General features: G+C 61.3%; 105 protein-coding genes, 2 tRNA genes and 1 pseudogene (1 of these 108 running past the window's edge). 64 read left to right on the forward strand and 44 right to left on the reverse strand.

Features of this window, described 5'->3' with window-relative positions; translation table 11 throughout:
• Window positions 1–69 precede the first annotated feature (69 nt).
• The 5 genes from AC066S_RS29285 to AC066S_RS29305 all read right to left on the reverse strand — a co-directional run bounded on the left by AC066S_RS29285 (window position 70) and on the right by AC066S_RS29305 (window position 3,994).
• Entirely contained in the window at window positions 70–693 is a 624-nt protein-coding gene (locus AC066S_RS29285; protein ID WP_164718640.1) for a transglutaminase-like cysteine peptidase, read from the reverse strand.
• 330 nt (window positions 694–1,023) lie between these two features.
• Window positions 1,024–1,635 (reverse strand): PilZ domain-containing protein, encoded by a 612-nt coding sequence (locus tag AC066S_RS29290; protein ID WP_061882830.1) that lies wholly within the window; start codon window positions 1,633–1,635, stop codon window positions 1,024–1,026.
• A 133-nt stretch (window positions 1,636–1,768) separates the two neighbouring features.
• A complete protein-coding gene (locus AC066S_RS29295; protein ID WP_164718690.1) occupies window positions 1,769–2,959 on the reverse strand; it encodes an MFS transporter in 1,191 nt (396 codons plus the stop codon).
• A 220-nt stretch (window positions 2,960–3,179) separates the two neighbouring features.
• Window positions 3,180–3,647 carry a nuclear transport factor 2 family protein gene (locus tag AC066S_RS29300; protein WP_478271271.1) on the reverse strand — a complete coding sequence of 156 codons (468 nt, stop codon included), beginning with the start codon at window positions 3,645–3,647 and terminating at the stop codon, window positions 3,180–3,182.
• A gap of 62 nt (window positions 3,648–3,709) precedes the next feature.
• The gene (locus AC066S_RS29305; RefSeq protein ID WP_478271320.1) at window positions 3,710–3,994 is read right to left on the reverse strand and encodes a hypothetical protein; all 285 of its coding nucleotides are present in this window, start codon (window positions 3,992–3,994) and stop codon (window positions 3,710–3,712) included.
• Here AC066S_RS29305 and AC066S_RS29310 point away from each other — a divergent pair.
• From AC066S_RS29310 to AC066S_RS29325, 4 genes are all read left to right on the forward strand, one after another.
• Window positions 3,878–4,177, forward strand: a complete 300-nt coding sequence (locus AC066S_RS29310) for a hypothetical protein (RefSeq protein WP_478271318.1) — start codon at window positions 3,878–3,880, stop codon at window positions 4,175–4,177. The genes AC066S_RS29305 and AC066S_RS29310 overlap by 117 nt on opposite strands.
• Complete coding sequence (locus AC066S_RS29315; RefSeq protein ID WP_478271272.1) at window positions 4,134–4,475, forward strand: hypothetical protein; 342 nt, start codon at window positions 4,134–4,136, stop codon at window positions 4,473–4,475. The genes AC066S_RS29310 and AC066S_RS29315 overlap by 44 nt, the downstream gene beginning before the upstream one ends.
• Window positions 4,476–4,600: 125 nt before the next feature.
• Window positions 4,601–5,752, forward strand: a complete 1,152-nt coding sequence (locus tag AC066S_RS29320) for a zinc-binding dehydrogenase (RefSeq protein WP_478271273.1) — start codon at window positions 4,601–4,603, stop codon at window positions 5,750–5,752.
• A 109-nt stretch (window positions 5,753–5,861) separates the two neighbouring features.
• A complete protein-coding gene (locus tag AC066S_RS29325) occupies window positions 5,862–6,284 on the forward strand; it encodes a VOC family protein (protein WP_478271274.1) in 423 nt (140 codons plus the stop codon).
• A 63-nt stretch (window positions 6,285–6,347) separates the two neighbouring features.
• Here the strand turns inward: AC066S_RS29325 and AC066S_RS29330 are convergent, their stop codons facing one another.
• Window positions 6,348–7,088 carry a metallophosphoesterase family protein gene (locus AC066S_RS29330; protein WP_135169266.1) on the reverse strand — a complete coding sequence of 247 codons (741 nt, stop codon included), beginning with the start codon at window positions 7,086–7,088 and terminating at the stop codon, window positions 6,348–6,350.
• 278 nt (window positions 7,089–7,366) lie between these two features.
• On the opposite strand from AC066S_RS29330, the gene AC066S_RS29335 reads away from it, so the two are divergent.
• Window positions 7,367–9,310, forward strand: coding sequence for a DEAD/DEAH box helicase (locus AC066S_RS29335; protein ID WP_478271275.1), 1,944 nt, complete (start codon window positions 7,367–7,369; stop codon window positions 9,308–9,310).
• 78 nt (window positions 9,311–9,388) lie between these two features.
• On the opposite strand, the gene AC066S_RS29340 is transcribed toward AC066S_RS29335, so the two are convergent.
• A complete protein-coding gene (locus tag AC066S_RS29340) occupies window positions 9,389–9,682 on the reverse strand; it encodes a hypothetical protein (protein WP_126257886.1) in 294 nt (97 codons plus the stop codon).
• Between the two features lie 129 nt (window positions 9,683–9,811).
• Entirely contained in the window at window positions 9,812–10,318 is a 507-nt protein-coding gene (locus tag AC066S_RS29345; RefSeq protein ID WP_478271276.1) for a GNAT family N-acetyltransferase, read from the reverse strand.
• Between the two features lie 146 nt (window positions 10,319–10,464).
• On the opposite strand from AC066S_RS29345, the gene AC066S_RS29350 reads away from it, so the two are divergent.
• Entirely contained in the window at window positions 10,465–10,851 is a 387-nt protein-coding gene (locus AC066S_RS29350; protein WP_205680488.1) for a COG4315 family predicted lipoprotein, read from the forward strand.
• A gap of 52 nt (window positions 10,852–10,903) precedes the next feature.
• Here AC066S_RS29350 and AC066S_RS29355 read toward each other — a convergent pair whose 3' ends face one another.
• Together AC066S_RS29355 and AC066S_RS29360 are read right to left on the reverse strand one after the other, a co-directional pair.
• The gene (locus tag AC066S_RS29355) at window positions 10,904–12,037 is read right to left on the reverse strand and encodes a DJ-1/PfpI family protein (RefSeq protein ID WP_478271277.1); all 1,134 of its coding nucleotides are present in this window, start codon (window positions 12,035–12,037) and stop codon (window positions 10,904–10,906) included.
• Between the two features lie 129 nt (window positions 12,038–12,166).
• Window positions 12,167–12,721 (reverse strand): PAS domain-containing protein, encoded by a 555-nt coding sequence (locus AC066S_RS29360; protein ID WP_135169269.1) that lies wholly within the window; start codon window positions 12,719–12,721, stop codon window positions 12,167–12,169.
• A 452-nt stretch (window positions 12,722–13,173) separates the two neighbouring features.
• Here AC066S_RS29360 and AC066S_RS29365 point away from each other — a divergent pair, with 452 nt between their 5' ends.
• Both AC066S_RS29365 and AC066S_RS29370 read left to right on the forward strand, forming a co-directional pair.
• Window positions 13,174–13,980 carry a rhomboid family intramembrane serine protease gene (locus tag AC066S_RS29365; protein ID WP_478271278.1) on the forward strand — a complete coding sequence of 269 codons (807 nt, stop codon included), beginning with the start codon at window positions 13,174–13,176 and terminating at the stop codon, window positions 13,978–13,980.
• Between the two features lie 230 nt (window positions 13,981–14,210).
• Window positions 14,211–14,639 carry a CBS domain-containing protein gene (locus AC066S_RS29370; protein ID WP_126257951.1) on the forward strand — a complete coding sequence of 143 codons (429 nt, stop codon included), beginning with the start codon at window positions 14,211–14,213 and terminating at the stop codon, window positions 14,637–14,639.
• On the opposite strand, the gene AC066S_RS29375 is transcribed toward AC066S_RS29370, so the two are convergent.
• A complete protein-coding gene (locus tag AC066S_RS29375) occupies window positions 14,640–15,674 on the reverse strand; it encodes a patatin-like phospholipase family protein (RefSeq protein ID WP_135169270.1) in 1,035 nt (344 codons plus the stop codon).
• A gap of 245 nt (window positions 15,675–15,919) precedes the next feature.
• Here AC066S_RS29375 and AC066S_RS29380 point away from each other — a divergent pair, with 245 nt between their 5' ends.
• The 3 genes from AC066S_RS29380 to AC066S_RS29390 all read left to right on the forward strand — a co-directional run bounded on the left by AC066S_RS29380 (window position 15,920) and on the right by AC066S_RS29390 (window position 21,268).
• Complete coding sequence (locus AC066S_RS29380) at window positions 15,920–16,993, forward strand: hypothetical protein (protein WP_126257953.1); 1,074 nt, start codon at window positions 15,920–15,922, stop codon at window positions 16,991–16,993.
• A 391-nt stretch (window positions 16,994–17,384) separates the two neighbouring features.
• Entirely contained in the window at window positions 17,385–17,579 is a 195-nt protein-coding gene (locus AC066S_RS29385) for a hypothetical protein (RefSeq protein ID WP_028137218.1), read from the forward strand.
• A gap of 1,226 nt (window positions 17,580–18,805) precedes the next feature.
• Window positions 18,806–21,268, forward strand: a complete 2,463-nt coding sequence (locus tag AC066S_RS29390; protein ID WP_478271279.1) for a putative bifunctional diguanylate cyclase/phosphodiesterase — start codon at window positions 18,806–18,808, stop codon at window positions 21,266–21,268.
• On the opposite strand, the gene AC066S_RS29395 is transcribed toward AC066S_RS29390, so the two are convergent.
• From AC066S_RS29395 to thrS, 3 genes are all read right to left on the reverse strand, one after another.
• Window positions 21,254–22,522, reverse strand: coding sequence for a serine hydrolase domain-containing protein (locus AC066S_RS29395; protein ID WP_126257955.1), 1,269 nt, complete (start codon window positions 22,520–22,522; stop codon window positions 21,254–21,256). The genes AC066S_RS29390 and AC066S_RS29395 overlap by 15 nt on opposite strands.
• Window positions 22,523–22,585: 63 nt before the next feature.
• Window positions 22,586–23,149, reverse strand: coding sequence for a nitroreductase family protein (locus AC066S_RS29400; protein WP_164718654.1), 564 nt, complete (start codon window positions 23,147–23,149; stop codon window positions 22,586–22,588).
• A 93-nt stretch (window positions 23,150–23,242) separates the two neighbouring features.
• Window positions 23,243–25,285, reverse strand: a complete 2,043-nt coding sequence (gene thrS, locus AC066S_RS29405; RefSeq protein WP_164718655.1) for a threonine--tRNA ligase — start codon at window positions 25,283–25,285, stop codon at window positions 23,243–23,245.
• Between the two features lie 186 nt (window positions 25,286–25,471).
• On the opposite strand from thrS, the gene AC066S_RS29410 reads away from it, so the two are divergent.
• Both AC066S_RS29410 and AC066S_RS29415 read left to right on the forward strand, forming a co-directional pair.
• Window positions 25,472–26,644 (forward strand): MFS transporter, encoded by a 1,173-nt coding sequence (locus tag AC066S_RS29410; RefSeq protein ID WP_478271280.1) that lies wholly within the window; start codon window positions 25,472–25,474, stop codon window positions 26,642–26,644.
• A gap of 90 nt (window positions 26,645–26,734) precedes the next feature.
• On the forward strand, window positions 26,735–27,100 hold the full coding sequence (locus AC066S_RS29415) for a hypothetical protein (RefSeq protein WP_126257959.1): 366 nt from the start codon (window positions 26,735–26,737) through the stop codon (window positions 27,098–27,100).
• A gap of 149 nt (window positions 27,101–27,249) precedes the next feature.
• On the opposite strand, the gene AC066S_RS29420 is transcribed toward AC066S_RS29415, so the two are convergent.
• Window positions 27,250–28,518, reverse strand: coding sequence for an alpha/beta hydrolase (locus AC066S_RS29420; protein WP_478271281.1), 1,269 nt, complete (start codon window positions 28,516–28,518; stop codon window positions 27,250–27,252).
• A 355-nt stretch (window positions 28,519–28,873) separates the two neighbouring features.
• On the opposite strand from AC066S_RS29420, the gene AC066S_RS29425 reads away from it, so the two are divergent.
• Window positions 28,874–30,241, forward strand: a complete 1,368-nt coding sequence (locus tag AC066S_RS29425; protein ID WP_478271282.1) for an APC family permease — start codon at window positions 28,874–28,876, stop codon at window positions 30,239–30,241.
• A 2-nt stretch (window positions 30,242–30,243) separates the two neighbouring features.
• Complete coding sequence (locus tag AC066S_RS29430; protein ID WP_478271283.1) at window positions 30,244–31,458, forward strand: hypothetical protein; 1,215 nt, start codon at window positions 30,244–30,246, stop codon at window positions 31,456–31,458.
• Here the strand turns inward: AC066S_RS29430 and AC066S_RS29435 are convergent, their stop codons facing one another.
• Both AC066S_RS29435 and yidD read right to left on the reverse strand, forming a co-directional pair.
• Window positions 31,459–31,680 carry a hypothetical protein gene (locus AC066S_RS29435; RefSeq protein ID WP_126257963.1) on the reverse strand — a complete coding sequence of 74 codons (222 nt, stop codon included), beginning with the start codon at window positions 31,678–31,680 and terminating at the stop codon, window positions 31,459–31,461.
• Between the two features lie 83 nt (window positions 31,681–31,763).
• Window positions 31,764–32,102, reverse strand: a complete 339-nt coding sequence (gene yidD, locus AC066S_RS29440) for a membrane protein insertion efficiency factor YidD (protein WP_135169278.1) — start codon at window positions 32,100–32,102, stop codon at window positions 31,764–31,766.
• A gap of 246 nt (window positions 32,103–32,348) precedes the next feature.
• Here yidD and AC066S_RS29445 point away from each other — a divergent pair, with 246 nt between their 5' ends.
• Window positions 32,349–33,239: a COG3904 family protein gene (locus AC066S_RS29445; RefSeq protein WP_167767481.1), complete on the forward strand. Its 891-nt coding sequence runs from the start codon at window positions 32,349–32,351 to the stop codon at window positions 33,237–33,239.
• Window positions 33,240–33,374: 135 nt separating this feature from the next.
• Here AC066S_RS29445 and AC066S_RS29450 read toward each other — a convergent pair whose 3' ends face one another.
• The gene (locus AC066S_RS29450) at window positions 33,375–33,830 is read right to left on the reverse strand and encodes an iron-sulfur cluster assembly scaffold protein (protein ID WP_126257965.1); all 456 of its coding nucleotides are present in this window, start codon (window positions 33,828–33,830) and stop codon (window positions 33,375–33,377) included.
• Window positions 33,831–34,083: 253 nt separating this feature from the next.
• Between AC066S_RS29450 and folE the strand changes: the two genes are divergently transcribed.
• The 4 genes from folE (at window position 34,084) to AC066S_RS29470 (ending at window position 37,984) form a co-directional block, all read left to right on the forward strand.
• Window positions 34,084–34,773, forward strand: a complete 690-nt coding sequence (folE, locus tag AC066S_RS29455) for a GTP cyclohydrolase I FolE (protein ID WP_028137199.1) — start codon at window positions 34,084–34,086, stop codon at window positions 34,771–34,773.
• Between the two features lie 80 nt (window positions 34,774–34,853).
• Window positions 34,854–35,276, forward strand: coding sequence for a phosphoribosyl-AMP cyclohydrolase (gene hisI / locus AC066S_RS29460; RefSeq protein WP_478271284.1), 423 nt, complete (start codon window positions 34,854–34,856; stop codon window positions 35,274–35,276).
• Between the two features lie 182 nt (window positions 35,277–35,458).
• Entirely contained in the window at window positions 35,459–36,520 is a 1,062-nt protein-coding gene (locus AC066S_RS29465) for a lytic transglycosylase domain-containing protein (RefSeq protein ID WP_164718657.1), read from the forward strand.
• Window positions 36,521–36,808: 288 nt separating this feature from the next.
• The gene (locus tag AC066S_RS29470; RefSeq protein WP_478271285.1) at window positions 36,809–37,984 is read left to right on the forward strand and encodes a DUF2336 domain-containing protein; all 1,176 of its coding nucleotides are present in this window, start codon (window positions 36,809–36,811) and stop codon (window positions 37,982–37,984) included.
• 188 nt (window positions 37,985–38,172) lie between these two features.
• Here the strand turns inward: AC066S_RS29470 and AC066S_RS29475 are convergent, their stop codons facing one another.
• The 3 genes from AC066S_RS29475 to AC066S_RS29485 form a co-directional block, all read right to left on the reverse strand.
• Window positions 38,173–38,751 (reverse strand): Hpt domain-containing protein, encoded by a 579-nt coding sequence (locus AC066S_RS29475; protein WP_478271286.1) that lies wholly within the window; start codon window positions 38,749–38,751, stop codon window positions 38,173–38,175.
• A 28-nt stretch (window positions 38,752–38,779) separates the two neighbouring features.
• Window positions 38,780–39,325 (reverse strand): response regulator, encoded by a 546-nt coding sequence (locus tag AC066S_RS29480; RefSeq protein WP_011088265.1) that lies wholly within the window; start codon window positions 39,323–39,325, stop codon window positions 38,780–38,782.
• A 100-nt stretch (window positions 39,326–39,425) separates the two neighbouring features.
• Window positions 39,426–40,205, reverse strand: a complete 780-nt coding sequence (locus AC066S_RS29485; protein ID WP_478271287.1) for an NAD kinase — start codon at window positions 40,203–40,205, stop codon at window positions 39,426–39,428.
• Between the two features lie 240 nt (window positions 40,206–40,445).
• Here AC066S_RS29485 and AC066S_RS29490 point away from each other — a divergent pair, with 240 nt between their 5' ends.
• Complete coding sequence (locus tag AC066S_RS29490; protein WP_126257971.1) at window positions 40,446–42,011, forward strand: S10 family peptidase; 1,566 nt, start codon at window positions 40,446–40,448, stop codon at window positions 42,009–42,011.
• Here the strand turns inward: AC066S_RS29490 and AC066S_RS29495 are convergent.
• A complete protein-coding gene (locus tag AC066S_RS29495) occupies window positions 42,001–43,386 on the reverse strand; it encodes a serine hydrolase domain-containing protein (protein ID WP_478271288.1) in 1,386 nt (461 codons plus the stop codon). The genes AC066S_RS29490 and AC066S_RS29495 overlap by 11 nt on opposite strands.
• Before the next feature lie 109 nt (window positions 43,387–43,495).
• Complete coding sequence (locus AC066S_RS29500; protein WP_478271289.1) at window positions 43,496–44,038, reverse strand: tetratricopeptide repeat protein; 543 nt, start codon at window positions 44,036–44,038, stop codon at window positions 43,496–43,498.
• A gap of 250 nt (window positions 44,039–44,288) precedes the next feature.
• Here AC066S_RS29500 and AC066S_RS29505 point away from each other — a divergent pair, with 250 nt between their 5' ends.
• The 4 genes from AC066S_RS29505 to AC066S_RS29520 all read left to right on the forward strand — a co-directional run bounded on the left by AC066S_RS29505 (window position 44,289) and on the right by AC066S_RS29520 (window position 46,826).
• On the forward strand, window positions 44,289–44,696 hold the full coding sequence (locus AC066S_RS29505) for a His-rich protein BRANT (RefSeq protein ID WP_478271290.1): 408 nt from the start codon (window positions 44,289–44,291) through the stop codon (window positions 44,694–44,696).
• A 203-nt stretch (window positions 44,697–44,899) separates the two neighbouring features.
• The gene (locus tag AC066S_RS29510) at window positions 44,900–45,334 is read left to right on the forward strand and encodes a hypothetical protein (protein WP_478271291.1); all 435 of its coding nucleotides are present in this window, start codon (window positions 44,900–44,902) and stop codon (window positions 45,332–45,334) included.
• Between the two features lie 286 nt (window positions 45,335–45,620).
• Window positions 45,621–46,328 (forward strand): outer membrane protein, encoded by a 708-nt coding sequence (locus AC066S_RS29515; protein WP_164718658.1) that lies wholly within the window; start codon window positions 45,621–45,623, stop codon window positions 46,326–46,328.
• Window positions 46,329–46,583: 255 nt separating this feature from the next.
• A complete protein-coding gene (locus AC066S_RS29520) occupies window positions 46,584–46,826 on the forward strand; it encodes a DUF6719 family protein (protein ID WP_126257977.1) in 243 nt (80 codons plus the stop codon).
• A 27-nt stretch (window positions 46,827–46,853) separates the two neighbouring features.
• Here AC066S_RS29520 and AC066S_RS29525 read toward each other — a convergent pair whose 3' ends face one another.
• Both AC066S_RS29525 and AC066S_RS29530 read right to left on the reverse strand, forming a co-directional pair.
• Window positions 46,854–47,108, reverse strand: coding sequence for a hypothetical protein (locus AC066S_RS29525; RefSeq protein ID WP_126257978.1), 255 nt, complete (start codon window positions 47,106–47,108; stop codon window positions 46,854–46,856).
• A gap of 318 nt (window positions 47,109–47,426) precedes the next feature.
• A complete protein-coding gene (locus AC066S_RS29530; protein ID WP_478271292.1) occupies window positions 47,427–47,801 on the reverse strand; it encodes a hypothetical protein in 375 nt (124 codons plus the stop codon).
• Window positions 47,802–47,900: 99 nt separating this feature from the next.
• Between AC066S_RS29530 and AC066S_RS29535 the strand changes: the two genes are divergently transcribed.
• Window positions 47,901–48,065, forward strand: a complete 165-nt coding sequence (locus tag AC066S_RS29535; RefSeq protein ID WP_478271293.1) for a hypothetical protein — start codon at window positions 47,901–47,903, stop codon at window positions 48,063–48,065.
• 3 nt (window positions 48,066–48,068) lie between these two features.
• Here AC066S_RS29535 and AC066S_RS29540 read toward each other — a convergent pair whose 3' ends face one another.
• Complete coding sequence (locus AC066S_RS29540) at window positions 48,069–48,269, reverse strand: hypothetical protein (RefSeq protein WP_478271294.1); 201 nt, start codon at window positions 48,267–48,269, stop codon at window positions 48,069–48,071.
• 215 nt (window positions 48,270–48,484) lie between these two features.
• Between AC066S_RS29540 and AC066S_RS29545 the strand changes: the two genes are divergently transcribed.
• Entirely contained in the window at window positions 48,485–49,198 is a 714-nt protein-coding gene (locus AC066S_RS29545) for a class I SAM-dependent methyltransferase (RefSeq protein WP_135169288.1), read from the forward strand.
• A 26-nt stretch (window positions 49,199–49,224) separates the two neighbouring features.
• A pseudogene (locus AC066S_RS29550) lies at window positions 49,225–49,531 on the forward strand (GFA family protein); the annotation flags it as partial.
• A 13-nt stretch (window positions 49,532–49,544) separates the two neighbouring features.
• On the opposite strand, the gene AC066S_RS29555 reads toward AC066S_RS29550, so the two are convergent.
• Both AC066S_RS29555 and AC066S_RS29560 read right to left on the reverse strand, forming a co-directional pair.
• A tRNA-Thr gene (locus AC066S_RS29555) sits at window positions 49,545–49,619 on the reverse strand.
• A 166-nt stretch (window positions 49,620–49,785) separates the two neighbouring features.
• Complete coding sequence (locus AC066S_RS29560; RefSeq protein WP_478271295.1) at window positions 49,786–50,259, reverse strand: hypothetical protein; 474 nt, start codon at window positions 50,257–50,259, stop codon at window positions 49,786–49,788.
• 279 nt (window positions 50,260–50,538) lie between these two features.
• Between AC066S_RS29560 and AC066S_RS29565 the strand changes: the two genes are divergently transcribed.
• Both AC066S_RS29565 and AC066S_RS29570 read left to right on the forward strand, forming a co-directional pair.
• Window positions 50,539–51,021 carry a hypothetical protein gene (locus tag AC066S_RS29565; RefSeq protein ID WP_126257985.1) on the forward strand — a complete coding sequence of 161 codons (483 nt, stop codon included), beginning with the start codon at window positions 50,539–50,541 and terminating at the stop codon, window positions 51,019–51,021.
• A 44-nt stretch (window positions 51,022–51,065) separates the two neighbouring features.
• A complete protein-coding gene (locus AC066S_RS29570) occupies window positions 51,066–51,569 on the forward strand; it encodes a hypothetical protein (RefSeq protein ID WP_126257986.1) in 504 nt (167 codons plus the stop codon).
• 226 nt (window positions 51,570–51,795) lie between these two features.
• On the opposite strand, the gene rlmB is transcribed toward AC066S_RS29570, so the two are convergent.
• Window positions 51,796–52,626, reverse strand: coding sequence for a 23S rRNA (guanosine(2251)-2'-O)-methyltransferase RlmB (gene rlmB, locus AC066S_RS29575; protein ID WP_478271296.1), 831 nt, complete (start codon window positions 52,624–52,626; stop codon window positions 51,796–51,798).
• Between the two features lie 207 nt (window positions 52,627–52,833).
• Between rlmB and AC066S_RS29580 the strand changes: the two genes are divergently transcribed.
• The 3 genes from AC066S_RS29580 (at window position 52,834) to mdoH (ending at window position 56,907) form a co-directional block, all read left to right on the forward strand.
• Window positions 52,834–52,919 (forward strand) — tRNA-Tyr (locus AC066S_RS29580).
• Window positions 52,920–53,281: 362 nt separating this feature from the next.
• Entirely contained in the window at window positions 53,282–54,793 is a 1,512-nt protein-coding gene (locus AC066S_RS29585; protein ID WP_126257988.1) for a glucan biosynthesis protein G, read from the forward strand.
• On the forward strand, window positions 54,781–56,907 hold the full coding sequence (gene mdoH, locus AC066S_RS29590) for a glucans biosynthesis glucosyltransferase MdoH (RefSeq protein WP_126257989.1): 2,127 nt from the start codon (window positions 54,781–54,783) through the stop codon (window positions 56,905–56,907). The genes AC066S_RS29585 and mdoH overlap by 13 nt, the downstream gene beginning before the upstream one ends.
• An 841-nt stretch (window positions 56,908–57,748) precedes the next feature.
• Here mdoH and AC066S_RS29595 read toward each other — a convergent pair.
• The 3 genes from AC066S_RS29595 to AC066S_RS29605 form a co-directional block, all read right to left on the reverse strand.
• Window positions 57,749–58,291 (reverse strand): hypothetical protein, encoded by a 543-nt coding sequence (locus AC066S_RS29595; protein ID WP_164718662.1) that lies wholly within the window; start codon window positions 58,289–58,291, stop codon window positions 57,749–57,751.
• Window positions 58,292–58,631: 340 nt separating this feature from the next.
• Window positions 58,632–58,937: a hypothetical protein gene (locus AC066S_RS29600; protein WP_135169293.1), complete on the reverse strand. Its 306-nt coding sequence runs from the start codon at window positions 58,935–58,937 to the stop codon at window positions 58,632–58,634.
• A 636-nt stretch (window positions 58,938–59,573) separates the two neighbouring features.
• On the reverse strand, window positions 59,574–59,789 hold the full coding sequence (locus AC066S_RS29605; protein WP_126257992.1) for a hypothetical protein: 216 nt from the start codon (window positions 59,787–59,789) through the stop codon (window positions 59,574–59,576).
• 1,151 nt (window positions 59,790–60,940) lie between these two features.
• On the opposite strand from AC066S_RS29605, the gene AC066S_RS29610 reads away from it, so the two are divergent.
• Window positions 60,941–62,059, forward strand: a complete 1,119-nt coding sequence (locus AC066S_RS29610) for a serine/threonine protein kinase (protein ID WP_478271297.1) — start codon at window positions 60,941–60,943, stop codon at window positions 62,057–62,059.
• Window positions 62,046–63,119: a nucleotidyltransferase family protein gene (locus AC066S_RS29615; protein ID WP_126257994.1), complete on the forward strand. Its 1,074-nt coding sequence runs from the start codon at window positions 62,046–62,048 to the stop codon at window positions 63,117–63,119. The genes AC066S_RS29610 and AC066S_RS29615 overlap by 14 nt, the downstream gene beginning before the upstream one ends.
• A gap of 129 nt (window positions 63,120–63,248) precedes the next feature.
• Here the strand turns inward: AC066S_RS29615 and AC066S_RS29620 are convergent, their stop codons facing one another.
• Window positions 63,249–63,632 carry an H-NS histone family protein gene (locus AC066S_RS29620; protein ID WP_126257995.1) on the reverse strand — a complete coding sequence of 128 codons (384 nt, stop codon included), beginning with the start codon at window positions 63,630–63,632 and terminating at the stop codon, window positions 63,249–63,251.
• A 720-nt stretch (window positions 63,633–64,352) separates the two neighbouring features.
• Here AC066S_RS29620 and AC066S_RS29625 point away from each other — a divergent pair.
• Entirely contained in the window at window positions 64,353–64,721 is a 369-nt protein-coding gene (locus AC066S_RS29625; RefSeq protein WP_126257996.1) for an H-NS histone family protein, read from the forward strand.
• A 51-nt stretch (window positions 64,722–64,772) separates the two neighbouring features.
• Here the strand turns inward: AC066S_RS29625 and AC066S_RS29630 are convergent, their stop codons facing one another.
• From AC066S_RS29630 to AC066S_RS29640, 3 genes are all read right to left on the reverse strand, one after another.
• Window positions 64,773–66,239 carry an exopolysaccharide biosynthesis polyprenyl glycosylphosphotransferase gene (locus AC066S_RS29630; RefSeq protein ID WP_126257997.1) on the reverse strand — a complete coding sequence of 489 codons (1,467 nt, stop codon included), beginning with the start codon at window positions 66,237–66,239 and terminating at the stop codon, window positions 64,773–64,775.
• Window positions 66,240–66,407: 168 nt separating this feature from the next.
• Window positions 66,408–68,402, reverse strand: coding sequence for a hypothetical protein (locus tag AC066S_RS29635; RefSeq protein WP_478271298.1), 1,995 nt, complete (start codon window positions 68,400–68,402; stop codon window positions 66,408–66,410).
• Between the two features lie 89 nt (window positions 68,403–68,491).
• Window positions 68,492–70,816 carry an AAA family ATPase gene (locus AC066S_RS29640; protein WP_126257999.1) on the reverse strand — a complete coding sequence of 775 codons (2,325 nt, stop codon included), beginning with the start codon at window positions 70,814–70,816 and terminating at the stop codon, window positions 68,492–68,494.
• A 260-nt stretch (window positions 70,817–71,076) separates the two neighbouring features.
• On the opposite strand from AC066S_RS29640, the gene AC066S_RS29645 reads away from it, so the two are divergent.
• The 6 genes from AC066S_RS29645 to AC066S_RS29670 all read left to right on the forward strand — a co-directional run bounded on the left by AC066S_RS29645 (window position 71,077) and on the right by AC066S_RS29670 (window position 75,971).
• The gene (locus AC066S_RS29645) at window positions 71,077–71,343 is read left to right on the forward strand and encodes a hypothetical protein (RefSeq protein WP_135169297.1); all 267 of its coding nucleotides are present in this window, start codon (window positions 71,077–71,079) and stop codon (window positions 71,341–71,343) included.
• The gene (gene rfbC / locus AC066S_RS29650) at window positions 71,340–71,897 is read left to right on the forward strand and encodes a dTDP-4-dehydrorhamnose 3,5-epimerase (RefSeq protein WP_126258001.1); all 558 of its coding nucleotides are present in this window, start codon (window positions 71,340–71,342) and stop codon (window positions 71,895–71,897) included. Before AC066S_RS29645 ends, rfbC (AC066S_RS29650) begins: the two co-directional genes overlap by 4 nt.
• 14 nt (window positions 71,898–71,911) lie before the next feature.
• Window positions 71,912–72,970 (forward strand): dTDP-glucose 4,6-dehydratase, encoded by a 1,059-nt coding sequence (rfbB, locus tag AC066S_RS29655; protein ID WP_478271299.1) that lies wholly within the window; start codon window positions 71,912–71,914, stop codon window positions 72,968–72,970.
• A gap of 8 nt (window positions 72,971–72,978) precedes the next feature.
• Window positions 72,979–73,965: a dTDP-4-dehydrorhamnose reductase gene (rfbD, locus tag AC066S_RS29660; RefSeq protein ID WP_478271300.1), complete on the forward strand. Its 987-nt coding sequence runs from the start codon at window positions 72,979–72,981 to the stop codon at window positions 73,963–73,965.
• Window positions 73,874–74,749, forward strand: coding sequence for a glucose-1-phosphate thymidylyltransferase RfbA (rfbA, locus tag AC066S_RS29665; RefSeq protein WP_205680491.1), 876 nt, complete (start codon window positions 73,874–73,876; stop codon window positions 74,747–74,749). Before rfbD ends, rfbA begins: the two co-directional genes overlap by 92 nt.
• A 115-nt stretch (window positions 74,750–74,864) precedes the next feature.
• Window positions 74,865–75,971, forward strand: a complete 1,107-nt coding sequence (locus AC066S_RS29670) for a hypothetical protein (protein ID WP_478271301.1) — start codon at window positions 74,865–74,867, stop codon at window positions 75,969–75,971.
• Window positions 75,972–75,987: 16 nt separating this feature from the next.
• Here AC066S_RS29670 and AC066S_RS29675 read toward each other — a convergent pair whose 3' ends face one another.
• The gene (locus AC066S_RS29675; RefSeq protein ID WP_126258004.1) at window positions 75,988–76,893 is read right to left on the reverse strand and encodes a glycosyltransferase family 2 protein; all 906 of its coding nucleotides are present in this window, start codon (window positions 76,891–76,893) and stop codon (window positions 75,988–75,990) included.
• Window positions 76,894–77,079: 186 nt separating this feature from the next.
• Between AC066S_RS29675 and AC066S_RS29680 the strand changes: the two genes are divergently transcribed.
• The 7 genes from AC066S_RS29680 (at window position 77,080) to AC066S_RS29710 (ending at window position 85,301) form a co-directional block, all read left to right on the forward strand.
• Complete coding sequence (locus tag AC066S_RS29680) at window positions 77,080–77,874, forward strand: WecB/TagA/CpsF family glycosyltransferase (RefSeq protein ID WP_126258005.1); 795 nt, start codon at window positions 77,080–77,082, stop codon at window positions 77,872–77,874.
• Window positions 77,875–77,877: 3 nt separating this feature from the next.
• A complete protein-coding gene (wecB, locus tag AC066S_RS29685; RefSeq protein WP_478271302.1) occupies window positions 77,878–79,002 on the forward strand; it encodes a non-hydrolyzing UDP-N-acetylglucosamine 2-epimerase in 1,125 nt (374 codons plus the stop codon).
• Window positions 78,995–80,257 (forward strand): UDP-N-acetyl-D-mannosamine dehydrogenase, encoded by a 1,263-nt coding sequence (gene wecC, locus AC066S_RS29690; protein ID WP_135169302.1) that lies wholly within the window; start codon window positions 78,995–78,997, stop codon window positions 80,255–80,257. Before wecB ends, wecC begins: the two co-directional genes overlap by 8 nt.
• Window positions 80,258–80,291: 34 nt before the next feature.
• Complete coding sequence (locus tag AC066S_RS29695) at window positions 80,292–81,455, forward strand: DegT/DnrJ/EryC1/StrS family aminotransferase (protein WP_478271303.1); 1,164 nt, start codon at window positions 80,292–80,294, stop codon at window positions 81,453–81,455.
• 16 nt (window positions 81,456–81,471) lie between these two features.
• On the forward strand, window positions 81,472–82,473 hold the full coding sequence (locus tag AC066S_RS29700; protein WP_126258009.1) for an NAD-dependent epimerase/dehydratase family protein: 1,002 nt from the start codon (window positions 81,472–81,474) through the stop codon (window positions 82,471–82,473).
• Window positions 82,474–82,658: 185 nt separating this feature from the next.
• Window positions 82,659–83,711 (forward strand): NAD-dependent epimerase/dehydratase family protein, encoded by a 1,053-nt coding sequence (locus AC066S_RS29705; protein WP_126258010.1) that lies wholly within the window; start codon window positions 82,659–82,661, stop codon window positions 83,709–83,711.
• A 426-nt stretch (window positions 83,712–84,137) separates the two neighbouring features.
• The gene (locus AC066S_RS29710; protein WP_135169306.1) at window positions 84,138–85,301 is read left to right on the forward strand and encodes an acyltransferase family protein; all 1,164 of its coding nucleotides are present in this window, start codon (window positions 84,138–84,140) and stop codon (window positions 85,299–85,301) included.
• Window positions 85,302–85,424: 123 nt separating this feature from the next.
• Here the strand turns inward: AC066S_RS29710 and AC066S_RS29715 are convergent, their stop codons facing one another.
• Window positions 85,425–86,768 (reverse strand): NAD(P)H-dependent oxidoreductase, encoded by a 1,344-nt coding sequence (locus AC066S_RS29715; RefSeq protein WP_126258012.1) that lies wholly within the window; start codon window positions 86,766–86,768, stop codon window positions 85,425–85,427.
• A 58-nt stretch (window positions 86,769–86,826) separates the two neighbouring features.
• A complete protein-coding gene (gene rfbC / locus AC066S_RS29720; RefSeq protein ID WP_478271304.1) occupies window positions 86,827–87,441 on the reverse strand; it encodes a dTDP-4-dehydrorhamnose 3,5-epimerase in 615 nt (204 codons plus the stop codon).
• A 196-nt stretch (window positions 87,442–87,637) separates the two neighbouring features.
• On the opposite strand from rfbC (AC066S_RS29720), the gene AC066S_RS29725 reads away from it, so the two are divergent.
• The 5 genes from AC066S_RS29725 to AC066S_RS29745 all read left to right on the forward strand — a co-directional run bounded on the left by AC066S_RS29725 (window position 87,638) and on the right by AC066S_RS29745 (window position 92,976).
• The gene (locus AC066S_RS29725; RefSeq protein ID WP_126258014.1) at window positions 87,638–88,435 is read left to right on the forward strand and encodes a sugar phosphate nucleotidyltransferase; all 798 of its coding nucleotides are present in this window, start codon (window positions 87,638–87,640) and stop codon (window positions 88,433–88,435) included.
• Window positions 88,432–89,085 carry a PIG-L deacetylase family protein gene (locus AC066S_RS29730; RefSeq protein ID WP_126258015.1) on the forward strand — a complete coding sequence of 218 codons (654 nt, stop codon included), beginning with the start codon at window positions 88,432–88,434 and terminating at the stop codon, window positions 89,083–89,085. The genes AC066S_RS29725 and AC066S_RS29730 overlap by 4 nt, the downstream gene beginning before the upstream one ends.
• A gap of 64 nt (window positions 89,086–89,149) precedes the next feature.
• A complete protein-coding gene (locus AC066S_RS29735; RefSeq protein ID WP_126258016.1) occupies window positions 89,150–90,637 on the forward strand; it encodes a lipopolysaccharide biosynthesis protein in 1,488 nt (495 codons plus the stop codon).
• 31 nt (window positions 90,638–90,668) lie between these two features.
• Window positions 90,669–91,823: a hypothetical protein gene (locus tag AC066S_RS29740; RefSeq protein ID WP_478271305.1), complete on the forward strand. Its 1,155-nt coding sequence runs from the start codon at window positions 90,669–90,671 to the stop codon at window positions 91,821–91,823.
• The gene (locus AC066S_RS29745; protein WP_135169308.1) at window positions 91,771–92,976 is read left to right on the forward strand and encodes a glycosyltransferase family 2 protein; all 1,206 of its coding nucleotides are present in this window, start codon (window positions 91,771–91,773) and stop codon (window positions 92,974–92,976) included. Before AC066S_RS29740 ends, AC066S_RS29745 begins: the two co-directional genes overlap by 53 nt.
• A 32-nt stretch (window positions 92,977–93,008) precedes the next feature.
• Here the strand turns inward: AC066S_RS29745 and AC066S_RS29750 are convergent, their stop codons facing one another.
• Both AC066S_RS29750 and AC066S_RS29755 read right to left on the reverse strand, forming a co-directional pair.
• Window positions 93,009–94,088, reverse strand: a complete 1,080-nt coding sequence (locus AC066S_RS29750; RefSeq protein WP_478271306.1) for a hypothetical protein — start codon at window positions 94,086–94,088, stop codon at window positions 93,009–93,011.
• A 32-nt stretch (window positions 94,089–94,120) separates the two neighbouring features.
• Complete coding sequence (locus AC066S_RS29755; protein WP_478271307.1) at window positions 94,121–95,491, reverse strand: O-antigen ligase family protein; 1,371 nt, start codon at window positions 95,489–95,491, stop codon at window positions 94,121–94,123.
• Window positions 95,492–95,624: 133 nt separating this feature from the next.
• Here AC066S_RS29755 and AC066S_RS29760 point away from each other — a divergent pair, with 133 nt between their 5' ends.
• From AC066S_RS29760 to AC066S_RS29805, 10 genes are all read left to right on the forward strand, one after another.
• Entirely contained in the window at window positions 95,625–96,419 is a 795-nt protein-coding gene (locus tag AC066S_RS29760) for a hypothetical protein (RefSeq protein WP_478271308.1), read from the forward strand.
• 59 nt (window positions 96,420–96,478) lie between these two features.
• The gene (locus AC066S_RS29765) at window positions 96,479–97,471 is read left to right on the forward strand and encodes a glycosyltransferase family protein (RefSeq protein WP_478271309.1); all 993 of its coding nucleotides are present in this window, start codon (window positions 96,479–96,481) and stop codon (window positions 97,469–97,471) included.
• A gap of 111 nt (window positions 97,472–97,582) precedes the next feature.
• The gene (locus tag AC066S_RS29770; protein WP_478271310.1) at window positions 97,583–98,551 is read left to right on the forward strand and encodes a class I SAM-dependent methyltransferase; all 969 of its coding nucleotides are present in this window, start codon (window positions 97,583–97,585) and stop codon (window positions 98,549–98,551) included.
• A 105-nt stretch (window positions 98,552–98,656) separates the two neighbouring features.
• Window positions 98,657–99,409 (forward strand): class I SAM-dependent methyltransferase, encoded by a 753-nt coding sequence (locus AC066S_RS29775; RefSeq protein WP_235885079.1) that lies wholly within the window; start codon window positions 98,657–98,659, stop codon window positions 99,407–99,409.
• A 199-nt stretch (window positions 99,410–99,608) separates the two neighbouring features.
• Window positions 99,609–100,451 (forward strand): FkbM family methyltransferase, encoded by an 843-nt coding sequence (locus AC066S_RS29780; protein WP_164718663.1) that lies wholly within the window; start codon window positions 99,609–99,611, stop codon window positions 100,449–100,451.
• A complete protein-coding gene (locus AC066S_RS29785; protein ID WP_478271311.1) occupies window positions 100,388–101,596 on the forward strand; it encodes a glycosyltransferase family 4 protein in 1,209 nt (402 codons plus the stop codon). The genes AC066S_RS29780 and AC066S_RS29785 overlap by 64 nt, the downstream gene beginning before the upstream one ends.
• Window positions 101,586–102,623 (forward strand): glycosyltransferase, encoded by a 1,038-nt coding sequence (locus tag AC066S_RS29790; protein WP_135169315.1) that lies wholly within the window; start codon window positions 101,586–101,588, stop codon window positions 102,621–102,623. The genes AC066S_RS29785 and AC066S_RS29790 overlap by 11 nt, the downstream gene beginning before the upstream one ends.
• 2,045 nt (window positions 102,624–104,668) lie before the next feature.
• Window positions 104,669–107,479: an Ig-like domain-containing protein gene (locus AC066S_RS29795; protein ID WP_478271312.1), complete on the forward strand. Its 2,811-nt coding sequence runs from the start codon at window positions 104,669–104,671 to the stop codon at window positions 107,477–107,479.
• Between the two features lie 893 nt (window positions 107,480–108,372).
• Complete coding sequence (locus AC066S_RS29800; RefSeq protein WP_245481404.1) at window positions 108,373–110,307, forward strand: type I secretion system permease/ATPase; 1,935 nt, start codon at window positions 108,373–108,375, stop codon at window positions 110,305–110,307.
• Window positions 110,304–111,617 (forward strand): HlyD family type I secretion periplasmic adaptor subunit, encoded by a 1,314-nt coding sequence (locus AC066S_RS29805; protein ID WP_135169318.1) that lies wholly within the window; start codon window positions 110,304–110,306, stop codon window positions 111,615–111,617. The genes AC066S_RS29800 and AC066S_RS29805 overlap by 4 nt, the downstream gene beginning before the upstream one ends.
• A 483-nt stretch (window positions 111,618–112,100) precedes the next feature.
• Here AC066S_RS29805 and AC066S_RS29810 read toward each other — a convergent pair whose 3' ends face one another.
• The 3 genes from AC066S_RS29810 to AC066S_RS29820 form a co-directional block, all read right to left on the reverse strand.
• Entirely contained in the window at window positions 112,101–112,364 is a 264-nt protein-coding gene (locus tag AC066S_RS29810; protein WP_126258028.1) for a hypothetical protein, read from the reverse strand.
• Between the two features lie 30 nt (window positions 112,365–112,394).
• On the reverse strand, window positions 112,395–112,628 hold the full coding sequence (locus AC066S_RS29815; protein WP_126258029.1) for a hypothetical protein: 234 nt from the start codon (window positions 112,626–112,628) through the stop codon (window positions 112,395–112,397).
• A gap of 643 nt (window positions 112,629–113,271) precedes the next feature.
• Window positions 113,272–113,720 carry the 3' portion of a hypothetical protein gene (locus tag AC066S_RS29820; RefSeq protein WP_126258030.1) on the reverse strand. Its footprint extends 121 nt past the window's final position, so only the last 449 of its 570 coding nucleotides appear in the window; the start codon falls outside the window, past its right edge; it ends in the stop codon at window positions 113,272–113,274.

The following is a 113,720-nucleotide window of genomic DNA, read 5'->3' on the forward strand; positions in this document are numbered from 1 at the left end:
GTCTGGGACGGGGAGGGGTGGGGATGTGACCGGGTCGCGTAACCTGTTGTCTCGTTCCTGATCTCTTGCCTAATCTCTGGCGCTGGCGGTGGAGACCGCCGGCTTGGTATCGCCGAGCGAGACCCAGACGTTGGGATCGCTCTGCGACTGGCGCTTGACGAAGCGGTAGCCTGTCTCGGTCCAGGCAACGACGTTCTCGTTCTGATTGTCGAGAACGAACTCGCCCTTGTCGGTCTTCACCGTCAGCACCGCGTGTCCTTCGCCCTTCTTGTCGCGCACGACGGTGATGAGCAGGGCCTGGCGCGGCCATCCGGCATCGATCAGCATCTTGCGCTTCAACAGCACGTAGTCTTCACAGTCGCCGTAACCGTCTGATGGCAGCGACCATTTCTCGATCACGCCCCAGTGCTCCTGGTCGGTCAAAGGCTTGACGGTCTCGTTGACCCAGCGATTGACCTTGACGAGGTCGCGCCATGCGCCCTGCGACATCACGATGTCGCGCGGCTGCGCCGGTGCGCCCTGGCACTGCGCGGCGTTGTCCGCACAGAATTCGACCCAGCCGATCGGTGCACGCGTGGCGTCACCGAGGCTCGCGTAGAGCAGACGGCTTTCGCCGGCCTGCGCTGTCGCGCCGATCCCGAAGAGCATGGCGGCCAGCGCCAGCCCTTTCCCCTGTCCCCTGAAATCAAACATTGCGGCCCCCGTTTCTTGTTGGGACCACAATTCGCACGGAGCTTTTGCGTTGCCGCTAAGTCGACCAAGTCAAGTCGAGACGAATGCAAGTAAAACCTGCGCCGAATTCGATCTATACTTGAATCGAATTCTCGTAAAATTTGAAACAACTGCAATTGATTCAAATTTGATCGATTAACGCGGAAACGCTGACGGAACGGCCATTTCCACGTCAAAACGGGCGCGCGTTAACCCGCCCTGGCACCGTGAGGTCGCATGAAAAAGGCGGCGTCCGCATCGCGGAGGCCGCCTTCAGGGCTGGAAATACAGGGGTTTTGCCGCCCGCGCGCTTTACCGCGCGGTAACGCTCTCTTCGAGTGTCTCGATCGGCTGCTCGTGCAGGAACTCCAGCGCGAAGCCGTCTTCGATGTTTCGGACCACGCGGCCCTGGACCCGGCCGAGCAGGACGGTCGATTTCAGCGGCGGCCGGTTCTCCGCGGCGATGGCAGCGCCTGACAGCGAGAGGTCGATGATGCGGCAGGTCATCTTGGTGCCGTCCTCGAGCGTCAGCACCGCGATCGGGTTGCGCGGCACGATACGGTCGTGACGGCGGTCCTCCGGCAGGTTGAGGATGTCGCGGTTGGCGAGCCAGGTCAGCTGCGCGGCGAGCTTGTCGCGCTTCCGGGGCGTCGCCCCGATCGTCATGGCGAAGCCGTTGTCGATGATGCGGGTGATCTTGCCCTCGACGCGGCCGATATGATCGAGATAGGCGACCACGCGGTCGCCGACATTGCCGATGCCGGGGGCGAGCAACGCGAGGCCGCCCGGCGACATGTTGATCACCTGGCAGGGGAATTCGCGGCGGTCCGGCAGCATGTAGCGGCCGAGCAGGTGCACCTTCACCCGCTGGAAGCGCCGACGCTCCTCGGCGGCCGGAAGAAATTTTTTGTTCGCCAACGCCATTTTCAACACCCGACCCCCCGCCCGGGCGGAGTCCGGGACGACCCTAAGGTGCATAGGGTTAATGTCGCGTTAGGATTGGATGAGGCGGTCACGGACAGACACAATGCGTCCGAAAGACCACACCCAAAGCCGCTCAAGCCGGCTTCGTCGCCCGCCGCTGCAGCACGACCAGCATTGCCAGCAGCAGCGCGGCCGACAGGCCGAGCGACCAGTGAATGCCGATCGCCGCGCCAAACAGCCCGACCGTGATGCCGCTGAAGGCGCGCATGCCGAGGCCGGCCATATTATAAAGACCGACGACGCGGCCGCGAATGTCGTGCGGCGCATTCAGCTGCACCAGCGCCTGCGCCATGGTGTTGAACGACAGCTCGAAGAAGCCGGCGCAGAACAAGAGCGCGATCGCGACGGGATAGACCGGCACCAGTGCGAAGCCGATCAGCGCCAGGCTCCAGAGCATCGCGAGCATGATCGCCGTGCGCGGCGTGCCCTTGAGGCGGCCCCAGGATTCCAGCGCGATAGCGGCGAGCACCGCGCCGGCGGCGTCGGCCGCGAGCAGCACGCTGTAGGAGACGCCGGGATCGCCATGGCCGAGATCGCCGGCAAAGCCCGGCATCTGGGCGTGGTAGGCATTGCCGATCATGAAGGAGGTGAGGCCGGCCAGCCACGTCATCGCCGTCAGCACCGGCTGGGTGCCGATGGCGCGGACGGTCAGCACGATGTCGGCAAGGCCGCGCACGGCGAAGCGCCGCACCGCCACGCTCTTGTCGCGCACCGGTGCCCGGAACAGCCAGAGCAGCATCGGCAGGTAGAACAGCGTGTTGAAGATGATGCCGTGCGAGGTGCCGAGCGTCAGCATGATCACGCCGCCCACCGCAGGCCCGACCAGGATGCCGAGATAGCGCGCCATCGCGTTCAGCCGCACCGCGCTCGGAAGGTCCGCAGGCGCAACGAGGTCGTAGAGCAGCAGCTGGTTCGGCGTCTGCCAGAGCACGCCGGCGCAGCCGTGGATCACCAGCAGCAGCATCGCATGCCACATCTGGATCGTGTCGGTGAGGAAGAAGAAGCCCCATCCGCTCGACGCGACGATGAACAGCAGCATGCCGCACTGAATGATGCGGCGCGGATCGAACCGGTCGGCGAGCCCGCCGACCGCGACCGAGAACAAGAGGAACGGCAGCCAGTGCGACAGCACCGCAAAGCCGGCCAGCGCCGGCGAGTGGAATTTCTGGAACACCACCCAATAGCTGATCACGTGCTCGATATTGTCGGCCATCATCGCCAGCACGTAAGAGCCGAACTGGAGACGGTACGGCACCGATTTCATGGCCGCGAACGAGCCGGACGCGGCCACGGGATTTTGCGGAAGGGGATTCAAGCGAGCACCTGGGCGGGACAAGGGTCGTCCCTACACGCTCGCCTCCGAGCGCTCAAGACACTTGGATGTGCTCGAACACCAGCCATGCCATGACCGCTCTATGGGCCATGCTCTGGGGTCGCCATAGGTCGCGAAGGGCACACCGGCGATGTCCTGAACCTGCGCGCTCTCATTTCTTGCGGCGGGTCCAGCTTTCCTGGGGCTCGTCGGCCCATGAGGTTCCGAGACCAAGCATCGAGATCCAGGTCTCGGCCAGCTTGCCGCCCTCGATACGGTAGCTTTGCATGCCGGCGCGGCTGCGCTTCTCGCCGGTCGTGGGATCGGGCCAAACGAACGCAAATCGGAACCATGCGCGGTCGATCGAGAAAGTATGATCATACACGACGACGCGGATTCCGGGCCGGTCTTGGTGTATCGTCTGCAATTCAGCAGCATATTCGTCCCGCGATGCGATCCGGTCGCCTCTCTCGTCGTGACGGATGTAGTCAGATCCGACGCAGTCGGGGATGAGGTCAAATCGTCCTTCATGCCAAACCCGCTCCCAGCGGTCGAAAAGCGCGCGTATGTTGTCAGTCATGGGCTCCCCGAAATGGTATTGGTGCGGGCACTGCGCTTCTGCAAGATTCTTGCCGGACATGGACTGTGCGCCGTTGAGTGAAAGACACTTGGCACGCAAGTCGCCTCATGCGCCTCACGAGCTCATCGACTACAATCGCACGCATGGAACAGAGCAGCCTCTACGACCGCCCCGATCTGTACGACTTGATGGCGCCGCGCGACCCGATCCTCGAACGTTTCTATGTCGAGACGGCGTGCGAGCGCGGCGGCCGCGTTCTCGACCTTGCATGCGGCAGCGGCCGCCTGACCATTCCGCTGGCGCAAGCCGGGCTTGAGGTCGTCGGCGCCGATCTGTCTTCCGTCATGCTTGAGCGCGCGGGGACTTACGCCCGATCGCACGCGGTTGAACCGCATCCAGTTGGACATGCGCGACTTCGATCTCGACGGGACGACCTTCGACACCATCATCGTCGCGATGAATTCGGTCCTGCACCTGCACAGCCTCGACGACTTCGCAGGCTTCTTCAAATCTGTCGGCAGACACCTATCGCCGAACGGCCGGCTCGTGTTCGATGCGTTCCTGCCCAATATCGCCATGCTCAACTCTGATCACGACAAGCGCGAGTTGGTCGGCAAGGTCATCCACGATGACCTTGGTGCGATTACCGTCGAGGAGACCGCAAGATACGACCCGCTCGCCCAGGTCAGGCATGTGGATTGGTATTGGTCGAACGAGACCGAGAAGGACTTTTGGCGGGTGAAATTGCAGATGCGCAGCATCTTCCCGCAGGAGATGCCATTGCGGATAGCTTCCGGCGGCCTGCGCCTCGTCGAGCGCTTCGGTGATTTCGATCGCAGTCCGTTGGCCGCGGCAAGCATGCGGCAGATATGCGTGTGCGGACTTTAGGCCAGAGCTAGCATTGGCCCCCGGCGGGCTACGAGACTGCGCGCTTGGCACGAGCACGCATCTCAAATACGCTTTCCAACAGCCCGCACCAATCAATCATAACAGACGGGCAGCGAGGACACACCATGGACCAAATCCGCGTCTGCACTCACGCAGGTCCGGGCTCGGAGCCCGTCATCCGCACCGTGCCGTGGCCGAAGGTCGGCAAGAAGGCCGCGCTGATCAAGGTCGGCGCTTGCGGCGTCTGCGGCACCGATTTGCATATTCTGAAGGGACATTGGCCGAAGCCGCTGCCCTGGCCGTTCACGCTCGGCCACGAGCTCGGCGGCGTCATCGTCGAATGCGGGGAGGAGTTCACCGAGGACTTCATGAGCAAGCCGCTGACCGTCGGCTCGAAAGTGATGATCCCGCCGCTGATGCCCTGCGGCCATTGCTATTACTGCATCCACTATCCGCAAACCGCCAACAAGTGCCTGACGCCGGTCTATTACGGCCGCTATCTCGGCTTCGACAAGGCGCCGCACATGTGGGGCGGCTGGGCCGAATATGTCTATGTCGATCTCGACATGCTGCCGGGCACCAAGATCTACAAGCTGCCCGACGACATGTCGCTGCGGCTCGGGGCGCTGTCCGAGCCGCTGACCTCCTGCATCCGTGCCTTCAACCGCGCCAGCCGGGCCGGCGGTTTTTCCTGGGGCGATACGGTGGTGATCCAGGGCTCCGGCCCGATCGGTATCTTGGCGGTCGCGGCCGCCAAGGAGATGGGGGCAGGGCGCGTGATCTGCGTCGGCGCGCCGGAGGAGCCGCGGCTCAAGCTCGCGCGCGAGTTCGGTGCGGAGGCGACCGTCAACATCGAGGAGCTGAAGTCGCCGCAGCAGCGCATCGCGCGCGTCCGCGAGATCGTCGGCGGCTTTGGGGCCGATCTCGTGATGGACTGCTCGGGCCATCCGACCGCAGGCCCCGAGGGCATCGAGATGCTGCGCGACGGCGGCACCTATGTCGAGATGGGCCAGTTCACCGACGCCGGCTCGATCGACACCTCCTGGCACCGCATCTGCACCAAGGACCTGAACGTGCTGGGCTCCTGGGGCTTTACCGGCAACGACCTGCCACTCGGCGTGGACATGCTCTACCGGACGCGCGACAAATACCCGTGGCTGAAGATGCAGACGATCTATCCGTTCACGGAAGAGGGCGTCGCGCAGGCGGTGAGGGACGCGATGGCGATGAAGACGGTGAAGTCGACCATCGTACCGTGGCCGGAGCTGGTGGAATGAGGACGTGTAGCCCGGATGAGCGAAGCGCTATCCAGGGCCTTGCTGATGACTCCCCGCATCTCGCTTCGCTCATGCGGGCTACGCGTCAGAGTTTGGATTGCACGATGAAATGACAAACGAAGAGACTGACGACCCAAACCGACAATCCCCTTTCCATGCCATCCGCGCGATCGATTACACCGTCATCTTCGTGCGCGACATGGCGGCGATGCGGCGCTTCTATGAGGACGTTCTTGCCTTCCCGCTGCTGCGCGAGCTGTCGCCGAACTGGATCGAGTACGGCATCGGCAGCAACACGCTGGCGCTGGCACGGCCGGGCCGCACTTCTGCCGATGCGCCGATCCCGGCGGGCAGCGCCTCGCTGCAACTGGCGTTCAGGGTGTCCGCAGCCGAGGTCGATGCATGCGCCGACGAGCTGGTGCGGCAGGGCGTTGCGCTGCTATCGCCGCCGACGAACCAGTCCTTCGGCCACCGCACGCTGTTCTTCCGCGATCCCGATGGCAATCTGCTGGAGGTCTATGCGGAGATCTGAGCGGGACCGATGCCCAACAAGTTCCATCTGAGGTGCCCCGACTAGTCACGCCAAGGCAACCGGCTATTTGACGCTCCCGGTTAGCATGGCCTGCGCCCAATCGGGGCGGTTGTTGGCGAGCGCACGCGCCGATGCGGCGTCCCAATCATATTCGAGGGCCAGGAGCTCGACCTGCCAGCGTTTGTCTCTCTTCGTGAGTATCGCGTAGCGGGCGTGAGGCGAGCGGTGTTCGAGCTTTGCGGCGATGGGAAGGTCCGCGAAGACCGGGCAGCCAACGCTTCCCGGATTGAGGACCAGACGCTCCCCGGGACCCTGAACGACCGCCTGGCGGTGGCTATGACCGCACAGCACCACGCGTGCCGCCGGTTCGCTCGCGAGGCGTGCCTCCAGGACGTCCCGGCGCGCCGGCACAAAGCGGCCGTCGTCGAGCGATTCCTCCAGCAGGCACGTCGTGTCGTTCTCGGGCGTGCCATGGCAGGCCAGGATTCCGTCGTCCAGCCGCAGCTGGGAGGGCAGGCTGTGCAGCGCCTGGCGCTGCTCCGCGGTCAATGCGTTGCGGGCAAACAGGCCTGCCGGCGAGAGCTTGTCGTCCGGAAACTCCTCGATCCAGCGGTCATGGTTTCCGCGCACGGTCGGCAATGACAGCGATTGCAGGGCTTCGAACGTCTCTTTCGGCCACAACGGGCTGGTGACGCAATCGCCGAGGTTCACGATACGATCGGCGCCACGCGCCTTGATGTCGGCCAGCACCGCCTCCAGCGCCGCAAGGTTGCCGTGGATATCGGAAATGACCGCCAATCGCATCGTTGTGCTCTCCACCGCTTTGGGTCCGATCTCGGCCCAGTCGCCGCCAGATCCGGTTGCGCCGATGTTAATCAAGGTCGCCGCAAAAATCCGCTGCAACCTTCAGGCGCGGCTCTCTCCGCCAAGCCATGCATGATAGGCATGGTGATTCCCGCGCGCTTGGCGTAAAGAGCGCCCAGATCAAATCCAGCGTGCGGCCGGGCCGTTTGCCGCGCACGCGAGCTCAGGCCCGCCGGTTCACCGTTTGCGCGCCTGAATTAACCAAGGTTCTCCATCCCGTGTCTTTTCCGGCCCTGACCCCGCCGCTCGCCCGCGCTTTGGCCGAGCGGAACTATGATTCTCCGACCCCCGTCCAGCTCGCCGTGCTAGCGGACGAAGCCGCCGATCGCGACCTCCTGGTTTCGGCCCAGACCGGCTCCGGCAAGACCCTCGCTTATGGCCTCGCCATGGCCAGGGACCTGCTCGGCGATGCCGAGCAGTTCGGATCCGCGGCCGCACCGCTCGCCCTGATCGTGGCGCCGACCCGCGAGCTCGCGATGCAGGTTCAGCGCGAGCTCGCCTGGCTCTATGGGCATACGGGCGGGCGCGTGGTCTCCTGCGTCGGCGGCATGGATCCGCGCCGCGAGCAGCGCGAGCTTGCGGCCGGCGCCCATATCGTCGTCGGCACGCCGGGCCGGCTCTGCGACCATTTGCGCCGCGGGCGTCTCGATATCTCCGAATTGAAGGCGGTCGTCCTCGACGAGGCCGATGAGATGCTCAATCTCGGCTTTCGCGAGGACATGGAATTCATCCTCGAGACCACGCCGGATACGCGCCGCACCCTGATGTTCTCGGCGACGTTCCCGCGTGGCATCGTCGCGCTGGCCAAGCAATACCAGCACCAGGCGTTCCGGATCGAGGTCGCCGGCGACGAAGGCGGCCATGCCGATATCGAGTACCGCGCGATCCGGATCGCGCCCGCCGACGTCGAGCATGCCGTCGTCAACGTGCTGCGTTTCTTTGAGGCGCCGAGCGCGCTGGTGTTTTGCAGCACGCGCGATGCGGTCAGGCATTTGCAGGCGGCGCTGCTGGAGCGCGGCTTTTCCGTCGTCGCCCTCTCGGGCGAATTGACCCAGAACGAGCGAACCCTGGCGCTGCAGTCGCTGCGCGACGGACGCGCCCGCGTTTGCGTTGCGACCGACGTCGCCGCCCGCGGCATCGATCTGCCGAGCCTCGACCTCGTCATTCACGCCGACCTGCCCAACGATGCCGAGGTGATGCAGCATCGCTCGGGCCGCACCGGGCGCGCCGGACGAAAGGGGACGAGCGTCCTGCTGGTGCCGCCCGCCCGTCGGCGGCGCGCGGAGCTGCTGCTCAATCTGGCAGGGGTGGACGCGGTCTGGGGCACGGCGCCGCAGGCGGACGAAATCCGCAAGCTCGATCACGAGCGCATGAAGGACGTGTTGTTCACCGAGGAGACGACGGTTGACGATCTGGCGCTGGCGCAGGCGCTGTTGGCCGAGCGGTCGGCCGAGGATATCGCTGCCGCACTGGCGCGGCTCTATCGCGCGCGGCTGCCGTCGCCCGAGGACATCATCGACCCCGGCGAGCGGAGCGGCCGGCCGCGCGAGGAGCGCGTGCGCGACAGATTTCAAGGCGAAGGCGGGGACGATCGTGCCGCCAGGCCGCGAGCGAAGTCCGGAAAAGCGTCGTCGAAGCACGGCATGGCCGACGGCAGCGTCTGGTTCCGCGCCGCGATCGGGCGGCGCAAGAATGCGGAAGCGCGCTGGCTGCTGCCGATGATCTGCCGCCGCGGCGGCATCGACAAGCACGACATCGGCGCCATCAAGATCATGGACACCACGACCGAGTTCGAGATCTCGGCGCGGGCCGCGGAGTCCTTCGCCGCCAAGATCAAGCGTCCGGACAAGGAAGACAGCATCCGTATCGAGCCGATGGCGGACGCGCCTCAACGACAGGCACCGTCGGAGGAACGGTCACACGCGCCGGGTCGCGAGAGAGCCGATGGCGATCATCGCGAACGCCGCGACGAGCGACCGCGTGAGGCACGTGAATTCAAGCCGCGCGGCAAACCGTCCGGCGAGCGCGGACCGCGATTCGGCGATGCGCCGTCTTTTGGGAAGAAGCATCGCGACAAGCAGGCCCGGGCAGAGCCGTCGGTCACGCCGTGGCCCGCGAAGGGCGCGTCGGGAAAGAAGGCCAAGAAGAAACGGCGAGGTTGATCGGTCACCGATCAACCCAGACTGCAATGATGCCGCCGGATTGCACCGGCGACATCATCTGAAAAGGCAGGCGCGGGCTCAGCGGCCTCCGCCGCCACCACCACCACCTCCTCCGCCACCACCGCCGGCGTCGCGCATCGACGAGCTGTAGCGGGGATCGATCTGCTTCATGTAGATGGGTGAGGTGTCGCGATGGATGACGGTGGTGGGTTTTCTGCCCACGTTCGGCGTCTCGATCAGGAAGCCGCAGCCTTCAAAGAAGGCGGTGTCGCAGCCATAGGTCCGGTACTGCTTCGCGGTGGCGCTGGTCGCGGTGAGCGCGGCAATCCCAACGCATGCAAGCAAAGCGACTTTCGTCAATGTGAGCTTCATGGATATTCTCCAGCCTCGGTTCGGCGAGACCGAAGGGCTCGCACACACACCTTCGACGGCGGCTGACCTGACTCGGTTCGAGCAGGCAGTTTCACGCCCGCGTGAGCCCGGGACGGTCGGGGAGGGATGTTACGTCGCAGCGAGGTCGCGCAACATATAGGTCGCGCCTTCTCCGTAGGAGGCCAGCTTCGCGTGCAGCGCCGCATCCGCCGCCACGGCACGGAAGCCGAGACGTTCCCACAACGGCCGCGTGGCGTAGACCGAGACCAGTGCGAGCGTCGCGATGCCTGCTGCGTGCGCGAGCTCCGCGATCCCGGTCACATAGGCGCGCGTAACGCCGCCGCGCTGATCCGGCAGCACGGCAATATCGTGCACGTAGAGACAGTCTGCATCTTCGGGGAGTCGTTCCAGGAAACGATCGAGCGGCGGGATCTGATGCTGCTTCCAGGGATGCGCGAGCCCGTAGCCGGCGATCTCATCGCCGGCGACAAGCACGCGGCATCCGTCGGGTGAGAGCCGCATCTTCTCCGCGAACACCTCGGGGCGTTCCGGAAGATCAGGATGGATGCGCGCGGCGATCGCGACGATCGCGCGGAAATCTGATACGCGCGCTGGGCGCCAATGCGGCTTGTTCATCTCATCCGTCGTTCCGTCTCACGTCATCCAGTTTATTCCACCGCGCTGTCGGTCGCAGCGAAAAATTTCTTTGCGGCCGCCCGAGGAATACGAGGCCGCGTCCGGCGTCCTACCCCATGCAAGCCAATTGCATGACAGGAGACATCATGACGTCCTCGATCCGCCTCGCGCTCGCGCTCGCACTATCGCTCGCGATCGTTCCCGCCGCCTTCGCCGCACCGCCGACCAAGACCGGAAAGACCGACAAGGGCAACGTGCTGACCGATGCCAAGGGCATGACGCTCTACACCTTCGACAAGGATGCGGACGGCAAGTCGGCCTGCAACGGTCCGTGCGCGACCAACTGGCCGGTGTTGAAGGCCGAGGCCAGCGATGCCGCCGGCGACGGCTACACCATCATCACCCGCGACGACGGCTCGAAGCAGTGGGCCTACAAGGGCAAGCCGCTCTACACTTTCGCCAAGGACCAGAAGCCCGGCGACATCACCGGCGACGGCTTCCTGAACGGCGCCTGGCACCTGGCGATGCCGTAACGGCGCTCTGTGCATCGGCTGTCGCAGGCGACGGTCGATGCGTGCCGTGCGGCTATCTCGGATATTCCAGCTGCATCGCGACGAAGTCGGCGGTGCGTGACCCGTAGCGAGCGTCGATGGCGCGCAAGGTCTGGTCCAGCGCTCGCGCCGTCGGCAGCTCGACGGCGGCCGGCGCCGTCTGCCGTGCCGGCCAGTCGGCCACAACGGCGTCGGGCAGGATGCGGACACCGCCGCGACTCGTCCGCGCCTCTGCCGTCGCCGCGAATGTGAGGGCACGCGAGCGATAGGTGCGCGACCACGCATCGGCGACAAGCGCGAGCGACACCTCGTCGATATCAGGCGTCAGGGCGATGCCGAGTTGCTCGCGGTTCCAGAATGCGAGCGTGTTGGCGATCGCCGTCAGCGCGAACGGGCGGGTGAACCGGAACGCCTCGCTACGGTGGCGCGCATCCCACCCCGCAAGACCGACCTCGCGGGCGACCGCCTCCGCCTTGGCGCGGCCGGCGATGGCCTCGACCAGGGTCAGGGCCATCGGCATCGATGCGGTGATGCCGGTCGTCGTCGCAACGCCGCGGTCCACCACCAGCCTGCGATCCGCGACGTAGCGGATCGCGGCATGCTTTTGCAGATCGCGCACGGAATACCAGTGCGTGGTGGCCTTCCGGCCGTCGAGCAGCCCGGTGTTGGCGACGACCTTGGCGCCGACGCAGACGCCGATGATGGTCGCGCCTTTGCCGGCCTGGCTTCTGATCCACTGCAAGGCCAGCGCATCGTCTTCGCGGCTCATCGCGGGCACGATGACGTAATCGGCGCCGTCGGGATGCGCGGCATCGAACTCGGCGATGGTCGCATGCGGCTGCACTTTCAGCGCGGGATAGAGCGCGACGGGTCCGGGCTGCGTCGCCAATGTGAGCACGTCGGCGACGTCGGCGCGCGCGAGAATGCCGTATGGCATCAGATAGTCGGTCGTCTCGGTCATGTCGTTGATGCCGACGATGGCGATCAGCGGGCGTTTGCGCTTCGGCGGTTTCAACGCCGCAAGCGTGGCCTCGGTCTCGTCCCTGGATATCGCGGGCGCGGTTCCCGGAGCCGGCGAGCCGGGCAGCAGGACCAGCCAGGTCACGCCGATCGCCGCCAGCAGCGCCACGAAGCCGAGCGCGCTCCATGCCAGAATTCGCCAGCTCATGCGATGTCACCCGACGATCGTTACCTCACGCGAGGCGGAAATTATCCGTTCGCAGCACGATCAGGAATGACGCAGATCCCGCAAAAACGGTCGCGGTGTACCAGCGCAATCAATTGTCACCGAGTGGGGCTATCTCAGCCCCTCATACACCATCAGCCCGCGTGCGATCTGCAGCTTCCGGATCGCGCGCGGCAACAGTTTCTCCGGCTGGTGCAGATAGCGCCAGGAGGTGAGGGTGAAGGCTGAAAGCGCGCCGCATTCGTCGTCGAACGGCGCGAGCACGCCGGTTACGCTCACTGGCGTATGCGGGCGGGCGTTGAAGGGCAGCAGCAACAGCTCGAGATGGGCCTTGCTGCCGTCCGCGCGCACGGCCGTGACGCCGGCGATCGCACCCAACGCCTCGTCGGCGACGATGGTCGTGATCTCCTCGATCTCGCCGCGGCTCGCATCGTCGAACAGCGCCGCAAAGCTCGCGTCCTTGAGGTCACGCCCCGCCAGCGCGCAGACGCGCGTGCCGGCGACGCGGAACGGGAAGCCGAGGTTCGGCTCGCACGAGAGCACGAAGATGTCGCCGAGCAGGCCGCGGACCGCGGCCGGATCGATGTCGGCCCGGTCAGGGGCCCGTGCGGCGCCGCGCTTGTCGTCCCAATACGCGAAGAACGCGCGGCTCGACGGATGTTTCATGTCTGAACGCTTACCCCGGGGTGCAACCTCGAAGGGACAGACCTGTCCCGCTTCAGTGCACCCGCGATCCCTTGTGTTGTTGTGCAGGAGGGGATTTGCAGCGTCCATGCCGCAGGCGCGTTTTCGCCTGCCTTACGCCCGCCTTTGCGTCGTTAACGTTAAGTTAACTATGCGCTTTGCGTCGGCAGCGGCCCTGTTATGGTGATCCCAGTCGCAAGCCCCGCCGCTTTTCTCCAGGTTCTCGGCGAGGTCTGTACACAGGGCGTCAAACAGTTTGGCCACGGGCCGGGGAGGGGTGGGGATACACCTTCATTCCGGGCATCGGAAGGCCGACACGGACAGGCAGGGCTTTCCCAGGGCCCTGCCTTTTCCGTTTGTGCACTTGCGCAGGGACGGTAAAGGCGACTATCTCCAAGCCTACCGCTCCGATCGCGCCTGAAAGCGAAGCTGCCTTGGATTCCCCGCAAGATTCGTCACCGGACGTGCCTGCCGTCGTCGAGGAGGCTCCGCGGGAGCCGATCCTGACGCTGCCCGCGGCGCTGACCGCCTATATCCTGCTTTTGGCGGTGATCCATCTGCGGGTGCTGCTGCCGCCGGAGCTCGAGAACTGGACCATCGACGTCTTCGGCTTCATCCCGAAACGCTACGATTCATCCCTGCTCAATCTGCAGATCCCCGGCGGCACCGGGGCCAAGGTCTGGACCTTCGTCACCTATTCGCTGCTGCACGCCAATCTGACCCATCTCGGCTTCAACGTGCTGTGGCTGCTGCCGTTCGGCAGCGCGCTGGCGCGGCGCTTTGGCGCCGTCAGGTTCTTCCTGTTTCTGGCGGTGACGGCGGCGGCCGGCGCGCTCGCCCATCTCCTCACCCATGAGCACGCGGTGGCGCCGATGATCGGCGCCTCGGCCTCGGTGTCGGGCGCGATGGCAGCCGCGATCCGCTTCGCGTTCGTCCGTGGCAGCTTCCTGTCGTTCAACCGTTCGGACGCCGATACCGCAGCAAGGGTCCCGGCGCTGCCGCTGTCGCGCGCGTTGCGCGACGGGCGCGTGATCGGCTTCCTCGCGGTGTGGTTCGGCGTCAACATCATCTTCGGCGTCGGCGCGATCGGCATCGATGCCGAAACCACGAGCGTCGCCTGGCAGGCGCATATCGGCGGTTTTTTCGCCGGCCTGCTGCTGTTCACCCTGTTCGATCCCGTGCCGCGCGTGCGAAACGATGCTGCGGATGCGTCATCACAGGACGTTTCAGACCGTATTTGAAGCGGCGCTTGCGGCGCGGCCCGAATTCATCCATCATTCCCGCGAAGAATGCTTCGAAGCGACAGGCCCCTCGAGCATGATCCGGAAAAGATCATGCTCAAAATAGAACCTGGTCGCGACTCGCAAAGCGCGCGAGCGTGAAACCCGCGCCAAGCAAAACTGTTAGTTGAAGACTCGAAGAACAGGTCCGGACCGCCGAGAGGCGGGCGGCTCGGATTCAGGAGGCGACAATGACGGTACGTTCCATTCTCAACACCAAGGGGCACCAGATCGTAAGCGTCGAGCCTGACGCCAAGCTGGCTGCCGCGGTCAGGCTGCTCGGTGAGAAGAAGATCGGTGCGGTGCTGGTGATGGACCAGAGCCGGCTCGAAGGCATCCTGTCGGAGCGCGACATCGTCCGCGTGCTCGGCGAGCGTGGCGCCGGCGTATTGGAAGAGCCGGTGGCTCAGGTCATGACCCGCAAGGTCGTCACCTGCAAGGAGACCGACACGGTCTCCGAGCTCATGGAGATTATGACATCGGGCAAGTTCCGCCATCTGCCGGTCATCGACAACGGGAAGGTGGTCGGTCTGATCTCGATCGGCGACATCGTCAAGCGCCGGGTCCAGGAATACGAGTCCGAGCAGGAAGCCCTGCGCGACTACATCAAGACCGCCTGATCAGGCCTGATCGACCGCTTTCGGCGCGGTGCCTGCGGGCGCCGGCGCGAGCACATGGATCGCCTCCTGGATCGACTCCAGCGCGCGCTCGGCGGCGCGCGTGCCATGTGCGATCAGGTCTTCGGAGCGGTGGAAGTCGAACCAGCCGAACTGGCCGACCCGCGGCGTGATCAGAAGGTCCGGCGGATCGCCGGCGAGGCGGGCGCGGGTGATGCGATCCTGCATGATGTTGAAGGCATCGACCATCACCGAGGAGATGCCGGGCCGGCCGTTGCCGCCGAAAAACTCGCGCTTCACCGTCTTCTCCGGCGAGAACAGCCGCGGGAAGCGCCGCTTGGCCGTCCGTTCCTCCGGCTCCGGCGAGACCGGGGTGGGCTGTGCGCCGTGCGAATAGATCGTCGTGGAATGGGTGAAGATGTCGCTGGAAAGGTTTGCCGCGATGACGATTTCGGCGCCGAGCGCGCGGGCCGCCGAGACCGGCACCGGGTTGACCAGCGCGCCGTCGACCAGCCAGCGGTCGCCGATCAGGACGGGCGCGAAGATGCCGGGCAGGGCGTAGGAGGCGCGCATCGCATCGACCACGCGGCCGCGCGTCAGCCAGATCTCGTGGCCGGTGCGGACTTCGGTCGCGACGCTCGCGAACTTGATCGGGAGGTCCTCGATCAGGACCTGTCCGATCGCCTCCTCGAGCCGGGTCGCCAGCTTCTCGCCGCCGAGCAGGCCGGAGCCGTTGAGGCGGATGTCGAGATAGCCGAGGATGTTGCGCATCCCTTGCAGGCTGCGCCCCCATTCCTCGAATGTATCGAGCCGGCCGGCCGCGTGGAGGCCGCCGACCACGGCGCCGATGGAGGTGCCGACCACGACATCGGGCACAATCCCGTTGGCAAGCAGGGTCCTCAGGATTCCGAGATGGGCAAAGCCGCGCGCCGCGCCGCCGCCCAGGGCAAGGCCAATGACCGGCTTGCGGATACTGCCGAGACCGACCTTCTCGCCATTCGAGCCGTTCGCGCCCCGACCTTTCAATCTGTCCAGCACCGAAACTCTCCTACGCCGGGGCCAGCCCCTAGCTCAGACTAGGCACTGCACTCGCGCTCCGCCAGAACCAGGGCGAAGCATGGTTTATGCCGCTTTGGAGAGGGCACGGGGCAGGAGTATGGCGAGGAGCGTTGCTCCGGGATAATCACGCAGGCGTCAACCGGGTTCCACTGAACCGTCCGGACCGTATTTCCTGGGGTTTCAGAGGCTTGAATTTGCCGCGTTTTCGGTGAAAAGCAGGAGGCATGACACGCGGGGGTGACGGCATCATCGGATGGCGGCGCAGCTTTGGGCTGCTGCCGGCGCTGATGCTCGTCGCGGCCCTCGTTACCTCAGGCCAAAACACTGCGCAGGCGCAGCTTTTCTCTGATCGTCCGCCGCCGGTCCCGCCGGCTTCGGTGCCCGACCCCGGCGGCGCCGTCAGTCTTGCGCCACCCTCCGGGCCAGGCGCCGGGCCCCTGAGCCTGCCGCCGACCCTGATGCAGCCGGTCACGCCGAGCATGCCGCCGCCCGCGGTCACCACCGTGCCGCCGGCCGCGCCGCTCAATGCGGCCGCGCCCGGACAAGGCGTGCTGTCGCTGAGCGCGAAATACGGCAAGGACACGCCGGCGATCACCAGCGGGCTGGTCTGGCGTGTGTTTGCCGACCGTCCCGACGAGAACGGCACCTTCAAGCTGATCCGCGAGGACCGCAACGCCTCGCCCAACATCGTGCTGCCGCCGGGCAATTACGTCGTGCACGTCGCCTTCGGCCTGGTCAGCGCGGTGCGGACCGTCAGCCTGAAGGCCGAGACCGACCGCGAATCCTTCGTGCTGCCGGCCGGCGGCCTGCGCATCGAGGGCCGGGTCGGCACCAGCCGCATTCCGCAGAATCAGATCTCGTTCGCGATCTACAAGGGCAGCCAGTTCGAATCCGGCGAGCGCGCCTCGCTGGTGCCGAACGTCGCCGCCGGCGACGTCGTGCTGATCCCGGAAGGCACCTATTACATCATCTCCAATTACGGCGACGCCAACTCGGTGGTGCGCTCGGACATTCGCGTCCAGGCCGGCAAGCTCACCGACGTCACCATCACCCACCGCGCCGCCGTGATCACGCTCAAGCTGGTCAGCGACAGGGGCGGCGAGGCGCTCGCCAACACCGCCTGGTCGGTGCTGACCCCGGGCGGCGACGTCATCAAGGAATCGATCGGCGCCTTTCCGCGCGTGGTGCTCTCCGAGGGCGAATACCGCGCCATCGCCAAGAACGAAGGCAAGGTCTACGAGCGCGGCTTCAACGTCGTGAACGGCGTCGACGGCGAGGTCGAGGTCGTCGCGCGGTAGGGCTTGGGCGGTGATGCCGCCCGGCGGGACACCGGACCAATGCCCCTCGCACAGCGCTTCTCATGCCGTGCACAATCGATCCATCTCCTATTACCACTCGCCCGGCGCGCGGATGCACGGAGGCTCGTCGGCAGCAAGTCCAGTAGTGGGCTTTGAATACCCGTCAGCGCCCCGGGCTGCGTCGGGAGTTATTAACACCGGCACCATTGGCTTATTCCTGACGCCTCGCGCGTTCACCACGGCCGGTGGAAGATACCGATTTCCGATCATCAATCTTGTTCTCTTTCCATCCCGCTGCGTTATATGTCGGGCCTCCGTCGAACGGAGAAGGCCGGAGCAGGTTAGTGCGCCTGCGAGACCGGCAGGGGAGCAGGGGACCAAGCTCGTCGGCATGTTCGAAGTGATCCTCACCAGGCGCAAGCGGTTCGGCTGGCGATGGCGCGTGTGCGACCAGTCCGGCAAGATCTTTGCCGACGGTTTCGAGCGCACCCGGCCGTCGGCGAAATATCATGGCGAGCGCGCGTTGTTCTTCCTGCTGTCGCAGGCCTATTTGCGCAACCGCTCGGCGGCGTCCAGCGAGGACTAGCGGGGTCGTAGTCGTAGCCCGGGTGAGCGAAGCGATACCCGGGACAGCTCGCGCCGAGAATCCCGGATGCCGCTGCGCTCATCCGCGCTACAACCCTACAAGGCCTTGCGGTGCCCGACGGGCAAAACACCCGAGGCCTAGGTCAACGCCCATCGCCGAAAATATTCCGCTTTACCGAAATTCGGAAATGGCGTATGTGCCGCCGCAACCCGGCCCAGGAAAGAGGGGCGTATCGCGATCGTCACGAACGCGGGCCGGGCGGCGGTGGACGCCGATGGCATCGGCGCGAAGGGTTTTGCAGGGCGGAGAGCCGTGAGCGAAACGTCTCGCGCACACGACCGGTGCAATCGGCGTACGGCAAAATCGTGTGGTCCTGACGCCCGGGGTCTGGCGTCAAGTCTTGCGGTGATGCAGCGGCCCGACCGGGCACGCGCATCGATCAGCCGCAAGGCGACGGGGGCAATAGTGCAACGCTCCCCGGGGAGAGCACGACATAAGCCGTCAAACCACTGCGCAGGGAAGGCCGGATGTTTGGCTCCACCTGTATGCCGCTGTGCAGTTTTTCTTAAGCACACGCTTTCGCACAGTGGACCGTGGGTGCCCGGCCGGCACCCGGTCTTCCCTGCGCCCTCTTTCAATTGATGAGGGTGAGGCGACAAGCAAAGCTCGGGCGAAGTGCGCCGCGAGGATGCGATGCTGTGTCAGCATGAAGGCGAGTACGTTGCAAACCCTGTGCATCACCGTCACCCTGAGGTGCGCGCGCTGCGGCGCGATAGCGTCGCAGAGCAAGCCTCGAAGGGCGACGGCCCCGCTGCACCAGCTCGGCCGCAGCATCCTTCGAGGCTCCGCAAGCGATGCGTTCGCATCGCACGCCTCGCACCTCAGGATGACGGATCGATTATTGTCGCGGTGGAGAGATTTTGGCGACGTTGGCGCACGCTCTCGTGCCCCGGACGCAGCGCGAGCTGCAGAGCCGGGGCCCACCTCGCAGCGAGCGCCGCGGCCTGCTGGATCCCGGCTCTGCGCAGCAACGCCAAGGGCGTTGCAGCGCGTCCGGGACACGCGAGCATCGCCTTCGTGCCATCGTCATAGTCGCTAACACGCACTAACCAACACCTGACTTAAAACTGTCATAATCGCCGAACGGAACCCCTGCCTGCGCACTTTTTACAGGTCGTTAAGTGCGCCTGCATTGGATGCGCCGGGAAAGTGCGTTGGGGACTGCCATGAATGCTGCGAAGAAAGTGTCGGGAAAACCGGCCGCCGAAATGTTCGACGACATCCCGGTGCTTCAGCGCAAATGGCGTGCGGCGTTGAAGCCGGGCGACCGGCTGCCGCGCTACGAGGACGTCATGCTCGGCAGCCTTGGGCGGCTCGCCGATCACATCGCGCTCTTGAAGAACGACGGTGTGCTCGAACTGTCGCGCAGCGGACGTTACGTGCAGAAATGGCTCGGCGAGGAGCGCTGGGACATTCCCGTCGCCGAATTGTCGCCGGATTGCGCCACTGCGCTGTCGGAAGCAGCGACGAGCGCGCTTGCCAACGGACGGCCGCACCATGCCAGCGCGCATTGCGTGCGCGACGGTATGGTGCGGACCTACGACGTGCTGGCGCTGCCGACGGCCTCGCGTTGGGGCGCCACGCTGGTCGGTGCCTATGTCAACGAGCGCGGCGCGCAGTACAATCTGCTGGACGCGATCTTCGCCTCTACCGACGACGCAGTGATCTCGCTGGTCACCTTGCGCGATGCCGGCGGCAAGCCGTTCGATCTCCAGATCGTGCATCACAACAACAGCGCGAGCGCGCTGCTGAAAGTCGCGACCGGCAGCCTGTTGTGGCGGCGGATCGGCGAGGGGGCAACGCTGCTGGCCCTGCCCGAGATCATGGACTTTCTGCTCAAGGCTGTCGCGGGCGGCCGCGGCGAGCAGCTCGAGATCGAGAGCGAGGGCCGGCACCTCCGTCTCAGCGCCACGGCCTTCGCCGACGTGGTCTCGCTGACGATCTCCGATGTCACGGCGCTGAAGCGGCGCGACGCCTCCTTCCGCCTGCTGTTCGACAACAACCCGATGCCGATGTGGGTGTTCGATGCGCAGACCAGGCAATTTCTGGGCGTCAACGACGCCGCGGTCCAGCATTACGGCTACAGCCGCGCCACCTTCCTGCGCATGAAGCTGCACGAGATCTGGCCGGAGGACGAGTGGGACAGCCACGCCGAGGCGCTCGAACGCCTCGGTGAAGCCTACCATTCCTCGCGCAACTGGCGGCACCTGCGCGCCGACGGCAGCGAGATCGAGGTGCTCACCTTCGGCCGCCGCGTCGCCTTCGACGACCGCGACGGTTATCTGGTCGCGGTGGTCGACATCACCGAACGGCGCAAGGCCGAGGCGCGCATCGCGCACATGGCCCACCATGATGGGCTCACCGACCTGCCGAACCGCGAATATTTCCGGGAACGCCTGAAGCAGGCCCTGGATCAGGCCGGCGACAAGCGCGTCGGCGTGCTCTACATCGATCTCGACCTGTTCAAGAACATCAACGATTCCTTCGGCCATCCCGTGGGCGATCGCCTGCTCAAGGACGTCGCCGGACGCCTGACCAAGGCGGTCCGCGGCGCCAATCTGGCGGCCCGGCTCGGCGGTGACGAATTCGCGGTGATCCTCGGCGCCGATGTCTCGCCGAACGAGGCCAGCGCCTGCGCGACCTTGCTGATCGAGATGCTGAGGGCGCCTTATGATCTCGACGGTCAGGAGATGGTGATCGGCGCCAGCATCGGCATCGCGATGTCGCCCGGCGACGGCACCACGCCGGAGGAGCTGATGCGAAATGCCGACATGGCGCTGTACCGGGCGAAGTCCGACGGCGGCGGCGTGCACCATTTCTTCGAGCGTGAGATGGACCTGCAGGCGCAGAAGCGCCGCGACATGGAGCTCGATCTGCGTCGTGCGTTCGCCAATGGCGAGTTCGAGCTGCACTACCAGCCGCTGGTGACGATCGCATCCGACCGCATCTCCGGCTTCGAGTCGCTCTTGCGCTGGCGTCATCCGGACAAGGGCATGATCTCTCCGGCGGAGTTCATTCCTGTCGCCGAGGACATCGGCCTCATCACCCAGTTGGGGGAGTGGGTGCTGCGCGAAGCCTGCGCCGAGGCTGTCAAATGGCCTGGCGATATCAAGGTCGCGGTCAATCTGTCGCCGGCGCAATTCCGCAGCCGCAACCTGGTGCAGGTCGTGATCTCGGCGCTGGCGCAGTCCGGCCTGTCGCCGCGACGGCTGGAGCTTGAAATCACCGAGTCGATCTTCCTGGCCGAGACCGATGCCAATCTCGCCATCCTGCATCAGTTGCGCGAGCTCGGCGTCGGCATCTCCATGGACGATTTCGGCACCGGCTATTCCAGCCTGAGCTATTTGCGCAGCTTCCCGTTCGACAAGATCAAGATCGACCGTTCGTTCGTGAAGGATTTGGCGCAGCGACCCGATTGTGGCGCAATTGTGCGCGCGATCTCGGGCCTTGGCCGCAGCCTCAACATCACCACGACTGCGGAGGGCGTCGAGACCGAGGACCAGCTTGACTGGCTGCGCGCGGAAGGCTGCAACGAGGTGCAGGGCTTTCTGTTCAGCGCGGCGCGGCCTGCGGCCGAGATCGCAAAGCTGCTTGCCGATTTCGGTCAGCGCGCCTCACGGGCGGCGTAGCCGCTCGGGATAGCAGTCGTAGACCAGCGCCTTGAACGCGGGCGTGATGCGGCCGCGCTCGGTCTGAGTCTGCTGCATCATGAGGTAGACCATGTCGAGCTTGGGATCGACACCGAAATAGGTGCCGCTTCCCGAGTCCCATTTCAGCTCGCCGAGCGAGCCCGGCGGCGGCGGTTTTGCGTTGCCGGGATCGGTCCGTACCGCAAGGCCATAGCCATAGCCGAAGCCGTCGCCCGGAAAATAGAAGTAATCGCGTCCGACGCCGGAGCCGGGTCCGATGTGATCCGTCGTCATCGCCTCGAAGGCGGCAGGGCTCAGGTAGCGCTTGCCATCGAACTCGCCGCCGTTGAGCAGCATCTGCGCGAAGCGCTGATAGTCGGTGATGGTCGAGAGCAGGCCGCCGCCGCCGGACTGCCATTCGGGATGGTCGAGACGCTCGCGCTCGCCGGCGAGCAGGATGAAGTCGTTCGGCAGCGGCCGGGCCATCCGCCTCAGCTCGTCCTCCGTCGCGAGCACGAATTTGGTGCTGTTCATGCCAAGCGGATCGAAGAGGCGTGCTTTCAGGAACTCGTACAGCGTCTGGCCCGAGACGATCTCGATGACGCTGCCGAGCACGTCGGTGGAATGGCCGTAGCGCCACAGCGTTCCAGGCTGACGCGCCAGCGGCAGTTCGGCGATGCGATCGGCGAACTGCCTGTTGTTGAAGTGACCCTTGAAAATGTTGGCCATCTTGTAGGCGTGCTCGACCCACTGGCTGCCGATGTAATCGTAACTGATGCCCGAAGTATGCCGCAGCAGATCCTCGATGTTGACGGGGCGGTCCGGTGGGTCGAGGTCCAGCTCGACCATGCCGCCGGGCAGGGTCACCTCGCGGCCCACCTTGGTCCCGGCGAACAGCGGGACGTATTTCGACACGGGGTCGGTCAGCGCAAGCTTGCCCTCGTCGATCAGCATCATCGCACCGAGGCATGTGATCGGCTTGGTCATGGAGTGGATGGCGAAGATCGTGTCCGGCGTCATGGCAAGGCCGGTCCTGGTGTCGCGCACGCCGAAGGTCTTGAGATAGACCGGCTTGCCGTGCTGCTGCACCAGGATCACGGCGCCCGGCAGCCGGCCGCTCGTCACCTCGTCGTCGAAGAATGCCGTGATGCGGTCGAGCCCGTCCGGCGACGGGGCGGGGATGTCGGCGGCGCGGCCCTGCGCCACCGTGCCGGCGAGCATCGCGGCCCCGACCAGAAATTCACGGCGTCTCATCCGACCTTCCTCCCTCGGCGGGATCAAAGCCGCAAGACGCCGGAGGGGTCAACACGCCATCGATTAAAAACGTGTCACGATTTCCGAAAGGAACGGTCGCGGGCGGTCTTCGCTCGGCTTGGTCGGCGTGCCGATATGGATGAAGCCGGCGAGCTTCTCATCCGGCTTGAGGCCGAGGCCATCGAGCACGTCGCGATCGAACGAGAACCAGCTGGTCAGCCAGCAGGCGCCGTAGCCGAGCGCGGTCGCGGCCGTGACGATGTTCATGGCGCTGGCGCCCGCCGACAATTCCTGCTCGAACGCCGGCACCTTCGGATGCGGCCTCGTGAAGCTGACGATGCCGATCACCAGCGGCGCATCCATCAGGCGCTTGCGCTCGGTCTCGACGTCGGCCGCCGATGCGCCGGGATTCTTCCGCGCAAAGACCTTTGCGATCACCTCGCCGGCGCGCTGGCGGGCCTCGCCCTCGAAGACGATGAAGCGCCAGGGGACCAGCTTGCCGTGGTCGGGCACGCGCGCTCCGATGGTGAGGATCGTCTCGAGCTCGGCCGGAGAGGGGCCGGGCCCGGTCATCTCGCGCGGCTTGACCGAGCGGCGGGTCTTCAGGAGTTCGATGGCGTCGGGCACTGCGATATCCTCTTCAACGGGTCTGCGGGCGTGCCATGCCGAGATAAGCATGCACGCCCGCAACCGGAAGCGAGTTTAGATCGATTTCAGGGATCAGAAGGCGCCACGCGCCCGCCGGACATCCGGCGGGGTTGCCTCGTCGACCAGCGCGGCGATCGCCTCGGCGGTCGTCATCACCTTCTGGCCGTCGCTGCCGAGCCGGCGGACCGAGACCGAATGCGTCTCGGCCTCTTTCTTGCCGACCACGAGCAGCGCCGGGATCTTGGCCAGCGAGTGCTCGCGGACCTTGTAGTTGATCTTTTCGTTGCGCAGGTCGATCTCGACCCGCAGCCCGGCACGCCGTGCCTGCTCCAGCACCTGCTTGGCGTACTCGTCGCCTTCCGAGGTGATGGTGGTGACCACCGCCTGCACCGGAGCCAGCCAGAGCGGGAAATTGCCGGCATAGTGCTCGATCAGGATGCCGATATAGCGCTCCATCGAGCCGCAGATCGCGCGGTGCACCATCACCGGCGGCTTCTTGCCGCCGTCATGGTCGATGTAGAACGCGCCGAACCGCTCCGGCAGGTTGAAGTCGACCTGCGTGGTGCCGCACTGCCAATCGCGGCCGATGGCGTCGCGCAGCACATATTCGAACTTCGGTCCGTAGAAGGCGCCTTCGCCCGGGTTGATCTCGGTCTTGATGTGGTTGCTCTGCGACTGGATCTCGCGCAGCACCGTCGCCATCACGCGTTCGGCGTGATCCCACATCTCGTCCGTGCCGACGCGTTTCTCCGGCCGGGTCGACAGCTTCACGGTGAGATCGCCGGTGAAGCCGAAATCGGCATAGGTCGACAGGATCAGATCGTTAATCTTCAGGCACTCCTCGGCGAGCTGGTCCTCGGTGCAGAAGATGTGCGCATCGTCCTGGGTGAAGCCGCGCACGCGCATCAACCCGTGCATGGCGCCCGACGGCTCATAGCGATGCACCACGCCGAACTCGGCGAGGCGCAAGGGCAGGTCGCGGTAGCTCTTCAGGCCGTGCTTGAAGATCTGCACGTGACCGGGGCAGTTCATCGGCTTCAGCGCAAACCAGCGCTTGTCCTCGGCCTCGTCGCCGGCCGATTGCGCCGCGAACATGTTCTCGCGATACCAGCCCCAATGGCCCGAGGTCTCCCACAAGACCTTGTCGAGGATCTGCGGCGCGTTGACCTCGCTGTAATCGCCGGTCAGGCGGCGGCGCATATAGGCGATCAGCTGTTGGAAGATGGTCCAGCCCTTGGGGTGCCAGAACACGACGCCCGGACCTTCCTCCTGGAAATGGAAGAGGTCGAGCTCGCGCCCGAGCTTGCGATGGTCGCGCTTTTCGGCCTCCTCGATCTGCTTGAGGTAAGCGTCGAGGTCCTCCTGCTTGGCGAAGGCGGTGCCGTAGATGCGGGTCAGCATCGGGTTGTTGCTGTCGCCGCGCCAATAGGCGCCGGCCACCTTCATCAATTTGAAGGCGTTGCCGACCTTGCCGGTCGAGGTCATGTGCGGGCCGCGGCACAGGTCGAACCAGTCGCCCTGATAGTAGATCTTGATCGGCTCGGTGCCGGGAATGGCGTCGACCAGCTCGACCTTGAACGCCTCGCCCTTGTCGCGAAACACCTGCTTGGTCTTTTCGCGGTCCCAAACCTCTTTCGTGAAGGGTTTGTCGCGCGCGATGATCTCGCGCATCTTCTTCTCGATCGCGGCAAAGTCTTCCGGCGTGAACGGCTCGTTGCGGAAGAAGTCGTAGTAGAAGCCGTTCTCGATCACGGGACCGATGGTGACCTGCGTGCCCGGCCACAGCGTCTGCACGGCTTCGGCCAGCACGTGGGCGCAATCGTGGCGGATCAACTCGAGCGCGCGCGGATCGTCACGATTGACGAGCTCGATCTTGGCGTCGTCCTCGATGGGATCGTTGAGGTCGGTGAGCACGCCGTCGAGCGCCATCGCAACCGTGCGCTTGGCCAGCGACGGCGAGATGCCCTTGGCGATGTCGAGGCCGGTGATGCTCTTGTCGTATTCGCGCCGGGCGCCGTCGGGGAAGGTGAGGGTGACTTTGGCGGCGGGGGTCACGGGCTTGAGATTGGACAGGCTGTACTGGAAGCCGGACTCGGATTTGGGCTGATCGGTCATTGCTTTTCTCCTGAGGCTCACTCCTGCGAACGAGCGCAGGTAAGCGGGAACGAGCGATATAACAGGCGATTCGGCCTGCGCAATCCGGCAATTCCAAGAAAGTGGCGCGCAAAAGCCGGGACCTTGCACCAACTATTTCGAGCTGCGGCCTTTAACGGTTGGCGGGCGCGCTCTACATGCATTTGCATGGAAAAATCCCCTGCCTCCGGCCGTTTCGCGCCAACCGCCCTGATGCTTGGCAACCTCGTCACCGGCTGCTCGGTGCTGGCCCCGGCGGGCATGCTGCCGGAGTTGGCGAGGGGCCTCGACGTCAGCATTCATGCCGCCGGGCTGCTGATCACCTTCGGCGCGGTGACGCTGTGCATCGGCTCGCCGCTGACGGCCTGGCTCACCAGTCGCATCGAACGGCGGACGCTCCTCACCGCCACGCTCGCCGTGCTCGCCTTGGGCAATATCGCCTCGGCCTTTGCGCCTGACTACACCAGCCTCCTCGTCATCCGCCTCGTCATGCTCGCGGTCGGTGCGCTCTACACGCCGCAGGCCGCCGGCACGGCGGCGCTGATCGTGCCGGCCGAGCGGCGGGGCAGCACCATCGCGTATATCTTTCTCGGCTGGTCGCTGGCCGCCGCCGTCGGTCTTCCGCTGATCACCTTCATCGCCAGCCGCTATGGCTGGCGGGCAGCCTATGGCGAGATCGGCGTGCTCGGTTGTCTCAGCTTCGTGCTGTTGCTGCTGCGATTGCCGGCGGGCTTGCAGGGGGTGCCGGTGGATTTGAAGACATGGGCCGCCGTCGGCCGGAGCAGGACGATCCTGCTGCTGCTTGCGATCACCATGTTGCAAATGTCGGGACAGTTCGTCGTGTTCACCTACATGGGGCCGCTGCTCAACAGGCTCACGGGCGCCGGCCCCGATGCGATCGGCATGGTGTTCGCGCTTTACGGCGTTTGCGGCTTCCTCGGCGTCGTCATCGCCACCCGCATCGTCGACACCTCGGGGCCCTATCGGACCTCGCTGCTGTTCACCTGCCTGCTGCTGGCGGGGATCACGGGCTGGGCGCTCGGCGCCGGTACGCTTGCTTTCATGACATGCGGGGTCGCGATCTGGGGCCTCGGCTTTGCCTCGACCAATTCGATGCAGCAGGTCCGGCTGGTCGCCGCCGCGCCGTCGTTGGCATCGGCGACCGTCGCGCTCAACACCTCGGTCCTCTATATCGGCCAGGCGGTCGGCTCCGCCATCGGCGGATTGTTGTTCGCCCGCGAGCTCCTGCACACGCTCGGCTTCGTCGCGGTCGGTTTCGTCGTGCTGGCGCTGATCCTGGTGGTCCTGACCCGGCCCCGTCAGGCCGCTGCCCTGGCCTGACTCCCGCGTCTGGCGTGCGCAAGGTGCTTGGCAAACAGCGCGCCGGAGCGCTAGAAGGCCGGTCATGGGGACCAAAGAGAGTTGACTGAAATGAGGATGATTCTGGCGGTTGCCGCGGTGCTCTATTCAGCCTCCGCGTTCGCGCAAGCCGACAAGCCACCGATGGTCGGGGACAAGCCCTTGGTGCAGGTCAAGCCCAAAGGAACCAAGGAGGCGGCCGCGGCGCCGAAGGGCAAGCCGCAATCGATCGCCGTGCGGCTCCAGGCCTGTCTCGAGATCGACGACGGCACCAAGGACCGCCTCAACTGCTACGACGCCGTGATCCCGCCGGCCCCGAAGCCGAAGCCTGCGAAGGCGAAGGGCTACGCCGATTGCCGGTTCTTCAAGGAAGAGGACGAGCGCCTGACCTGCTTCAACGGCTTTGCCGAGAGCATTCCGAAGCTGCCCAAGAACTGATGCTGTGCGGGACATGCTCAGCTGCTGATCCGGCTGAGCGCCGCACGGCTAAAGCATGATCCGGAACAGTGCGCAGCGGTTTTCCGAAAAGATCATGCTTAAACAGCAACCTAACGCGCGATGACGATTCATCCCAATCGCATCGCGCTTTAGCGGCTCGAGGCCACGCGCGTCAGCGCCAGCGACGGCGTCGCCGCCATCTTCACCAGTACGTCCTTGAGCGGATCCTGCGTCCAGGCGCGGGTGACATAGTCGCGATGGGTGATGCCGTCGGCGGTCTCGACGAACACCACGCTGCCTGGACGGAGCGGCTGATCCATGTCCTCGGCGACGCTGATGCCCTTCTGGCGGAGCATGCTCATCAGCTCGCGGTCGCGCCGCGCGGTGTGGCGGGTGTAGGCGCTGACGAAGAAGCCGGAGCGGTGGCTTTCGATCCAGGACGCGAACTTGTCCAGTTCGCCATAGACGGCATCGAGCAGCACGACGCCGCGGACGCGGTCGCTGATGCCGCCGACCTCCAGGCTCCAGGCCGTCGGCAGGAAGCCGCCGCTATAGCCGACGATCACGATCGGCATCGAGGCGAAGGCGCGCGCGCTGTTGGGATCGCCGGTGACGCGGGCGAGGTGCTCGGCCGATTCCGCCATGAAGCGCTTGAAGCCGCCCGGTTGCCAGAACTTGCCGGCGCTGGAATCGGCGGCATTGACCGCCATCTGCGGGGCGAGCAGCACGGCGTTGACGCCGGAATCGGTGATCTGCTTGGGCACCAGCTGGCGATCGCGCACGTCGCGTTCGAGCGTTGCGCCGTTGCCGTGGAAGAACACCACGATCACGCCCGGCTTGCGCACGTCGAAATGCTCGGGCACGTGCACCAATACGCGGCTGTCATTATAGGTCTCGTCCTGCCAGAACACGCGACCGGAATAGCTGCGGTGGCCGCGACGGTCGCCCTTGGCAATGTTGAGGAACGGTGCGTCGGAGGCGGGGTTGTTGCCGAAATAGGGAAAGGCCGACGACTTCATGCTGACGAGGGTCGTCAGGTCCTCGCGGGCGGGGCGCTTGTAGGGGACCTGCGGCTCGAGCGAGGCGACCTTGTAAGGTGCCTGCTCCGGCTGCTGCTGCACAGCGCGCTTGGGCGAGAAGTCCGACATCTGCCGCTGCAGAAGGCTCTCGCTCGCCGACGGGAAGCGCTCCCTGAACTGCGGGGCCGGAAAGCGATCCTCGAACGTGTCGCCGCTCGCCACTTTCTGGTTTGTCTTCGCAACGACCTGGACGTTCGCCTGCGAGTTCGCCGCGAGCGCCGCCGGGCTTGGCGCCTTGCCGCATTGAACCAGCGTCAGCGACAGCGGCACCAAGGCTGAGATCAGGCCGCGCCGGAGCACACGGCCGCGCGCATCGGAAGGTGTCCGATCGGCACGCATGTCAGCTCTCGGTTTCGGAACGGCCCCGACCATCCACCCATGACCCCAAAGTCACGTCCAATCGGCAATCTCTAGGCAATTGAGCCGACCGACGTTTAGGCGACGTTAAGCGTCCGGAGAAACTTCCCCACATCCGGAACGCTCAAAAGGACCATGCAATCGTGTCCTGATTGTGGGGACGGGGGACGGGACTTCCCGGGGCTTATGCCGCTTTTTCTCTCGGCAACGGGAATAGTGGTGCCCAAGTACCCCGTTTCCGTTGCCTCATTTAACCCTTGTTAACCCTGCTTGAATTCACTGGGGCAAACTGCACGATGCGCCCCGCGAGGCACCACGCCTCAGGTTAAGGACCCCGATGACGGCATCAGATGCGGGAACCGAACCCTGGACTGGCCGACTGACCGGAAGCGGGACAGGGGTCTCGGTTCTGGTCGCGACCGCCATCGTCGTGGCCGACATGATCGGGGTCGGCGTCTTCACCAGCCTCGGCTTCCAGGTCAAGGATATCCCGTCCGGCTTCTCGATCCTGCTGCTGTGGACCGTCGGCGGCATCGTCGCGCTCTGCGGGGTGTTCGCCTACAGCGAGCTCGGGGCGATGTTTCCGCGTTCGAGCGGCGAGTACAATTTCCTCGGCCGTGCCTATCATCCGGCTTTCGGTTTTCTCGCCGGCTGGGTGTCGGCGACGGTGGGCTTCGCAGCGCCGGTCGCGCTTGCCGCGATGGCGTTCGGCGAATACGCCAAATCGGTCGTGCCCGGTCTGCCGCCGATTCCGCTCGCCATCGCCGTGGTGTGGCTGGTCTCGCTCGTGCAGCTGACCGGCGTCAGGCACTCGTCGACCTTCCAGCTGATCTCGACCATCATCAAGGTCGCGCTGATCATCGCCTTCCTGGTCGCCGGCTTCGTCATCGGCGTGCCGCAGCCGATCGCCTTCACGCCGCAGCCGGGCGATCTCGCCCACATCGTCAGCGCGCCGTTCGCGATCGGACTCGTCTTCGTGATGTATTCGTTCTCGGGCTGGAATGCCGCGACCTACATCATCGGCGAGATGAACACGCCGCAGCGGAACCTGCCGCGCGCGCTGCTGACGGGCACGCTGATCGTGCTCGTGCTGTATGTCGCGCTGAACGCGGTGTTTCTCTACACCACGCCGGTGAGTGCGCTTGCCGGCCAGCTCGACGTCGCCAGCGTTGCCGGCACCGCGATCTTCGGCAGTCTCGGCGGCCGGATCGTCGGCGCGATGATCTGCGTCGGCCTGGTCTCCTCGATCTCTGCGATGATGTGGATCGGCCCGCGTGTGATGATGACGATGGGGGAGGACATTCCGGCGCTGCGCGTGTTCTCGAAGCGATCGGGGCGCGGCGCACCGGCCTATGCCATCCTGTTCCAGCTCGCGGTCGCGACGCTGCTGCTGTTCACGCGCAGCTTCGAGGCGGTGCTCGACTTCATCCAGTTCGCGCTGCTGTTCTGCTCGTTTTTCACGGTCGCCGGCGTCATCAAGCTGCGCATCACCGACCCCGATTTGCCCCGGCCCTATCGCGCCTGGGGATACCCGTTCACGCCCCTGGTTTTCCTGCTCGTGACTGCGTTCATGATGTACTACCTCTTGACCGAGCGGCCGGTGCAGTCGCTCTCGGGGATGCTCGTCATGCTGTCGGGCCTGTTGATTTATGCCGTTTTCCGCAGGCGGCCGGTCGCCGCCGGCAATTCACACAATCGCGAATAGATATGTTTCGATCCCTCAGAATCGCGGCCGCCGCTCTTGCCCTGCTGGCTGCGGCCGTCTCGTCCGCCCGCGCCGCCGAGGTCACCTTCGATGACACCGCGCGCTTCCTTGCGGGCATGCAGCCCTCGGCGGACTCGCCGCTGCTGCCGCTCACAAGAGAGCCGGGCTGGCAGCGCCATGCCAAGTTCTTCGACGGCGCCTTCGCCCAGCTCGAGCAGCGCCAGCTTTCGAAGATCCGCGATTGGGCCGACGTCAATCTCGCCGCGCCCCGGCCGACCATGTTCTACATGTTCAGCGGCCCGGATTTCCTCTACGCCAACGCCTTCTATTCCAAGGCCAGCACCTACGTGCTCGGTGCGCTGGAGCCGGTCGGTGCCGTGCCCGATTTGACGCGGCTGCCGCGCGGCTCGATCAGTGCCGCGCTCTACAATATCGAACGTTCGCTCGGCTCGATCCTGAGCTTTTCGTTCTTCATCACCAAGCAGATGAAGGTCGACCTGCACGCCGATCAGGTCAACGGCACCTTGCCGATCCTCTACGTCTTCCTCGCCCGCTCCGGCAAGACCATCCGCAACGTCGAGATGGTCGCGCTCGATGCCAAGGGGGGGATGCATGCCGCAGGCGACAATCCGGGACCGAACGCCACTCAGGGAGTCCGCATCACTTTCGCCGGCAGCGACGGCGAGGCGCGCACGCTGTATTATTTCTCCACCGACCTTTCCAATGCCGGTGCGCGCAACACCGGATTCCTGAAATTCTGCGAGACGCTGGCGCCCGGCAACAGCCTGCTCAAGAGCGCGTCCTATCTCATGCACTCCGGAAATTTCACCGTCGTCCGCGATTGGCTGCTCGCCAACAGCGCCACCATCATCCAGGACGATTCCGGCATTCCGCTTGCGAATTACGGCGCACGGCAGTGGCGGTTCTTCCCGTTCGGCCGCTATCTCGGGCCGATCGACGAATTCCCCGGCCGCTACCAGCAGCGCTACGCCGAGTTGTTCACACGCGCCCAGCCGATTGATTTTGGCGTCGGCTACCGCTGGCGCATGCACGAGTCGAATTTGCTGCTGGCGGTGAAAGTGCCGGGCAGCGAAACGCCGCCAAGCGGGGAGGCGACCTCGTCGACCGATCCGACGCCAAAGCCGCCGCGTCCCAAACGGCTGCGACCGCCCGAGTCGATCCCGCCGTCGCACGGGCGCTTCTACTGGTTCCGCTGATTACCAGTGCACGCTCTGGCTCGGTACGATGAACGCCGTCGTGCCTGGTGGGGTGGCAAGGCTCGATGCCAGGTACCAGCCCGAGCCGAGCACGAGCGCCAGCAAGGCGACGATCGCGAGCAGGTCCATGGTGCGGGGGTCGTGGTGCCGCCTGGAGCCGGGGGCAGGGCCAAGCCTGTGAACAAGTCTGGTGTGCAGGTGAGGGCTGATTTTCCAGCGCATTGTTGTTTCCTCCCGAAGGGAGCATCAAAACAACGCGGGAGCAAAGTCCGAGGTTCCACTCAGGCTCAGGAGCATCGCACGGCTCAGGATGCGTTGACACCACGCCATCGGCCATAGCGCCACGGCAGATACCAGCGCGCGCCTTTCGGTGCGGCAAGCGGCACGTTGTCGATGCCTGACGTGCCGAAGGGATTGCAGCGCAGCAGTCGTGCGAGCGTCATCCAGCCGCCGGCCCACAGCCCGAACCGTTCGATCGCCTCGTCGCCATAGACGGAGCAAGTCGGCAGATGCCGACAATTGTAACCGACCAGGGGCGACAGCGTGTGCCGGTACAGCCAGATCAGCGCGCGGCCGAATCTGCGCGGGAGCCGAAGCGCCCCATCGAGCGAACTATAACAATGCCCGCAGGCTGAATGCTTCATGTGCGCTGTGCTGCGATGTTAAGCGAGGTATTGCACGGTTCCCGCGCAGGGAACTGTAAGCTGTTGTTTATGCGCCATATTTTGCATGCTTTTTGGGAGCAGTGCAGCAAGTACCTGTGGACGATCTGTATTCCCACGGATACCATTTTTGTGACGTCCATGTGAGAAACATACGCCTGTATGATGGACTCAGCGGGCGCTACCGAGGATTGTTGGGGACCTTAGGGGCTTGGGGAAGGAACCAGATTGAGACTTCTGAACTCCCTTAATCTTCGCGGTTGGTTGCTGGTGGGAACCGCCGCGTGCGGAATCGTGCTGGCTGGCGCCGTCGCGACACTCGGGTCGTCGGCCCGAGCGGGGAGCGCGCTCGAAGAGCGCAAGCTGCCGATGAAGTTCAGCTGGGTCGCCTGCGAGCCGAATTGCCGCGGCTGGGTCAGCGCGGTCGGCGTCATCACCGCCGACACACCGAAGGATTTCGAAGAATTTTCTCGCGGACGCCAGCTTGGTGGCGCCACCGTGGTGCTCGATTCCAGCGGCGGTTCCGTCAATGACGCAATCACGCTTGGCCGACGTTTCCGCAATCTCGGCCTGCTGACCACGGTCGGCATGAGCCTGCGCGGCGGGCAGTCGGCCCGCCCGACGGTCGCGCCTGAGGCCTATTGCGAATCCATGTGCGTGTTCCTGCTGCTGGCCGGCAAGAAGCGCTATGTGCCGGAAGCCGCCCATGTCCGCGTCCACCAGATCTGGATGGGCGACCGTGCCGATAATGCCAAGGCGGCGAGCTACAGCGCGCAGGATCTGATGATCGTGGAGCGGGACATCGGCCGGCTTGCCAAATACACCTTCGACATGGGCGGCGCCGGCGATCTGCTGTCGCTCGCGCTCAGCGTTCCGCCCTGGGAAGATCTGCACGAGCTGGACGCCGGCGAGCTCAAGCTCACCAATCTCGTGACGACCGATCTCGTTACCGACGTGCTGCCGCATGTGGACATATCCGCACCGGCGATGGCTGAGCTTGCCCCGAAGACGCAGGCAAAGTTCGGCGTGGAACCGGAGCACCCTGCGAAGTCGACCAAGACGGCGGAAGCCGTGGCGACGGGCGGTGTGGCCGCGCCGGCTGCACCGACGCCGAAGTAAAGCTCCACCCGTTGTCATTCCGGGGTGTCGCAAAGCGACGAACCCGGAATCCAGATATTGAAGCGTGAGATTCTCAGGTGCGCAATTACGCACCGGCATTCGCGCTGGCGCGCGCCCGGAATGACAATATTGGGCTCAGCCCTGTGCCGCAGCCGGCTGCTTGGCTTTGGCCTCGATCTGGCCGATCGCGTCAACCACGGCATCGAAGGTCAGCAGCGTCGAGGCATGGCGCGCCTTGTAGTCGCGGACTGGCTCGAGGAACTTGATCTCCTCCCATTTGCCTTCCGGAGGCGCACCGTTCTCCTTCAGCATCTTGCGAACAGTCTCGCGTAACTCACGGAGTTCGCTCGCAGTCGAGCCGACAACCCGACTTGCCATGATGGATGAAGAAGCTTGTCCGAGCGCGCACGCCTTCACGTCATGGGCGAAGTCGGTGACGGTGTCCCCGGTCATCTTGAGATCGACCTTGACGGTCGAGCCGCACAGCTTGGAGTGGGCGGTGGCGGAGGCATCGGGGTCCGGCAGCCGTCCAAGGCGCGGAATATTCCCGGCCAACTCGATGATCCGCTTGTTATAAATGTCGTTCAGCATGTGATGGAGTCCAGCGCGTCCATGCCCACTTCGGCACCCGATCGGCCTTGGCGGGCGTCGTCCAGGGTCCTATATAGGGTCGGAACTGGTGGAAATACAGTCCAGCGGTACGGGGCGGCGATCCGGATCTATACCGTCAGCGTTTTGAGCTCAGGACCCTTTCCGCCGAAACTGTTCTGTTCAGGCGTCCGGCGGCTTGGCCGCCCCGTCTGCCGGTGACACTCCGGCCGCGAGGCCGTCGAACGGAGTCGATATGGACGCTGCAATCAAATCCATCCGCCCGGGCAAGCCCTCTGACCGGCAGCCCGAGAGCCGGCCGGCCGAGCTTGATCCCGCTGAATTCCTCGCGGCCGCCGTCCGCGCCGACCAGCCGCGCCCGGCGCGCGCCGAGGCGGAAGCGGCGGTGAAGACACTGCTCGCCTATATCGGCGAAAACACCGAGCGCGAGGGCCTGCTCGACACGCCGCGCCGCGTCGTCGAGGCCTTCGACGAGCTGTATCAGGGCTATCACCAATGTCCGGCCGAGGTGCTCGACCGCACCTTCGGCGAGACCGCCGGCTATGACGATTTCGTGCTGGTGCGCGACATCGAGTTCACCTCGCAGTGCGAGCATCACATGATGCCGTTCTACGGCAAGGCGCATATCGCCTATACGCCGGTGGAGCGCGTCGTCGGCCTGTCCAAGCTCGCTCGCCTCACCGACATCTTCGCCCGCCGGCTCCAGACCCAGGAGCACCTGACGGCGCAGATCGCGGCAGCGATCGACGAGGTCCTGAAGCCCCGCGGCGTTGCCGTGCTGATCGAGGCCGAGCATACCTGCATGTCGGTGCGGGGTGTCGCCAAGCATGGCGCCTCCACCTTCACCAGCCGCTTCACCGGCATGTTCCGCGACAATCCTGCGGAGCAGGCCCGCTTCCTGTCCCTGGTGCGAGGCACGCGCTGACCTCGCGATGGTCATGTTGGGCATGACCTTGTCGGAAAACCGCTGCGCACTTTTCCGGGTCATGCTCTTGCGAGGTCGTCGTGTCCGCTCACTCTCATGAGATCGAGGAAGGCCTGTCCTTCCAGCCGCGGTTCGACGCGACCGGGCTCGTGACGTGCGTCGCGACCGACGCCGCCACCGGCGACGTGCTCATGGTCGCGCACATGAACGAGGAGGCGCTGCGCAAGACGATCGCGACCGGCGAAGCCTGGTACTTCAGCCGCTCGCGCAATGCCTTGTGGCGAAAAGGTGAGACTTCAGGTCAGACCCAGCGCGTGGTCGAGATGCGCACCGATTGCGACCAGGACGCAGTCTGGATCCGGGTCGAGCAGATCGGGGCTGCCTGCCACACCGGGCGGCGGTCGTGCTTCTATCGCAAGGTCGAGGGTGAGGGCGGAGGAGCCAAGCTGGTCTTCGCCGATGCGGCGCGGCTGTTTGATCCGGACGCGGTCTACAAGAAGTAACTGTCATTCCGGGGCGCGCGAAGCGCGAACCCGGAATCCATCGCACGGCATCACGCGCGGCAAAATGGATTCCGGGCTCGCACCTGCGGTGCGCCCCGGAATGACTTGAAGTGGGGCGGCGACACCAGGATTAACCCCGCATTAACCATACCTGTCCCACGGTGAGACGACAGGCGTCCGAATTGCCGGCGCCGCTCAACGCCGCGCGGGGCGGGCACTTCATCATGTCGGTCGACAATTCCAGCGCCACGCAGACGGCCGGTCTCGATCCGGCGCGGGCGCGCGTCGCCGGTGCGATCAAACAGGCCTCGAACATCAGCGGCGTCAGCTTTCAGTACATGCTGACCACCGCCAAGATGGAATCGGATTTCGATCCCGCGGCAGGGGCCACCACCTCGTCCGCGCATGGGCTCTACCAGTTCATCGACCAGACCTGGCTCGGCACCGTGAAGGAGGCCGGCACCCAGCTCGGCTACGGCACTTATTCCGATGCCATCTCCAGGACGTCGTCGGGCAGCTACGCCGTCGATGATCCCGTGATGAAGCGGTCGATCATGAAGTTGCGCGACGATCCGCAAGCCGCTTCCAGCATGGCGGCGGCGCTGACGCAGTCGAACAGCTTCAAGCTGACCGGCCTGCTCGGGCGCAGGCCGAGCGACAGCGAGCTCTACATGGCGCATTTCATGGGCGTCGGAGGCGCCGCGAAACTGATCGCCAATGCCGAGGACAATCCGCAGGCGGTCGGTGCGCGGCTGTTTCCGAACGCAGCGTCCGCCAATCGTTCGATCTTCTACACGAGGGACGGCCGCGCCCGCAGCGTCTCCGAGGTCTATTCGGTGCTGGACGCGCGCTATGCCAGCGCGGCCAATTCGAAAGTGACCCGCAGCGCAATGGCTATGTATGGTGGCACGCCGTCGACCGCGGAGGTCGCGAGCGCGAATGGCGTGCAGCCGACCGTGCCGGTCATCGACAACGCCAGCTATCTCCAGACTTTCCCGAATACACGCGCGGCGACGCCCGTCAGTGCGACATCGCCGACGACGGTCGCGGACAATGCGCCGACCACACCGGCCTTCCGTTCGATCTACCAGCCCGGCGACACCACTCAGCCGGTCTCGACCACGGTGCAGAAATTGTGGGGCAACAACGCCTCGCTGACGTCCGTCGCGTCAGCTACGCCTGACGTGCGTCCGCCGCAACCGCTCGATCTGTTCAGCGATCGCAGCGGCACGTTCTCGAGCTAGCGCTGTCTCGTGTCCCGGACGTGCTGCAGCGTGAAACGCTGCTGCGCTGAGCCGGGACCCAGTGCTGCGAATTCCTCTCGAAAATTTCTGGGCCCCGGCTCAGCAGCGCATTCGCTGAAGGCGTGCGTTGCTGTGGGTGCACGTGTGGGTAGCGCTTTTGTTCCATTAACAAAACGTCAATAAAACCAGTCAGTTATGGTGAACGCTTTGTTAAGCGTCATGGTTTATTTTGTGTTGCAGGTGACGAGCCGTCACTCTTTTCGTTTGTTTGTGTAAGCCGGAAGCAGGATGATTGTTCGGCAGTTCATTAATTGGATCAGGACGGCGTCCGCCGGCGAGCGGGCCGAGGCAACACGGGCGTTGGCCCGGGCCTGGCTGATCTCAGACCTTTCGACAGAGGACCGCGTCGCCGCCGAAGGCGCGCTGTTGATGCAGCTCGACGATCCCTCGCCCTTGGTGCGGCAGGCGATGGCCGAGGCCTTTGCGCGCAGCCCGGACGCGCCGGCATCGATCGTGCGGGCGCTGTCGGCGGACCAGCCGACGGTCGCGCTGCCGGTGCTCGAACATTCCCCGCTGCTGATCGACGCCGACCTCGTCGACATCGTTGCGACCGGCAATGACGAGGTGCAATGCGCGGTCGCCCGCCGCATCGCGCTGCCGGTCTCGGTCTGCGCCGCCATCGCCGAAGTCGGCTGCGCGGCGGCCGCGCTCGAGCTGATCGAAAATCCCCATGCCGAGCTTGCGCCGTTCTCGTGGAATCGCATCGTCGAGCGCCACGGCCATCTCGCGGCGATCCGCGAGGCGATGCTGGTGCTGGATGACCTGCCGTCCGCAACCCGCGCCGCGCTGGTGGCAAAACTCTCCGAGACGCTGGCGCAATTCGTCGTGGCGCGGAACTGGCTGAGCGCCGATCGTGCCGATCGCATCACGATCGAGGCGCGCGACCGCTCCACCATCAACATCGCGGCGCGCTCGCGCGGCGAGGACATGCAGGGCCTGGTGCATCATCTGCGCGTCACGGGCCAGCTGACCGCCGGCCTGATCCTGCGCGCGCTGTTGTCGAGCAATCTCGATCTGTTCGACGCGGCACTGGCCGAGCTTGCCGATCTGCCGCTGGCGCGCGTCACTTCGCTGCTGCACGATCGCGGCGGCAACAGCCTGCATGCGCTGCTCCGGCGCGCCGGGCTGCCCGAGGCGACGTTTGCGGCGTTCCAGGTCGCGCTCGATGCCTGCCATGAGCAGGGCTTTGTCGGCAGCGACGACGGTGCGGCACGGCTGCGGCGCCGCATGGTCGAGCGCGTGCTCACCCATTGCGAATCCGACCGCGGCGCCACCGAGCCGCTGATGGTCCTGCTGCGCCGCTTCGCCACGGAATCGGCACGGGAAGAGGCAAGACTGTTCTGCGACGAGCTGGTCGCGGACGATGCAATCGATCCGCTGTACGACGACCTGATCGCGGCGTAGCAAGATGCCGTAGGGTGGGCAAAGGCGCGAAGCGCCGTGCCCACCATCTATCCGCGCAGCTCAAAATCGATTGGTGGGCACGCTTCGCTTTGACGCCCTACGATACTGCCCGGTGTATGGAGCGGGCTCACATTCCGTCATTGCTTCGTCGCAAGTGCCGCGCGCAATGACGAGGAGAGAGCTGGACCTTACTCCCCGGGCGCGATGCTCGGCGCCAGGATCACCTCGAGATGCTCGGGGCGGTCGCGGTTGACGTGCGCGAGATAGTCGTCGGCGATCTTGCGCAGGCGGCGGTTGAGCTCGGTGGAGACGCTGATGGTGTCGAGCCTGGTATTCTCGTGCACGATGGCGAGGATGGCGTTGATGTGGTGCGTGAACAGTTCGGCCGGGACCTTTTCCAGATCGGGCGCGTGCTCGATGACGCGGCACAGGCTCTCGGCGATTCCGGCCGCGGCCGGATAGCCGAACGTCACGGCGTCGCCCTTGATGTCGTGAGCGGCGTGAAACAGCTCGTCGCGCCTTTCCTTGGTGAAGCCGTCATTGCGGATGGCGACATAGGCGGCCGACAGACGGTTGACCTCGGTCGTCATCCAGTGCTTGAACTCGCCGGAAAGGCCGGCGAGCGCCTGCTCGGCGCGGCCGACCGGATCGTCCAGGTCCTTGTCGTCGACGCGGCGCAGAACCTTGCGCAGCGGGTTGGGCTGCGTGATGATCTGATGCGTGGCGAAGGCCTTGACCTCGATGTCCTTTGCGCTGTTCTTCGCCATGTTGCCTGCCTCGCCTGAAGACGTTGCGCTAGATGGTGGAGCGGGCCTTGTCGAGCAGCGAGGGCTGCTGGAGCACCTCGTGCTTTTCGCCGACGCGGCGCTCGGGACCCATATAGGCGGAATTGGTGTTGCGGCGCCGGTCCGGCCCGAAATAGGTCTTGGTCTTGATGAAGGGGCGAGGATTGGCGACGACGTTGAGGATGCGCTGATAGAGCCCCTTGGCCGAGATCGGCTTGGCCAGGAATTCGGTGACGCCGGCATCGCGCGCGACGGTGACGCGGCGCTTCTCGGAATGGCCGGTCAGCATGATGATCGGCGCGTAAGGGTTGCCCTTGGATTCCGGCTGCCGGATCATCTGCGCGAGTTCGAGCCCGTCGAAGATCGGCATCGCCCAGTCGGTGATGACGATGTCGGGCACGTAATGGCTGTACATCTCGAGCGCCGTGGCGCCGTCCTCGGCTTCATAGACTTCGCGCGCGCCGAACGAATGCAGCAGCGTCCGCAGGATGCGGCGCATGTGCGGATTGTCGTCGCAGACGAGGAAGCGCAGCTTGTTGAAGTCGATACGGAACATGACGCCCGGGCCAAAAGCGGTCAACCTTCGTTAACCATATCGCGGCGGAGGTTAACGAAGGGTTGCGAGCGAAGCTACGGCGGCGGGCTGCGAGGTGGTTCTAGTAGCCGAACTGCTCGCGCAGGATGCGCTCTTCCAGGCTGTGGCCGGGGTCGAACAGCATGCGCATCGAGATGGTCTTGTCGGACAAGACCTCGACCCGGCGAACGTCGCGCACTTCGTCGTGGTCGGCGACCGCTGCCACCGGTCGCTTGTCGCCCTCCAGCACCTCGATGACGACATAGGCCGTGTTGGGCAGCAGGGCGCCGCGCCAGCGCCGCGGGCGGAAGGCGCTGATCGGGGTCAGCGCCAGCAGCGCCGCGTTGATCGGCAGAATCGGTCCCTGAGCGGACAGATTATAGGCGGTGGAGCCGGCCGGCGTTGCCACCATGATGCCGTCGGCGATCAGCTCGGGCATGCGCTCGCGCTCGTCGATCATGATCCGCAGGCGCGCGGCCTGGTAGGTCTGCCGGAACAGGGCGACCTCGTTGATGGCGTGGTGCAGGTGGACGAAATCGTTGACGTCGGTCGCGCGCATCAGGAGCGGATTGATCTCGGATTCATGCGCGGCCTCGAGCCGCGCGCGCAGGTCGTGGGTCGAGTATTCGTTCATCAGGAAGCCGACGGTGCCGCGATGCATGCCGTAGATCGGCTTTCCCGTGCGCATGTTCTGGTGCAGCGTCTGCAGCATCAGCCCGTCGCCCCCGAGCGCGACCACGATATCGGCCTCCTTGGGGTCGCAATTGCCATAGTCCCTGGTGAGCTGGTCAAAGGCGACCTGCGCCTCGTTGCTCGAGCTGGCGACGAAGGCGATCCGGTCGTATCGCTGGGGCTTGGTCATGGCTTGTCGGGCACGGCCGCTGCTGGAGGAAGTTCCGCCGGGCTCGTCTATACGAGGTTTGGCTCCATTGTCGAGGATGACCGCCTTTCGAGACAAATGGCCATTGTCGATCCAGAGAACAAAACGGGTTGATTTGAGCCCGGCAGGGATGCGCCATCGACGGGTGATCCCGCAAACGGTCGCAATTCCTCGCTAGCTTCGCTGCGTCTCGGCTATGACAGCCGGGCAGGGAGAACGATCATGCCCACGATCTTGCCGACGCTGCGACGAACCGGGGTCGTACTGGCCATGGCCCTGGTCGCATTTGCAAGTGTTGCGCGCGCGGAGGATCCGCCGCAGCCGCGCGCCGAGACGGCGGCGCCAACCGGACAGAAGGGCGGGCGCGGCAGCGGCGCGCAGAGCGGGCCGCAGAGTTCGTCCTCGGCCGAGCCGCACCGTCTCCCGCCGGATTCGACCACGAAGCAGACCCTGGCGCTGCCCGGCCGTACCCTCAACTTCGCCGCGACCGCCGGCTCCATTCGGGTGTTCGACGGCAAGGGCGAGCCGCTGGCCGACATCGCCTATACCTCCTACCAGCTCGACGGCGCCGACCGCGCCACGCGCCCGGTCACGTTCCTGTTCAACGGCGGACCCGGGGCATCCTCGGCGTGGCTCCAGTTCGGCGCGGCCGGTCCATGGCGGCTGCCGTTGGATGGCGATGCGCTGTCGCCGTCGGCCTCGCCCGAGGTGAAGCCGAACGCCGAGACCTGGCTCGACTTCACCGACCTCGTCTTCATCGATCCCGTCAGCACCGGCTACAGTCGCTTCATTGCGAGCGGCGAGGACGCACGCAAGTCGTTCTATTCCGTCGATGGCGACGCCAACGCGATCGCGCTCGTGATCCGCCGCTGGCTCGAGAAGCACGACCGGCTGACCTCGCCGAAATACGTCGCGGGCGAGAGCTATGGCGGTATTCGCGGGCCCAAGGTCGTGCGCCAGTTGCAGCTCCAGCACGGCGTCGGCGTCCGGGGCTTGATCCTGGTGTCGCCGCTCCTGGATTTCCGCGAGTTCACCGGCACCAGCCTCCTGCAATATGTCGCGACGCTGCCGAGCTATGTGGCGGTGGCGCGCGAAGCCAAAGGGCCGGTCAAGCGCGCCGACCTCGCCGACGTCGAGGCTTACGCGCGCGGCGAATTCCTGGCCGACCTCGTCAAGGGCGAAGCGGACAAGGAGGCCACCAATCGTCTGGCCGACAAGGTCGCCGAGCTCACCGGCATCGACCAGGCGGTGAGCCGCCGCCTTGCCGGGCGCTTCGACGTCGGCGAGTTTCGCCGCGAATTCGACCGCAAGAACGGCAAGGTGACGGGACGCTACGACGGCTCCGTGCGCGGCTTCGATCCCTATCCGGATTCGAGCAGCTCGCGCTTCGGCGACCCCTCCGGCGATGCGCTCCAGGCGCCGCTGACGAGCGCCGCGGTCGACGTGCTCTCACGCAAGCTCAACTGGAAGCCCGACGGCTCCTATGAGGTTCTGAACGGCACTGTGGAAGGTCACTGGGATTTCGGCCGCGGCATCAACCCGCCGCAATCGGTGTCCGAGCTGCGCCAGATCCTCGCTACCGACGCGAAGCTGAACGTGCTGGTCGCGCACGGCCTGTTCGACCTTGCCACGCCCTATTTCGGCACCAAGCGGGTGCTCGATCAACTGCCCGCCTTCGTGACGCAGCGCGTCAAGTTCGTGGTCTATCCCGGCGGCCACATGTTCTATTCGCAGGGCGGCTCGCGGCAGGCGTTGCGCAGCGAGGTCGAGCGATTGATCAGGGAGTAGGCCGCCGTTTGCGCGGCGGATATCGGCGGGCGATTTCCTTCGCCACGACGCGCTCCGGCTTCACATTCGCGCCGGCGATCCAGATGTCGCTGACCTTGCCGCGCTTGTCGCGGATCCGGCGCACCGGCTCGCCATGGCTGGAATAGCCGGCGGCCCAGGCGAGCTTGCCGACGTCGCGGCCGGTGACCTCGATCTCGGCGGCGTCCATGAACGGATTGTTGAACTGCGGATTGGCGACCAGCACGCGGTTGCCGGCGGGAACGAGGTCGCTCGCGCCCCAGATCGTCCACCAGCGCCCGGTCCAGTCGCGCAGGCGGCGGTCAGGCGCGCCGCGGGTCTGGAAGACTCGCAGGATCTGCATTGCGCCGTCCATCCAGAACGGCGCGGCACCGTCGATCGAATTACTGAGGATGCTGATCGAAAGCTCGCAAGCCGGGATTGCGCAGGTCCGCGAGATGTAGCCCTGGAAGCCGCCGCCATGGCCGAACCAGTCCCAGCCGTCGGTCTTGCCGGCATTGACGCCCAAGCCGTAATAGCCCTCGAAGCTCTGCGGGATGCGCCAATGATGCCGCGTCATCTCGCGGCGGCTTGCGACTGACAGCATGCTCTTTCTGGCATTGGGCGCGAGCTGCGCAAAGAAGCGGGCGGTATCGCCGGCGGTGGCAACGAAGCCTGCGGCCGCAGCCATCGCCTGCGCCGGATTGTCTCCGGGAATCACGCAGCGTTCGCCCAGCGGAACCTTTCGCGTGTGACCGCGCGCGAACGGCGCGCCCTTGGGAAGCGGCGCGTCCGGCTCGGTCTCGCGCAGGCCCGCGGCCTTGATGACCTCGCGCTTGATCCAGACCGAGTAGGGCTCGGTCGTCACGGCTTCGATGACGAGACCGAGCAGGCCAAAGCCGTGGTTGGAATATTTGAAGCGGCTGCCGGGCTCGATCGCGGTCGGCAGCTTCAATTCCGCGAGCAGCTCCTTCGCATCGAGATAGGGCCGGCGGTCGATGAACTGGCCGGAATCGACGCCGTCGCGCGTCAGCCCCGCGCTGTGCGACAGCACCTGCGCGATCGTCGTCTCGGCGACGCGCGGATGCAGGCCGCCGACATATTGGCCGATCGTGTCGTCGAGCCGGAGCTTGCGCTGCTCGCGCAGCTTCATGATGCCGGCCGCGGTGAAGCTCTTGGAATGGGAGGCGATACGGAAGCGGTGGCGCGGGGAGAGCTTCTCGCCGGTGTCGAGATTGGAAAGGCCGAATGCATGCTCGACGACGATCTCGCCGCGATGGGCGAAGGCGACGATGACGCCGGGCTGCTGGATTGTCGTCAGCTGGAATTCGATCCAGGAGCCGATGTAGTCGATCGCGGATCGCAGCCACGGGTCCATTGCGCTACCATTTGCGAGGGGGAGGTTGGTGCTGGAGGCTAGCCGAGAAAGCGGAACGGGCACAACCCGTAAAGGTTGTGCCCGTTCGCTTCATGAAGATGCGATGCCTTCAGTACACGAGCGTCGCGCCGGTCGGCTTGTCGAGCGCGGCGGCAAGCGAGCGATATTCGGAGCTGTCGGTGCCGGCGAGCGAAGCGATCTTGTTCAGATGATATTGCGCCTGTTCGCGGTTGCCCTGCTCGAGCTGCCAGAGGCCGTAATACTGCCAGGTGCGAACGTGGTTCGGATCGTCCTTCAGCGCCAGCTCGTAATAGGCCTTCGACGACTGGTAGTCGCCGAGCTTGCGATAGGAGTAGCCGATCAGATTGGCGACGTCGGCGACGTCGTCGCGCTTCAGCGACTTCAGCTGGCCGATCGCGCCGGTGTAGTCGTGGTTGTCGTAGATCGCGGTGTAGGCGGTGCGATAGGCGGCGAGGAACTTGGGATCGTTGACGGAAGAGCTCTTCTTCTTGCCCTTCTTGGTCGATGAGTCCGAGCTCGGCGGCGGCGAAGGGGAGTCGCCGCCCGCGGCATAGGCGCTGGACAGCACCGGTGCGGCCGCCAGCGACATGGCGACCAGTCCCGGCACGACAAGCATTGAGAGTTTGCGCATCTAAATTCTCCCGTATGGAACGTGGCGATCCTACACGATTGCCCGAAGACCGAAACACCCGTCTGGCGGAAACATTCCCGCTTCGCACGATCTGTTCGCCCAGCTGCAGATGACAAACTTGTCATCGAGATGAACGGAAGCCTGCAAGGGGCTTCAGACTGGGTTCAGTGCGTCGCCTCTAGGTTCCGACCTACGATCGAAGGGTAGGCGAGAGGGCGCCGCCTCGAGATCCTTCCAAGAGGAGACCACCATGCTGAAGACCATTTCCGCAGCCTTGCTCGCAGCTTCCGTGATCGCAGCTCCGGCCTTCGCCGCCGAGGCCGGCAAGACCACCACGACCGCCCCTGTGATCAAGGCGGACCAGAGCCAGACCAAGGCGTCCACCACCGCCGCAAAGCCGGACGCCGGCGTCAAGCCCGACGCCAAGGCCGCTGACATCAAGCCCGCTGACGTCAAGCCCGCCGACGTCAAGGCGGACGCCAAGGTGGATACCAAGGCGGATACCAAATCGAAGGCGATGAATGCCAACGCCGCGGTCACGGACGAGCACAAGACGGTGCGCACGCATCGCCATCACCACAAGCATCTGTCGGCCAAGAAGTCGCAGAAGGTGCAGCCGGACCTGACCAAGCCGGCCACCAGCGAGAAGCGCAGCTAACGTCTGATTCCGCGCGGCGGCACCTTGCATTGCCCGCCGCCGCGTACGGACTTCAGGCCCGTCCCGGCGCCTGTGCGAAAGCGCAGGCGCCGGCGGCGGTGCGGTGCGTTGTTGACGGTACCTTCCGCGCAGGACCGAATTCCCTTTGCGCGACCTTGGGGCTAGAACATGACTTGGATCTGTGCGCGTGGAGAGCGTGAGCTGTGGGGCGATTGGCGAAACGTGCGGTGCGCTCGGCATCGGTCCTGGTATTACCGCTGGCGCTTGCGGCATGTTTCGGCAGCGATGGTGACCGTCCCACCTTCATAGGCGGGACCCAGGCCGGGGGACCGCAGCCGTTTCCCGACAATTTCCGCAGCGACACGCTGGCGCTGATGCGCACCTATCTGAACAACCCGGTCGGCGTGCGTGAAGCCAGCATGGCCGAGCCGGTCCAGCGCGAGGTCGGCGGCCGGCAGTTCTATGTGAGCTGTCTGCACTTCACCCCGCGCGAGACCGACGGCAGCTACAAGGCCATGCGGGAACGCGCGGTGATCTTCGTCAACGGACGAGCGGACCGTGTCGTCGACCGGACCAGCGAGCTCTGTGCCGGCGCGGTTTACGCACCCTTTCCGGAACTGGAAAAGATGACGCGGTAGCGCAAAGCCGGCCTTCATGGCCCGGTGCTAGAACGAGGATCGCCGGAGCCGCTGGATCACATTTCGGCGAGCTTTGAACGGGGCGGTTTGGCGTTGCGACAAATTGGTACAGCAGGTCTTGCGCAGGCGACAAAACAGACTGCGCGGGACGGCGGGATGGAACAAAATCGCGATGTTGCCACCCCGTCACAGTAACGAACGATCAACGTTCCGGCATCGTCGCGAAGCAACCCAATTCACGCCACGTTGTTTCCTGAGTGTCGTATATGAAAGAACGGGGATGATCATGAAATCGATTTTGCTGGGTGCAGCCGCTCTGCTTGCGCTGGCCGCGCCGGCGGCGGCCGCGGACGTGCAGCCGCGCACCTATGCCAAGGCTCCGGCCTATACCCCGCCGCAGGTGATCTATAATTGGACCGGTTTCTATATCGGCGGTCATGTCGGCGGCGCGTTTGCCGGCGACAACAGCTTCCAGTCCAGCGACGCCCGCTTCATGGGCGGCGTGCAGGGCGGCTTCGACTACCAGTTCGCCCCCAATTGGGTGGTGGGTATCGAGGCTCAGTACTCCTGGCTGCCGACCAACAACAACGGTGTCACGTTCCCGCTGGGCACGCAGGTGACGTCCAACACCGACCAGATCGGGTCGGTGACCGGCCGTGTCGGCTACACCTGGGGACCGACGCTGCTCTACGCCAAGGGCGGTTACGCCTGGCGTAACAACAATCTCGGCGTCAACATCGCCGGCGTGCCGCAGGCCTTCACCACGACCGGCAACAGCAAGGATGGCTACACGGTCGGCGCCGGCCTCGAATACATGTTCGCGCCGAGCTGGTCCGCCAAGGCCGAGTACCAGTACTATAATTTCGGCAGCACCACCTTCACCTCGGGGCCGGCCGACATCGTCGGGGTCCGGGGCCGGGAGGACGAGCATACCGTCAAGGTCGGTGTGAACTACCGTTTCGGCTGGGGCGGTCCGGCAGCCTCGCGCTACTGACCCTCCGCCAGCGATCGCGCTCTGACAAAGGCCGGCTCTGCCGGCCTTTCGCTTGTTCGCGGGGCGCCGTCGGCCAGCCCCTGCATTTGCAATGCGTGAACCATCTGGCGCGTCATTTGCCGGCAAACATTCCGGCGCGCGCCTTCTCACGCGCGTCATGGGACCTGGGTAAAGCAAAAATAATTTTTGCCGCTTACGGAACTCGTGCTCCGGAAGGCGTTATATGAGAATTACCGGGCTGGTGGGACGACGGACATGCGTATCTTGGTGTCGGCGGTGGTGCTCTCGTGCTTCCTTGGCCTGCCGTGCTCTGCACAGACAATCCTCAAATCCGAGCCTCTGATCTTGGCACCTTACGAGGTGGCTTTCGTCAAGGACGCCGCGTGTCCGTCGGGCAAGGTGCTGAAGGTCACCGGCGCGATCCGCGGGCTGCACCGCCGCAAGGCCTGCGTGGCGATGCCTGGTGAGCAGGCCTCGCTGGCGACCGCGACGCCCTGATCCCCTGCGGCTTCCGCCGGCAGCCCCTCACGAATTCAGCTCAAGCTCGATCCTGGACTGGCGCTCAGCCTCGGCCTTGTTCTTGGCTGGATCCTCGCCTTGGGCAGCCCGGCAGGGTTTGATCTCGTAATCATTATCGAGCACCCGGCGCGGCCCCGGACGGTCCTGGTCGGCGCTGACATCCACGACCAGGCCACTCCGCTGCGCGAGCTTCCAGACGTCGGACTCGCTCGGATAGGCCTTGCTGATCTGGGCGTCGTTGCAGAACAGGGCGTAGGGCATCTCTTCCCGCTCCCGGAAAGCCGATTAACGACCTCATATGCCGGCGGGTTCAGGCAGCGGTCGATCACGGACCCGTGATCTGGCTCGCCGGGGCCTGAGTCCTTAACGAGTCCTGAATCGCGAAAAAAAGAATCCCTGGGACTCATTTGGCGGAATCAGCGGATGTTTTCCGCCATGACGAGCGACCTGAACACCTCCTGTGGGCACATGCTCCTGCCGCTGACGCTGGCGCTGTTCGGCGCCTGCGCGGCCAATCTTTGGCTGGTGTGGTCCTGGCTGTAGGTCTTGGCTGTAGGCCCTCTGACCGGAGGGGCGGCCTTACTTTTTGGCCATTGGGCCGGGGGCGTCGCGGAGGGCGGCACGTAGTTTGGTCAGGGTTTCGGCACAATATTCCTCGCGCTCGCGCTCGAACCGCTCCTGATGCTTGCGGAAATTGGCGATGCGGGCCTGCATCTCGGTGCGGAAATCGCTGATCGCCCGCGGCGGCGAAAGCTGGGTGGGCTGAGGCTGCGGAGGGGGCTGGGGCGCCTCGGTCTCGACCATGACGGCCTCGACCGCGACGATCTCGACGGTCGATGCCGAAGCATCCGACGGCGCGCCCGGCCGCAGCAGGTCATCCTTCCTGCCGGTCACCGATTGGACGAAGGCCAGTGTCTGCGCGATCAGCGCGTCGCGTTCCCTGATCCAGTTCATGATCCACCTCAGCCGTCGCCATTCCAGCAAAGCGGCTGCGCCGAATCAAGACGGTTAACAAGGGTTGCATATTTTTCCCGGTCGCCCGAAAGTGGGCGAATGGATTCCGGAAAAGAACGTTCGGCCGAAGTAGAGGGCCTGAGGCTCATCCGCGCGTTCCTGTCGCTTCCGCCCGACAAGCGGGCGGAGGTGATCGTGTTCGTGGAGGAATTGGCGCGTGCCCATGGCCGGCCCGAGGAGGGCTCGGAGGCATCGCCAAGGTAAGCGCTATCGCTCGCGCGGGTTGACGTTGGGCTCGAACGGCGCGCCCACCACCCGAACCGGCGTCTGATCCGATATCCTGATGACGTCGATCACCGCCCGCTCGGCGAGCTGCCTTTCGGGGGCCGGCTGAAACACCGGCTCGAGCAGCGTCAACGCGCCGGCCACGGCGCCACAGCATAGTGTCACCATCGCCAGCAGAAACATGTTCCGGTTTTCTTCGCGTATTCGCATGGGTCGAGAACGAACAACGTGCGTCGTTGGTTCCGGGCGGTCCCATATTCGGGACGCAAATGCCGTCGACAGTGCCAGCAGAAATCCGACGCGATGACGACGCATGGCCGTCATCACGATGGCCGTAACCCATCGGCGGTGTTCGCTGTATAGTGTCTCGTATCGCAATTTCGACTCGCGTCCGTCAGATGATCGCCAATCGTCCCCCCGTGCTCGCACACGAACGCTTCGTTGCCGACCGCGATAATTTCGCGGGCCTCGATCTCGCTGCGCGGTTCGAGCGGATCGAGCGGACGAACCTCTGGGGCGCGGCCAGCTCGGTGTCCGGGCTCGGCTCGGAGGACACGGCCACCGCCGCGATCCGGGAGGCGCTTCCGCCATTGTTGCAACGGCTCGGCGCGCGCTCGCTGCTCGATGCGCCCTGCGGCGATGCGGGCTGGATCGGCCGCATCAAGCTCGATCTCGACTATATTGGTATCGACATCGTGCCCTCGCTGATCGAGGCCAACAACCGGCGCGTGGCGGACGGCGAACTGACCGGCCGATTCCTGGTTGCCGATATCACGCGCGATGCCCTGCCGCGCGCCGATCTGATCCTGTGCCGGGACTGCCTGGTGCATCTCAGTTTTCAGAACATCGCCCGCGTCACCGCCCGCTTTCGCGAGAGCGGGGCGCAATTCCTGCTCGTCACGACGTTTCCGGAAGTCGAGCACAATCGCGATTGCGAGGACGGCGACTGGCGCGCGCTGAACATGACGAAGGCACCGTTCGACTGGCCCGCGCCGCGGGAGTTGATCGACGAGCGCTGCGAGGAGGGCGACGGCGGCTGGCGCGACAAGAGCCTCGCCCTTTGGCGGCTGGACGAGTTGCCGGACCGTGACCGCATGGCGGCGGGTGTATGACGGCTGCGGGCGCAACTCCATTGCGTCCGTTCGGCGTCGGTGCCTTCTATCCGATTGAGACCGTCACCATCTCTGGAACGCCGAAGTCGTACGTTCGAACAGCCGCAAGCGGCGGCGAGGTGCGCAGCTATTTTTGCCCTGATTGCGGCTCGACGGTCTATTGGGCAAGCCGACAATCTGCCGGCGATGATCGGCGTTGCCGTCGGCGCGATCGCGGATCCGGATTTCACGGCGCCGATCAGATCGGTGTTCGAGCAGTCGAAACATGGCTGGGTGGAGATGTCAGGTGCCGAGCACTTCCAGCAAGGCAGCGTGGTGACGCGCTCGGCTTGAGGATGTCAGAAGCTGGTGCCGGCTGAGGGGATTGAACCCCCGACCTTCGGTTTACAAAACCGCTGCTCTACCGCTGAGCTAAGCCGGCGACGCCTGAAAGACGCGGGCAGGGCCGGCAGGTGCCGGGGCTGTCTGCCCGTGCGCGCCGCAATACCAGACTTGATTGGAAAGTGCCAGAACCCGAAAGGTCGTGCACCAGCATGAATCAGGCGGCCCTCGGGGCCGCCTGATCTCTCGCATAGATTTGGATCGTCTTACTGGCAGATGTGCCGACGGCCGTCTTGTCCCTTGAACCAGGTGCCGGGCGTGCAGACGAAGCCGTTGCGCTGGGCGTAGGTGCGGGTGTCCCAGCTGCGATTGTCCCAGGAGTTATTCCAGCGATTGTCATAGGCGTAGGAATCGTCCCAGGCGCGGAACGGCGCGGTCGCGATCGCGCCGGCGGTGCCGATCGCGGCGCCGGCTACGCCGGCTGCGACGTCGGTCGGCCAGAAGCCGGTGCGGCTCCTGTTCCAGTCGTTATTCCAATCGCCATTGGTCTGGCGGTAGGTCACGCGGCGTTGGCGATAGCCGCGATCGGTGTAAGGGTTTCCGGGGCCGAGATTCTGGCACTTGGCGTTGGAAAATTGCGCCGAGCAGCGGCCGGGTTCATTGACGACGGTCTGCGCCATGGCAGAGCCCGCCAGCATGGTCGCCGCAATCGCCGTCGCTCCAAGAAGTTTGATAGTCATGGTTGTTGGCTCCCATTTTGTTGACGAGAGCTAAACGCTCACGGCGCCGGACGTTCCGGTGAAACCTTGAATTTTCGAACGCCAAACGCTCAAACAGAGGTGAGCGCGCAGCGCGGTTCCGTGCGGCCGCGCCTGCGTTAACGCTTCGCTAGCCCGCTTTGCAGCATTTGAGCGGCGCGCGATCCTTACACGTTAGGCTTACCAGAAGTTGGCGAGTGGGCCTTAACCCTCTCTGCGTCGTGATCGGCTAGGTTGCAGCCGCATAACCGGGGTCTCCTCATGCGCGCTGTAGCGCTCGCCGCCTTTCTGATCGGACTGCCTGCGACGGCGTTTGCCGGCGGCTTCGACGTCGTCATTCCCGGCCGTCCCGGCGTGCCGATCATCATCAACAACATCGACGCGTCCTATGCGGTGGTCGAAGGTGTCTGGGGCCTGGGCAAGAACCAGCAGGTGCAGCCCACGATCTATGGCGGACGCTACATCGCCGAGCGGCAGCCGGACAATGTCGGCCACTATTATCCGACGCTGGGCCTGCGGCCCGGCTACGGCCGGCTCGAGGTCGAGCCGCCCGCAAACCGCAAATTGCCGAAGCCGGCCGAGAGCTATCACCAGAGCTGGGGCGCGCAATCGGCGCCGCTGCCGCCGCAGATGGACGTGCCCGTCGATCCGCCGCCGGTGATCCTCGCGCCCGAGATCAACAATCGTCCGCGGCCACCGCGACCGCGGCCGCATGTCGAAGTCCCCGGCAAGCCGCCGGGTTAAGAAACGTCGAAATCCAACAAAACGAAAATCAACAGGAGAGAGTAATGCGTCAGATGATTTCGGGATTGGTCGCGGCGGCTGCCGTGATGTTCGCCGCCACCGCGCCGGCCGCGGCCTGCGGCTTCAATCCGTGCCAGCCGGTTGCGCCGATCTATTCCGGCTGCAACACCGGCTGCGGCGGCTATGGGTACGGCTATGGCTATGGCGCCTATGAGCGTCTCGCCGAGCCGACCACGCAATATTACTACGTCAACCAGGGCCCGACCTACACCGGCCCGGGCGCCTTCGCGCCGTATCCGACCTACCGTGAAGACGCGGTCGTCGCGCCCGCCAATTACGGTTATGGCTATCGCGCCGCCGTGGCTCCCTATCACCGCCCTCTCTACCGTCCGTACCGTTACGGCTACGGTCCGCGCTATGGCTATCTGCCGCGCGTGCACTACGGCCACGCTGCGCGTTACGGCCACGCTCCGCGCTACGGCTACGCCCACCGCCACGCGCCGGCGCCGTACTACGGCGGCCACCGCGTGCTGCGCCGCTATTACTGATCTCTGATCGGTTGACTGACGAAACGCCCGTCCGCGATGTGGACGGGCGTTTTGCTTTTCTTCACCTTGCCCCGCTTGCGGGGAGAGGTCGGATTGCATCGATGCAATCCGGGTGAGGGACTCTCCGCGAGTCCCACTGTCACCGTCCTTGTGGAGACTCCCCCTCACCCCAACCCTCTCCCCGCAAGCGGGGCGAGGGAGCGCAGTTGCGTCCGTGGCTCGCGGCCTACCGCTTCATCAGCCCCAGCCGGCTTGCCCCGACATAGAGCGAGAGCACGGCGGCATTCGACACGTTGAGGCTCTTGATCTCGCCGGGCATGTCGAGCCGCGCCACGACGCTGCAGGTCTCGCGGGTCAATTGCCGCAGACCTTTTCCTTCGGCCCCTAGCACGAGCGCGAGCGGCTCGCGCAGCGCGACGTCCGAGAGGTCCTCGCTGCCTTCGCTGTCGAGCCCGACGGTCTGGAAGCCGCGTTCGTTCAGCGCGGTGAGCGCACGGGCGAGGTTTTGCACGGTGACCATTGGCACCAGCTCGAGCGCGCCTGAGGCGGCCTTCGCCAGCACGCCGGTCGCTTCCGGACTGTGGCGCGCGGTGGTGACGATCGCCTTGACCGCGAACGCGGCGGCCGAGCGCAGGATGGCGCCGACATTGTGGGGGTCGGTGATCTGGTCGAGCACCAGCACCATGCCCTCCTGCTTCAGGGTCTCGATATCGGGCGAGGGCAGGGGATCGGCTTCGGCGAGCAGGCCCTGGTGCACGGCGTCGGGCGAGAGCAGACGGTCGATCTCCTGAGGCCGAACGATCTCGGGCGTGACTGGGGTCGCGATGTTGTCGGCCGCGAGCCGCTTCGCCGCGTTCTCGGTCAGCGTCAGCTTGCGGATCCGCCGCTCCGGATTGGCCAGCGCCATGGTGACGGTGTGCCAGCCATAGAGGATGACCGGCCCGTCGGGGTGCGAATCGCGGTCCCGCCAGGCTGGCCGGCCGGCCGATTTGACTGGTCTCTTGAAGGGCTTAGCCCCGCCGCGGGGACCCTTTGGTGCGAATTTTCGATCCTTCATGGGCTCGCTTGTGTCACGGGTCCCGGAATATGGCAATTTGAGTGCCCGCAAGGGCGATTTTAGCTGTTCGCCTCGGTTGACTTTGCCCCATCGCATCGCCCATAAACGCGCCCGGTCGCACCCCCATCCGGGCTGTCGCGGCCTTCACGTTCCATGGCCGTCTTCGGTCCGCCGGCAAGGTCCGGCCCGATTGTGCTGCCGTCGAGCGGGGGAGTGTCCCGAGTGGCAAAGGGAGCTGACTGTAAATCAGCCGCCTCATGGCTTCGCAGGTTCGAGTCCTGCCTCCCCCACCATCTAACTGTATGTGAATACGCGCCTTTAGCTTCGCAGTCCGGCCGCAATGCGAGGTTTTGACATGCGTCCAGTCTGCCAACAGCGCTGCGCCCCCCGAGATAGCCGCTGAAGACGGCCTCGGCGAGAGCCGGTGCGGCCTGCTATGCGACTTTCCGAAATCACCGACGTCCTCGGCCATCTTCATCGTCTCTTCCTAGAAGTTCGCGTTCGCGCCTTCTTGACCTCTGGACCGTGCGAATAAGCCGCGAGTCGATCAAAGCCGTTGCGCACTTGTCGACGCGCCGGTGATAGCCGGCGGTGGAACTCGCGGGCCCCGCGGTCGTTGCTTTGGCCGCGGTAACAGTAACGGGTAGGAGAGCGCGTGAACCGACGCCAGCTTGTTCGAGGGTCGGCGGTGCTGCCGACGTTGCTGCTCGCTTGGCGAAGCGGTTTCGCCGCCGCCGGTCCGTCCGCTGGCGCGTTCGGGCCATCAACGGTGCGGGACCTGGCCCGTATGCTGGCGGGCAAACCGTACGAGGCTCCGGACGAGAAGTTGCCGAGCGGATTGAACGACATCGACTACGATCAATACCGTTCGATCCGCTTTTTACCCGAGCGCGCGCTTTGGCGCGGAAAGAATCTTCCGTTCGAAGCGCAGTTCTTCCATCGCGGCTTCTTCTACAAGAACAGAGTGACCATCTTCGAGGTCGCGGACGGAAAGGCCACCGAGTTCAAGTACCGCAAGGCAGACTTCTCATTCGGCGAGAAGGTCCCGGCGTTCGAGGACATCGATCTCGGCTTTGCTGGCTTCCGCATACATGCGCCCATGAACCGCGCCGATTATTATGACGAGGTCTGCGTCTTCCTGGGCGCGAGCTACTTCCGCGCCGTCGCCAAAGGACAGACGTATGGGCTTTCCGCCCGGGGACTTTCGATCGATACCGGCGAAGCCAAGGGCGAGGAGTTTCCGCTCTTCAAGGCCTTCTGGCTCGAACGGCCGGCGCCGGGTGCGACATCGTTGGTGATCCATGCTCTGCTCGACAGCAAAAGCTGCGCTGCAAGCTACCGATTCACAGTGCGCCCCGGGGAAACGACCGTCTTTGACGTCGAAATGTCGGTCTACCCGCGCGTGGAATTGCAGCGTGCCGGACTAGCGCCGATGACCAGCATGTTCTTCTACGGTCCGAACGACCGGAATGACATCGATGATTTCCGCCCGTCGGTCCACGATTCGGACGGGCTTGCGATCTTCAACGGGAAGGGCGAAAGCCTCTGGAGGCCGCTCAGCAATCCCCGTGACCTCCAGATCAGCGCCTTCCAGGACCTAAATCCGCGCGGGTTCGGGTTGATGCAGCGGGAGAGAAACTTCTTCGCCTATCAGGACATCGAATCCAGCTTCGAAAAACGCCCAAGTCTCTGGATGGAGCCGATCGGGGATTGGGGCGAGGGCGGGGTCATGCTGTTCGAGATCCCGACAAAGGAGGAGGTCCACGACAACATCGCCGCATTCTGGCGGCCAAAAAACCCGCTGCAGGCTAAGGGCGAACACAACTACACCTATCGGCTGCATTGGGGTCCGGATAGTCCGAAAGCGCATTCGCTCGCACGCTTCACGCGCACAGGCATTGGGGCCAGGGGCGAAGACGCCCGCCTCTTCGTCCTGGAAATGGCTGGCGAGAACCTGAAAGGCGTCGATCCTGCGGGCGTCAAGGGCGTGGTGACGGCTGATAAGTCCGAGGTGAAGAACATCGTCACGCAGCCCAATCCCTACACTGGAGGTTGGCGGCTGAGCTTCCAGTGCCAAGTGAAGGGGGGACCGATCGAGCTGCGGGCGTATCTGGCCGCAGGTGACAAGCCCCTGTCGGAAGTTTGGGTCTACCGATGGGCACCTTGAGCACGGCACCGCGACCGATCGCCGGTGACATCGCAAGCCAACGCCTCTTGCCGCCCGAATCCCCCCTTCCCATGGCTCCCGGCGATTTAGGAAAGAGCCGGGTATCGGACCGCGTTCCTGCGCCGGTCGCCACCACGATGGCTTGGCGGCGCGGCCTCATCCTCTTCTCGACGGCGGCGCTCACGGGCACGGGCGGGTACGAGATGTATCGCGTGCTGCAGGTCGGCGGCGTCACCGTTCTCGAAGCCATGGTGCTGGCGCTGTTCCTGGTCCTGCTCGCTTGGGTCGCCTTTTCGTTCGCGTCCGCGGTGGCAGGCTTCTTTGTGCTGCTGGTCCATCGTCCAGACGAGGACGACGTCGCGTCTGTCGCGAAACTGCCCGCTATCGCAAGCCGCACGGCCATGCTGCTTCCAACCTACAACGAAGACCCGCACCGATTGACAGCCCGGCTCCGTGCGATGATCGAATCCCTGGAGGCGACCTCTCACGGAGAGCTGTTCGACTGGTTCGTTCTGAGCGACAGTACCGATCCGGACATCTGGGTCGCCGAAGAAAAAGCGCTTCTGGCGTTGCGACAGGCCGTCGGAACGCCACGGCTATACTACCGTCACCGCGCCGACAACACGGCCCGGAAAGCCGGCAACATCTCCGAGTGGATCACGCGGTTTGGCGGTGTCTACGACTTCATGATCGTGCTCGACGCAGACAGTCTCATGAGCGGGCAGACCATCGTACGATTGGTGCATGCCATCGAGACCAATCCGACGGCCGGGCTTGTTCAGACGCTCCCCATGATCGTCAACGCTCGCAGTCTGTTCAGCCGCGTCCAGCAATTCGCCGGCCGCCTGTACGGACCGATGATCGCCGCCGGCGTCGCCTGGTGGCATGGCTCCGAAGGCAACTACTGGGGACACAACGCGATCATCCGGGTCAGCGCGTTTGCCGAAGCGGCCGCGCTGCCGCAGCTTCGGGGACCGAAGCCGTTCGGCGGGCACATCCTCAGCCATGATTTTGTCGAGGCCGCACTGATGCGGCGGGCCGGATGGGGCATCCACATGCTGCCGACGCTCGGCGGAAGCTATGAAGAGGTGCCGCCTTCGCTGCTCGATTTCGCCGCGCGCGACCGACGCTGGTGTCAGGGCAATCTTCAGCATCTGGCCGTGGTCCCTGCGCGAGGTCTCCATTGGGTGTCGCGCCTGCATTTCATAGTGGGCATCGGGGCATATCTGACGGCGCCGCTATGGCTGCTGTTCCTGCTGCTGGGAATGCTGATCTCGCTGCAGGCCCGCTTCGTGCGCCCAGAGTATTTTCCCAAGGGCTTCTCGTTGTTTCCGGCGTGGCCAGCCCAGGATCCCGTGCTCGCCATCTGGGTGTTCGTCGCGACAATGGGTCTGCTGCTGGTGCCGAAGCTGCTCAGCCTGGTTCTCGTTTGGACGCGGCAGTCGGTTCGAGGGCAATTCGGCGGCGCATTCCGAGTCCTGGCCGGCGTTTTCGCCGAGATCGTCGTCTCGGCGTTGTTGGCGCCCGTGATGATGATATTCCAATCGGTCGCCGTCCTCGACATCCTCGCCGGCCGCGATGCGGGGTGGCAGACGCAGAGGCGCGACGACGGCACGGTGGAGCGTCGCGAGCTCTATCGGAAATACGGCATCCCGACCGCGTGCGGTGTCGCTATGGCCGCAAGCGCGTACGCCGTTTCGCTGCCCCTGTTGCTCTGGATGTCGCCGGTCATTGTGGGACTGCTGTTCGCAGTTCCCATAGGTGCCCTGACTGCCGGTCCCTCTCCCAGCAAACTTTTCATAACGCCCGAAGCAGCGAAGCCGCCTCCGGTACTGCATCGAGCGAACGAATTGAGCGCGTTGGCCGATGCAGGGGTCAAACCCGCATTGGTGGCGTTGCGCGAAGACGCCGCGCTCTCGAGCTTCCATCTCGCGCAGCTGCCGCCTCCTCGCGCCATTCGGCCCGACACGATCGACGCGCACCTGGCGGTCGGGCGCGCCAAGATCGATGCGAGCGATACTTTCGAGCAAGCCGCAGCATATCTTTCGTCCCGGGAGGTTTTTTCGATCTTGAGCGACCGTTCGGTGCTGTCGACAATGCTGCAGAAGCGATGAAGACGCCCAGGGGCTCGGAGACCTGGCCTAGGCTAGGGCTGTGGTCTTGAAGAGAAGGCTGATATCCGCGGCCCTTCAAGAATGTAGATGCTTTCTCTGAATGGCCTCCATTACCCGCTCTTTCAAATCATGGAGTTCCGTAGTCGACATCTGCCGTGCATCGAGGTGCCATACCCTGGCTTGTTCCTGTGGCTGAGCCCCCGATAGCGTTTTGATCTGAATCGACCGGGTAATGGGCGGGAAGAGGTCTTTTAAGGTGCAAACTAGCTTGGAATGAAGGCGCTTTTGCATGCGATCCCCGTTCCGCTGAACAAGCGGCAATCGGGAAAAGTTGGCATATGCCGTCCTTGCAGGATGGTCAATTTTGCTCACTTTCAGCGGGCAGACCGGATTTCGCCGGTGCCTGCCGCTCCTGAAACTCCGCTCGTAGTGGGTGCTCCTCCGCAGATTTCCAGAAGCGCTTCCTTTGAGCACGGGTCACCCGTGAGCGCCGCTGCTGACGGGCCGCCGCTTCAAGCCGGCGGAGTTGTGCGGGGGGCGGTCTGCATGTCACCTGCTTTCATCGCAGCGGCGGGGAATCTCGTTTCGATCGCGGTGGCGATCGGCATGTCAGTCTGGCGGGCGGCTGCCGCCAAGAACGTCGAGACCTATGGTTCGGCGCGCTCGCAATTGAGCAGTTTGTCAGAGTTGTTGCGGCCTCAGCCGCGGCAGTGGCCCAGGACCGCAATAGGTCACCAGCTGGGCTCGGGGGTAACGGGGCCACTGCCGCTTTCTTCAATAGCAGGCATTGCAATCCTCGCCCAGATTGAGGGCCGTTAGGCCAACGGTCGTGCGAACTGTTTCAACCCGCACCACGAGGATTGACAACCGTATAGCCACGTAATGATCGTGGATGCATTCTCGTCGCGCGTCCGCCCGAGTTGGCATCATACGCCATCCAAACATCGCCTTCGAGATGCTGTTCTAGAACGAAGACATGCCCGCGCCGCGCCGCGACCATTCCGGGCGCGGGCGAGGTGCGCGGGAAGCGTAGCCAGTTGGCCGCGAGATTTAATTCAGGCACGACACGACCAAACACTCGCAGCGCCGCGCCACAACCACAGAATGAAGACGGGCAGCCGGCCGGCCGACCGCCGACGATCCGGCTGTCAGCACGGGCGTTCACCGCCGCTACGCTGCTCGACGTGGTTAGTGCAAGTTGCTTTGAGCGATACGCCTGCAGTGAGTGATGTAAAACTTGTTGGCGGCGCGCCTGCGTGGACGAGAAGTCACATGGCATGATGACATTGCACTCGGGCGCGTGGCTGATGCGGTAAGGTCTTGCTTCTGAACAGATCGTGCTGATGACAACGAAGAAACACGCAGAAAATACTTGCTTGAACATTGCAGGTCTCCGAGCTGAGATCCTGCCCCGCCCCAAGCAACAACCAATTTTTGGGCTGAAAAGAGGCTAAAATGCCAGCAATCCCGCTACACTCTGTCAATCCTCACGGCCAGACGTTGCGGCTTAATGAGCGAACTCGTTGAGGGAGTGCGCCTTGAACCTCTCGCATTGAAAGCCTAGCGCGGGTCAAAGCGTTGATGCGCTCCAGGCCAGCCAACGCCCGGTTTGCTCTCAATCGCGGACACTGAGAGTACTCAGCTTTGCTATCGGCAGGCGGTCGGCGAGAGCGGTTAGCGCGGAAAATTCGTGCGCCTGGCGACTATAGCGCGGCGAATTGCTATCACTGCATTTTTCGCCCGAGGTCTCTCAGCAGTGTGTGGAGAAAGTCACTGGCATGGTCGTATTGAGCGTTGCCGCTCGTGATTGGACGAACGAGCGGATCCTTTAACCGACCGACGGCTTCGGAGCCGACCAGCTCAGTTCTGTCCGACCAGTGCAGCAATAAAGTATCGGGTACATCATCTGCAGATCCGAACAGCCTTAAGAGGCAATGTTCGCCCTGAGATTTATGATCGCGATGAGCCTTTGCCGCATAGAAAGCGAGCAGCCCACGGAAGGCATCACGGGAAACAGCAGGTCTTCCCATTTGAAGTTCCCCCGAAAGAATAGATTCTCAGCAATAGATTCTCAGTAAAAGCAATCTGCAGCCTCAGTGCGGGAAAATCTAGCAAAAATTCAATTCGCCCATGGCGTCACTAAAATGGTTCATGATCGCGATTAAACTGAACGGTCAGTGCTCATTACCTATCTTATAAAAAAGCCTCTCCCGAACACATCGGTGCTGGTTTTAATCCAGCCAGCATAATGACCATAAATGCATTGACTTGGGAAGCCCGCGCGCCCGATCCCTCGCTGCTCGGGACCCTCGCGCGCGCGGCGACGACGCTGACCGCCGTTCTTCCGAGCACCGCGCTTCCGCCCTTCGTACTCTCTCGCGGAGTCGCTTCAATTGAGCCAGCAGGCTAACGAGTTCGGTCCTTGTGTCATTCAGAACAACCAGGCTGCAGACCTTACCACTCACTAAAACACCCTCTGCCGAATTCCGTGACGGAAGCTTGGCTGTGTGACGATCTGCCAAGACCGTCTAAGCGATGGAGTCTCGAGCGTCCGTTCGCTCTACGACGACACCCGGAAATGTTTTCGATGTTCTGATGCGTTGCGACCGAAATGCCTGGAGAACATGGGAATGAACGCACTCTCTGAAACGGCCCCGGCATTTGCATCAGCACGAGGGAATAGCACCAAGGACATCCGACGTCCGAACGATTGGCTCGTCGACCCAGGCCTCGCGGGCGAACCAGTTGTGATTGGCCTCACAGATTGGACAACGAGTATTGCCGAAAAAGACGATGCTCCGAAGGAAAGTCTCGCGATCGGACTTGATGCCGGTAGGAATGGCGCGACCCGTTTGCGGACAGTTGACCATGATCATACCCATGTGTGCCTCCCTCAAACATATTGCTGAAACAAGAAGGGGCCGGTCGGCTGGAGTGCGCTCTCGTCGGTGCGGGTGACTTGGGGGGCATCGCACCTGGGGTCGTTGTGCGAGCAATGGGCAGCTTGCTCGTGACGACGCTTCTCCAGCCGACCGGATCTCCTGCTTGGCGAATTCCTGGGATATTGCCGACTTGGGGCTCGGCAAGCCTGAATGGTGCTTCGACCTCAACCGAAAGCTTCTGGGAGGTCCCTCACAATTATCATATCCAAATCCGGGCGACTCGAGATCCCCGCGACTCGAGCCGAATATTCCGCTCGCAACGAAACCATTATCTTCCTCTTGACGGAAAGATCAGCCCACTGGATCACAGGTCGCACTCCCCTCACACGCGGTTGGTTAATATTTCTCTGTTTGCGTTTAATGTGCAAATCAAATCTGCGCTGTCGGTCCGGTTTGCGACTCTCGCCCGATTTATTTTTTGCGGGGGCGCGGGAGCGATGTCGTCGATCGAAAACGTCGGCCTATTCTAGTAAATTCGGTATCTCCGATTCTTGGCCATCGGTCCGGTGCGCGCCGATCGGGCCTTTTGGAAGCGAGGGTCGGTGCGCGGTTAAACTATGAAATAAATTTTGATTATATGGTAAAGTGCGTAAATCTCGTTGTTAATGGCTGCCGTTCACGTAAGCTGAGCTCGTCCCAGGTTCGTTCGGCTGGAGGAGACAATGTGGAATTTAACTCTTGGCGAGTACGACCTCGCCCCCGATGCCCCGCAGTTGGCCCAGATGCGCGCGGAATTGGCAAGTATCAGGGAGAAGGAGCGCATTCTGCGAGAACGCGGTGCCGATCGTGAGGCCTATCGGTACCTCTTGGATGCTCATCGGTTGAGCGCGAGCGAGCTTTCGTTGAGAGCAGGTGTTGAACATTTCTCCGCAGGGAGAGACGAGGGCCGGTCAGCTGCGGCATGACTGACCGGAATTGTTATTTCGAAACGAGACCGATTGGGCGAGTTGTGCCCGGCAGATGGGAATTGCGCGCCGCGACGGGTCAGATGGTACTTCGTTCGGTGCCGAGCGCCGCGACGCCAGCGCCCCAGACGCTGGCGTCGCCGCATCGGTACTGGCGAGGCGGATTTCTTCACATTGGTTGGAGCCATGCTGGAAAGATCGTCGGCAGAGATGGTGTTGAGACCGGCTTCGGATGCAGTGTTCGCGCTGCTGAACGGTCGATCAACGCTCTTCAGCGAAGCAGGGCAGAAGATCTTTGAGCTGGACCGAGTAGGAGCATTCATCTGGTGTAAGCTTGCGCAAGGTGCCTCGTTGGAAGACGCCTATCAGGATCTTGGGGCGCTAGGCATCGACGAGCACACGGCACGCCAGTTCACGCGACAGCTTGTAGATGTCTGGATCGATCGGGCGTTGCTCGAGGTCGACGGGCGAATGCCGGCCGATTTTGCCTTCTCAGCGGTTCTGGGCCCGCTCAGAATAGGAGTCCGGGCTGCAAGTCGGGACCTCTTAAGACGGCTGCATTCGCTGTTTTGCGTTTCCGACCAGAGCGCCCGCGGCGACGACGACATAGCGATCGAGGCGATGATGCTGGATGAGCAGGTGCTGTTGCGCGGAGAGAATTCCAGCATCTCCAGATGTGAAGTCGAAGCACTGGCACCCACGGTCAAAGCTCACATCACCGAGCGGCTTATTCGAAGCAATCGCTGGACCTTCTCTCTTCATGCCGCTTCCCTCGTGAAAGACGGTGAAGGCCTGTTGTTGTGCGGCCAACCAGGAGCTGGAAAGTCGACCCTCACACTGCAGCTGGTGGACGCCGGACTTCGGTATGCCGGGGATGACGTTGCGCTGGTTGGGGCTGACGGAACGATCTGCGGCATTCCGTTTGCTCTCACCTTGAAGGAGGGGTCGTGGGACTTGCTCTCGCGACTACATGGTGACCGGTACGACACGACGCATTGCCGCGCGGACGGCATTTCGGTGCGCTACGTGCCCATTCCGGATGCGCACAACCAAAGCGTTTCCGCGAGTTGGCTCATCTTCTTGAACCGGGTCGAGAGCGGTCCGGCCGAATTGACCGCGATAGACCAGCTGGATTCGATGAGGCGGCTCATTGGGAACGCATTTGCTGCTGACGGAAGACTTTCGCAGGCCGGCTTCGTCGCTCTGAAGCGGATAGTCACGGGCGCGCGATCCCTTCAATTGACCTACTCCGAAGCCGTGGAGGCTCGGTGCGTGCTTATGGATCTATGCAATGGCAAGGCATAGCGCGGCGCTAACGAGCCTCTGCAATTGCCTGCAAGGCCTGCCGCCTGTCGATATCGAGTGGACTTCGGTCATAGGGCTTGCAAATCAGACTCTGACGACGCCGGCGCTCATCGATTTTGTCGATAAGTTTGCATCGATCCTTCCGGAGGACGTCAGCCAATACATTCGGCAGATCCACGGCCGAAACGTGCTGCGCAACAATCGGCTCCTCCTTCAACTCGAAGAAGCCGTCGTTGCGCTGAATGGCTACGGCATTACGCCAATCCTGCTCAAGGGGGCATCAACGCTGGCGACCGCGCACGAGGCGCGACGAGGCGTTCGATTGATGTCCGATCTGGATATCATGATCATGCCAGATGAGGCCAGGACGGCGGTCGCCGCTCTATGTGCAATTGGTTACGATATTCATGCCCAGGCCCCGCCCGAAAGCCAGCGGTGGCATGTCGATTTGATTCGCTCGCAGGATGTCGGGGCCATCGACCTGCAAACGGCAGCTCCAGGTCCCGCGTACCTCTATCAGAGCTTCGGGCAGGCGCTGGACCATTGTGTCCCTGCGCCGCTGGGGCGGGGACGCGTTTACATCCCCACGCCTATCTACGGCGCCCTCATGTTGATCATCCATGATCAGTTTCAAGACTATGGTTATTGGCTCGGCGATCTCGACCTGCGGCACCTTGTTGAATTGCGCGATCTAAACAATTCTGTCGATGGCCTCGATTGGAGGGAGCTTACCTCTCTTGTCCCGGGCGAATTGATGAAGAATGCGGTTGAGACCCAGCTGCTCGCTCTTGCCGAGTTGCTTGGCGTCGACATTCCGCGAGAGTTGCGCTCTCGTCTGATTCCCCGTCTGCAGTTCGTGCGGCAGTTGCTGCAGGCACGCTTTCCAGCCACTCGTGTGCCCTTCCTCGCGATGATGGTGCTGGATCTCGGAAACTACCGAAAGGTGGCGAACGGCGCCATCCCACCCGCGCGCCGGCGCGGGTTGTGGTCCTTGCCGAGGATGGGAACCCTGCAGTTTCTGCTGGAGGCGGCCGTCGCGGTGCGCGCAGGGAAGGCCTAAACCACTTCGTCGTTTGCGGCAGATGCCCTCGGCTGGCGCTTCAATTACAGCGTTCGGAGCAAGTTAGCGGGCTTCCAGATCCGTGGGCCGACGATATCGCGCATGCCGGCATTTGCCGTGGCAGAGCTATCAATGCTCGTGACCGCCAGCATCCCGGTGGGAGGCTTCGCCGTTCTCGTGAATCCTGAACTCGTCCAGCGTGTGCCCCGAGTGGAGCGCGGCGACCAGCCATCGCGGCTGTTTACCACGCCCAGACCAAGTCTCTGTCGGTTTGAGGGGGTTGAAGTATTTCGGTACGACCTTTGGGTATTTGCGGCGAGGGGGCTGGCCCGGGCCCGTGGCTGTCGCCCCGCCCTCCGCCCCGCCGAATTGATCCGGTTGATTGAGTTGCGCCAAGCGCTTCTCCAACTCCCGCTTTTCGGCTGTGATCTTTTCAGCGAGAATCTTTGTTAGCTCCTCGTGGAGGAGCCATAGTTCTTCGAAATCCATGGCTTCGAGATCCTGCCTGCGCATAACATTCTCGGCACCGTTCGACCGTCGCTCCCCTGCCTGTCGTCTCACGCCGAATATCGCGTTTCGAATGGCGAACAACATTGGCAAGGCAAGGGCTGGTCTTTCAAATTGACGCGACAATAAATAAATAATATATTATTTAATATATATAGCGAGGATTATTTTTATCTGTTTATTTGATGGGTGAGGGAATCTTGCTGGAAGCTCCAAGAGAAACATTGGATATTATCGGCTGCCCACTGGGGCGTATTCGAGCGGCGGTGAGTCGGTTTATCGCTCCCTCGGCTGCATCGACCGACATCCGGGCTTTGCAGTTACAGATCCAGCTGCGAAGGCTTGCTCTGAGAGACATCGCGGTCATAAGCGCGCGGTTGCAGCGTGCCGATGGTCGGAGCTCAGGCGGATTGCCAGCAAAGGCCGGCCTGGCGCACCGGTCATATTCGTCGAGGGCGCGGCGTGGCAGATCGATCGCGCGCCCCGGTTAACAGCCAATTTTCGCTTGAGGGAAGGCGCCGGTGCACGTAAAGCGCGTGTTCTTAGCCTGTGCTGTTATTAATTGGGCGGATAATGTATTTTTTGGTCTTGATTGGAACCGGCGGCGCAGCTATGTGGAGGGCGAACTTTCTGCCGGTTCCACATATTTCTGCGTAAAACCCGACGCTGGGGGCTTGATTATCGGGCAGGGGCGATATTAAATGGGCGCAACTACAGGATGCTAGCATGTCTACCAAGAAGCTCGAACTAGAAGCGATGTCCATCGACGATCTATGGTCGCTTCATGAGGAAATTAGCGGCATTTTGTCGGATCGGATCAAGGCGGAAAAGCAGGAGCTGGAGAAGCGTTTGGCGGTTCTCGGCGGCGGGATGGCTATGTTGGCCGAGGCAACCGGGCCGGGCGTCTCTCCGACCGGCAAGCAAAGGCGGAAATATCCGCGCGTACTGCCGAAATATCGTAACCCGCAGACTTCCGAAACCTGGTCGGGACGAGGCAAGCGGCCGCGTTGGTTGGTCGCTGCCATGAAATCCGGCCGTCGGATCGAGGATTTCCGCATCGGGGAGGCGGCTCCGAAGCTTCGGCAGCGGGCGTGAGAGCTGGTTGCGCCAGCGGGCTGGCGCAACTTGGTGTATGGCGATCGGGTCCTAGTAAGCATTGCGCCCCCGCAACACTTCCAATGGAGTTCGCAACAGGATTGCGAGATCCAGCCGAAGGCTCCAATTGTCGATATACCAGAGATCGTACTCAACACGTCTCTCTACCATGGTCGCTGTAGGCGTTGGTCCACGGCAGCCATGGATTTGAGCCCATCCTGTCAATCCTGGTCTCACTCGGCGTCGGAAGGCGTACTTCCGGACGAGCTTGTCGAACTGTCCGTCGTGGGCCAAGGCATGGGGACGCGGGCCCACCAGCGACATACTGCCCTCAAGAACATTTAGCAGCTGTGGCAGTTCGTCAAAACTCGTCCGACGCAGCCATTTGCCCACCCGGGTGACGCGTTGGTCCAGTGGGGTGGCCTGAGCGATTACGCTGCCGTCCTCAAGCACATGCATCGTTCGAAACTTGCGGATTGAAAATACTCGGCCATTGAAGCCGCATCGTCGTTGCTTGAAGAGGATCGGGCCGGGAGAATCCAGTCGGATCGCGACGGCGGCTATCGCGAGAAACGGTGCAAGGACTGTCAAAGCAAGTCCCGCACCGATAATATCAATTGTTCGTTTGCTCGCGCGCTCGATTGCGGTGAGGGGGCCGGGCTGGATCTCTAGGCAAGCGGCACTTCCCAGGCTCCTTGCCGGATGTCGAAGCAATTCCGATGCAGCGCCAACCGGGACGAACATGATGGGGAATGGCAGCACTCTCAGATCTGAGATAAAGGCACGAAGGTCGGCCCATCGTGCAGGATTGGCCTCCAGCACGATCTTATCGACTTCGGAATTACGAATATGTTCGATCACGCGGGAGCTGAGCTGTTTTCTGGAACCAGGGTCCGAGCCCATCGCAGGCAAATCAAAGCGGCCTTTGACGCAATAGCCGAGGACCGCAAGGGCCTCCGACAGACCTGCATGACTCGACGGCGGCTGATCGGTGATGAGGACGAGACTCGTCCGCGCGAACCTCCTGCCACTGAAGCATTTTATCAGCAGTTCCCTGGCAACGCACCGTTGCACGATCAATGATGCCAGGCCGAGTACCGCAAACAGGAGGCCGGCGCCTCGGAAGAAGCTCGGATTGTCATCGAGCATCTCCACAGTGGCGGCCAGGACATGCAACAAAATCCACGTGAGGCAGATGCCGCGAACCTGGCTTCGAAGTACCAGGAGTTCGGTTGGCCGATACAGTCCCCTGCCTTTCAGAATGTAGACCAAACACACTGCTGCTGCCGCCGCGTAGCCGAATGTTTGGATTAGACCGGCTTGTGGCGGGCCGCCGGGTGAAAGTAGCGCGGAAAGGAAACCGGCGAATAGAATGGTCGCGATATCGGCGCAGATCACTACAAACTCGACCGAGTCGTACCGGACGGGCCATTTCCCTTCATCAGCAATGGGCGATGGGGAGTCGACGACAGTTAGAGCGCTCCCATCGTCTGCGATATGCCGGTTCATAAAATTCATGGCTAACCAACAAGAAACGGAAGGATGATTTAATATACTACCATTTTAAATATAATAGCAATTGAATCGATGGATTCAATAAAATTAATCGGAGCTATTCATGCTGGCACGATATCAATTGGGAACGACCTGGGCGCGATCGTCCGGAGGCACGTTGCCGAAAAACGGCTATGGGCTTCGCGAGCGTAACTTCTGAACGTAACCTGGATCGAGCTCCAAAATCGAGCTGTCGGCAAACGCCCTGCCGTCTGCTGACGCCGATTGGTATGCGGCGGCGATGGCTGGCTGGAGCGGGGGCCGGCCAGTAATAGCAACTTTAAGGTCGCGCCGGATAAGATCTCGAAGCTCAGGCTCCTTGATCGCAGCATCAGTGCCGAGAGCGACGGAAAGCCGTAGTGGAATGAGTTCCACCGCGTTTGGTGCAGTATAGTAGGACATCTTAAGTAAGCTTGTCGTGTCATAAGGCGCCGCGTGCTGCTTTGAAAGCGCCGCAAGCATGAGCCAAACGTCGCCCCGAAGGGGTGAATATTGCAGCACCGCAGAAAGAGCGTTCAAGTTCGTGGACCGGCTGATCTCGGCTGCCTTGTCGGACTTGAGGGGCAGAATTGCAGTGAATCCTGAGGCAGTCGAGGCATGCTCGCGCGTGGATTGGTGCGTTGAGGCCAAGGCTTCATTCGAGCCGGCAACCGATGTAACTGAGAGTCGATCACTGAAAGGCCACCTTTGCGAGACGATCCAACCCGTTTGCGCAGCCAACAGCAATCCGATCATCGTCAGAGCAACGCGGGTCGGAGGCCATCGGGAAGCGAAGACAGGCCAAGGAATCCGTCGCGCGGCCGTGGTTTGGGCGCTGGTCTCCGTAGGCGGCCGCAACTCGATGGTCTCCACGTCGCGAGCCTTCCCCGACAGGCTTTGAGCAAAAGCCAGGCCGAAGACCGCCGCCACCAACAGTGATGCCCATAAATCGAGAAGGCTGTTTTCGGCAAAGGCCAGTATTGTCAACGATACGGAAGCGCCGGCGCCGACGGCTGGGTATAAGTAGGAGTGATTGCGAGACAAGGCGCGCCCGAACAACATGCAGGCGCTCGTGACGGTAACAATCAACAGGCCACAAAGGAACGTACGTCCCATTTCGACCGCGACCGCTGCGGCGGCGGTCGGACGTTCGCGCATTGCGAGCATGCCAACGTCCGCATAAATCGGCAGAAGCGCAACAAACGTACCTGCACCGCTCCCGATCGGGTGAGTGTCCTGTAGCATCCGCTCAGTTGCTGCCCGAGTCTGCGTCGACAGGGCAGTCGTCAGGTCAGAATTCCGATTAATTGGAATGAAGGTGAAGCTGGCGACGAACAACATGGCGGCGGTCGCGAGAACGCCAGCTCTACCCCACAGGCCAAAGAACCATTTGCGAATAGCGACCACTGTGAGGATGGTCGTCATTCCGAGCAGGACGGCAATCAGCGCGATCCAGCCGCCACAAAGCGCGGCCGCCGCAACGGAGACGATCAATGATAGAATGGCGCAGGTCAAAATGACGAGCGGTCCTGCCGGCGAGCGGGGGGACCTTCTAGGCCGCCGGAATTGGTCGACCGCACGGACAGCCATTGCAGTGGAGAGAAGGGCACCAAGTGCCGCCGCAGTCGATGTCCAGACTTGTTCGGCGGGCCAGGAACCACTCTGATTGCTACTTCTCCATACCGAAAAGATGCAGATGGCCGCGGTGATCGATACGAGGATATAGAGGACCTGCGCCGCCCTATTTTTGTCCAGAGTAACGACTGCGGTGACGAGGCCCGCAGCGAGGACAGCGTTGTAATGCGAAAGCGCCAGTATCGTCTCGCGGACATCAACCGAGAACCTCTCTGCGAGAGGTTGGTCTAGGGCTGCCGATGCAGTCGCCCAGATATGATTTCCAAGGCCACGGAGCGGGATCGGAACCACCTGCAAGGCAATCCAGAGCACGGGCGCGGCGAGAGCCAGAATGAAGAGGGGCCGCAGAAGCTTCGCGAAGGAAGCAAGGGTTGACGACGTGGCGAAAAGGCCGGCGGCCAGTATAGCGGCCGCAAGAACGCCCGATAGCGCCGCTAGACTCAGCAGATTCGGGACCACAGCAAAATCCGCAGCAACGGCCGCCAGCGTAGCGAGCACTGAAGACTGGAACATTTTACACCATCTCTGACTCGCCCAAAACGGAGAGCATATCGCAGAAGGTGCTGACTCCATCGTTAGGTGCGACGTAGGTCAAAGTCATCCTAAGAATCCGACAAGCCATATCTTAGGTAGTGGCTGTCATCGTAGTAATCACTTCGATGGGCGTCGTACCGTGCCATTGCCCTTATATCAGTCTTGTTGAGGACGACGCCGATCAAGGAATCGGAGATGGTCGGCGCAGTATGCAGGGCATGCTGAACTACATCGATCTTGGTCCGTCCCCATTCGACGACGAGAACGTAGCAGTCGATCAACGGCGCAGTGACGCGCACATCCACCAGAGGCGAGAGCGGAGGGAAGTCCACAATGACGTAGTCGTAGGACTGCCGCAAGCGATCGAATAGTTTGGTCATGTTCTCGGCGGAAAGGATCTCGCTCGTGTGAAGCAGGTGTCCACGCCGGACAGCTGGCAAGAATGCGAGATTGGTTCTGGGATCGTGCCACAGCGCTTCTTCGAGCGAGTGCTTTCCGTTTGCCACCTCAATCAATCCAAATGCAGCTTTCGGAGCCATAGCCGCAGAAAGCGAAGGGTTTCTGAGGTCGCAATCGACTACGATAGCCCGCTTTCCGCTATGTCCGATGAGGTGAGCCAGAGAGGCTGCAATCGTCGTCTTGCCCTCATTTGGCAGAGCCGAGGTGATTCCGATCACCTGGTTGGAGGCCCTCGCGGGGGTGTGGTCAATAGCAAGCTTGATCGAACGGATGGCTTCCGTGAAGCGGGAGAGGGGCATTCCGATGACGGTTCGGTGAAGCGCTGGCACGGTTGACATCGTGCGTGATCGCAGATCTTCATCCGCTTGCTGGGATCGGACGGTCGACTTCTGCGCCTTCGGGGGCGACAGCAGAGGGATCAGCGACAAGCAGGGTAGCTCCAGTGCGGCCTCCACCTGTGAAGACGTGCGAAAAACTCTATCCATGAGATCTCTCAGAAGAGCCAAGCCGATCCCGAGTGCGAGTCCAGCGACCAGGCCGAAGCTCAGCACCAAGTTTGCCTTCGGCTTGCTCTTGCGCTCTGGCGGGGCGGCGGGATAGATCACCCGTGTTTCCGAAATCGGAAATGTCTCCTGCTGAGTCGTCCCCATGGAGTGTTGCAGAAACGCCTCATGCATGGCGCGCAGACTTCTCGCTCGGCTCTCCAACTCCCGTATGGTTAGCTCTGCGGAGTTCGTCAGGCGCGATTGCGAGACGGCTCGGGCAAGCTGCTTCTCCAGTTCCTGCTGCCGCTGCTGAGCAGCTTCCAGTTCATTTCTGCTGGTTTCGGCGAGCCTCTTGACCTCTTCGAGGATAGACGTGCGAATGTCACGTATCCGACCCCGCAGGTTGACAACCGCCAAATGGTCGCGCCCGAACCGGGTTGACCAATCGCCTTCGCGACGTGACAACTCGAGATATTGCTGGCGAAGCGTAGTGATAATCGGACTCTGGAGGACATCGGCGCTCGCCGCGTCAGGAGCGCTGATGGTGGAGGAGCCAGCTGCATTGGCGCGCAGGACCGCGTCGTAGCGATTGAACTTGACCTGTGCATCGGAGGTCAGGGTTCGGGCGGTTACCAATCGCGCGCTGAGATCGTTGACAGGCTGTTCGTCAATCAATTTTCCGCCTGTCGAGACGATGTTGTTCTGGGACTTGTATGCGCTCACGGCACGTTCGGCCGTTAGCGCTTGCTCATTGAGATCCTGGAGACGTTCTTGCAACCAACTGGCTGCCGTTCGCGTGGCCTCGAACTTCGAATTCATTTGGTCGTTAAGGTACGCGTTAGCCACGGCATTCGCGATCTCTGCCGCGCGTTCCGCGTTGCTCGAACTGTAGCTTACCTCGATGATCTTGCTATATCCGACCCTGTACGCGACGAGCCTGTCCAATAACGCGGCAATCGCGCTTTCCCGGGGCGTATCAGCCTCCGCAACGGGCTCCGGCTGCTGGTTCCGGTTTCGAATGCGATGCAGTAGCGAGCTGAAGGACCACCGCGAGCCGGAAAGATCTGGATCCTTGGCGAGATTTAGCTGCGTTATGACTGCCGCCGCAATTCCTCGCGACCTTATCATCTGCAGTTGCGTTTCGATTTGGGCCGCGTCGACGACGGGCTCCGGAAGAAGCGACTGTTGTTGAACGAATTGAGCGCGAGGATTCGACAGCAGGATTTGTACCTGGGCCGTGTAGGTGGGAGGAGAAAACCGCAGGTAGAGCAGCGCGGCAGCGAATACGAGAGCCGCGGTCACGATGATCATAAGATATCGACGCCTTACGAAGATGACCGCGAACTTGACAAGATCGCCGATTCCCCCGCCGTTGATGTCGTTCGACTGGGCCTGGCCGCCCAGAGGCAAGCGCGTTCTGTCGGTCTGTAGAAGATTACTCTGAAGCATGGGGTACCTGTCAGGCTCGGGAGCGCGTCGGATTGGTCGCCCGCATGAGGGCGTTTGGTATTTGATCTATTAAATTGAATGGTATCTCAAAAAAATATCATTGCCAAATTAAATATTATTCTGATATTAATTTGTGACCGCCGCGGAAAGGTGACTTGGCCTGTTCGCATGGTGCCGCTGCTGCGCCCGACGGCGTTCGGCGGATAGAATTTAAATGTAGACCTGGATCGTAGGATTAAAAGCCAGGCGGGAACATAGTGATGGTGAAGACAGTGTCGGGCCTCCCAATGACCGTGGAACGCCTCGAATGGGCCGCCTTGTTGCTGGCAAGGCGGGGCGATGCGAGTCCGCTTGAAGCCCGGGATTCCTCCCGCGCCGCAGAGGCGTGGCATGCGCACGTGCCGATCATGAGCTCGAACGACAACGGCAAGAGCAGTCTCGACGAAGGCATCTTCGATCAGTGGTTTGATGACCTCGTTGCGCCTTTTGTCGGGACTGAGCAGCACTTGGCCGAGGGCTTTCCATGATGGAAGTACGGTGTTTGGAGATCCCAGATGTTAAGATGATTCAAACGGAGCGATTATCGGACGCCCGGGGTTACTTCTGTGAGACGTTTCAGCGATCGGCCTTCGCGGAGAAAGGGATTCTCGTCGATTTCGTCCAGGACAATCAATCCAGCTCAGACAAGGTTGGGACAGTCCGAGGCTTGCACTTCCAGCGACCGCCTTTCGCCCAAGCCAAGCTCATACGAGTGCTAAGCGGTGCTATTCTCGATGTCGTGGTCGATCTTCGGCGTTCGTCGGCAACCTTCGGAAGGCATATAGCTGTCAAGCTGGATAGCCAGACCGGAGAGCAACTGCTTGTCCCGAAGGGCTTTGCGCACGGTTTCTGCACACTGCAACCAGAGACCGTCGTGTTCTACAAGGTCGACCAAGTCTACGCTCCAAGCCATGACGGAGGGCTCTATTGGGCCGATCCGGGACTGGCGATTGAGTGGCCGGTGACAACGGCCGAGGCCCAAGTGTCGCCAAAAGATAGATCCCTGCCCAGGCTGGACCAGCTTGCGGCCGTTTTCGAGTGATGGAGAGCGGTCAGATGCGCGTTTTGGTGACTGGGGGAGCGGGATTTATCGGTTCTGCCGTGTGCCGTAGCCTAGCGCTGCAGAAGGGCGCCGAAGTGATCAATGTCGACAAGCTGACCTATGCGGCCAACCCATCCTCGCTAGCGCCCATCCAAGGGCTAAAGTCCTATCTGTTCGAGCAGCAGGATATCTGCGACCGCGAGGCCATGGATTTCGTGTTCAACAGCTACCGGCCAGACGCGATCATTCACCTCGCGGCCGAGAGTCACGTCGACCGCTCAATCACCGGTCCCGCGGCCTTCATTGCCACGAATATTGTGGGCACCTACACGTTGTTGGAAGCAGCGAGAAAATATTTTGAGGGCCTCTCGGTACCAGGGCGCAAGCGGTTTCGCTTCATTCACGTCTCGACAGACGAGGTCTACGGTTCACTCGGACCCGCTGACTACTTCCGAGAGGAAACGCCTTACCGGCCGAGCTCACCCTATTCGGCGAGCAAAGCAGCCTCGGATCATCTCGCACTCGCGTGGTTCAAGACCTATGGCCTGCCGGTCATTGTGTCGAATTGCTCGAACAATTACGGGCCGTTTCAGTTTCCAGAAAAGCTCATTCCCTTGACGATTCTCAATGCGATCGAGCGCAAGCCGTTGCCGGTGTATGGCGACGGCCGAAACGTACGGGACTGGCTGCATGTCGAAGATCATGCGGCAGGGTTGATCACGCTTCTGTTCGAAGGCAAGCCCGGCGAGAAGTACAATTTCGGCGGAGATAGCGAACGCTCCAACCTCGACGTGGTAACCCAGATCTGCGACGTCGTCGACAGGCTGTATCCGGGTCCGGCAGCGAGACGATCGATGATTACTTTTGTGCCAGATCGTCCGGGACACGATATCCGCTACGCGATCGACGCATCGAAAGCTCACCGTGAACTTGGCTGGCGACCCACAAGGACGTTCGAGCAGGGGCTGGCCGAGACCGTCGCATGGTATCTCAAGAGCCGCGCGTGGTGGGAGCGTGCCCGCAGCGGGGTCTATGACGGTTCGCGTCTGGGGCTCCTCGCTACACAACATTGAGGCTGCAAATGACGGAAAGCCCCATTCTGATTGCTGGTCGCAACGGTCAGTTGGCAAGGTGTCTTCATGACCTGGCGGCGCTGCACAGCACGCCAGTGGTCGCCCTTGGACGCAGCGGTCTCAATCTGGAGGCCCATGGCGAACTCCGCCGAACGATCGATCCGATCGCACCGTCCATGATCATCAACGCTGCCGCTTACACGGCGGTGGATCTGGCAGAATCGGAAGTAGCAAGAGCATTCGGCATCAATCGCGACGCAGCGGCCGCGTTGGCCGACGTCGCATGGCAAATGAATATACCATTCATCCACATCTCGACCGACTATGTCTTTGACGGCACAAAGCTGGATGCTTACGAGGAAAGCGATGTTCCCGCGCCATTGAATGTGTATGGCGCATCGAAGCTGGCCGGCGAAGCTGCGGTTCTAGCTGCTCATCCGCTTGCAACGGTGATTCGCACTTCATGGCTATATAGTCCTCATGGCAACAACTTCGTTCGGACGATGCTGCGGCTCTGTGAATCGCAACCGATCGTCAAAGTCGTTGAGGATCAATGCGGAAGTCCAACGTCCGCACTCGACCTTGCGTCGGCGATCCTTCAGCTCTCGGGACGGCTGCTAACCCAAGATCGTAGAGCCATGGCCGGTATCTTTCATCTTGCCGGACAAGGTGAGACGACTTGGCATGGGTTTGCCCAAGCGATTTTCGACTTGCTCGCTCAGCGGGGAATCCGAGTGCCGCAGCTTGAGGCCATTACGAGCGAGCAGTACCAGACCGCCGCGCGACGGCCACGGAATTCGCGCCTCAACTCATCCAAGGCCGAACGTGTCTTAGGCCTTCGATTGCCGTCATGGCGTTGCTCTCTCGAAACCTGTCTCGGCCAACTCGTGGAAGGTGGAATCGATGCTGAAAGGAATAGTGCTGGCTGGCGGCAGCGGAACTCGACTGTATCCAATCACGAGAGCGGTCAGCAAGCAGCTACTGCCCATCTATGACAAGCCGATGATCTACTACCCGTTGTCAACGCTGATGCTGGCAGGGGTGCGCGAGATCCTTATCATAACCACTCCTTCAGACCGGTGTCAGTTCGAGCGCTTGCTGGGGGACGGTAGACAATGGGGAATTAGACTCAGCTACGCGGAGCAGCCCCGACCCGCCGGTCTGGCCGATGCGTTCATCGTCGGCGCCGACTTCATCGGGAACGATCGCGTTGCGATGGTTCTTGGAGATAACATCTTCTTTGGCGACGGCCTGAGCGAATTGCTCGCAAGGGCTGCCGGGCGTCAGGAAGGTGCAACCGTCTTCGCCTATCGCGTACGAGACCCGGAGAGGTATGGCGTCGTTACGTTCGACGAGGGCGATCGCCCACTGCGAATTGAGGAGAAGCCGAGCCAGCCGAGCTCGAACTGGGCGATCACAGGTCTCTATTTCTTCGACAACAACGTGGTGCGCTACGCACGGCGCATCGAGCCGTCGTCGCGCGGCGAACTCGAGATCACCGATCTGCAGATGCGATATCTTTCGGCCAAGGCACTCCATGTTGAGCGGATGGGGCGGGGGTTCGCCTGGCTGGATACCGGAACAGTGGAGTCGCTAATCGATGCGGCGATGTTTGTGCAGACGCTCGAAAAGCGCCAAGGCATGAAGGTTGCCTGTCTTGAGGAAATTGCGCTGAGGCAAGGTTTCATCGAGCGCGACCAGATCGAAGAGCTGGCGCGACCGTTGGAGAAGAGCGGTTACGGTCAGTATCTGCGCGAGATCGGTTCTCTCCTGACTTGAGGTCGGGCTGAATCATCCACAGAGGTCGAAACGAGCTAACCGTGGTTCTTCGATGAACATCAGCCCTATTACGAGTGGGTCTTTGATACCCGATTCCTCGCAGGACTCGCCCCTGGTGCGCTATGCGCTCAGAGGATTGGAGCGGTGCTGGTTATCTGAACATCGCTGCTGGTCACATATCTACCATCTGGACGGGCGCGCGTCGCCAAACGAGTCCTTACGGCGCAGCGATGTGTTCTACACGCTTAACGTTCTGCTCGGAATGTCGAGGATAAAGAAGGTTCCTAGCGGCCTCAACTTATTGGAAACATTCCATCACAATGCGGTCCAACTCACGGTCCTTGCGGTGCCAAAGTATGCACTAGGTATGGCGCTCTGGGCTTCCGCGGAACTCCGCTTCGAGCTACCCGAGCAGGTGAAGCGCGACGTGAGAGCGCTCCTGAGCGATCAGGCGGGCTGGAAGACCTTTCGGGCTCAGGATCTGGGTATGCTGTTAACGGGCGTCGTGGCTCGGGCCCGGGCGGGCGACAGGGAGTGGGTGTCTTTCGCCGCTCCTTTGTATCGCTTTCTCCAGGAGCGATTCCACAGCGGATCGGGGCTATTCTTCGACGCACCATCAGGATTTCGGCGACGCTTCGCTTCGTTCGCCACGCAGATCTATCTTTCAATTGCGTGCTATCACTACGGCGAGTTCACGGGCGAGTCATCGGCGCTCGCCATGGCCGACGCCTGCGTTCGCAAGTTGATTGCACTTCAAGGTCCCGACGGCGAGTGGCCCTGGTTTTTCGATGCGGCTGGGGGGCGCGTGCTTGATTTCTATGAAGTCTACTCGGTGCACCAGTATGGCATGGCTCCGGCTCTGCTGGAATGGGCGGAGCGCTATCGAGTTCGGGGGGCACGGAATGCCTTAATCAAGGGATTTAATTGGGTGCTGGGCCAGAACCAGCTTCGCCGCTCGATGCTGGTGCCCGATCTGGGGCTGACTATCCGATCCCAGATTCGAAAGCGGGAGCTGACAACGCGGGCGCCGAGGATGCTGCGCGCAATCAAGAACGCCTACTCCGGATGCGAGGCTGGGCTAATTGAAGATTCCGGTGTTGGACTTCGGCTGGAATGCCGTAGCTACGAACTGGGTTGGATGTTGTGGTCGTTCGGCCAGCGAACTGACTTGCTGGAACTGACCCACAACTCGGCATTTGGCAAGATACCCATACCGGCCTGATGCCGAGAATATTCTGCTAACGATTCCAGGCGACGGCTCGCCGATTGCGCAGTAGCGACAGCATTGTCATAACCCGATGCATTCGTACGGCACACATGACGGCGATAGCCTTGATACGGGCTCCGATACCGTGGAGCCGGTCACTCGTTAAGATCGTGATGATGCCGGGAGCGGGCGAAGCTAGGACAAGCAGGGCCTGCGCAATCCAGCGCAATCTCCATGCCGGCTTGCCGTCGGCCATGTTGCGGTAGTGCAGGAGTTGTCGGTCCCACTTGACATATAGCTCCTGCAGAGAACTCCTGGCCGGGTGGAAGACGATCATTTCCGGGATATACCGGAACCGAAGCCCGGCACGCTGGGCCCGTTGTCCCCACTCCATATCCTCCGCCACGTCGATCCCTGCGAACGGTCCGACGGAATGGAAATCCCGGCGAAACATCGCCATGTTGCCTGTGCCGCAGTAGCCATCGCGCTCGATGTAGAGCTTGAATCGATAGGCGAAGACGCTCTCGTAGGCTGCGATGGCATCCAGGTGTGGCTTCGCGTCGCGCCAGATGCGGACGTCCCCTCCGAGCACTGTCCGAGGCGGGAGCGAATGCAGTGAGCGCCATACGCTGCTCAGCCAATCACAATGTGCCCTGCAATCGGCGTCGATGAAGGCAAGCACCTCGCCGCTCCCAGCAGCAACTCCGGTGTTACGCGCCGGGCCAGGCCCGGGCCGTGCCTCGCGCAACAGCCGTACGCGTGGATATTGAGCGATGACGTCGGTCGGCAACGTAACGGAGCCGTTGTCAACGACAATGATCTCGAACGAATCCCGGGGAATGCTCTGCGCCTCGAGACTGGCCAGACAGGTCTTAAGCGCCATTGGCTGATTCAAATGTGGGACAATCACCGAAATCGCCAGACGTTTAATGTCCATTTAATTTCCTCCGACGCGAACGTTGCGGTTCGGCCGTTGATTGGAGCCTCTTATCGCGTATTCAAGCCGAAAATATAATATCAATATAACTTGCAAATAAAATCGCTATCATTATTATCGCGATATTAATTAGTTCAATTGAAAGCGGTCTTTCGCTCAAAGCGAATCTTGGCCGGGGAGGAACCCATGCGTGCCTACTTTCTGGGGTGCCCCATCGATATCTTGACCATGGCAGAGACCGTCGGCCTTGCGCGCAAGGCCATGCGAAGCCGCCAGCGTCTGCAGCATGTCGCCCTTAACGTGGCGAAGTTCGTCAACATGCGCTCCGATCCAGTGCTCGCCGCTGATGTCGCCAGCAGCGACATTGTCGGAATCGACGGCATGGGAATCCTTTGGGGAGCGCGGGGGCTTGGTCTCCCGGCAACGTCACGAGTCACCGGCGTAGATCTCCTCGGCGAGTTGCTGAAAGTGTGCGCGCAAGAGGGCTTCCGACCGTACTTTCTGGGAGCCTCACCCGCCGTCGTGCAACAGGCGGCGCAGCGTGTTCGGGACAAGCACCCCTCGCTTGTCTTTGCTGGGGTGAGGCACGGCTATTTTTCCAGCGAGCAGGAGAACGAGGTCGTCCGCGATATTCGGTCCAGTGGCGCCGATTGCCTGTTCATTGGTATGCCCACGCCGCGGAAGGAACGCTTCCTTGCGGCCCACCGCGACGAGCTCGGCGTACCGTTCATTATGGGCGTTGGCGGAGGGTTTGACGTTCTCGCGGGCTCGGTTCTGCGAGCTCCCATTCACATGCAGCAACTCGGCCTGGAATGGTTGTACCGCATCTATCAGGAGCCCAGACGGATGTGGTGGCGGTATGCCAGGACGAACACGCTGTTTGCAGGAATCTTGACGCAAGCGTTCGCGCGGCAGGCACTTAGACGGCCGCCCAGCATGTACAATGTGCTGCCCCCCGGGACAGGCCGGATCGGAGGGTGAGGCGTGCGAAAGCATTTTTTCATATTGTTGGGAACCAGGCCGGAAGCGATCAAGCTGTTTCCGGTCATCAACCGGCTCAAGGCCGAGCAGAACAAGGACATCTCCCTCACGGTCTGCGCGACAGCGCAGCACAGAGAACTGCTCGACCAGGTTCTCAAGATGGCTAAGGTGGTCCCGGATTTCGATCTCGACGTCATGACGGTGAATCAGACTCTCGACAATCTGACCGGCCGGCTATTGGCGCAGATCGGAGATGTCCTGGAGAGGGTGAAGCCCACCAGAGTGATCGTCCAGGGCGACACTGCGACTGCCATGGCAGGTGCGCTGGCGTCATACTATCACCGCGTCCCGGTCTCGCATGTCGAGGCGGGACTGCGAAGTGGAGATATCTTCGCGCCCTGGCCCGAGGAGGTGAATCGCAAGATCGTCGGCTCGATCGCCGATCAGCATTTCGCGCCGACTGAGCGTGCTGCGAGAGCGCTCCGGGCGGAGAACGTCTCCAACGATCGCATCCACGTCACCGGAAACACTGTTGTTGACGCGCTGATCATCGCGAAAGCCATGGTAGAGGCCGATCCGCAGCTCTCATCCCGTTGGGACGGAATCAAGAAGCGGCACGGCAACCGTCGCATCATCCTGGTCACCTGCCACCGCCGGGAGAATTTCGGTGGAGGTGTTCTCAACATCGTGAATGCACTGGAGACGATCTTGAGCCGGGAGGACGTTGCCGTCGTCCTTCCGGTTCATCCGAACCCGAACGTCCGCGACGTGTTCGCAACACGGCTCGCCGACCATCCGCGCGTCGTGCTGATTTCCCCCCAAGAGTACACGGATTTTGTCAGCCTTCTCTCCATGGCGCATTTGGTGCTGACCGACTCAGGCGGCGTGCAGGAAGAGGCGCCGACGTTCGGAAAGCCGGTCCTTGTGATGCGGGAGACGACCGAACGCCCGGAAGGAGTCGACGCGGGAACCGCGCGCCTGGTTGGAGCGAACTACGACAGGATCGTCGGGGAGACGTTCCGGCTCCTCGACGATGATGAGACTTATGCTGCTATGTCTCGCTCCCACAATCCATTTGGCGATGGGCGTGCCAGCGAGCGGATCGTGAAGGTGCTTCTCGATGCCTGAACTCCAGAAGGTTGCTGTCCTCGGGCTTGGCTACATCGGCTTGCCCACGGCCGCGCTGATAGCCAGCCGCGGCCTGCAAGTGGTTGGCGTGGACACAAAGGAATATGTGGTCAGGACGGTGGCCTCCGGAGCCATTCACATTTCGGAGCCCGATCTCGACGGTCTGGTTTCCAAAGTAGTGTCGAGCGGCGCGTTGACGACTTCAAGCAAGCCGCAGGCCGCCGACGTCTTCATCATCGCGGTACCCACACCCATTGACGGCAATAATCGGCCGGATTTGTCCAACGTGAATGCTGCCGTGGAAAGCATTCTCGATTTGCTTGTTCCGGGCAATCTCGTCATTCTCGAATCGACCTCGCCAATCGGAACCACTGAAGGCATCGCAAAACGGATTAACGAGAGCAGGCCGGACCTGAAAATCGGCGTCAATGGCCGCGAGGACGGCGCAGTGTACGTCGCATATTGTCCTGAACGCGTGTTGCCTGGGCGGATCTTGAGCGAACTCATCGATAATGATCGATGCATTGGGGGGATCACTCCTGCCTGTGCGCGGCGCGCTCAGCGCTTCTACAAGATGTTCGTTCGCGGCGCTTGCGTTGCAACCACCGCGCGCGCCGCCGAGTTGGTCAAGCTAACGGAGAACGCGTTCCGAGATACGAACATCGCCTTTGCCAATGAACTCTCGATGATCTGCGACAGATTCGACATCAATGTCTGGGAGGTGATCGATATCGCGAACCGCCATCCACGCGTGAACGTGTTGCGGCCGGGCCCAGGCGTGGGCGGGCACTGCATTGCCGTCGATCCGTGGTTCATTATCGATTCGGCGCCCGACCTTGCGCGCGTAATGCGAACGAGTCGTGAGGTCAACAACGCCAAGACGCAGAAAATTATTGAGCGCGCAGAGGCGCTGATCGAGGATCATCCCTACGCAAACGTGGCCTGCTGCGGGCTAACCTTCAAGGCCAATGTCGACGATCTGCGCGAAAGCCCGGCCATGGAGATCGCCGTACATCTGGCGAAGAAGTACGGACAGCGCATCAAGGTTGTCGAGCCTAACCTGCGGCGGCCACCGCCGGAGCTTGCCGACCACCATATCGGCTTGCTGAACATCGACGAAGCATTGCGCACGTGTGAGATTGCCCTTCTCCTGGTCGACCACGACGAGTTCAAGATGGTTCCGCTGGCCGAACGCCGTCATCTTGACGTAATCGACACGCGAGGTATCTGGCAAGACATGCCTGTGCGGACGTGAAGCTGCCGAACGTTCCAGAAGCGGGAATACCGAATTGATACCATTCTTGGACTTGAAAGCACAAGCTCAGACGGTCGGATCGAAAATCGACGCCGCGATCAGGCGTGCCATCCGACATGAGCGCGCTACATCGAGGCTTGAAGCGGGCGCTTTCGAGGAACGCTTTGCGGACTACTGCAACGTTGCGTGCTGCCGCGCTGTTAGCAGTGGCACATCGGCGCTCCATCTCGCATTGCTGGCCGCCGGAGTGGGGCCGGGCGACGAGGTGATCACGGTCTCGATGAACTTCGTCGCGGCGACGGCCGCCATCATCAGGTGCGGTGCAACACCCGTCTTCGTGGACGTCGATCCAGTCACGTGGACGATGAATCCAGCTTTGATCGAGGCTGCGATCACGAGCAAGACGAGAGCAATCCTGCCGGCCCATCTGCATGGACTGATGGCGGACATGGATTCAATCATGTCAATCTCCCGCCGCCACGGCCTCTTGGTAATCGAGGACGCTGCGCAGGCGCATGGCGCCAGCTACAAGAGCAGGCGGTCCGGCTCGATCGGAGATTTCGGCTGCTTCAGCTTCTATCCCGACAAGAATCTCGGAGCCTATGGCGAGGCTGGCGCGGTTGTCACGGATCATCCGGAGCTTGCGCGACGCGTGTCCTGGCTTCTCGACCGGACGCAGGAGGACGAGGGCAATCATGCTCTTGCAAGATGCGATCATGGAATGGACGAAGTTCAGGCGGCAGTGCTGAACGTAAAGATGGACTACATCGAAGCCTGGACCGAGGCACGTCGATCGATCGCCGCGCAGTATGATCAGGCATTGTCCAGTCTGGCGGTCGCGCGTCCGCGGCCACCCAGCCACAGCCGGCATGTCTATCATATTTACGCCCTGAGACTTCGGCACCGCGATCAGGCTATTGCCATGCTGGGACGCGCGGGGATCGGGGTCGACGTTCACTACCCCGTTCCGGTCCATTTACAACAGCGTTACGCAGAGCTTGGATATCGCGTCGGCGACCTGCCTGTAAGTGAGAGGCTTGCGAGCGAGTTTCTATCGCTCCCCATTTATCCCGAGATGTTACCGGAGCAAACCGGCATCGTTGGCTCCGAAGTGAAGAAAATTGCGGGAGGGGAGCAAACGTTCCGGAGCGGCTGGACATTCCAGGACGGAATGCCTCGACATGGCCTAGTAGCCTAGAACCAGGAGGGCGGTCGTGCTGGATCTCAAGGGAAAACGCGTTCTCGTTACCGGAGGTGCCGGATTCATCGGCTCGCATATCGTGGACTCTTTGTGCGACGAAGGCTGCATCGAGATCGTGGCGCTCGACAATATGTCGACCGGACGACCGGAGAACCTCAGGAGGTCGCTTAACCGAGGACCGGTGCGATTGGTCCGCGGTGATTTGCGAGACACGAAGCTGGTTGAAGCTCTGGTAAGAGGGGCCAACATCATCTTTCACCACGCCGCGCCGTGCAGCGCTGATTGTTTGGCCGAACCGCGTCTTGCCATGGAAGTCATGGTGAACGGCACCTTCGAACTGCTTGAACTCTGCGTAAAGTACGACGTCGAGAAGATCGTCGCCGCGTCATCTGCTTCGGTGTACGGCGTAGCGGAGGAGCTTCCGACGACGGAGCACGAGAATCCATATGGAAGCCGAACGGTCTATGGAACAGCGAAGGCTTGCAATGAAGGCTTGCTCCGCGCCTTCAACGATATGCACGGCCTCGACTATATCGCTTTGAGATACTTTGACGTGTATGGCAGTCGAATGGACGTGCACGGTCGATACGCCGAGATGTTGATCCGCTGGATGGAGGAGTTGGAGGCTGGAACGCCGCCGGTGATAGTTGACCACGACCGGCAGACCGTGGACTTGGTGCATGTCCGTGATGCCGCACGCGCGACCATCCTTGCGGCGAGGGCAAGGGTCAGCGACGAGGTGTTCAATGTGGGGAGCGGTATCGAAACAACCTTGGTGCAACTCGCTTCGGCCCTGGCTTCCGCTATGGGTCATGACGGCATGCTCCCGCAAATCGCGCCCGAGCACTCGATCAATCCGATACAGCGCCAGGTGGCGTCGACAGGCAAGCTGGAACGTCTGCTGGGCTTCCAAGCCACGGTGCCGCTCGAACTCGGACTGACCGAGTTTGTGAAGTGGTGGCGCTCCGAACGGGGACTTGTAACCGGGCGGCATCGGCAGGCCCTGGCTTCATGAGCCTGCTGGCTGTGCCACAGCGTCCCGTGAAGAAGCCAAAGCCGTACGAGCAGCCGTCCTGGCTCTGCACTCTGCGTGACGAGGCGGTCTTCCCGATGGCAGGGGCGGCACTTGACAGAACTCTGGCCGAAACACGTACAGCGGGCAACTTTAGTTCATGAAATTGAGTGCGAGGGAGAATGGCAATGCGAGTTCTGGTAACAGGTCATCTTGGCTACATCGGCACGGTCTTAACCCCAATGCTGGTCGGCGCCGGTCACGAGGTGACTGGAATGGACAGCGATATCTACTCCCGGTGCACATACGCCCCTGGCGGTAGCATTCTCGAGGTCCCGACGATTTGGAAGGACGTCAGAGACGCAGAGGTCGCGGATCTCGTTGGCTTCGACGCTGTGCTGCATCTAGCCGCACTCTCCAACGATCCGCTCGGCAATCTGAGGCCTGAATTGACCGACCAGATCAATCATCGCGCAAGCGTTCGCATGGCCGAGATAGCAAAGCATGCCGGCGTGCGTCGTTTCGTGTTTGCCTCATCCTGCAGCAACTATGGAAAAGCCGGTGAGGAAATGATCGATGAGACCGCGGCGCTCAATCCGGTGACGGCCTACGGACAATCCAAGGTCGCGTCGGAACGCGGTATTTCGGCGCTGGCCGACGACGGATTTTGCCCAGTGTTTCTGAGGCCAGCTACAGCGTACGGAGTCTCACCGCGGCTGCGCTTCGATATTGTCCTGAATAACCTTGTTGCGTGGGCGTTTACGACAGGAAGAATTCATCTGAAATCGGATGGCTCGCCCTGGCGGCCGATCGTCCACATCGAGGATATTTCTCGAGCTTTCATAGCCGCATTGGAGGCACCTGCCGAGGCCGTCTTCAATGAGGCATTCAATGTCGGTCAGACTGCTCACAATTATCGAATTCGGGATTTGGCCGAGATCGTCGCGAGTGTGGTGCCGAATTCTACGGTGGAGTTTGCCGAGGATGCGAGTCCAGACGAGCGATCCTACCGAGTGAGCTTCGAAAAGATCCGCCGCAGGTTGCCAGGGTTCCAGCCCCGCTGGGACGCCCGAATGGGCGCCGAGCAGCTCTACAGGGTCTATCGGTCGTCAAAGTTGACTTTGGAGGAATTCGAAGGGCCGCGATATCAACGCATCGGCCATATTCGGAAGCTGCTGGCGGAAAGAATTCTGAGTAGCGATTTGCGCCACACGAGACTGCAGCTTGCAGCGGTGTCTTGAATAGTCAGCTCACCGTGGACCTAGGGCGGGCGAGGGAAGCGAGCGCGGGTACATTGCCGTCGCGCCCCTGCGATTCAGTCAGCGCAGGCCCGCGCTGACTGGCTGGATTCGGGCGTTGCCTCGACCAGTACGCCGCGTTGGCGATCGTCACCCAGAGGGCGTCGTTCGCCGAAGATGTCGCGGGTAGCGCATTGCAAGGTCGCGTCCTCTTGAAAGTCACCAAATGACGGAATCTCTCGAGTAGCGGCCGGCTGAGCTTTTACTAGGACATAAGCCGAGCGCGCGCGCTGGCCTCGGGAACTGCGGCGATCATGGTCCGCCTTATTCTGGGTCAAAGTCGAAATATTTAGATTTGTTAATGACCAAACGTCAAAATCCCGACAAATGGAAATAAAATAATGTTCTCCGAACCAACGTTAGCGATACGTGCCATCCTTTTCGATTCCACCGAAAGAGGGAAAGGGCGCTGCGCTGAAGAAGTTTCGAGCCATCGAAGGACTGCGAGGCTGGCTGGCGTGGACCGTAGTCTTGGCGCACCTCGCATATTGTTCGGGCTTCAGTAGCGGAGCATTGGGATCGCATGTCAGATCGCTGGGCCCGCCGGCTGTTCTCGTTTTTCTTATCGTCAGCGGCTTCGTGATCACACACGTTGTTATCGAAAAAGCAGAGCCATATCCGGTCTATATCATCCAGCGTTTTGCTCGACTGTTTCCGTTGTTTGCCGCCACTTGCTTTTTTGGTTTCTTCACCAACGATCTACTTGCCATTTCGCTAGCTGCTCCCGGCTTTAGCGATTCCGAGTTCGCAAGAGTTGTTAATGGTGTCGCCGCAAGCAATCATAAGTACTTCTGGTCACACGTTCTCGCGCATCTCACGATGCTGCACGGTGCCATTTCCAATGCGGCGTTGCCGTATTCGGAGTACGCATTCAACATGCCAGCCTGGAGCATTTCCCTGGAATGGCAATTCTATCTTGTTGCGCCGCTGATAATCTGCATCATCCGAAATGAATTGCTCATCCCGTTGCTGGCCATTGCAGTTGCGATTTGTGAGTTTTGGTTCAGGAGTTTCGTCGGCACTGCTCAGCCCGGTGCCTTGCCGCTCGCGGCTAGTTACTTTGTGGTGGGGATTGTGAGCCGATTCACCTACCCGTATGCGGAAGGCCACAATTGGCTTGTCCCGGCCGTGGCTTTGGCGATCGTCCTTTTTCCGTTGCGCAATGAACTGCGACCGTTCCTGATCTGGCTTATTGTATTTTTTGGTCTTCCGCGGAAGTGCCATGAGCGGCCGGGACTTGCCGGCAATATATACTCCTGCGCGCTCATGAGTCCCGTGGCGCAATATTTTGGTTCGCGCTCCTACTCGATCTTTCTGTGTCACTACCCTGTCATTTCCGCGATTGTTTGGCTCCTCTTCAGCTACTCTGGGACTGCTCCTGGGATGTTGCTGCTTTCGTGCCTGAGCATACCCGCCACGATCATCGTTTCAGAACTCACGTATCGCTACATTGAACTGCCGGGGATCAAGATGGGAAAACGCGCCGCGGCTTGGATGCAGCCGCAGATCACGTCGGGCGTGGCTTCCCAATGAATATTCATGCGGGGATCCGCGCGCTCAAGATCGACGAGTCAGGAGGGCGAGCGGGCTCTTGGCGACGCGTTCGCAAGCCTGCGTCACATGGCTCGGCAAGACGTGGTCACGCATTCAGCTCCTTCACGCCGTGAGAGCAAATGAAGCATCCCGGGCAATGCGTTGCTCAAGCCAAGTGTCTCCATTGAAGTGCTTGTATTGTTCTGCACGCAACTTGTCGGCCAGGCGACCCGGCGGCAGATCAACATCCGTATACGTCAGGACTGCATCCTTCTTCACTGCGTGCCGCAACCTGCAACCCTCTACGAGTCCTTCAGGAAGGTACTGCATTTGGCTCATTTCCTCGGAGTTCACGGCTTCGCCATAGGTCATGTACATTCCATAATCATCGAGGACCTCGCCCGCCTCCAAGTCACGCTTGGCGATAGCACAGACCTCGACAACGGGACCGGCGATGGGAGGGGCGACCAAATCTTTGAAAAGAAACGCGCGGGCTATCGAGTTCGGTACTTCGAAGTGAACGAGGTGATAGGGTGTGAAGAACGAGTACAAGGGGCCTTCACCCATTTTGTACAAGCTCAAATACTTCTGTTGCTTCGGATCGGTGTGCTCGGCAAGCACGTAGACCTTGGTCAGCGGTGTGCCGACGAGATAGTCGATGATTCCGCCCAGGGCGCGGACCTCATCTATGTCGTAGAGTTTGCCAATATTCATAACGTCGCCGCGATATTCCAGCCCGCGCGACATGCCGCGTGATCTTACCTTGAAGCCAGTCGCATTGGCCACGATCGTTTGCTCGAAACTGATCTTGGATCCGTCGGCGAAGCTGGTGACCATGGCCGGGTTCTGGCCCCATTGCTCGGCAAATCCCTTCTGCGTGGTGGGGTTGCGATACGGATCCTGGAGTCCCTTGATGTTGCCGACCACGCGTGGGATCAAGCCGAGGCCCTTTACCCATCGAACCAGGTTCATTTGCACTCCCGGTTCGTCGCCATCGCATGCGGACAGGGAGCCACCGTACTTCTTTGCATAGACCTGCAAGATCGGTCCGATGGTAGCGTCAATCTCCGCATTCATGAGGACGACGGTTTTCTGGTGCTTGAAGGCTTCCAGCGCGACTTGAGCGCCGAGCTCAACTGATCCGGTCACGTCGACGATCACGTCGACCAGATCCGATCTGGCGAGCAGGAACGGGTCCTCGGTGACCACCGGAATGCCGGCGGCAATGGCTCTGTCGAGCCGCCCTTGGCTGTCAACGTCAGCGACGTCGGTCTGGCCGGAATAACCGAACACGTCACGCCCGCGCTGAGGCTTTCGGCTGTATATGGCAACGACCCGCATTCCGGGAATGCTGTTATTGATTTGATTGGTAAGCCCCTGAGCCATGAAGCCCGCGCCGAGAAGACCGACACGGATAGGCTTTCCGGCCGCATGACGAACTTGCAGTGCGTGATCGACGAGTATCATCGTAAGGTCTTTCAACAGGAAGGGATCGGTAGGGGGGTGCTGGCAACGCGCTTTCGCGTCAACCGTCGATGTCGGCGAGTTCCATCCGCCCTTTCAGTTCGGCTTCGACCTCGCTGAGTAAGCGAAAGTTCTGATCCTTTTCCGAGATCACGGAAATCGGAAGCGGCCAGGTCAGCCCGAGCCTGGGATCATTGTACATCAGCCCGCTCTCCGCCTCGGGAGTATAGAACTCTCCCACCTGGTAGCTGGTGTCGGTGTTGTCGGCGAGAGTCTGATAACCGTGAGCAAACCGTTCCGGCACGTAGAGCGCCCGCTGGTTGATTTCGTTCAGCTCGACAGCGACATGTTGTAGAAAGGTCGAACTCTCGGGACGCAGGTCGACTATAATGTCGAGGATGGCGCCACGCGTGCACCGAACCAGTTTCGTTTCGGGCGCCGGCGGAAACTGAAAGTGCATGCCGCGCAGGGTTCCCCGCCGGACATTTGACGCGATATTGGCCTGCGCAATGCTTGGATTGAGGCCGAGGGCCCTAAACTCTCTCTGACAAAAAGTTCGGGCAAAAAAGCCGCGCGGATCTTCGCGCCGTTCAATATCGATAATATAGGCCCCTTTAAGTTTGGTTTCGCTTATAATCACTTCAATTCCCTCCTGAATACGCCGCGAGGCGCTCAAATGCCTGGAAATATCAACAATTATAGTGCTTAAGAGCGGAATCTCAAAATAGTTTTCGAAAAATATTGATTAATGTGGCTCGTGATGTAAAATGTGAATTAAATAGTGATGGTGTTATATATTAAATAGACGCCTGCCCCGCTTGTAGCCATCTGCCGCGATCGAAAAGGCCGGCAGAAACATGGGAATCGCTGCTATGAAAGTCGTACTGTTCTGTGGGGGCCTCGGAACCCGCATACGAGAATATTCTGAAAGCATTCCGAAGCCCATGGTGCCGGTCGGACAACACCCGATGCTCTGGCACGTTATGCAATACTACAGCCAGTATGGTCACCGCGATTTCATATTGTGTCTCGGGTACAAAGCCAACGCGATCAAGGAGTATTTCCTGAACTCGGATCGTTGGGCTCACAGCGATTGCGTTGTTTCCAACTTCGGCAGGAAGGTTGAGGTCATCGGCGAGCAGCCACCAGATTGGCAGGTGGCGCTGGTTGACACTGGCATTTGGCGAAACATCGGTCAGCGCTTGATGGCGGTGCGCTCTCTCGTGGAGAACGAGGATGTCTTTCTTGCAAATTACAGTGACGGTCTGACCGACGCGCCGTTACCTGAAATGATCGAGCGATTCAAGAAGAGTGGAATGGTGGGATGTTTTGTTGCCGTGCATCCTCCGTTCAATTTTCACCTTGCTGAATTCAACGGCGGAGACACCGTCAAGCGTTTGCGCTCTAGTCAGCAGTCCGAGATCTGGATCAATGGGGGCTACTTCATTTTCCGGAAGGAGATCTTCAACTACATACGTGAGGGCGAGGAGCTCGTGCTCGAACCCTTCAATCGCCTGATCGAGGACGGAAAACTTATGGCATACAGGTACGAAGGGTTCTGGCGCGCGATGGATACGCTGCGGGATCGCCAGGTTCTTGAGGAGATGATCGAGCGCGGCGAAATGCCCTGGAAGGTTATTCCGGAAGCGCGCACGCAGGCGGCTTCATGAAGGGCTTCCGACTTGCCGCGCCCGGAGAGCGTCTCTCGATCCTTTGTCTCGGTGCGCACTCGGATGATATCGAAATAGGTGCCGGTGCGACAATTCTGAATTTGATTGCGCGTGGCGTTCGGCTTGACGTGCATTGGTGTGTACTTAGCGCGCCAGGTGAACGTGAGAGTGAGGCGAGGGCGTCTGCTGCAGAATTTGTGTCCGAAGCCGCTCGTTCTCAGATTGAAGCAATGGCATTTCGAGACGGCTTCTTTCCGGAGCAGGGTGACGAGATCAAGAAGTGGTTTGAGTCGTTGAAGCGACGGGTCGAGCCGGATCTGATCCTGACGCACCGCGGAAACGACGCCCATCAAGATCATCGTCAGGTGTCGCGTTTAACCTGGAATACATTCAGAGATCATCTCATTCTCGAGTATGAGATTCCTAAATGGGATGGAGACCTCGGTCGACCGAATATGTATTCGCCCGTTTCGGCTGGAGCATTGCAACGGAAGATCGATCTGCTGATGTCGCACTTTGGAAGCCAGCGTTCCAAACAATGGTTCGATCCGGAGGTCTTTCGCGGTCTAGCGCGGCTGCGGGGCATGGAATGTCGGGCGCCGGAAAAATATGCTGAGGCATTTGTGGCGAATAAACTCACCCTGTGGTGACAAGGCGTTGGGGAAGCGTGTCCAAAAGCGAGCCGATGCCGAACTCTCTCTACCGGGGATTGGAATGGACAACCTCAAGGGGATGATGATTCGCGGCGGCGTGGTGCGGCTTTGCGGCCAAGCGGCGAATTTCGCTCTTCGACTTGGTGTCATGGCAGCCCTCGCGCGCCTGCTGGACCCGCAGGATTTCGGATTGGTTGCGATGACAACGGCCGTCACCGGGGCTCTTCAACTCTTCACAACGGCAGGATTGTCGTCGGCCACAGTTCAGAAAGAGACCGTCACCAACGAACAAATGTCGACATTGTTTTGGGTCAATCTTGCGGTCGGAATGATGCTCGCGCTCATCTGCGCGGCAGCCGCACCTGCTCTCGTGGAGTTCTACAATGAGCCTCGTCTGTTTTGGCTGACTGTCGCAGCAGGCTTTGGATTTTTCCTGAGCGCCGTAGCAGTGCAGCATTCAGCACTGCTTCAGCGTCAACTGCGGTACACAACGTTGACAGCCATTGAAGTGCTCTCACAGGCGGTAAGCGTTGCTGCGGGAGTTGCTATGGCCTTTTACGGGTTGGCATACTGGGCCATTCTAGGAATGACGCTGATTTCGACTGCGGTCTACATCGTGTGCGTATGGGTCGCCGCGGGGTGGATTCCCGGCCCACCGCGCCGGACTGCCGGAGTCCGTGGCATGTTGAGTTTTGGCGGTATAGTCACCTTGAATTCTCTCGTGGTGTACGTTGCCTACAATTTCGAGAAGTTGCTTCTCGGCCGGTATTGGGGAGCCGATGCTCTTGGGATCTATGAACGAGGATATCGGCTTGTCAATCTGCCAACGGCAGAGCTCAACGGAGCGATTGGAGGCGTCGCGTTTTCAGGATTGTCGCGGATTCAGAGCGATTTGCCTCGACTGAAGAGCTACTTCCTGAAGGGCTATACCATCGTCCTGTCGATGACGCTACCCATCACGGTATTCTGTGCCGTGTTCGTGGATGACATCGTCGAGGTCGTGCTTGGGCCGAAGTGGAGAGATACGGCGGTCATTTTCCGCCTTTTGACTCCCACTATCTTGGTGTTCGGCATTATCAATCCCCTTGCGTGGTTGTTGTATTCCGCAGGCCTACAAGTACGAAGTCTGAAGATCGCCCTAGTGATCGCTCCTCTGGTAGGTGCGGCTTACCTCATCGGATTGCCGTACGGTCCGACGGGTGTCGCGTTCGCGTATTCCTCCGCGATGGTATTGTGGCTCATCCCCCACGTTCTCTGGTGTTTGCACGGCACGGTTATTTCTCCACGGGATATTCTTTTCGCAGCAGGCAGGCCATTGCTCGCAGGAGCGGCAGCGGCAGCAGTAGCTTTCGGAGCGCAACTCTGTCTTGGAGGTTCAGAGTCGCATCTCCTGAGGCTCCTTCTTGGAGGCTGCACTATCGTCGCAACCTATGTCTGGATGCTGCTGTTCCTTATGGGACAGAAGACAGTCTACTTCGATCTGTTGAAGGAACTGCAAGGCGCACTTTCCACGAAAACTCACGAAAAAAGCGCGGCTAAGGTTCAATAGTGGACGACGGCCGCCGCCTTTGGAGGGCAAGATGACTAAGCTGCGAGCGGGCGACTGGGTAGAAGTGCGGACAAAGGAAGAAATCCTTGGAACGCTCGACAGCAGTGGTCGCTTCGAGGGGCTCCCGTTCATGCCGCAAATGTTCAAGTATTGTGGTAAGCGATTCAAGGTCTACAAGCGTTCCCACAAGACTTGTGACACCGTCACAAACACCGGTGGCAGATGGCTCCCGAACGGTATCCATCTTGATCTACGATGCGACGGTGAGGCGTATGGTGGCTGCCAAGCTGCATGTCTCATTTTCTGGAAGGAGGCTTGGCTCAGGCCCATCAACGAAAGCGAAAACGGTGTGGTGATTTCTCCAGAGCGTCGGAACGAGCGCGTCAGACAAGGCAAAGGCCGATGTACAGAGGAAGACGTCCTTCGGGGGACGCGTATCGGCGATAGTGCCGCGGATGCAGAAATCCGATACTCCTGCCAGGCAACCGAATTGCCGCGCTTTACCACGTTGGCTCGATGGTGGGACGTCAGGCAGTACGTGGAGGATTATACCTCCGGGAACGCCAGCTTGGGACGGATCGCGCGCGGATTCGTATACCTGGCCTACTGGCATCTTGCACTCGCCAAGAGGGCACGACTGGGTCACGTTTCCCGCCTGGCTTACGACTTCTTCCAGGAACTGCGGGGCGGCATTCCGTTTCCGAGGTGGAAGGGAAAAATACCACATCGGCATCAGACTCCGACTGTCACCTTGAACCTCCAGCCTGGTGAATTAGTGCGAGTGAAGACTTACAAGGAAATTCTCGCGACCGTCGATGCCGAAAACATAAATCGAGGCATGGCTTTTGATGCGGAGCTGGTCCCGTATTGCGGCGGCGTCTACAAGGTTAAGGCACAGATGACCAGATTCATCGATGAGAAGACCGGAAGGATGAGGTCACTCAAGACTCCGGCTGTGATCTTGGAGGACGTTTGGTGCAGGTCTCGATACAGCAATTGCAAAATGTTCTGCCCGAGGAGCATCTATTCGTGGTGGCGTGAAGTGTGGCTGGAAAGGATTACTGACGCACCGCACGAGCGGGGACTCGCAGCTGATGGTCGTTTAAAGGAGAGATCGCGGTTGGAGCTAGTCGATGGGCCCCATGCTACTTCGGATGCCGGGAAAATCGGAGCAATGGAACATTGATCGGTCGTCAGTGATCGCCACCGAAGGAATGACACAGGTCTTCGAGTTCGCCATGCGAGTTTCAAGCGAGATCGAGAATTCAGCCTCACCCGTCAGTCTGCAGCGGTCGGAAGCTGAAGGGGCCATCGCGGGACCGGATCCTGTCTCGCGGTGGACCGACCCTCTGGTGACCATTGCAATTCCTACGTTCAATCGAGCTACGTGGTTGCGGGATTGTGTTCGCCTGGCGCTGAATCAATCGTATCCACATTTCGAAGTGCTCGTGTCAGACAATGCGTCGACCGATGAAACTGCCCTGGTCCTGGGCCAATTCAATGACGAAAGACTACGCGTCGTGCGTCAGCCCAAGAACATAGGGGCGACCGCAAACTGGAATGCTTGCGTGGCACAGGCGAGAGGTGACTATATCGTATTTGTTCCAGACGACGACAGAATTGCGCCGTGGCTGTTGGAACGATGCCTTTCGCTGATCCGAAGAGAGCCCGAACTACCGATCGTGATGGCATTGGGTGAGGCCCGGATCGTCGCGTCTGGGCGCAACCTGCCACCACAGGCTAGTCGAAATCTGACGACTGGAATCTGGGACGGCGTGGATGTCCTTGATGAATATCTGAGACGGCGCATCATGGTGCAAGGTTGCACCACGCTTCTTCGTACCGAGAGACTCCGGGCCTGGGGAGGATTCCCGGCAGGATGGCCGTTCGCGAGTGATCTTTCAAGGCATCTCCCATTGCTGCTCGAAGGTAAGGCAGGTTTTATAAATGAATGCTGTGGCTCCTATTCCCTTCACGACGCCACGCAGACATCTCGGCTAGCTCTCGAGAGCCACCTGGAGGATCTCAAGAAACTGATTGATCTTATAACGCTCACCGCCGAGCGCAGAATCGGGAATGAACGAAAGCGCGTTCAGTTGCAATTGCGAGCCAGACATTTCCTGGCCCGTGAGGCCGTCGGGATCATTGCCTCGTATCGCAGAAGGGGCACTCGGTTTCGCGAACTTCTTCCAGTGTTGAGGCAACGGGGCCGCTACCTGCTGGCCCTGCGGGGGCAGGACACTTTCGCGCTCATGGGACTGGCCTGCTGGCTGCTTCTCCCTGCACCGATTATCGGCAGGCTCCGCCGCCTCAAGAGGAAGCTCACGTCAAAGGCGTAGCAGCCACGTCGGATGTTGAGTGATGCGCGAAGTCACGGGCGTGAGGGTTTCGGCTTCGGCCTTGTGGCGTCCTGGACGACCCGCCCGGTTACCATGTTTATGTTGTTTGTGAAAACGGTCTTCGCGTAACGGTCGTTTGGCCCGGCTGCCGGATAGTTAAAGCCAAAGGCCTTTGTCACATCAAAATAGTTGTCATGCGTAGAGAATATCCCGGACAGATTGGCGGCGTCGGTGCCCGGACCGGATACCGACATCCAGTAGGTGACGCCGCCGATCAGGGTATTGCAGCCAAACTCGCCCGAGTTTGTGTTATCGGCAATGAACCCCTGAGTGCTGCCGCCATTCTGGACCGCGGTGTTGTAAAGGATGCGGGTCGCTTCCACGGTCGGCCCGTAAACCTGCAGGTAGTCCCCGTGGGTCCCTGGGCCGCGCATTCCCGCCTGTTCTAGTAAATTATACCGAATGATGATGTTGCCGCCGTCTCGGCCATGCCGGCCGATTAGATCGGAATTGGAATTCTTCAGCCACGAATACTCGATCGTGAGGCCGGGCCCTTCCATTTCGACCAGGAATTCGGCACGTCCGCCCCCGCTCAGGCCGTCAATGATGCAATTGATGATGCGCAAATTGGAGGCGGACGGTGTGCCGCTGATGACACTACTCTGCGGACCACCTGGATTCAGACCGTCGAATCTCGAGTTGATCAGGCTGGTGTTTGCTGCCGTAGTCACAACGGACCAGCCGCTGAAATCATAACCGTCGAGCGTAACATCGTCGCCTGTCACCGTGATGCTCTTCTGAGCCAGGTCGAGCGAAACGCCTTCCATCGAGATCGTTGCCGGATCGTTGATAGGAGTATTCGTCGAATAGCCAACGCAATAATCCACACCCGCTACCCTCCACTGCGGACGGACTCTGTAGTTGGTCAGGAGAGACGGATACTGAATTGTACAAGCGGGCGCGTGGCCGGAGCCGTCGTCGTGGGCTGACTTGTCGACTGCAGAGCGCTCCGGCGCGGGCATCTCTGCGGAAGGGACGTTTTGCGCCTGGCTAGCGGCTATCGACCAAGGCAGCGCGAACACGAGAAGAGGTTTAATATAGCGGGCTGTCATGGGGAAGCGGGAGCCTTGCCCGGCGAGGTTCGTTACCTAGACGCATAGAGTCCCCGAGTTACGTGCCCGACGGTGAGGTCACGATCGGCGCTAGCCATCTCTTGGCGATAGAGCACTAGGCTTTCGGCTGCCGCGACGGAGTCCTCCTTTAGCGACGCGCGAATGCCGATCCAAATCCCCCAAAGTATCCAGCTGTTGTTCCAATAGTGGACTGTCAAGCCCACGAACATGAACATTGCGAGACCCAATGTGAATGCCGTACGCATATTCCTCATATAGGCATCAGGGCCGTGCTGAATGCTGGCGGTCCGCCTGGACGGAAAGAATGCTGCAATATTCGCTAGCAGAATAAATATGACCAGTGGGATACCAAACCGGAGCGCCAGGGTCAGCCAAACACTGTCGACTGAGGCGTTGCCAAAGAAATCATCAGGGGACGCGTACGAGCCGAATCCGTACCCTACATAAGGAGAGAGATCGATATAGTAGCTGGCGCTTTCCCAAGTCGCGACGCGGAAATATCCGGTAGCTGGGTCGAGCGTCAGGTTTGCGACGATCCAAGAGAATGGCTTGTTAGCGGCCAGAAATACGATTCCAAGGAACATGAACAGGCTTGCCACCAAGGCGTGCCATCTCCAGCGTTGCCCTCGCAGCATCTGATCGTAAAAATAGACGGATAGTACAATCCCGAATGCCATCAGCGGCGCCGAAGACATTGATAGGACACATCCAAAAAGGCACAGCCCGCAATACAAAGTTCGACCAAGGAAGCTGCGCTCCGAGTACAGAAAGATGGCGCCGGCGACGGCGCAGAATGAGCCGAATAGGATCGCGTGAGGAAATGTTGAGGTCGCTCGCAGCAAGCCGTAACGATATTCATAGCCCGTGCTCTGCAAGCCCATAAGGGCTGCGACGACATTGTGTCGGGTGAGATGCTCCAGGACCGCAACAGCAACGATCGCTGCGGTAACAGGCTTCAGGACTCGAACAAAAGTCTCCAACCCCTGGCGCCCAAAAAAGTAAGCGCGAGCTACGATGTAGCCGCCGGAAAATTCGAGGACGAGAGCGGCCGCGGAAGACGACCCTTGATCGGTTTGCAGTACCGCCACGAACATCCAAGCTGACGCAGCGCATACGAAGAAATCCGATGCGCATAGCCGTCGCCCTCTTTGAAACAGCTGGGCCAGGGCAGGAATCATCAGCAAGGAGATTACAATCCGCGCCGGAATGAACTTGGCACCCCCCACGTACATCGTCATGTACGAGGGCATGGCGCACCCGAACAAAAGCAGCCATGCCACCCATCCATTTGAACCCGTCGCGTTTTTCCTTTCAAGCGCACCGGCCTGGAGTAGCGGTCCACTTTCCGCCAGGCCGGATCCATTGAGGCCGTAGGACGACATGAGCCCTTCTCGATCGAAACATTAATTTAGGTCAGGGTATATATTATTTAATGTCGGGTGCCAAATAATATGTTGATAATAAATCTTGCGGCTGTATATTTAATTTAATTGGCCGTGCGGCCGAAGGTGGGAAATGACCTGTTCGATAGAGGTTTATTGCGTCGCCAACGAGCAGGCGACACTTGCTCGAAATCTGAACCGATCTCCAGAACTTGCGGACAACCGTATTAAGGTTTCCGTTATCTGGGGGGCCACCGCCGCATCAGCGGCATATCACCAGGCGATCGCGGCGGCCAAGTCGGATATCGTCGTATTCGCCCATCAGGACGTTTATTTTCCCGAGGGCTGGTTTATGGCGCTGCGGGCAGCTTGCGAGAGATTGAATTCGATTGACCCGTCATGGGCTGTCGCCGGTATTTGCGGCATGACGCCCGATGGAGAGTTCGTCGGGCATTTGTGGGATTCCGGCCTGGGCACCGTATGCGGCGGGCGATTTGACCGGCCCCGCCCTGCTGCGAGTCTCGATGAGGTCGTTTTGATCGTGCGCCGAGCCGCGGGCACCCTGTTCGATCCGAGCCTACCCTCCTTCCACCTGTACGGAACAGACATCGTGCTGGAGGCAAAGAGGGCCGGCATGAAGTCCTACGTGGTCGACCTGCCGATTATCCACAATAGCAAGGCAACTCTTCGTCTCGATCACTCCTACCTGGCTGCCTACCGCTTCATGACGCGGAAGTGGACGGCGCAACTTCCTTGGCCGACGGTGATCGTTCAGTTGACCAGGAATCCTCTGCCGCTGCTGCTTCGTCGTCTCCGGCTGAGATACAGGGCGATACTGAGCGCGCCCGCGCTAAACCCCAAATTCGAGTGTCCTGAAGCAAAGGCGAGGGAGCTGGGATTTGCACAAACAAGTGAGGATGCCATTTGACCGATTGCTTGAGTGGTGCCGTGCAGAGGCGGGACGATGCTGCTGGTAAGCAGCCTTCGATGACGATTGTGGTCTGCATCGAGTCAGGGATGCTGGAGCCACTTACGCTGCGCATGGTGGAGAGCCTTCGGCGCTTCGGCGGCCGCTTTGCAAACCTGGAAGTTATTGCCGTCACGCCTCGGTCTACTCCGGTTCTCACGCGAGAGACGCATCGCCGAATGGAGGAGCTTGGGATCAAGCATCTACGCGTCTTTCCCGATAATCCGTATGTCTGGCACCATTATATGAATAAGGCGGAGGCGATTGCTGCCGTCGAGAGCAGGGTCACAACAGAGGCGATTGCGTGGATCGACAGTGATATCCTGTTCTTGCGTGAGCCCAACGGACTTGAACTTCCTCCTGGGGTAGATTTCATCGCGAGCGCTCCGGATGCCGGTGTGATCGGGTCGGGGGGAGTAACCGATCCAAATGATCCGTTCTGGGAGCGGTCCGCTGCACTCATCGGAAGAGTTGCTGACGACCTTCCATGGCTCCAGACGGGCGATGGACACCGGATTAGGTTCTACTGGAACGCGGGCCTCTACGTGTATCGGCGCAACACGCGGTTCGGGAGGGAGTTTCTCGCCGACTTCAAGACATTTCTTGACCGGCAAGTGGCCCGTACACACTCGCAAGTGCACTTCATGGATCAAGTCGTGCTGGGTTTGACGGTGATCCGGCTCGGGCTGGCTTGGCAAGCGCTCCCGGATTCAAGCAACTTCCCCCTGTGTAGCTATCTGCCGGGAAATTATGACGGGGCAAAGATGACGGGAGTGAGTGTACTTCACTTTCACGATTCCATGGAGCCGAAGCTCTGGAACAAGCTTCTAGAGACGCTCGTACCTGGACATCCGCAAATCCGTGAATGGCTCGAGCCCCTGGGTCCGGTCGCCGTGCCATCTTCGCTTCCATCCTCGCTTGCGCGTGAAGGTCTCCGAATGGTTCGAGGCGCACGTAGACGCGTCTACTATGCTCGGTCCGGCTTTATCAAAGCCTGGAGTCCGGCACGATGATGTCGACCGAATGCACAGATGTGGAGATTGAGAATTGTCAGTGGGCCGCGATAACGACGTGACCTCGCAGGAGGGGCCAGGTCATGGTCCAGCGTCCAGAGGGAGAGAGTTGTGGGTATCGATCTGACGGGCCTCCGTGCGCTCAGCTTCGCGAACCGAGTCTATGGATTCGATTTTCGGAATACGGTCACTCTCGGAAGACATGAGGTTCATTTCTGGAAGCAGGAATTTCATGCGGTTCAGAAGAATTCAAACCTCGCATACGATCAGTCGATTGCAGTCGGGTGCTACTGCGAGTCGCTCCTTCGCAAGCTTGGTGCCGAGAACATCGTCTCGATTGACGCATCAGCTTTCGAAGGTGCATCGCTTATACATGATTTCAATCTTCCGATACCGAGCGATATGCACGAAAAGTTTGATACGTTCCTCGACTTCGGGTCGATCGAGCACATCTTTGATGTCGCGCAGGTGGTCGACAACATAGTGAACCTGGTCAGGCCGGGCGGACACGTCCTTATAGCGACGAACGCAAACGGCTTTCCTGCGCACGGCCTTTACCAGTACTCGCCCGAATTCTTCTACAGTCTTTTCAGTAAACGAAATGGCTTCGAAGATACCGCTATCTTCCTGATCAAGTCATCCCGCCCGATGAAGTGGCATCTGATTAGGCCGCCAGCGGCCCTCAGCCGCAGGAATCAGATCCCCTTTGAAGAGCAGAAGGTGATGATGGTGTTCTCGAGAAAGGTGCGCAGCGTTTCCGACCTGAGCGTGCAACAGTCAGACTACGATGCGACCTGGTCGAGCTTCGCTACCGGAAGCTGGGCCGCCTGGGATAGACAGAACATTCCGAGGTGGAAGAGCATGCTTCATGAGTTCATAGGTCCGTTCCTTTTTCGAAGCCTCTCGTATCACTTCAAATCAGCTCAGGCCCAACGCAAATACCGGGCCGATCATATTGTCGTTGATCCGGACTCCGTGGACCCGACCGACTTCGCGAGAATGCTGGCGGATGCGGGAGTGCCGAAGCCGCCCTCAAGGGGCGAGATGAATCAGGCTGAAGGGGCAACCCAACTGCATTGATCGGCCCAGCATGCCAACGCGTTACACCCTGGGCCACAGCCGGAGGTCTCCGGGTGAAGGTCTGGCCGCTTTTGGATAGACATAGTGACTGGAAGGGTTTGGAAGATGCGGAGCCTCGAACATGCGGTTGACCCCCGTGCTCCTTTGTTGAGCGATTTGAACAAGCAACGGGCCTTGGCGCCCGGAGCAAACATGAGCTGCTACTTTCATCATGTGCGTCAGGAGATACGACCATTGCTGCCGAGGACCGCAACGAGCATCCTCGAGATTGGAGCCGCCTCCGGGCAGACGTTGCGGTGGATCAGAACGATCTACCCGGACGCAATGACGACCGGCGTCGAGATAAATGACGCGGTCGCAGAGGAACTTAGCCGCAATGCGGATGTGGCGATCCTGGGTAGCATTGATGAATGCCTACCTCGGCTCAAGAAGTATGATCTCATATTGTTGCTCGACGTCCTCGAGCATCTGGTCGAGTCGAAAGCTGTTCTGCAGAAGGTGCGAGGATTGCTCCAGCCTGGTGGTCACGTCGTGGTGTCCGTGCCAAATGTCGCGCATCTCAGTGTCGCGATTCCACTTCTGTTCAAGCGCCGGTTTGAATATCAGGATGCGGGTATTCTGGACCGCACCCATCTCAGGTTCTTCGTCGAGGATACGGCGATCGGGCTCATGAACGACGCGGGTCTGAAGGTCTCCAAGGGTCTGATTTCCGGAATGCAAGGCTACAAGGCAAAGACGCTCCATCGTCTTTCGTTTGGCTTGTTGAAGCATCATCTGGCGAAGCAGTACATCATGCTTGGAGAGGCCATCGATGGCGAGGAACCTCAGAAGCCGTTTAGCTGGAGGATCGCCGAATGAGGCCGCTCGCTGACCGCGCTCGCCTTGTCGTGCGTCCGCGTACTATTGCATTGATACGCCGAGGCGCACGAAAGGTTGGAGCGGTACCTGATCGTCGATGTGGCAACCTCATCCTGCTTCAGGTGTGGAGTTGTGGCCGCCGCACAAAACATATCAGAGGAATTGTTTGCCGTTCCCCAAGGATAGTGATCGAGCAACTATGAATTTGAAGGCAGTAGCCCGCTATCTTTATGCCAACGTTCCCGGCGTTGCGGCGATCAGGTTTGCTATTAAAGACAGTGTTGCGCCGTACTTCTTCAAGCCGGAGTTTCGTGGAGTTGGGTTGCTCGGCATCGGAAGCGCCTTGATAGTGGATGTGGGCGCGAACCGAGGCCAGAGCACTGCCGCGTTCAAGAGACTTGCGCCAAACTCCCGTATCATAGCCTTCGAGCCCGAGCCGAGGTCCGCGAAGCGACTCGCACTTCGCCATTGTCGTGATGACGCTGTGACCATTCTCGACTGCGCGCTTGGCTGCAGGTCCGAAGTTATCGACTTTTTTCTCCCAAGATACGGCCGATGGGAATGCGACGGGATGGCCGCGACTTCCTACGAGGAGGCGACGGCATGGCTAAAGAATCCGGGAAGGATGTACCGCTTTGACGCCAAGAAGCTAACAGTGCGAGAGCATCGGGTTACGTGCAAAGCGCTAGATTCTCTCGACTTGGCACCGGTTCTCATCAAGCTTCATGCCCAGGGAGCGGAGCTGGATATCCTCAAGGGCGCGCATGGAACGTTACAACAGCTGAGACCTGCATTGATGTGTGCGTTTGCCTCGCCAGCGGTTACTGAATTCCTGTCTGACCTGGGCTATCGCCCCTACGTCTACGATCGGGGATGCTTTAGGTCGGGAACTGCACCGCTATCCGTAACCTTCACTTGGTACCTGACAGAGGCACACGTGAAAGGATCTCATCGAGTGAGGCGCAGGATGTTTGCATTTTGGAAAACTATGCGCCGCGGATGGCACCCAATCTGGACGGTCATACTACAGAGGTTGCATTGAGTGTCTCCACGGGCGTTTTGATGCCATTGCCGCTTACAGGCAAAGGAGTGGGCTACACCTGCGGCTCCCTCGCAGAGGCTATGGTCGATCAGAATTTTGGCGTGACGATCGTTACTCCGCGCAGCCGATGGCCTCTGCCCCTGGTGGAAGTGATCGAGGCCTTGCCCGCTTGGAAGCGGTACTTCCCATATGGCTGGGTGAAGAACAGCGCTGGCCGAAGCATGGAGGCTGCGTTCCTCTCATATCTGGATGGCTGTCGATCGCCAAGGTTGGCTGCCTATCTCTGGCCCAGCGCAAGCATGGAGTTGCTCCAGGAATTGAAACGGCGTGACGTCACGGTGTTTCGGGAGCAGTTCAATTGTCATACCAGGACCGCCAAGACAATTCTTGACCGAGCATACGGCAAGCTTGATGCGACGCCTATGCATGGTATTACCGACGCGGCAGTTCATCGCGAAACCAAAATTCTGGAGGCGATAGACTACATATTCTGCCCGAATCAACCGGTCGAAACTTCGTTGCTTGAGAACGGTGTGTCGAAAAGCAAATGTTTGGAAGCAGCATACGGCTGGGACCCAGTTCGCCTTTCGGGAAAGAATCGGCTTCTTCCCTCCAACCATGGTTTGACCGCGGTCTTCGTCGGGATCATTGGCGTGCGAAAAGGAGCCCATTTGATCCTCGACTATTGGGCGAAAAGCGGGGTGACGGGCAGGCTGGTGTTGGCTGGACGAATGGAGCCGGTCATCAAAGAGAAATGCCGCGACTTGCTCGCACGGGACGACGTGACGGTGCTCGACTATGTCGAGGATGTCGGGGCGCTTTATCGATCGGCGGACATCTTCGTTTTCCCATCCTTGGAGGAGGGCGGACCTCAAGTCACCTACGAGGCGTGCGCTTGCGGTCTACCGGTCCTAACGACTAGCATGGGCGCGGGACGGATCGTCCGAAATGAACGTGAAGGTCTTGTGTTGGATCCGTATGACGCAGCTGGTTGGATTGCGGCTATTCGTCGGCTGGCCGAGGATACCGAACTTCGACAACGGATGTCGGTTGCAGCACTTGAACATGCGCAGCGTTTTACGTGGACCGCGGTCGCGAGCAGGCGCCGCGAGCAGATGATAGGGCGCCTAGGCTATGGCAACTGATCGCGCCAAACTTGCGGTGCTCATCGTCTCGTACTGCAATCCGGATGATGTTGATCGCTGTCTGAAGTCGTTGGTTCATTCTGATTGGAAGGATTTCGAGGTCTTTGTCTGTGAGAACGGTGGGAAGGAGGCGTTCGAGCGGCTGATGGCGGTAGTTGCCGGTCCAGAGCGAACGCTCCGGCAAGTGCACAGTGGCTCGGATCTTCTGGATCAAGCGAGAGGAAGACTAGCCGCCGTCGAAAAATGTCGATTTCCGAGCAGGACAAATATCGTTCGGCTTGGACTTGCGGTGGACAATCTGGGCTATGGTGGTGGTGTCAACGCCTGGCTTGAGCAATTCCTTGAAAGCCCGGGCTGGGATGCGGTGCTCGTTCTCAATCCCGACACTGAAGTGGACAGTCGTTGCCTGTCCGAACTAATGGCGAAGGCTGCCGCAGGATTTGGTATGGTTGGTGCGACCTTGGTGTTCGATCATGTGCCGGATAAGATTATCAACTACGGTCTTCACTGGTCGCCCACGACGGGCCGTGTCGTAGCGGTTGGTCGGAACGCTCCGGCGGGGAGTGCTCCGTCGCACGAGCAGATGTCTGAGATTGACGCGATCAGCGGTGCTTGCGTTCTGGTCACGCGCGACTTCGTTGAAGAGGTCGGTCTGATGACCGAAGATTACTTCCTCTACATGGAGGATCTGGACTGGGGGCGTCGCCGTGACAAGCATCTGATCGGCTTTGCAGAACGAGCGATCGTACGGCACATCGGGGGCACGGCTATCGGTTCTGCCGTAGATCCGAGGAAACGCTCCTACTTGTCGGTGTATCTGTCTGCCCGCAATAGCATTGTCTACGCTCGCCGGGAGGCAGGATGGCGATGGGGCCTCCATTTTGCTTTCGGCTTGTTGTATGCGACCAGATATGTCGCCATGGGGGCTCCAACCGCCGCGAAGATCACGATTAGGGGACTGATAGACGGAGCGCTGGGAAAGACCGGAAAGCCGGACGCTTCTCTCCGATTGCACGTGGTTGGCTAGAACTCCTGTGCACCAGCGTCTTCTGGAACGTCGGCCATCGTACCTCTGAGAATCCCGAGGGAACGCGCGCGGCAGCGGCTGGGAGAAGTCGTTCGTCCTTAACGTCTTGCAGATCTCTTCCAGACAAGCCGTGAAAGATGAGAGAAGGCCAGCGCCGCGGGCTTCCTTGATTCCGCAGTCGTATTGGCCAGAGGGTACCGATGTAGACTCGATATGACCGCGAACAAACTATCGGAGCTTCAAGCTAGTGTGGCTAGCCCAACAATCGCACAAGATCTTTTCCGAGCTTCTGTAAACTAATGAACAACATGGACGCGTCACTCAAGAAGATGAACAGAAGTGCATGGACAATATACATGTAATCCCGAAATCGAATCAGCATGCGTTCGAATAGCTCTCGCGGGTATGGAATTACGTAGAAGAGTAAGACGCATGCCGGTCCTAAGACCAGCGAGCCGGCCACGTCGCTCGGAGGTCCCGATCCCATGCGCCGCTTACGGTCCCGCTGAATCTTGCCGCAAGAAGCTGCAATCCGAAGATTGTCGCGGCGAGCGCAATTCCTGGCGCGAACAATGTTTTCGACAGCCTATCCCAGGCGGAGCGCGCGCCCTCCGTGGGCACGCTCGAGGTCACAGATGACCTCGTCTGATTCTTCGGGAGCTGCCGTTCGGAGCGTGATCGCCAAGACAGCCCCAATGCAGGCACCGGGCCCGGCTAGGCCGATCGAAGGGGACCGAGGTCGACCGTCGCCTAGATCCTGGTCTCCGAACAGGACGTCCGCCTGCCGCTCTACCAGCAGGCGCGAATTGTGCCTATTGAGCTCGGCCAGCGTTGACAGACCGAGGCCAGGAGCATTGACCCGCGTCCGTTGCAAGAGCGTCTCCGTCGTCGGCAGGGATCAGCTATCCGCCGACGAAACGATGATGCCGGTGCTCAACCCCTGCCGTGGGCACCCCAAGACTGGTCAGCAAGACTGGTCAGCAAGACTGGTCAGCTCTGGATCTAGGCGGTGGACGCCGGCCATGGAGCTAGGCCGATCTGCCTCGCGCATGTCTTTCAACCAGCGTTCTGTTCGTGGCGCAGGCGGGGTAACTTCTTCGAACTTGCCACAGCGGCCGGGCTCCCGTTGTCGGCGAAGCGCTCAAGCCTGTCGAAAAGGACATCGGTGGCCGTAGCACCGAAGAGCGCTGTTCGTTCGGCAACAGAACCGGCCGCTGGAGGAAGCTTTACAGGGGGCTCCGTGCAGAGCTCGCATTGAATCAGCCAAAAGAGCAAGCTGGCGAGCCAACCGGAGCGCCCTGACGACTGAAGATGGCCGCATCGCGCTCGAAAACAGGGCGGTCGAGCGCTTCATCCGTCCGATCACGCTTTGGAAAATGCGCGGTTCGCAGGCTTCGACTAAGAAGCCGAGCACTAGGCCATCATCGCCGCTGTAGGGTGAACGACGTCGATCCCCTTGCCTGTCTGTCTAGCACTCGCCCGGATCGTCAACGGCCAAGCACGAGATCGATGAACTGCTTTCGTTGGCCTATTGTCGGTACGCATCCAGTTGTGGTCTGAAAAGAGCATGAAGCACATTGAGACTGTGCAGTGTCGTTACGAAAAAAGTGCGAGTCGCGCGCCGAGTGTGATGAAGTTCGGATTTTTCTTGCCACAATATTTATTCGCGTGTCGATTAAACTCTCGTATGTAAACGAAGACATTAAATGGCGGATTCTGCGGATTGACGAAAGTGTCGGACCGCAATGCGCAACGGCAACTATTTCCACAGAAATCAATGGTGACAGACGATAATATTCTTTGTTTTGAATTGCGAACGATTCACAATGCGGTCGTGTAGGCACTTCTGCAGTTTGATTTATTTTCGAGTGAGTGTGGCAGGTGCGAGCCAAACATCACCCCGGCGTAGCCTAGTTGTGGTCCCAAAAAAGCCTGCGGCACCCAGCCAATAGTCGCCTCGGCGATCATCACGTGGTGGTTTGTCCAATAATAAAAGTGAATGGCATGTTGCTCGGGGAAGGCCCTTCGGGGTGGAGCACATGCGGATGGACATCAAATCAGGAGAACAGGTAATGGCAGTGAACGACGGTTCTGCGAACGCGCCGGTTGGATCAGCGCAGCTTTCGAGCTTGCTGGACACCTATGGTGCGAACCGGCCGGCATGGAATGTCGCGGGGGTGGACTATCACGTCGGCGTCCCAACGGGGCTGACGCTCAAGGATCCTGCAACGATCTCGATGGCAGGCGTGTCCGTTGACGCGGCTCAGAAGAGCATCACGGTGACGGGCAGCAACGTCACGCTCGACGGTTATGATTTCGGCGGCTGGGCTGTCGTAACCACGGCAGCGAACACCACCCTGACCAACTCGAACTTCAATGGTCTCAATCCGTCGGGTCCGCAGGATGCGGTTATTACAGGGACGTCGTCGTCCTCAAATCTGCATATCACCAACTGTACCATCGACGGCCTGAGTGGCGGTGGGCATGCCGAATTTCTCGTCGAAATGGAAGGGCCCGGCCTCACGATTGAATATTCGTGGCTGAAGAATTCCAACTCCGACCTGATCGGCCGCCATGGTCAAGACGGTGGCGACATCACGATTCAATATAACCTGCTGCAGCAGGCCGGCATGGGCGGCGCTGGCACCCACGGCGACTATCTCCAAGTCTATGGTCCGACCATCGATTCGACCCACATTCTTTACAACACGGCGGTCCAGGATGGCGGTACGACCCAGGGCTTCATTGCCGACAACACCAAGTCGGGCGAGTTTGCCGGCAACACTCTGATCGGCAGCGTCAGCTATTGGATGTCCGTCTCCGGTCCGGGGACCGATGCCGCCAATCTGAGCGGGGCATTTTCCACGCACGACAACTATTTCGATGTAACCAAAGCCTTCGGGTTCAACTATCCGGCCGCTGGCCCGGACGACTCCTATTCCCAGACCTCCTTCGTGCACAATGTGAACATGGTGACCGGCGAGGTCGAGCAGGATGCCAATGCGCCTGCTTACACTGGGCCAACCTACACGCCGCCAACCTCGCCTGCTCCGAGTGCCCCTGCGGCGCCGGTTGTAGCCTCTTTCTCGACCGACAGCGGCGTCAGCGGCGATGGTGTGACGAACGACAGCACGCTCGAGCTCAAGGGCACGGCTGCTGCCGGCAGCACGGTCAAGATCTACGACGGTTCGACCCAGATCGGTACGGCGACTGCGACTTCGACCGGAAGCTGGGACTACATCACCCAGGTCCTGACCGACGCAAAGCACACGCTGACGGCGACCGCGACCAACGCGTCGGGCCAGACCAGCGCGGCCTCGGCAGCGGTGGCTGTTACCGTCGACACCAAGGCACCCGCCGCACCAACGATCGCGAGCGATACCGTCAACGCGACCAATCAGGTCGTGATGTCGGGGACCGCTGAAGCGAACAGCGCGATCAGGGTGTTTGATGGAACGACGCAGGTCGGGACGGCGACAACCAACTCGAGCGGCGCGTGGAGCGTCACGACGTCTGCCTTGTCGGCCGGTTCGCACGCCCTGACGGCGAAGGCGACCGACGTTGCCGGTAACGTTAGCGCAGCGTCGACGGCCGTGGATCCGGTCATTGGCACCGCCACGTCCGGCACGGGCACGTCCGGCACGGGCACCTCGGGCACCGGCACCTCGGGCACTGGCACCTCAGGCACTGGCACCTCGGGTACGGGCACCTCGGGCACTGGCACCACTGCGCCTGCCGCACCGAAGATCACCTCTTTCTCGACCGACAGCGGTGTCGCCGGTGATCACATCACCAGCGACAAGACGCTGACCCTGGCGGGAACTGCAGCTGCCAACAGCACGGTAAAGGTGTTCGACGGCACGACCCAGCTCGGCATCGCCACGGCGGATGCCAACGGAGCCTGGCACTACTCAACCGCTGCGCTGCTCGACGGCAAGCACAGCCTCACTGCGACGGACACGGTCTCTGGCGTCACCAGCAAGGCATCGACTGCGCTGGATGTAACGGTGGATACCACTGCTCCGGATGCTCCGGTTCTGTTGAGCGATCCCACCACGCATAACCGCGCAACGGTATCCGGAACGGCGGAGGCGGGGAGCTCGATCAAGCTCTATGAAGGCACGACCCTGCTTGGCACGACGACGGTCGGAAGCGACGGCGACTGGAGCGTGACGACCCCGAATCTCAAGCACGGGTCCCACACCTTCACCGCGACCGCCACCGACGCTGCCGGCAACACCAGCGCGTTGTCGCAGCCGATCGATCCGCCAATTGGCTCGCATGACCCCAAGGAGAGCAGCTCGACGGTGGAAGTCACCAATGTGCGTCCGCATTGGGATCACACCGCAACAATCAAGGGCATTGCAGATCCCAACAGCGAGATCAGGCTGTCTGACGGCACGACGTCGGTCGGTTCGGTCACGGCGGGAGCCGATGGCAAGTGGAGCTTCCACACCTCCGATCTGTCGGGCAGGACCCACGCCTTTACCGCCGAGCAGGTCGACACGACCGGCCACGTGGTCGGGACCAGTTCGGGCGAGGCGATCATTGGCTCCGGCCGCCGCGATACGCTGACCAGCACCGCGGGCAATGATGTCATGGTCGGCAAAAGGGGGGCGGATACGTTCGAATTCGCGTCGAACTTCGGTCACGACGTCATCAAGGACTTCGCTGCCCGCGGACCAGCTCACGACACGATCGAGTTCAGCAAGAGCGTGTTCGACAGCTTTGCAAGCGTTCTCTCTCACGCGGCCCAGTCAGGCCGCGACGTCGTCATCGCTACGGGAAGCGACACGCTGACGCTGAAGAACACGCAGCTCGACAAGCTGAACAGCCACGACTTCCATTTCGCGTAGTCGCGAATTCAGCGACATGGAGTAGCCGATCTGCGGTGCAGATCATGGAAGGCGGGGAGGTCCCCGCCTTCTTTTTTTGTGCCTCTATTGCGGTCTACGCGTGAGCAGCGTCCCGTTTTATCGCTGGATACAGCGCGCGAACAAGATCAATGCGGGCGACTGGAGCCAGTCGCGCTTCGTGCGAAGGTGATTCTCAGGCCGGTCGCGACAAGCATCGAACGCGTCCAGGCGCGATTCTTTCTTCGCTCCGATCACCAGCGTTGTTTGGCCCTCATCGCATTAAAAAATGTGAGCGCGTGAAAATTGAATATTAAAAATTAAATATCGCGCGGAAGTCCGTGCTTAGTTGTTGGTCGGATCGGCTGGCCGAGCTTTTTAGTAAACGATTTCTGTGTGTTCAGGCCGTGCCGCGATGGAGGCGTGTTGAGTTTCGTGGTTGGGCATGACATCAGGGAAATTCGCGACGATTTAATCGAAGGCGTATCGCGCGATTATTGTAGTACCGCGAGTTGACGTGCTGGTTAAAAAAACCTCGGCCCGGCCCCCATCTGGTCCCAAAAAAGCCCATGGCGACCGGCACGTGAGGCCAGGCTAATTAACCATGAGGTGGTGGATACAAATCACCACGACATCGCGCTCTGCGAACGACTTCGCGGCGGAGTACGTGTTGGAAGCTGGGAGAGCGGATTGAGCGAATTAAATGGCAGGACGGTTATCATGTCCGCGCCGGCTACCGGGGAGGCGACACGCTCAAGTTGGCTTGGTTCGGTGCAAAATCGGTCTGACTTCTATCTCGCGTAACAGTAGCTCGATGACAGGGAAATCAAACTCACATCAGCCTTGGGGAGCCTCTCGGGGATCATCACTTAAGGCACGGTTCAAGGGCGGGAGCCATGACAAATTCTGAACGGTGGGGCGTAATCTCCCTGCCAGCAAGCCTTTATCGGATCCAATTTTCGCGTTTGACGAGACTTGGGGTCGTCGCACGACAGTGGGCGGAAGATGCCGAACTGCGGACGCAGGGGCCGATCGGCTGGGCAAAGCGTCTCGTCGAAGTCTTGCGGCAACGACTGTTCTCCGGTGTCCCGCGGTCGGCTGGCGACGATGATGAGTCGCGGTCAGAGCTGTCGGCTTTCCTGCGGTCTTGCCGCCGGATTTTCTGGGCTCTCGCGGCCTTCAGCGGGATGAGCAATCTCCTCATGCTCACCGGCTCGTTCTTCATGCTGCAAGTCTACGATCGGGTGCTGCCCGGGCGCAGCATACCGACGCTGATCGCCTTGATGGTTCTGGCCACGGTGCTTTACCTGTTTCAGGGCGGGCTCGACCTCGTCAGGAGCAGGATCAGCGCCCGGGTCGGCCGGTATTTTGATGAAGCGCTCGGCGTTCGCATATTCGATGCGCTTGTTCGCCTGCCCTTGAAGACCAGAGCCGATGGCGATGGCTTGCAGCCAATGCGTGACCTTGATCAGGTCCGCAGCTTCCTGTCGAGCGGAGGGCCGACGGCGCTGTTCGATCTGCCCTGGATGCCAATCTATCTTGGCGTCTGCTTCCTCTTTCACTTCTGGATCGGCGTCACTGCGCTGGCCGGCGCGCTGGTGCTGGTCGGCATTACGATGCTCACGGAAACCCGCACGCGAGGCCCGGCAAAGGCGACCTCGCGTCTCGCCGTTTCGCGAACCGCACTGGCGCTCGAGGGGCGGCGAAACGCCGAAGTTCTACAGGCCATGGGCATGCGGCAACAGGCGGCTCTACGTTGGCAGGATGTCAACGCGAAGTACCTCGCGGCTCATGAGCGAGCCAGTGACGTCGCAAACGGACTCGGTGGTGCCTCCAAGCTTTTTCGGGCGATCTTGCAATCGCTGGTTCTCGCCGTTGGCGCCGTCCTCGTCATCAACCAGGAATCGACGGCCGGCATCATCATTGCCGGATCGATCCTCACCGCGCGGGCACTGGCGCCCGTCGAATTGGCCATCGCGAACTGGAAAGGATTCGTCGCCGCGCGGCAATCAGGGCAACGGCTCGATGGGCTGCTGAAGCTTCTGCCTCACGACGAGGAGCGGTTGGCGCTACCTCCGCCGGTTGAGACCCTCACTGCCGAGCACCTCTATATCGGCGCCCCAAACGCGCAGAGGCCCACCGTCAGTGAAGTGTCGTTCCAGCTGCGGAGCGGGCAGGCGGTTGGAATCATTGGTCCGAGCGGATCGGGCAAGTCGACGTTGGCACGTGCGCTGGTGGGAGTGTGGCCATGCATGCGAGGTAGGATCCGGCTCGACAACGCCGCGCTCGATCACTGGTCTTCGGACGCCCTCGGCAAGCACATCGGTTATCTGCCTCAGGACGTCGAATTGTTCGACGGCAGCATTGCGATGAACATTGCACGGTTCGACCCGCATGCAACGGCCGCCGCAGTTCTGGAAGCTTCGCATGCCGCGGGCGCGCACGATCTCATCCTCTCCCTTCCGGACGGCTACGGCACGAAGATCGGCGAGGGAGGGCTGGCGCTGTCGGCGGGGCAGCGGCAGCGTATCGGGCTCGCGCGCGCTTTTTACGGCAAGCCATTCCTGGTCGTGCTTGATGAGCCCTCTTCCAATCTCGATGCCGAGGGCGAGGAGGCCTTGACCGAGGCGATCCTGAACGTGCGCCGCCGGGGAGGGATTGTCGCCGTTGTCGCGCATCGCCCGAAGGCGCTGGAAGGCGTGGACCATGTCTTGTGCCTCGGCGAAGGCAGGGTTCAGTCCTTCGGCAAGAGAGAGGAGGTTCTCAGGCAAGTGCTGCGAAATCCGGTACCGCTCAAGGTCGTCGCGGAAGCTCAAGGAGGAGGCCGATGAGCGGTCAGATAGCGCCGGCGTTGCAATCCATCCAGCGTTACATGATCGTTGGAATGATCATGTTCGCTCTGGTGACCTTTGGGGTCGGCGGCTGGGCGACAACGACTCAATTGTCGGGTGCGGTGATCGCCCAGGGCGTGGTCGTGGTGGATTCGAGCGTTAAGAAGGTTCAGCACGCCACCGGCGGGATCGTCGGAGAATTGCGCGTGCGGCAAGGCGACCGTGTCAATGCAGGCGACGTTTTGATCCGCCTCGACGAGACCCAGACGCTCGCGAATGCGACGATCGTTACCAACAGCATCGATGAGCTGCTCGCGCGGCAGGCTCGTCTCGAGGCCGAACGTGATGGCGCCGAGCAGGTCATGTTCCCCAAGCTGCTGCTCGATCGGGCCAAGGAGAGCAACTCCGAGGCGAGCCGCGCGATCACTGCGGAACGGAAGCTGTTCGATCTGCGTCGTCAGGCGAGGAGCGGCCAAAAAGCGCAGTTGCAGGAGAAGAGCGCCCAGCTGGAAAACGAGATCAAGGGCTATACGGGGCAGATCGAGGCCAAGCAGAAGGAAGTCGAGTTCATTCGCCAGGAGCTGGAAGGCGTACGCAGCCTCTGGCAGAAGAATCTGGTGCCGATCACGCGGCTCAGTTCCCTCGAGCGCGACTCCGCGCGCCTCGAAGGCGAGCGTAGCCAGTTGGCCGGCATGGTTGCGCAGTCGAAGGGCAAGATCTCCGAAATTGGCCTCCAGATCATTCAGGTTGACCAGGATCTGCGGACGGAGGTCGGCAAGGACCTGATCGAAACGCGCTCGAAACTCTCCGAACTGGGCGAGCGCAAGACTGCGGCGGTCGATCAGTTGAATCGGATCGATATCAGGGCACCACAATCCGGCCGCGTCCACGAGCTCAGCGTCCACACGGTTGGAGGGGTCATTTCTCCCGGCGAGCAAATCATGCTGATCGTACCTGATGCGGACTCGCTTGCAGTCGAGGTCAAGATCGCACCGCGCGATATCGACCAGGTTTATATGGGGCAGACCGCGACGATGCGTTTCGCAGCGTTCAACCAGAAGACCACGCCCGAGATCGACGGAGAGGTCAGCTTGGTCTCGGCAGACATCACACAGGATCAGCGTGCCGGCACGAGTTACTACACGGGTCGCGTCCTGCTGAAGCCCGAAGAGCTGGTAAAACTCGGGTCGGCCAAGCTGCTGCCGGGCATGCCGGTGGAGGTCTTTATCAAGACGGCTGGTCGGACTGCGCTGTCCTATCTGCTCAAGCCGCTGCACGATCAGGCGGAGCGTGCATTCAAGGAGCGCTGAGTCTTCGCGGAAGCTGGGCAGCGTTTGACCTCACGCAAGCGGGGTCGACGCCTATTCGGTGGGGTCGACATTGCGGCCCGGCTCTGAAACCAGGGCTGGTCGGCCGGACGCATCGCCGGCGGGCGTGCCCGACGGACGAAAGCGCGTCACGAGCCGGGACGGAGTTTGTGATCTGGCTTGAAGGCCTAACCGCGACGTTCTGGGGATATCAGATCGCTGCCAGAGATTTCGCGGGGCGAGCGTAGTGAGCTCGCGCCACCTCCTGATCAACCGCAGCAAATCGCGCGGCTTTCGGCGGATCGAGCGTGACGGATGTCTACTGCCCGTGGGCGAAACTAGCGATCGCTCGATCGACCTTCCGCTCAGTACGTCCATTCGCCTGGCGTACAGGGTCATCGCCGCCACGCAGGCAAGTATTGTAGCTTCAGCCCCCAGAACGACTAGCAGCTCACTCGGCATGTGAAATCTGTCCTACCCGAGCTATCACTGTATGAAGATTTGACCCCGGAGAAATACGGCTATGGTCTTTGCCGTTGAATGGCTGCGCCGGCTCATACGAAGCGCGAAGATCAGGCGGAGCGTGCGTTCAAGGCGCGCTGACGCCTCATCATCGGCATTCATCCACTTGCGCGCAGGGATGGCCTGTCGGTCGAGCGGCCGGTACTCGGCTTGCAAGCCTGCAAACAGCGTGGGCTCAATCCGACTTCTCCTGTCCTGCTCGCAAGCATACGCCCCGAGCAGGATCATTCGATCATCGCTCTGAACAGAGCCGATTGCTTAGTCCGGTTTGCGTCGACGGCGCTTGATTACCCAATAGGCCGCATACGCAACTGCGGCGAAGGATAGCCCCGCGCCCGCGATCGGTCCAGGTGCGCCCTGTGCCGTCCCCTGACCGACGTAAGTGTAGCTTTGGTCGGGAGGAAAGAACAGAGTAGCCGTGAAATAGACGCCGGCCGGCACCGCCGCGGCCATCGTGAGGAAAATCGCAAGGACCCACCCAGGCAAGGTCATATTTTCTTCTCCCTTAGCACGGCGCATTAATAAATATTTGATCTTTTAATAATCATAATAATTAAATTCAGTCAACATAAATCTCGGGTAGATACCAGCTGACAATACGCGCGCGACAATTTGACGTCGGTGCATCGAAGTTCAGATATCCATATGAGGAGAGTCGTGAACATCCGAGAGCTCGTTGAATCACGCGGGGCGATCCTGAAGTTCACTCCATGGGAGCCGTTCTGCATTGCAGGCCAAGCTTTCCGCCACGTCGATGACGGGAGTGATTTGTCGAATGAATCCAAGTTCGCGAAGAAATCTGGATCGCAGATAGTGCAACACTGTCCATGCGGTCGGTTGCTGCGTGTACACTTCGCCCCGAAATACGACGAACGAGCGATCGGTCCCTGTTGCAAGATGTCGAATGAGATGTCGGTTCGATCCGTCCGGAGTAAGCTTAGCGACCTGCAATTGACACGACGCTCTGGTGGCTCGGATGATCAGAGTACCTGTCGTAACTTCATTGGTTGCTGTGACGCTGAAGTGATTTCGTTCGAGGAATCTAACAATATCCTCTCTTAGCTGGCCTGGATTTTCGAATGGAATCGCAATCTTCCATCCAGTGGCCAGTAATAGCACGGCCGCGATAAACCACTTAAATCCGGCGGAAGAGCTCACGCCTCACCCCCAGCACGCAGAAGCCGACCGTCAGGCCCAAAATGGTCGTGTTCGCGACCGCGTCGCCCCACCAACTATGGAACATGGCGTAGTGCCATTGGCTCAGGCCCATAAAGCTGATGCGAGTGACATTCACCGCTACGACGGAGATGCAAGCCATCAGGCACCAGAATAGATCGTAAGCAGATTTCTTGTGGCTGACTAACTGGCTCACAGTCACCCAGCATAGAACTGCAAGCGATACGTTTGCGAGCGAAGAGCACCCTGGCAGAATGACCAGAACGCCGGAAGCGTCGGCAAATTCGACGACGTCCCCGGTTCGAGAGCTGCGCAGTATCCAACCCACGAGACCCGCATCGATCCGCAAAATTAGCTCGGCAAAGAAATGAAAGAATAGCCGGCTCCAAAACATGGGCACGGTAACAG

Source organism: Bradyrhizobium sp. CFUWI (assembly GCF_056429085.1).

Excerpts from the sequence above, each read along its gene's own strand:
- AC066S_RS29285 (WP_164718640.1), bottom strand. The coding sequence starts at position 693 with ATGTTTGATTTCAGGGGACAGGGGAAAGGGCTGGCGCTGGCCGCCATG.
- AC066S_RS29290 (WP_061882830.1), bottom strand. The coding sequence starts at position 1,635 with ATGGCGTTGGCGAACAAAAAATTTCTTCCGGCCGCCGAGGAGCGTCGG.
- AC066S_RS29295 (WP_164718690.1), bottom strand. The coding sequence starts at position 2,959 with ATGAAATCGGTGCCGTACCGTCTCCAGTTCGGCTCTTACGTGCTGGCG.
- AC066S_RS29300 (WP_478271271.1), bottom strand. The coding sequence starts at position 3,647 with ATGTCCGGCAAGAATCTTGCAGAAGCGCAGTGCCCGCACCAATACCAT.
- AC066S_RS29305 (WP_478271320.1), bottom strand. The coding sequence starts at position 3,994 with ATGTCCAACTGGATGCGGTTCAACCGCGTGCGATCGGGCGTAAGTCCC.
- AC066S_RS29320 (WP_478271273.1), top strand. The coding sequence starts at position 4,601 with ATGGACCAAATCCGCGTCTGCACTCACGCAGGTCCGGGCTCGGAGCCC.
- AC066S_RS29325 (WP_478271274.1), top strand. The coding sequence starts at position 5,862 with ATGACAAACGAAGAGACTGACGACCCAAACCGACAATCCCCTTTCCAT.
- AC066S_RS29330 (WP_135169266.1), bottom strand. The coding sequence starts at position 7,088 with ATGCGATTGGCGGTCATTTCCGATATCCACGGCAACCTTGCGGCGCTG.
- AC066S_RS29340 (WP_126257886.1), bottom strand. The coding sequence starts at position 9,682 with ATGAAGCTCACATTGACGAAAGTCGCTTTGCTTGCATGCGTTGGGATT.
- AC066S_RS29345 (WP_478271276.1), bottom strand. The coding sequence starts at position 10,318 with ATGAACAAGCCGCATTGGCGCCCAGCGCGCGTATCAGATTTCCGCGCG.
- AC066S_RS29350 (WP_205680488.1), top strand. The coding sequence starts at position 10,465 with ATGACGTCCTCGATCCGCCTCGCGCTCGCGCTCGCACTATCGCTCGCG.
- AC066S_RS29355 (WP_478271277.1), bottom strand. The coding sequence starts at position 12,037 with ATGAGCTGGCGAATTCTGGCATGGAGCGCGCTCGGCTTCGTGGCGCTG.
- AC066S_RS29360 (WP_135169269.1), bottom strand. The coding sequence starts at position 12,721 with ATGAAACATCCGTCGAGCCGCGCGTTCTTCGCGTATTGGGACGACAAG.
- AC066S_RS29370 (WP_126257951.1), top strand. The coding sequence starts at position 14,211 with ATGACGGTACGTTCCATTCTCAACACCAAGGGGCACCAGATCGTAAGC.
- AC066S_RS29380 (WP_126257953.1), top strand. The coding sequence starts at position 15,920 with ATGACACGCGGGGGTGACGGCATCATCGGATGGCGGCGCAGCTTTGGG.
- AC066S_RS29385 (WP_028137218.1), top strand. The coding sequence starts at position 17,385 with ATGTTCGAAGTGATCCTCACCAGGCGCAAGCGGTTCGGCTGGCGATGG.
- AC066S_RS29390 (WP_478271279.1), top strand. The coding sequence starts at position 18,806 with ATGAATGCTGCGAAGAAAGTGTCGGGAAAACCGGCCGCCGAAATGTTC.
- AC066S_RS29395 (WP_126257955.1), bottom strand. The coding sequence starts at position 22,522 with ATGAGACGCCGTGAATTTCTGGTCGGGGCCGCGATGCTCGCCGGCACG.
- thrS (WP_164718655.1), bottom strand. The coding sequence starts at position 25,285 with ATGACCGATCAGCCCAAATCCGAGTCCGGCTTCCAGTACAGCCTGTCC.
- AC066S_RS29410 (WP_478271280.1), top strand. The coding sequence starts at position 25,472 with ATGGAAAAATCCCCTGCCTCCGGCCGTTTCGCGCCAACCGCCCTGATG.
- AC066S_RS29415 (WP_126257959.1), top strand. The coding sequence starts at position 26,735 with ATGAGGATGATTCTGGCGGTTGCCGCGGTGCTCTATTCAGCCTCCGCG.
- AC066S_RS29420 (WP_478271281.1), bottom strand. The coding sequence starts at position 28,518 with ATGCGTGCCGATCGGACACCTTCCGATGCGCGCGGCCGTGTGCTCCGG.
- AC066S_RS29425 (WP_478271282.1), top strand. The coding sequence starts at position 28,874 with ATGACGGCATCAGATGCGGGAACCGAACCCTGGACTGGCCGACTGACC.
- AC066S_RS29430 (WP_478271283.1), top strand. The coding sequence starts at position 30,244 with ATGTTTCGATCCCTCAGAATCGCGGCCGCCGCTCTTGCCCTGCTGGCT.
- AC066S_RS29435 (WP_126257963.1), bottom strand. The coding sequence starts at position 31,680 with ATGCGCTGGAAAATCAGCCCTCACCTGCACACCAGACTTGTTCACAGG.
- yidD (WP_135169278.1), bottom strand. The coding sequence starts at position 32,102 with ATGAAGCATTCAGCCTGCGGGCATTGTTATAGTTCGCTCGATGGGGCG.
- AC066S_RS29450 (WP_126257965.1), bottom strand. The coding sequence starts at position 33,830 with ATGCTGAACGACATTTATAACAAGCGGATCATCGAGTTGGCCGGGAAT.
- folE (WP_028137199.1), top strand. The coding sequence starts at position 34,084 with ATGGACGCTGCAATCAAATCCATCCGCCCGGGCAAGCCCTCTGACCGG.
- AC066S_RS29470 (WP_478271285.1), top strand. The coding sequence starts at position 36,809 with ATGATTGTTCGGCAGTTCATTAATTGGATCAGGACGGCGTCCGCCGGC.
- AC066S_RS29475 (WP_478271286.1), bottom strand. The coding sequence starts at position 38,751 with ATGGCGAAGAACAGCGCAAAGGACATCGAGGTCAAGGCCTTCGCCACG.
- AC066S_RS29480 (WP_011088265.1), bottom strand. The coding sequence starts at position 39,325 with ATGTTCCGTATCGACTTCAACAAGCTGCGCTTCCTCGTCTGCGACGAC.
- AC066S_RS29485 (WP_478271287.1), bottom strand. The coding sequence starts at position 40,205 with ATGACCAAGCCCCAGCGATACGACCGGATCGCCTTCGTCGCCAGCTCG.
- AC066S_RS29490 (WP_126257971.1), top strand. The coding sequence starts at position 40,446 with ATGCCCACGATCTTGCCGACGCTGCGACGAACCGGGGTCGTACTGGCC.
- AC066S_RS29495 (WP_478271288.1), bottom strand. The coding sequence starts at position 43,386 with ATGGACCCGTGGCTGCGATCCGCGATCGACTACATCGGCTCCTGGATC.
- AC066S_RS29500 (WP_478271289.1), bottom strand. The coding sequence starts at position 44,038 with ATGCGCAAACTCTCAATGCTTGTCGTGCCGGGACTGGTCGCCATGTCG.
- AC066S_RS29505 (WP_478271290.1), top strand. The coding sequence starts at position 44,289 with ATGCTGAAGACCATTTCCGCAGCCTTGCTCGCAGCTTCCGTGATCGCA.
- AC066S_RS29515 (WP_164718658.1), top strand. The coding sequence starts at position 45,621 with ATGAAATCGATTTTGCTGGGTGCAGCCGCTCTGCTTGCGCTGGCCGCG.
- AC066S_RS29520 (WP_126257977.1), top strand. The coding sequence starts at position 46,584 with ATGCGTATCTTGGTGTCGGCGGTGGTGCTCTCGTGCTTCCTTGGCCTG.
- AC066S_RS29525 (WP_126257978.1), bottom strand. The coding sequence starts at position 47,108 with ATGCCCTACGCCCTGTTCTGCAACGACGCCCAGATCAGCAAGGCCTAT.
- AC066S_RS29530 (WP_478271292.1), bottom strand. The coding sequence starts at position 47,801 with ATGAACTGGATCAGGGAACGCGACGCGCTGATCGCGCAGACACTGGCC.
- AC066S_RS29535 (WP_478271293.1), top strand. The coding sequence starts at position 47,901 with ATGGATTCCGGAAAAGAACGTTCGGCCGAAGTAGAGGGCCTGAGGCTC.
- AC066S_RS29540 (WP_478271294.1), bottom strand. The coding sequence starts at position 48,269 with ATGTTTCTGCTGGCGATGGTGACACTATGCTGTGGCGCCGTGGCCGGC.
- AC066S_RS29545 (WP_135169288.1), top strand. The coding sequence starts at position 48,485 with ATGATCGCCAATCGTCCCCCCGTGCTCGCACACGAACGCTTCGTTGCC.
- AC066S_RS29560 (WP_478271295.1), bottom strand. The coding sequence starts at position 50,259 with ATGACTATCAAACTTCTTGGAGCGACGGCGATTGCGGCGACCATGCTG.
- AC066S_RS29565 (WP_126257985.1), top strand. The coding sequence starts at position 50,539 with ATGCGCGCTGTAGCGCTCGCCGCCTTTCTGATCGGACTGCCTGCGACG.
- AC066S_RS29570 (WP_126257986.1), top strand. The coding sequence starts at position 51,066 with ATGCGTCAGATGATTTCGGGATTGGTCGCGGCGGCTGCCGTGATGTTC.
- rlmB (WP_478271296.1), bottom strand. The coding sequence starts at position 52,626 with ATGAAGGATCGAAAATTCGCACCAAAGGGTCCCCGCGGCGGGGCTAAG.
- mdoH (WP_126257989.1), top strand. The coding sequence starts at position 54,781 with ATGGGCACCTTGAGCACGGCACCGCGACCGATCGCCGGTGACATCGCA.
- AC066S_RS29595 (WP_164718662.1), bottom strand. The coding sequence starts at position 58,291 with ATGTTCAAGCAAGTATTTTCTGCGTGTTTCTTCGTTGTCATCAGCACG.
- AC066S_RS29600 (WP_135169293.1), bottom strand. The coding sequence starts at position 58,937 with ATGGGAAGACCTGCTGTTTCCCGTGATGCCTTCCGTGGGCTGCTCGCT.
- AC066S_RS29605 (WP_126257992.1), bottom strand. The coding sequence starts at position 59,789 with ATGGGTATGATCATGGTCAACTGTCCGCAAACGGGTCGCGCCATTCCT.
- AC066S_RS29610 (WP_478271297.1), top strand. The coding sequence starts at position 60,941 with ATGCTGGAAAGATCGTCGGCAGAGATGGTGTTGAGACCGGCTTCGGAT.
- AC066S_RS29615 (WP_126257994.1), top strand. The coding sequence starts at position 62,046 with ATGGCAAGGCATAGCGCGGCGCTAACGAGCCTCTGCAATTGCCTGCAA.
- AC066S_RS29620 (WP_126257995.1), bottom strand. The coding sequence starts at position 63,632 with ATGCGCAGGCAGGATCTCGAAGCCATGGATTTCGAAGAACTATGGCTC.
- AC066S_RS29625 (WP_126257996.1), top strand. The coding sequence starts at position 64,353 with ATGTCTACCAAGAAGCTCGAACTAGAAGCGATGTCCATCGACGATCTA.
- AC066S_RS29630 (WP_126257997.1), bottom strand. The coding sequence starts at position 66,239 with ATGAATTTTATGAACCGGCATATCGCAGACGATGGGAGCGCTCTAACT.
- AC066S_RS29635 (WP_478271298.1), bottom strand. The coding sequence starts at position 68,402 with ATGTTCCAGTCTTCAGTGCTCGCTACGCTGGCGGCCGTTGCTGCGGAT.
- AC066S_RS29640 (WP_126257999.1), bottom strand. The coding sequence starts at position 70,816 with ATGCTTCAGAGTAATCTTCTACAGACCGACAGAACGCGCTTGCCTCTG.
- AC066S_RS29645 (WP_135169297.1), top strand. The coding sequence starts at position 71,077 with ATGGTGAAGACAGTGTCGGGCCTCCCAATGACCGTGGAACGCCTCGAA.
- rfbC (WP_126258001.1), top strand. The coding sequence starts at position 71,340 with ATGATGGAAGTACGGTGTTTGGAGATCCCAGATGTTAAGATGATTCAA.
- rfbB (WP_478271299.1), top strand. The coding sequence starts at position 71,912 with ATGCGCGTTTTGGTGACTGGGGGAGCGGGATTTATCGGTTCTGCCGTG.
- rfbD (WP_478271300.1), top strand. The coding sequence starts at position 72,979 with ATGACGGAAAGCCCCATTCTGATTGCTGGTCGCAACGGTCAGTTGGCA.
- rfbA (WP_205680491.1), top strand. The coding sequence starts at position 73,874 with ATGCTGAAAGGAATAGTGCTGGCTGGCGGCAGCGGAACTCGACTGTAT.
- AC066S_RS29675 (WP_126258004.1), bottom strand. The coding sequence starts at position 76,893 with ATGGACATTAAACGTCTGGCGATTTCGGTGATTGTCCCACATTTGAAT.
- AC066S_RS29680 (WP_126258005.1), top strand. The coding sequence starts at position 77,080 with ATGCGTGCCTACTTTCTGGGGTGCCCCATCGATATCTTGACCATGGCA.
- wecC (WP_135169302.1), top strand. The coding sequence starts at position 78,995 with ATGCCTGAACTCCAGAAGGTTGCTGTCCTCGGGCTTGGCTACATCGGC.
- AC066S_RS29705 (WP_126258010.1), top strand. The coding sequence starts at position 82,659 with ATGCGAGTTCTGGTAACAGGTCATCTTGGCTACATCGGCACGGTCTTA.
- AC066S_RS29715 (WP_126258012.1), bottom strand. The coding sequence starts at position 86,768 with ATGATACTCGTCGATCACGCACTGCAAGTTCGTCATGCGGCCGGAAAG.
- AC066S_RS29725 (WP_126258014.1), top strand. The coding sequence starts at position 87,638 with ATGAAAGTCGTACTGTTCTGTGGGGGCCTCGGAACCCGCATACGAGAA.
- AC066S_RS29730 (WP_126258015.1), top strand. The coding sequence starts at position 88,432 with ATGAAGGGCTTCCGACTTGCCGCGCCCGGAGAGCGTCTCTCGATCCTT.
- AC066S_RS29735 (WP_126258016.1), top strand. The coding sequence starts at position 89,150 with ATGGACAACCTCAAGGGGATGATGATTCGCGGCGGCGTGGTGCGGCTT.
- AC066S_RS29740 (WP_478271305.1), top strand. The coding sequence starts at position 90,669 with ATGACTAAGCTGCGAGCGGGCGACTGGGTAGAAGTGCGGACAAAGGAA.
- AC066S_RS29745 (WP_135169308.1), top strand. The coding sequence starts at position 91,771 with ATGGGCCCCATGCTACTTCGGATGCCGGGAAAATCGGAGCAATGGAAC.
- AC066S_RS29750 (WP_478271306.1), bottom strand. The coding sequence starts at position 94,088 with ATGACAGCCCGCTATATTAAACCTCTTCTCGTGTTCGCGCTGCCTTGG.
- AC066S_RS29755 (WP_478271307.1), bottom strand. The coding sequence starts at position 95,491 with ATGTCGTCCTACGGCCTCAATGGATCCGGCCTGGCGGAAAGTGGACCG.
- AC066S_RS29760 (WP_478271308.1), top strand. The coding sequence starts at position 95,625 with ATGACCTGTTCGATAGAGGTTTATTGCGTCGCCAACGAGCAGGCGACA.
- AC066S_RS29765 (WP_478271309.1), top strand. The coding sequence starts at position 96,479 with ATGACGATTGTGGTCTGCATCGAGTCAGGGATGCTGGAGCCACTTACG.
- AC066S_RS29775 (WP_235885079.1), top strand. The coding sequence starts at position 98,657 with ATGCGGAGCCTCGAACATGCGGTTGACCCCCGTGCTCCTTTGTTGAGC.
- AC066S_RS29780 (WP_164718663.1), top strand. The coding sequence starts at position 99,609 with ATGAATTTGAAGGCAGTAGCCCGCTATCTTTATGCCAACGTTCCCGGC.
- AC066S_RS29790 (WP_135169315.1), top strand. The coding sequence starts at position 101,586 with ATGGCAACTGATCGCGCCAAACTTGCGGTGCTCATCGTCTCGTACTGC.
- AC066S_RS29795 (WP_478271312.1), top strand. The coding sequence starts at position 104,669 with ATGGACATCAAATCAGGAGAACAGGTAATGGCAGTGAACGACGGTTCT.
- AC066S_RS29800 (WP_245481404.1), top strand. The coding sequence starts at position 108,373 with ATGACAAATTCTGAACGGTGGGGCGTAATCTCCCTGCCAGCAAGCCTT.
- AC066S_RS29805 (WP_135169318.1), top strand. The coding sequence starts at position 110,304 with ATGAGCGGTCAGATAGCGCCGGCGTTGCAATCCATCCAGCGTTACATG.
- AC066S_RS29810 (WP_126258028.1), bottom strand. The coding sequence starts at position 112,364 with ATGATCCTGCTCGGGGCGTATGCTTGCGAGCAGGACAGGAGAAGTCGG.
- AC066S_RS29815 (WP_126258029.1), bottom strand. The coding sequence starts at position 112,628 with ATGACCTTGCCTGGGTGGGTCCTTGCGATTTTCCTCACGATGGCCGCG.